This window comes from Algoriphagus sp. (genome assembly GCF_039969895.1).
Lineage (GTDB): Bacteria > Bacteroidota > Bacteroidia > Cytophagales > Cyclobacteriaceae > Algoriphagus.
On the sequence record NZ_JBDVMZ010000004.1, the window covers coordinates 1 to 115,343 of the forward strand.

91 protein-coding genes and 2 riboswitches (1 of these 93 running past the window's edge) are annotated in these 115,343 nt (G+C 41.4%); of the genes, 48 read left to right on the plus strand and 43 right to left on the minus strand.

Going from position 1 to position 115,343, the window contains the following annotated elements:
- Positions 1–66: 66 nt before the first annotated feature.
- Positions 67–507 carry an IS200/IS605 family transposase gene (gene tnpA, locus ABJH64_RS01075; RefSeq protein WP_348299339.1) on the minus strand — a complete coding sequence of 147 codons (441 nt, stop codon included), beginning with the start codon at positions 505–507 and terminating at the stop codon, positions 67–69.
- 383 nt (positions 508–890) lie between these two features.
- Between tnpA and ABJH64_RS01080 the strand changes: the two genes are divergently transcribed.
- The 4 genes from ABJH64_RS01080 to ABJH64_RS01095 all read left to right on the plus strand — a co-directional run bounded on the left by ABJH64_RS01080 (position 891) and on the right by ABJH64_RS01095 (position 10,216).
- Positions 891–3,260, plus strand: coding sequence for a DUF1156 domain-containing protein (locus ABJH64_RS01080; protein WP_348334667.1), 2,370 nt, complete (start codon positions 891–893; stop codon positions 3,258–3,260).
- 17 nt (positions 3,261–3,277) lie between these two features.
- On the plus strand, positions 3,278–6,571 hold the full coding sequence (locus tag ABJH64_RS01085) for a DUF499 domain-containing protein (RefSeq protein WP_348334665.1): 3,294 nt from the start codon (positions 3,278–3,280) through the stop codon (positions 6,569–6,571).
- 103 nt (positions 6,572–6,674) lie between these two features.
- Positions 6,675–8,732 carry a Piwi domain-containing protein gene (locus ABJH64_RS01090; protein WP_348299242.1) on the plus strand — a complete coding sequence of 686 codons (2,058 nt, stop codon included), beginning with the start codon at positions 6,675–6,677 and terminating at the stop codon, positions 8,730–8,732.
- A gap of 11 nt (positions 8,733–8,743) precedes the next feature.
- Positions 8,744–10,216 carry a hypothetical protein gene (locus tag ABJH64_RS01095; RefSeq protein ID WP_348299243.1) on the plus strand — a complete coding sequence of 491 codons (1,473 nt, stop codon included), beginning with the start codon at positions 8,744–8,746 and terminating at the stop codon, positions 10,214–10,216.
- A gap of 59 nt (positions 10,217–10,275) precedes the next feature.
- On the opposite strand, the gene ABJH64_RS01100 is transcribed toward ABJH64_RS01095, so the two are convergent.
- Positions 10,276–10,524, minus strand: coding sequence for a hypothetical protein (locus ABJH64_RS01100; protein WP_348299244.1), 249 nt, complete (start codon positions 10,522–10,524; stop codon positions 10,276–10,278).
- A gap of 733 nt (positions 10,525–11,257) precedes the next feature.
- Here ABJH64_RS01100 and ABJH64_RS01105 point away from each other — a divergent pair.
- The 13 genes from ABJH64_RS01105 (at position 11,258) to ABJH64_RS01165 (ending at position 23,569) form a co-directional block, all read left to right on the plus strand.
- Complete coding sequence (locus ABJH64_RS01105) at positions 11,258–11,818, plus strand: hypothetical protein (protein ID WP_348299245.1); 561 nt, start codon at positions 11,258–11,260, stop codon at positions 11,816–11,818.
- Between the two features lie 434 nt (positions 11,819–12,252).
- Complete coding sequence (locus ABJH64_RS01110; protein WP_348299246.1) at positions 12,253–12,867, plus strand: hypothetical protein; 615 nt, start codon at positions 12,253–12,255, stop codon at positions 12,865–12,867.
- Between the two features lie 233 nt (positions 12,868–13,100).
- The gene (locus ABJH64_RS01115; RefSeq protein WP_348299248.1) at positions 13,101–13,535 is read left to right on the plus strand and encodes a hypothetical protein; all 435 of its coding nucleotides are present in this window, start codon (positions 13,101–13,103) and stop codon (positions 13,533–13,535) included.
- A gap of 178 nt (positions 13,536–13,713) precedes the next feature.
- Positions 13,714–14,355: a DUF6266 family protein gene (locus tag ABJH64_RS01120; protein WP_348299249.1), complete on the plus strand. Its 642-nt coding sequence runs from the start codon at positions 13,714–13,716 to the stop codon at positions 14,353–14,355.
- Positions 14,356–14,956: 601 nt separating this feature from the next.
- Positions 14,957–15,661 carry a spheroidene monooxygenase gene (locus ABJH64_RS01125; protein WP_348274249.1) on the plus strand — a complete coding sequence of 235 codons (705 nt, stop codon included), beginning with the start codon at positions 14,957–14,959 and terminating at the stop codon, positions 15,659–15,661.
- A gap of 166 nt (positions 15,662–15,827) precedes the next feature.
- On the plus strand, positions 15,828–16,442 hold the full coding sequence (locus ABJH64_RS01130; protein ID WP_348274248.1) for a DUF4230 domain-containing protein: 615 nt from the start codon (positions 15,828–15,830) through the stop codon (positions 16,440–16,442).
- Positions 16,443–16,532: 90 nt separating this feature from the next.
- A riboswitch (TPP riboswitch) is annotated at positions 16,533–16,645 on the plus strand.
- 30 nt (positions 16,646–16,675) lie between these two features.
- On the plus strand, positions 16,676–17,302 hold the full coding sequence (gene pnuC / locus ABJH64_RS01135) for a nicotinamide riboside transporter PnuC (RefSeq protein ID WP_348274247.1): 627 nt from the start codon (positions 16,676–16,678) through the stop codon (positions 17,300–17,302).
- Complete coding sequence (locus ABJH64_RS01140) at positions 17,280–18,353, plus strand: acyl-CoA dehydrogenase family protein (protein ID WP_348274246.1); 1,074 nt, start codon at positions 17,280–17,282, stop codon at positions 18,351–18,353. Before pnuC ends, ABJH64_RS01140 begins: the two co-directional genes overlap by 23 nt.
- A 494-nt stretch (positions 18,354–18,847) precedes the next feature.
- Positions 18,848–19,171 carry an L-rhamnose mutarotase gene (gene rhaM / locus ABJH64_RS01145; protein WP_348274245.1) on the plus strand — a complete coding sequence of 108 codons (324 nt, stop codon included), beginning with the start codon at positions 18,848–18,850 and terminating at the stop codon, positions 19,169–19,171.
- A gap of 151 nt (positions 19,172–19,322) precedes the next feature.
- Complete coding sequence (locus ABJH64_RS01150; RefSeq protein ID WP_348274244.1) at positions 19,323–20,747, plus strand: hypothetical protein; 1,425 nt, start codon at positions 19,323–19,325, stop codon at positions 20,745–20,747.
- A 2-nt stretch (positions 20,748–20,749) separates the two neighbouring features.
- Positions 20,750–20,935 carry a hypothetical protein gene (locus tag ABJH64_RS01155; RefSeq protein ID WP_348274243.1) on the plus strand — a complete coding sequence of 62 codons (186 nt, stop codon included), beginning with the start codon at positions 20,750–20,752 and terminating at the stop codon, positions 20,933–20,935.
- A gap of 199 nt (positions 20,936–21,134) precedes the next feature.
- Positions 21,135–22,412, plus strand: a complete 1,278-nt coding sequence (locus ABJH64_RS01160) for a sugar isomerase (protein ID WP_348274242.1) — start codon at positions 21,135–21,137, stop codon at positions 22,410–22,412.
- 839 nt (positions 22,413–23,251) lie between these two features.
- Positions 23,252–23,569 carry an antibiotic biosynthesis monooxygenase gene (locus ABJH64_RS01165; RefSeq protein WP_348274241.1) on the plus strand — a complete coding sequence of 106 codons (318 nt, stop codon included), beginning with the start codon at positions 23,252–23,254 and terminating at the stop codon, positions 23,567–23,569.
- 176 nt (positions 23,570–23,745) lie between these two features.
- Here the strand turns inward: ABJH64_RS01165 and ABJH64_RS01170 are convergent, their stop codons facing one another.
- A complete protein-coding gene (locus ABJH64_RS01170; RefSeq protein WP_348274240.1) occupies positions 23,746–24,318 on the minus strand; it encodes a hypothetical protein in 573 nt (190 codons plus the stop codon).
- A gap of 123 nt (positions 24,319–24,441) precedes the next feature.
- Here ABJH64_RS01170 and ABJH64_RS01175 point away from each other — a divergent pair, with 123 nt between their 5' ends.
- Both ABJH64_RS01175 and ABJH64_RS01180 read left to right on the plus strand, forming a co-directional pair.
- Entirely contained in the window at positions 24,442–25,041 is a 600-nt protein-coding gene (locus ABJH64_RS01175; protein WP_348274239.1) for a hypothetical protein, read from the plus strand.
- Between the two features lie 4 nt (positions 25,042–25,045).
- Positions 25,046–26,110, plus strand: a complete 1,065-nt coding sequence (locus ABJH64_RS01180; RefSeq protein ID WP_348274238.1) for an alpha/beta fold hydrolase — start codon at positions 25,046–25,048, stop codon at positions 26,108–26,110.
- Between the two features lie 163 nt (positions 26,111–26,273).
- On the opposite strand, the gene ABJH64_RS01185 is transcribed toward ABJH64_RS01180, so the two are convergent.
- The 12 genes from ABJH64_RS01185 to ABJH64_RS01240 form a co-directional block, all read right to left on the minus strand.
- The gene (locus tag ABJH64_RS01185) at positions 26,274–28,175 is read right to left on the minus strand and encodes a sialate O-acetylesterase (protein ID WP_348274237.1); all 1,902 of its coding nucleotides are present in this window, start codon (positions 28,173–28,175) and stop codon (positions 26,274–26,276) included.
- A gap of 227 nt (positions 28,176–28,402) precedes the next feature.
- Positions 28,403–30,088: a glycoside hydrolase family 9 protein gene (locus tag ABJH64_RS01190; protein WP_348299250.1), complete on the minus strand. Its 1,686-nt coding sequence runs from the start codon at positions 30,086–30,088 to the stop codon at positions 28,403–28,405.
- A gap of 104 nt (positions 30,089–30,192) precedes the next feature.
- Positions 30,193–33,525: a VCBS repeat-containing protein gene (locus ABJH64_RS01195; RefSeq protein WP_348273746.1), complete on the minus strand. Its 3,333-nt coding sequence runs from the start codon at positions 33,523–33,525 to the stop codon at positions 30,193–30,195.
- Positions 33,526–33,807: 282 nt separating this feature from the next.
- Complete coding sequence (locus tag ABJH64_RS01200; protein ID WP_348299251.1) at positions 33,808–35,076, minus strand: glycan-binding surface protein; 1,269 nt, start codon at positions 35,074–35,076, stop codon at positions 33,808–33,810.
- Positions 35,077–35,104: 28 nt separating this feature from the next.
- Positions 35,105–36,769, minus strand: a complete 1,665-nt coding sequence (locus tag ABJH64_RS01205; RefSeq protein ID WP_348275851.1) for a RagB/SusD family nutrient uptake outer membrane protein — start codon at positions 36,767–36,769, stop codon at positions 35,105–35,107.
- A 16-nt stretch (positions 36,770–36,785) separates the two neighbouring features.
- Positions 36,786–39,941, minus strand: coding sequence for a TonB-dependent receptor (locus ABJH64_RS01210; RefSeq protein WP_348334663.1), 3,156 nt, complete (start codon positions 39,939–39,941; stop codon positions 36,786–36,788).
- A gap of 434 nt (positions 39,942–40,375) precedes the next feature.
- On the minus strand, positions 40,376–41,371 hold the full coding sequence (locus ABJH64_RS01215; RefSeq protein WP_348275849.1) for a glycoside hydrolase family 5 protein: 996 nt from the start codon (positions 41,369–41,371) through the stop codon (positions 40,376–40,378).
- 212 nt (positions 41,372–41,583) lie between these two features.
- Entirely contained in the window at positions 41,584–45,681 is a 4,098-nt protein-coding gene (locus ABJH64_RS01220; RefSeq protein ID WP_348275848.1) for a two-component regulator propeller domain-containing protein, read from the minus strand.
- A gap of 304 nt (positions 45,682–45,985) precedes the next feature.
- Entirely contained in the window at positions 45,986–47,299 is a 1,314-nt protein-coding gene (xylA, locus tag ABJH64_RS01225) for a xylose isomerase (protein ID WP_348275847.1), read from the minus strand.
- A gap of 41 nt (positions 47,300–47,340) precedes the next feature.
- On the minus strand, positions 47,341–48,843 hold the full coding sequence (locus tag ABJH64_RS01230) for an FGGY family carbohydrate kinase (RefSeq protein WP_348275846.1): 1,503 nt from the start codon (positions 48,841–48,843) through the stop codon (positions 47,341–47,343).
- Positions 48,844–48,857: 14 nt separating this feature from the next.
- Positions 48,858–50,501 (minus strand): sodium/sugar symporter, encoded by a 1,644-nt coding sequence (locus tag ABJH64_RS01235; protein WP_348275845.1) that lies wholly within the window; start codon positions 50,499–50,501, stop codon positions 48,858–48,860.
- A gap of 116 nt (positions 50,502–50,617) precedes the next feature.
- On the minus strand, positions 50,618–51,358 hold the full coding sequence (locus ABJH64_RS01240; protein WP_348275844.1) for an aminotransferase class IV: 741 nt from the start codon (positions 51,356–51,358) through the stop codon (positions 50,618–50,620).
- Positions 51,359–51,596: 238 nt separating this feature from the next.
- Between ABJH64_RS01240 and sdaAB the strand changes: the two genes are divergently transcribed.
- From sdaAB to ABJH64_RS01255, 3 genes are read left to right on the plus strand one after another with little or no spacing between them, the layout of a single operon-like run.
- Positions 51,597–52,274 carry an L-serine ammonia-lyase, iron-sulfur-dependent subunit beta gene (sdaAB, locus tag ABJH64_RS01245; RefSeq protein WP_348275843.1) on the plus strand — a complete coding sequence of 226 codons (678 nt, stop codon included), beginning with the start codon at positions 51,597–51,599 and terminating at the stop codon, positions 52,272–52,274.
- An 18-nt stretch (positions 52,275–52,292) separates the two neighbouring features.
- On the plus strand, positions 52,293–53,642 hold the full coding sequence (locus ABJH64_RS01250; protein WP_348275842.1) for a TolC family protein: 1,350 nt from the start codon (positions 52,293–52,295) through the stop codon (positions 53,640–53,642).
- A gap of 3 nt (positions 53,643–53,645) precedes the next feature.
- On the plus strand, positions 53,646–54,959 hold the full coding sequence (locus tag ABJH64_RS01255) for an efflux RND transporter periplasmic adaptor subunit (protein WP_348275841.1): 1,314 nt from the start codon (positions 53,646–53,648) through the stop codon (positions 54,957–54,959).
- A 140-nt stretch (positions 54,960–55,099) separates the two neighbouring features.
- Here the strand turns inward: ABJH64_RS01255 and ABJH64_RS01260 are convergent, their stop codons facing one another.
- From ABJH64_RS01260 to ABJH64_RS01270, 3 genes are read right to left on the minus strand one after another with little or no spacing between them, the layout of a single operon-like run.
- Positions 55,100–55,690, minus strand: a complete 591-nt coding sequence (locus ABJH64_RS01260) for a Maf family nucleotide pyrophosphatase (RefSeq protein WP_348299406.1) — start codon at positions 55,688–55,690, stop codon at positions 55,100–55,102.
- Positions 55,671–56,969, minus strand: a complete 1,299-nt coding sequence (locus tag ABJH64_RS01265) for a DUF1015 domain-containing protein (protein ID WP_348275839.1) — start codon at positions 56,967–56,969, stop codon at positions 55,671–55,673. The genes ABJH64_RS01260 and ABJH64_RS01265 overlap by 20 nt, the downstream gene beginning before the upstream one ends.
- A gap of 1 nt (position 56,970) precedes the next feature.
- A complete protein-coding gene (locus tag ABJH64_RS01270; protein ID WP_348299407.1) occupies positions 56,971–58,467 on the minus strand; it encodes an acetyl-CoA carboxylase biotin carboxylase subunit in 1,497 nt (498 codons plus the stop codon).
- 177 nt (positions 58,468–58,644) lie between these two features.
- Here ABJH64_RS01270 and ABJH64_RS01275 point away from each other — a divergent pair, with 177 nt between their 5' ends.
- Both ABJH64_RS01275 and ABJH64_RS01280 read left to right on the plus strand, forming a co-directional pair.
- Complete coding sequence (locus tag ABJH64_RS01275) at positions 58,645–59,895, plus strand: aminotransferase class I/II-fold pyridoxal phosphate-dependent enzyme (RefSeq protein WP_348274640.1); 1,251 nt, start codon at positions 58,645–58,647, stop codon at positions 59,893–59,895.
- A 100-nt stretch (positions 59,896–59,995) separates the two neighbouring features.
- The gene (locus ABJH64_RS01280) at positions 59,996–60,172 is read left to right on the plus strand and encodes a histone H1 (RefSeq protein ID WP_348274641.1); all 177 of its coding nucleotides are present in this window, start codon (positions 59,996–59,998) and stop codon (positions 60,170–60,172) included.
- Between the two features lie 57 nt (positions 60,173–60,229).
- Here ABJH64_RS01280 and ABJH64_RS01285 read toward each other — a convergent pair whose 3' ends face one another.
- The 5 genes from ABJH64_RS01285 to rmuC all read right to left on the minus strand — a co-directional run bounded on the left by ABJH64_RS01285 (position 60,230) and on the right by rmuC (position 67,236).
- Entirely contained in the window at positions 60,230–62,071 is a 1,842-nt protein-coding gene (locus tag ABJH64_RS01285; RefSeq protein ID WP_348334662.1) for a M1 family metallopeptidase, read from the minus strand.
- A 143-nt stretch (positions 62,072–62,214) separates the two neighbouring features.
- A complete protein-coding gene (locus ABJH64_RS01290) occupies positions 62,215–62,727 on the minus strand; it encodes a hypothetical protein (RefSeq protein WP_348274643.1) in 513 nt (170 codons plus the stop codon).
- A 103-nt stretch (positions 62,728–62,830) separates the two neighbouring features.
- Entirely contained in the window at positions 62,831–64,279 is a 1,449-nt protein-coding gene (locus ABJH64_RS01295; protein WP_348274644.1) for a potassium transporter TrkG, read from the minus strand.
- Positions 64,280–64,282: 3 nt separating this feature from the next.
- Entirely contained in the window at positions 64,283–65,629 is a 1,347-nt protein-coding gene (gene trkA / locus ABJH64_RS01300) for a Trk system potassium transporter TrkA (RefSeq protein WP_348274645.1), read from the minus strand.
- A gap of 362 nt (positions 65,630–65,991) precedes the next feature.
- Complete coding sequence (gene rmuC, locus ABJH64_RS01305) at positions 65,992–67,236, minus strand: DNA recombination protein RmuC (RefSeq protein WP_348274646.1); 1,245 nt, start codon at positions 67,234–67,236, stop codon at positions 65,992–65,994.
- A 208-nt stretch (positions 67,237–67,444) separates the two neighbouring features.
- On the opposite strand from rmuC, the gene ABJH64_RS01310 reads away from it, so the two are divergent.
- The gene (locus ABJH64_RS01310) at positions 67,445–67,975 is read left to right on the plus strand and encodes a PRC-barrel domain-containing protein (protein ID WP_348275559.1); all 531 of its coding nucleotides are present in this window, start codon (positions 67,445–67,447) and stop codon (positions 67,973–67,975) included.
- Positions 67,976–68,079: 104 nt separating this feature from the next.
- Complete coding sequence (locus ABJH64_RS01315) at positions 68,080–68,613, plus strand: YetF domain-containing protein (protein ID WP_348299189.1); 534 nt, start codon at positions 68,080–68,082, stop codon at positions 68,611–68,613.
- Between the two features lie 21 nt (positions 68,614–68,634).
- Here ABJH64_RS01315 and ABJH64_RS01320 read toward each other — a convergent pair whose 3' ends face one another.
- From ABJH64_RS01320 to sbnA, 5 genes are all read right to left on the minus strand, one after another.
- Positions 68,635–69,363: a DUF3891 family protein gene (locus ABJH64_RS01320; RefSeq protein ID WP_348275557.1), complete on the minus strand. Its 729-nt coding sequence runs from the start codon at positions 69,361–69,363 to the stop codon at positions 68,635–68,637.
- Positions 69,364–69,476: 113 nt separating this feature from the next.
- On the minus strand, positions 69,477–70,031 hold the full coding sequence (locus ABJH64_RS01325) for a YetF domain-containing protein (protein ID WP_348275556.1): 555 nt from the start codon (positions 70,029–70,031) through the stop codon (positions 69,477–69,479).
- Between the two features lie 127 nt (positions 70,032–70,158).
- Positions 70,159–71,598 (minus strand): Y4yA family PLP-dependent enzyme, encoded by a 1,440-nt coding sequence (locus ABJH64_RS01330; RefSeq protein ID WP_348275555.1) that lies wholly within the window; start codon positions 71,596–71,598, stop codon positions 70,159–70,161.
- Entirely contained in the window at positions 71,519–73,402 is a 1,884-nt protein-coding gene (locus ABJH64_RS01335; protein ID WP_348275554.1) for an FAD/NAD(P)-binding protein, read from the minus strand. The genes ABJH64_RS01330 and ABJH64_RS01335 overlap by 80 nt, the downstream gene beginning before the upstream one ends.
- Positions 73,402–74,403, minus strand: a complete 1,002-nt coding sequence (gene sbnA / locus ABJH64_RS01340) for a 2,3-diaminopropionate biosynthesis protein SbnA (RefSeq protein WP_348275553.1) — start codon at positions 74,401–74,403, stop codon at positions 73,402–73,404. Before sbnA ends, ABJH64_RS01335 begins: the two co-directional genes overlap by 1 nt.
- A gap of 450 nt (positions 74,404–74,853) precedes the next feature.
- Here sbnA and ABJH64_RS01345 point away from each other — a divergent pair, with 450 nt between their 5' ends.
- Both ABJH64_RS01345 and ABJH64_RS01350 read left to right on the plus strand, forming a co-directional pair.
- Positions 74,854–77,025: a catalase gene (locus ABJH64_RS01345; protein ID WP_348275552.1), complete on the plus strand. Its 2,172-nt coding sequence runs from the start codon at positions 74,854–74,856 to the stop codon at positions 77,023–77,025.
- Positions 77,026–77,078: 53 nt separating this feature from the next.
- Positions 77,079–77,537, plus strand: coding sequence for an ankyrin repeat domain-containing protein (locus ABJH64_RS01350; RefSeq protein WP_348275551.1), 459 nt, complete (start codon positions 77,079–77,081; stop codon positions 77,535–77,537).
- A gap of 141 nt (positions 77,538–77,678) precedes the next feature.
- On the opposite strand, the gene ABJH64_RS01355 is transcribed toward ABJH64_RS01350, so the two are convergent.
- Positions 77,679–78,680 (minus strand): alpha/beta hydrolase, encoded by a 1,002-nt coding sequence (locus ABJH64_RS01355; protein WP_348299191.1) that lies wholly within the window; start codon positions 78,678–78,680, stop codon positions 77,679–77,681.
- Positions 78,681–78,776: 96 nt separating this feature from the next.
- Between ABJH64_RS01355 and ABJH64_RS01360 the strand changes: the two genes are divergently transcribed.
- The 4 genes from ABJH64_RS01360 to ABJH64_RS01375 all read left to right on the plus strand — a co-directional run bounded on the left by ABJH64_RS01360 (position 78,777) and on the right by ABJH64_RS01375 (position 81,659).
- Positions 78,777–80,006, plus strand: a complete 1,230-nt coding sequence (locus ABJH64_RS01360) for an Nramp family divalent metal transporter (RefSeq protein WP_348275549.1) — start codon at positions 78,777–78,779, stop codon at positions 80,004–80,006.
- A gap of 179 nt (positions 80,007–80,185) precedes the next feature.
- Positions 80,186–80,683 carry a DUF937 domain-containing protein gene (locus ABJH64_RS01365; RefSeq protein WP_348275548.1) on the plus strand — a complete coding sequence of 166 codons (498 nt, stop codon included), beginning with the start codon at positions 80,186–80,188 and terminating at the stop codon, positions 80,681–80,683.
- Positions 80,684–80,852: 169 nt separating this feature from the next.
- Positions 80,853–81,242 (plus strand): hypothetical protein, encoded by a 390-nt coding sequence (locus ABJH64_RS01370; RefSeq protein ID WP_348275547.1) that lies wholly within the window; start codon positions 80,853–80,855, stop codon positions 81,240–81,242.
- Between the two features lie 27 nt (positions 81,243–81,269).
- Positions 81,270–81,659: a hypothetical protein gene (locus ABJH64_RS01375; RefSeq protein ID WP_348275546.1), complete on the plus strand. Its 390-nt coding sequence runs from the start codon at positions 81,270–81,272 to the stop codon at positions 81,657–81,659.
- Between the two features lie 135 nt (positions 81,660–81,794).
- Here ABJH64_RS01375 and ABJH64_RS01380 read toward each other — a convergent pair whose 3' ends face one another.
- Together ABJH64_RS01380 and ABJH64_RS01385 are read right to left on the minus strand one after the other, a co-directional pair.
- Complete coding sequence (locus tag ABJH64_RS01380) at positions 81,795–83,135, minus strand: Gfo/Idh/MocA family oxidoreductase (protein ID WP_348299193.1); 1,341 nt, start codon at positions 83,133–83,135, stop codon at positions 81,795–81,797.
- Positions 83,136–83,209: 74 nt separating this feature from the next.
- A complete protein-coding gene (locus ABJH64_RS01385; RefSeq protein ID WP_348276811.1) occupies positions 83,210–83,968 on the minus strand; it encodes a DUF1080 domain-containing protein in 759 nt (252 codons plus the stop codon).
- Between the two features lie 137 nt (positions 83,969–84,105).
- Here ABJH64_RS01385 and ABJH64_RS01390 point away from each other — a divergent pair, with 137 nt between their 5' ends.
- On the plus strand, positions 84,106–86,655 hold the full coding sequence (locus ABJH64_RS01390) for a M14 metallopeptidase family protein (RefSeq protein ID WP_348276810.1): 2,550 nt from the start codon (positions 84,106–84,108) through the stop codon (positions 86,653–86,655).
- Positions 86,656–86,766: 111 nt separating this feature from the next.
- Here ABJH64_RS01390 and ABJH64_RS01395 read toward each other — a convergent pair whose 3' ends face one another.
- The 6 genes from ABJH64_RS01395 to ABJH64_RS01420 all read right to left on the minus strand — a co-directional run bounded on the left by ABJH64_RS01395 (position 86,767) and on the right by ABJH64_RS01420 (position 93,006).
- The gene (locus ABJH64_RS01395) at positions 86,767–87,204 is read right to left on the minus strand and encodes a hypothetical protein (protein ID WP_348276809.1); all 438 of its coding nucleotides are present in this window, start codon (positions 87,202–87,204) and stop codon (positions 86,767–86,769) included.
- Between the two features lie 217 nt (positions 87,205–87,421).
- Entirely contained in the window at positions 87,422–87,844 is a 423-nt protein-coding gene (locus ABJH64_RS01400; RefSeq protein WP_348276808.1) for an energy transducer TonB, read from the minus strand.
- Positions 87,845–87,861: 17 nt separating this feature from the next.
- A complete protein-coding gene (locus ABJH64_RS01405) occupies positions 87,862–89,208 on the minus strand; it encodes a M56 family metallopeptidase (RefSeq protein WP_348276807.1) in 1,347 nt (448 codons plus the stop codon).
- Positions 89,205–89,579 carry a BlaI/MecI/CopY family transcriptional regulator gene (locus ABJH64_RS01410; protein ID WP_348276806.1) on the minus strand — a complete coding sequence of 125 codons (375 nt, stop codon included), beginning with the start codon at positions 89,577–89,579 and terminating at the stop codon, positions 89,205–89,207. Before ABJH64_RS01410 ends, ABJH64_RS01405 begins: the two co-directional genes overlap by 4 nt.
- 184 nt (positions 89,580–89,763) lie before the next feature.
- A complete protein-coding gene (locus ABJH64_RS01415; protein WP_348276805.1) occupies positions 89,764–90,600 on the minus strand; it encodes a DUF4249 family protein in 837 nt (278 codons plus the stop codon).
- A gap of 6 nt (positions 90,601–90,606) precedes the next feature.
- Positions 90,607–93,006, minus strand: a complete 2,400-nt coding sequence (locus ABJH64_RS01420; protein ID WP_348276815.1) for a TonB-dependent receptor — start codon at positions 93,004–93,006, stop codon at positions 90,607–90,609.
- Between the two features lie 146 nt (positions 93,007–93,152).
- On the opposite strand from ABJH64_RS01420, the gene ABJH64_RS01425 reads away from it, so the two are divergent.
- From ABJH64_RS01425 to dprA, 14 genes are all read left to right on the plus strand, one after another.
- Positions 93,153–94,118 (plus strand): VWA domain-containing protein, encoded by a 966-nt coding sequence (locus ABJH64_RS01425; protein ID WP_348276804.1) that lies wholly within the window; start codon positions 93,153–93,155, stop codon positions 94,116–94,118.
- The gene (locus tag ABJH64_RS01430) at positions 94,119–94,763 is read left to right on the plus strand and encodes a hypothetical protein (RefSeq protein WP_348276803.1); all 645 of its coding nucleotides are present in this window, start codon (positions 94,119–94,121) and stop codon (positions 94,761–94,763) included.
- A complete protein-coding gene (locus tag ABJH64_RS01435; protein WP_348276802.1) occupies positions 94,753–95,373 on the plus strand; it encodes a hypothetical protein in 621 nt (206 codons plus the stop codon). The genes ABJH64_RS01430 and ABJH64_RS01435 overlap by 11 nt, the downstream gene beginning before the upstream one ends.
- A 93-nt stretch (positions 95,374–95,466) precedes the next feature.
- Positions 95,467–96,645, plus strand: coding sequence for an acetyl-CoA C-acyltransferase (locus tag ABJH64_RS01440; protein WP_348276814.1), 1,179 nt, complete (start codon positions 95,467–95,469; stop codon positions 96,643–96,645).
- 59 nt (positions 96,646–96,704) lie between these two features.
- Complete coding sequence (locus tag ABJH64_RS01445; protein WP_348276801.1) at positions 96,705–97,790, plus strand: toxin-antitoxin system YwqK family antitoxin; 1,086 nt, start codon at positions 96,705–96,707, stop codon at positions 97,788–97,790.
- A 58-nt stretch (positions 97,791–97,848) separates the two neighbouring features.
- Positions 97,849–98,787 (plus strand): phosphoribosylaminoimidazolesuccinocarboxamide synthase, encoded by a 939-nt coding sequence (locus ABJH64_RS01450; protein WP_348276800.1) that lies wholly within the window; start codon positions 97,849–97,851, stop codon positions 98,785–98,787.
- A gap of 21 nt (positions 98,788–98,808) precedes the next feature.
- On the plus strand, positions 98,809–99,192 hold the full coding sequence (locus tag ABJH64_RS01455; RefSeq protein ID WP_348276799.1) for an STAS domain-containing protein: 384 nt from the start codon (positions 98,809–98,811) through the stop codon (positions 99,190–99,192).
- Positions 99,189–100,106 (plus strand): ribonuclease Z, encoded by a 918-nt coding sequence (locus ABJH64_RS01460; RefSeq protein ID WP_348276798.1) that lies wholly within the window; start codon positions 99,189–99,191, stop codon positions 100,104–100,106. The genes ABJH64_RS01455 and ABJH64_RS01460 overlap by 4 nt, the downstream gene beginning before the upstream one ends.
- The gene (locus tag ABJH64_RS01465) at positions 100,103–100,894 is read left to right on the plus strand and encodes a queuosine precursor transporter (RefSeq protein ID WP_348276797.1); all 792 of its coding nucleotides are present in this window, start codon (positions 100,103–100,105) and stop codon (positions 100,892–100,894) included. Before ABJH64_RS01460 ends, ABJH64_RS01465 begins: the two co-directional genes overlap by 4 nt.
- A gap of 277 nt (positions 100,895–101,171) precedes the next feature.
- Positions 101,172–101,501, plus strand: coding sequence for a type II toxin-antitoxin system PemK/MazF family toxin (locus ABJH64_RS01470; protein ID WP_348276796.1), 330 nt, complete (start codon positions 101,172–101,174; stop codon positions 101,499–101,501).
- Between the two features lie 522 nt (positions 101,502–102,023).
- Positions 102,024–103,808, plus strand: coding sequence for a DEAD/DEAH box helicase (locus ABJH64_RS01475; RefSeq protein WP_348276795.1), 1,785 nt, complete (start codon positions 102,024–102,026; stop codon positions 103,806–103,808).
- Between the two features lie 77 nt (positions 103,809–103,885).
- Positions 103,886–104,590, plus strand: a complete 705-nt coding sequence (locus ABJH64_RS01480) for an RsmE family RNA methyltransferase (RefSeq protein WP_348276794.1) — start codon at positions 103,886–103,888, stop codon at positions 104,588–104,590.
- Between the two features lie 88 nt (positions 104,591–104,678).
- The gene (locus ABJH64_RS01485) at positions 104,679–105,032 is read left to right on the plus strand and encodes a MerR family transcriptional regulator (RefSeq protein WP_348276793.1); all 354 of its coding nucleotides are present in this window, start codon (positions 104,679–104,681) and stop codon (positions 105,030–105,032) included.
- Entirely contained in the window at positions 105,013–106,131 is a 1,119-nt protein-coding gene (gene dprA, locus ABJH64_RS01490) for a DNA-processing protein DprA (protein WP_348276792.1), read from the plus strand. Before ABJH64_RS01485 ends, dprA begins: the two co-directional genes overlap by 20 nt.
- 5 nt (positions 106,132–106,136) lie before the next feature.
- Here dprA and ABJH64_RS01495 read toward each other — a convergent pair whose 3' ends face one another.
- Positions 106,137–106,988, minus strand: a complete 852-nt coding sequence (locus ABJH64_RS01495) for a hydroxymethylglutaryl-CoA lyase (protein ID WP_348276791.1) — start codon at positions 106,986–106,988, stop codon at positions 106,137–106,139.
- 335 nt (positions 106,989–107,323) lie between these two features.
- On the opposite strand from ABJH64_RS01495, the gene ABJH64_RS01500 reads away from it, so the two are divergent.
- Positions 107,324–107,851, plus strand: coding sequence for a hypothetical protein (locus ABJH64_RS01500; protein WP_348276790.1), 528 nt, complete (start codon positions 107,324–107,326; stop codon positions 107,849–107,851).
- 229 nt (positions 107,852–108,080) lie between these two features.
- On the opposite strand, the gene metF is transcribed toward ABJH64_RS01500, so the two are convergent.
- The 5 genes from metF to ABJH64_RS01525 form a co-directional block, all read right to left on the minus strand.
- The gene (gene metF / locus ABJH64_RS01505; RefSeq protein WP_348276789.1) at positions 108,081–109,034 is read right to left on the minus strand and encodes a methylenetetrahydrofolate reductase [NAD(P)H]; all 954 of its coding nucleotides are present in this window, start codon (positions 109,032–109,034) and stop codon (positions 108,081–108,083) included.
- On the minus strand, positions 109,031–111,727 hold the full coding sequence (metH, locus tag ABJH64_RS01510) for a methionine synthase (protein WP_348276788.1): 2,697 nt from the start codon (positions 111,725–111,727) through the stop codon (positions 109,031–109,033). The genes metF and metH overlap by 4 nt, the downstream gene beginning before the upstream one ends.
- A gap of 4 nt (positions 111,728–111,731) precedes the next feature.
- Entirely contained in the window at positions 111,732–112,781 is a 1,050-nt protein-coding gene (locus tag ABJH64_RS01515) for a homocysteine S-methyltransferase family protein (RefSeq protein ID WP_348276787.1), read from the minus strand.
- 58 nt (positions 112,782–112,839) lie between these two features.
- Positions 112,840–112,941, minus strand: a riboswitch (SAM riboswitch).
- Between the two features lie 90 nt (positions 112,942–113,031).
- Positions 113,032–114,348, minus strand: a complete 1,317-nt coding sequence (locus tag ABJH64_RS01520; protein WP_348276786.1) for a hypothetical protein — start codon at positions 114,346–114,348, stop codon at positions 113,032–113,034.
- Between the two features lie 68 nt (positions 114,349–114,416).
- Positions 114,417–115,343, minus strand: the end of a protein-coding gene (locus ABJH64_RS01525) for an ATP-binding protein (RefSeq protein WP_348276785.1). 1,005 nt of this gene lie beyond the right edge of the window; the window shows 927 of its 1,932 coding nt (coding positions 1,006–1,932); its start codon lies off the right edge, out of view — the gene reads right to left on this strand; it ends in the stop codon at positions 114,417–114,419.

The following is a 115,343-nucleotide window of genomic DNA, read 5'->3' on the forward strand; positions in this document are numbered from 1 at the left end:
AGTAAAAAACACACCTTCTTAGAAGGTGGCTTTGAATTGCCCCTGTAAGGGGCTTTTGGCACCGAACTAGAAGTCAAAGCCTTGTTGCTGTTCTTCTACCTTTCGTTCTTCTTTCTCTTGATACTTAACATATCGCTTGATCATATCTTCATCAAGTCCCACTGTGTTTACAAAATAACCCCTTGCCCAAAATCGATTGCCCCAATATGGCTTCTTCTTCAGGTTGGGATAACTTTTGAAAAGCTTGATCGCTATCTTTCCTTTCAATGTCCCCATCAATTGCGAAATAGAAATCTTTGGTGGTACCGAAACTAGCAAATGAACATGATCATCTTGAACATTCAGCTCCTCAACAAGGCAGCCCTTCCATTCGCAAAGCATTCTTATATCTTTCTCTACTATCTCCTTAATCGCTCCCTTCAAAATCCGAAACCTATATTTGGGTACCCAAACAATATGATAATCACATTTGAAAACTACATGACTTGACTTCCTGTATTTGGTCATAACCCAAATATAAGCATAGCTAATAGGACATGACCACCTGCAAAGCAGGTGGATTTCTAAGGTGAATTAAAGATGGAAGGCTCGGAAAAAAAACACCTGCGGGTAAATTAATTGATGAGAATAGCCTAATTAAGTGGGAAAGTAGACACAATGAAAAAATAATAAATAAGGCAAGAAAACTTATTTGGGTTTCACACAATGCATCTTCAGGAAAAACTGCAAAAGAATTACTGAAAGACTTTGACACAGCTTACAAGGCCATCATAGATGCTGAAGCAGCCCTTTACAGCCTGCCTGACCGACATATTGAAACTGAAAAGAGCAAACAGCTAACTGACCAACTACAAAATGCAATAGATGCCTTTCAGGATAAAATGCCAAAGGTGTTTGACCCCTTTGCCGGTGGTGGAGCAATCCCATTAGAAGCGGCTCGATTGGGCTGTAAAACCTACGGGAACGACATAAACCCAGTAGCGCATATCGTCCAAAAAGGAAGCCTTGAGTTTCCGCAAAAGTACGGCAAACCCGTTACCTACTCTAATGCCGAGTTTGTAAAGCTTTATGGTGAAGAAACACTAAAGACCATACCGAACGAATGGAAAACCTACAATGCGGGAAATGCTACAGGAGCGCGCATACCCAACCGTTTGAGTTTTGATGTGGAGTTTTATGCTAAAAAGCTATTGGCAGAAACCGAAAAAGAAATTGGCCACCTATATCCTTCTGATGAAAAGGGGAATAAGCCTTTAGTTTACTATTGGGCAAAGTCGGCTGTTTGTTCTAATCCCTCTTGTAAAGCAGATGTACCGCTTCTAAAACAGTTTTATTTAGCAAATAAAAAAGGTAAGAGTATTTACTTAAAGCCGATTATCGAGGGAAATAAGATTGAATTTGAAATAGCTCATGGAAAATGTGTGACTGAGGGATGGAACAACAGAGGGAATTTGAAATGCCCATGTTGTAATAACTTGACTGATGTGAAAAAAATAAAAGACCAAACAAAAAATGGTTTACTAAAAGAAAGGCTTCTTGCTGTTGTAACCGAAGGCAAAAGCGGTAAAGAATACAGACTCCCAAATTTGAATGAAATTTCATCCTTAAACCTTCTGCCTGATGACATAGAAATTCCTACCGAGAAGATGCAACGTAATTCTGCAGGAGGAGATACATTTAGTTGGGGCATTACCAAATGGGGTCAACTTTTCTCACGAAGGCAATTATTTGGCATTCATACTTTAATCAAGTCATTGCATAAAGTTGAAAATGAAATGAATTTTGATGGGGATTATAAAAATGCAATCATTAGTTATTTAGGTATTTGGATAGACCGCACAGCTTCCTATTTAACTTCCTTCGGAAGATGGATTCCACAAAACGAACAGCTTACTAGTATATTCGGTAGGCAAGCTATTGCAATGGTATTTGACTATCCAGAAGTAAGTATTTTCAGTCCTTCTACGAGTGGTCCTATGAACCAACTTGAATGGATAAAAATGTACATCGAGTCTGAAAATAAAGTGCCATTCGTAGCGAATTGTCGGCATGCGGCTAGTGGAGAGAAAGCACAATTCGGTAAAAAGACCTTAACTGCGGTAATCACTGATCCACCTTATTATGATGCCATTGCTTATGCAGATTTATCTGACTTTTTCTACACGTGGATGAAAAGAAGTATAAGCCACCTTTATCCATTAAATTTTTCAACCCCTCAAACTCCTAAAACGGATGAATGCACAATGCTTAAACACCATCACAGAGGAGATAGAGTGAAAGCAAAAGAACATTTTGAAAATAAACTTTTACAAATTTTTGATGCCATTGAGCACCAAACATCAGACATAGTAAGTATAATGTTTGCACACCAAAGTACTGAGGCTTGGTCAACTTTATGTAACTCCATTCTGGGTGCACGCATGAATATAACTGGTTCATGGGCTATAGACTCAGAAAGAGATACGAGAATGATTGCGAATGCGGGTGCCGCTTTACAATCATCTGTTACAGTCGCCTGTATTCCATCCCAAAGAACAGGCTATGGCGTTTATAAGGAGGTCAGAAAAGCCATTGAAAAAACAGTTGCCAAAGAAGTAGAAGAACTTTATCGACTAGGCTTTAGAGGAGCAGATTTATTAACGGCATGTTTTGGTCAGGCTGTAAGTGAGTTTGGTAAATACGAGAAAGTGGAGAAAGCCGATGGTAGTGAAGTGACGGTGGCTGAGTTGCTGGAAATGGCCAGAGAAAGTGCATTCAACGCCTTGCTCAAAGGCTTTGCGGGAGATGACTTTACCAAGTTCTATATTGCTTGGTTGCAGCTTTACGGTTTTATAGAAAGTGATTTTGATGATGCCGCCAAATTTAGCCGGGTAGGTTTGAGTATTAATGTTCAAGAGTTATTTACCGACCACATCCTTATCAAAAACGGCAACAAACAGGCTTTGGGAGGCTATAAAGAACGCTTAGCTGCGAGCAAGAATCTGGGGGATAAAGTTGGCAGCCACTTGATCGATCAGGTACACCGCACCATGCATTTGTTCCAAGGAAGCAATCGGGGTAATCTATTGGAATATATCCATCGGGTAGCTTCCAATCCCGATAGTCCATTTTGGCGGGTACTTACTTCGCTTTGCGAAATTTTACCAAGTGGCAGTGATGACCACAAGCAAGCTACAGGGCTAATCGCTAACAAAGAAAGTCTAATCAGAGAGAGTGCTACCGCTGATAAAGAAAAAGCATCACAAACAAAATTATTTTAATAACACAGGACAATCAGATGAAACAGATACAACAAGACAATCTTTTCAAAGCATTTGGGCTATTTATAGAAGCCTTTCGCCCCTATGTAGTGGCTTTGCTCAGCAAAGATGCAGGAGACAAGTGGCCGGCATGGTTCGTAGAAGCACTATACCCCCAGCAGCAAGACAATTGGAATCAGGGATTAAAATCAGGCTCAGCACCTGAGTCACTGATTGATTACCCCTACCTCAAGAGTTTCGCCTTGAAATACAAAGATTTATTGCGTGCCGATTTCAAAAAAGACACCAATAAGCTCGCCACCCGTTTGGAAACCATCTATGATGTCCGCAACAAGTTGGCACACTTTCAAGAAATAACTGAGGATGAATTTGCAGAAGTATTCATCAATATGAAGAGCATTGCCCGAGCCATACAAATGGATGAATTGGAAGAGGCATTGGCTATTCTACAAGAAGCAAAAGAGGATGCGCCAGTCTCCAAATCAACGGATAAAGTAGCTGTACCACTAGAATATGGCGCTTTGATTCCTTGGTTTAGAGTGGTTACCCCTCACATGGACATCAAGCAAGGCAGATTAGATGAATCAGTATTTGCGGCCAACCTTGCTGAGGTAGCATTAGGAAATGGAAGAGAAATCTACAGCAATCCTGGTGTGTTCTTTTCCAAAACCTTTTTTACCGCAGGGCTTAAAAATGTAGCTAAAACCGTACTAAAAGGCTTGAATGGAAAGGAAGATGCAGAGAACCGTGTTATTTCTTTGCAGACAGGTTTTGGTGGAGGAAAAACGCATACATTGATATCACTTTACCATCTCAGTAAGTGGGGTAAAAACGCCATTAATTCCAATTACACCAAAGAACTCTTATCCTATACTGGTGCCCCGGAATTTGATTCAGCCAACATTGCCGTATTTACCAATACCACCAATGATGCAGCCAATGGCAGGTTAGCTGAAGAAGGCATACATATCCAAACCATTTGGGGAGAGTTAGCCTATCAATTGGGCGGAAAAGCAGCTTATGAAATCATACGCAAAAACGATGAAGGTCTAATTGCTCCCGCAGGACTTTTCAAGCAAGTATTGGAACAATGTAAACCTGCCTTAATTTTAATAGATGAGCTGGCGGATTATTGTGTGAAAGCATCTGCGAGAAAAGCGGGGAACAGTAGCTTGGCAGACCAAACCATCAGCTTCATGCAAGAATTAACAGAAGCTGTGTCGGGCACAAACAATTGCGTGGCTGTAATTACTCTCCCTGCAAGTGTTCAGGAAGTAGGCAATACTCCTGAAGCACAAGCCATTTTAAGCTCTTTGCAAAAACGAGTAAGCCGAGTGGGTGCAGATACCCAACCTGTAGCAGATGAAGAAATATATGAGGTAATCAGAAGAAGGTTATTCGAGGATATTGGTGATGATAAAACGATAGAGTCTATTGCTGATCAATACATGACCATGTATCAGGAATTTTGGTCAGAACTCCCTGCAAATGCCAACAAATCAGAATACAAACAAAAGATTCTAAAGTCCTACCCTTTCCATCCTGAACTCATAGATGCATTCAGGGTAAGATGGGCAAGCCATCATGATTTCCAGCGAACAAGAGGCGTATTACGCTTATTGGCAGCCATAGTAAGTGACTTATGGAAACGTCAGCAATCGCTACCGGGTGGCAATGCCATGATTCATCCCGGCATGGTAAACTTCGCCAACTTAGATGCGCTTTCTGGTCAATTGAAAAAACTGTATGGCAATGGCTATGATTCAGTGATTTCGGCAGACGCAGCTGGTTCTTCTTCTAATGCATTCAAGATTGATAGCAATAAAAAAGAATACGGGGATTGGTACTTAACGCAATCTATAGCATCCGTTATTCTTATGAACTCCTTTGGAAGTGAAGGAACAAATAAGGGGATTTCAGTACCCGAACTTAAACTGAATATTTTGGTGCCTCATGGCTTTAATCACAACAGTATCAATGGTGCTCTGGATGAATTGGAAAGCAATGCTTACTACTTGTACTATGCTCAATCTTCGAGTTCTGGAAAACGCTATTGGTTTCATACCAAGCCTAACATCAATATCCTGATCAATCAGGCAAAAGGCGATGTAAAGCCAGAGGATATTACTGCAGAGATCATTAACCGATTACAGCAAAAGAGCAAGAATATCAATGGGTTTAATGTTCTGGTAAACCCAGCTGAAGACATACCAGAGCAATTAAAGCCAACACTCTTGATATTAAGTCCAAATCACCTGGCAAACCCAAATGGGTTAAATGGAAAGACTTTACCTTTAATTGAGAAAATAGCTACCAAAAAGGGTAATAGTGAGCGAATTTACAGGAATACGATGTTGTTTCTGGTTTGCTCCGAATTAGGAATAGGCAAGCTGCAATCAGACTTACGAGAGTATTTGGCTTGTCAAAAAATCAGTGGAGAGTACAATAATCAATTAGAACCCGAGCAAAAAACAGACCTTCGAAAAAGACTGGATGATGCCTCTAAAAGCTCGGAATCTTCGCTGGTAGCTGCATATTCGATTATCACCAAGTTCTCGGTTAAGAAAGGTACAGATGTGCTCCAAATACGTCAGTTCAAAGACAGCATTGATTCACAGATCAATACCAATATCATTGAAGCATTAAAGGAAGAAGAGTGGCTATTAGAGTCGGTAGGTTTGAGCACCTTAAAGAACAACAATTTACTCCCTACACCGGAACAAGCCATCAAAGCCAAAGACATCTATGAAGCCTTCCTTCGCTTTGATGATAAGCCAATGATTACCGGGCCGGAAGCAGTAGCTAGAAGCATTCAAAAATACTGCACTAATGGTGAGTACTGCATTGCTACAGGAGATGGCACAAATTATACACGGTTCTTTTTTCAAGAGGTAGTTCCATTTTTTGATGTAAATGATGTTACCTATTGGTTAGTGGATAAAAGTCTTAAACCTGTTCCACAACCGATTACGCCAATTGATAACCCCATCACAGGTACCGGAAATTCAGCTACAAATTCTCTAAATGATCCAATACCACAACCCATAGGATCTAAATCAGAAGAATCGAGTTCAGGAGTGAAGCAATTCAAAGCAATAGTCGTTTCAGGAAATGTGCCTTTGGAGCGTTACACAGAGCTATTCAATTATTTCATCACACCATTTGCTATGAATGGAAACAAGATTGAAATCGAAGTGAATTTTAAAATCAGGTCATCAAGCGGTAGCCCTATTGATGAAAGCAAACAACAATACAAATCAGCAAAGGAAGCTGCGAAACAATTGGGGTTAAAATTTGAAGAAGAAGACTAAAGGTGATGGAACACAAAGCAAAATAGAATTTAATCAGAATGCAAGGAATTTTAGACCCCAAATTTAATCTCTCTAAGATGATAGTGGAATAAAACAGCAACATATGGAACAGAGCCTATTTTTCAATATCCTAACTTTTAACTGGCCTGAAGAGCCAGTTACACTGTATTTTTCAGATACTGATAATGGGATGTGCCAAGAACTTTACTTTACGCTGTTCCCGAATGAAGTTGAGAAATTGTTTCCAAATATTGTGCGCAACAGTACCAATAAGCTTTATACAACCTTTGGCTATGCAGCAGATGGTTTCAAGCCACTACTAATAAATTTGAAAGCAGATAACCCTGATTTTGCGAAACGTTACTTCAATAACCAGATAAACTATTATTTCAGAAAGGTAGCAGACAAAATTGTCCGTACTGGATTCGTCAATGAAAATCAAATTTGGCTTAAATCCAGTTCAGGAAGCACAAGCCTGTTTGATGTCTATGAAAAATTTTCATTGAAAGTACAAATTGCCCTTGTGAGCAATTATCCAGAGATTGTATTGTCTTATGATGGCCAGTCTAAAATTTGCAAGCAAAGTGCGGCAGAATTGATCACCACTATTAGCCCAAAGTATTTCAACAGAGTCCTGCACAACAAAAGCTTCTATAAATGGGAAAAGTGCCAGGAAAATGAGTTCATCGATCCTGAAAATTGCTTTCCAGTAATTAACAAAGAGCTTGAAGCAGCTTTAGGTATTCCGATAGAAGCGCCATCAAGAGAAAATCGATATCCTATATACCTTCGCTACATTAAAGGGTTCTACTCAAAGTACATTAAGAAAGAACAGTTTGGAAGATTCATAAAGCTGAATGATGAAGGGTTTTTGGCTGTAAATCCGTCCAGAATAGACACAACATCCGAAGAAAGTAACCAGTTATTATTTGGCAATAGTCAGCCGGACACTACACCAAAGTATGCACTAAAAAATCTAAAGCCATTCAAGAAAAGTCCATATCCAAATATTCATCTATTTTTCATTGTCCATTCAGACGACATAAACCACACCTTCACCATAAAAGATCACTTCGAAAACGGTTTAGCCTCATTTGAAGGCATGAGAAGTTTTGTTGGTCTCCATTTCCACACGGAAGAAGGGTTCAGCATAGTTTTCAAGGATAAGGACAACCCAATAACTGAAATTGAAAAAGAGTTGATTAAAAGAAGCTTTGATCCTGAAATTCGATACATAGCCATATACATCACTCCGTACGGCAAGTTTGAAAAGGATAAACCAAAGAGAGAAATTTACTACCAACTGAAAGAACTACTTCTTAAAAGAAGAATAACATCTCAAGCAATAGACCCTAAAAAAATGGTAGAACAGGGTCTTAATTGGAAATACAGCCTACCAAATATTGCAGTTGCTATGTTGGCAAAGCTTGATGGTATTCCGTGGCGATTAAACACGCCTATCAAAAATGAACTAGTCGTTGGTGTAGGTGCTTTTAAGCATGTGGATATAGGAGTTCAATATATTGGCAGTGCTTTCAGTTTTACCAATAATGGGCGTTTTAACCGATTTGAATATTTCCTAAGAGATGAAATTGACATCCTTGCTGGTTCCATCGGTGATGCAGTGAAAAATTATGCTACAGTCAACGCCTCACCTGATAGGCTCATTATTCATTTCTACAAAACCATGAGCGAGAATGAAATGGAGCCAATCATCCAGCAGCTAACAGACCTTGGACTCGATATTCCGGTATTTATCATTACCATCAACAAAACAGAATCGCAAGACATTGTAGCCTTTGACAGCAGCTGGAACGGACTAATGCCCGACAGTGGCACATTCATTGGCATCGGCAGAGACAAATATTTGCTATTCAACAATACAAGATACAATAGTGGTCCAGTAGCAAAAGCAGATGGTTTTCCTTTCCCAATCAAACTCAAGATTCAATGTTCTAATCCAGAGCTTACTAAAGACACCAAAACGGTAAATGAATTGATTGATCAGGTATATCAGTTCAGCAGGATGTACTGGAAATCTGTAAGGCAACAAAATCTACCTGTCACAATCAAATACCCTGAAATGGTGGCGCAAATAGCTCCCCATTTCATTGGTAATGACATACCTCCTTATGGGAAGGACAATCTTTGGTTTTTGTAAAAGAATAGAAAATGAAATCAGAAATTGTTTATAAGAATCTAGAAGCCACACTCGCTTTAATTGGCGACCTAATTTATACCGAATCCTTCATCGTAGATGGGGGAGCTGACTTTTTAAACAGCAAAAATGTAACTCTTATAAAAGGTCAAAAACAATTCCAAATATCTTTTATTCTTGAATGGGAAGAAAGGCGGTATTTTAACACAGCAATAGAAACAAAACTGACAGAATATAAACTCACCGCAGAGTCGGGAGACGTATACTATGCTCCAGAAAGATCAACCTTACTAACCAATATAACTGACATCAATATTGATCTTCCTGAATTTAAAGTTTCTGGTTCTGTCTCCAAGCTATCAACAACCCCATTAGCTGATTTTGAAGATAAATATCATAGAGTTTTGATCCCTATTTCAGACACTCAATTTAACTTTGATCATATTGCTAGGTATCGATATGACTCTGATGCTGCAATTAAGAATAGGGAGTTAGTAAAGGTGAATATCGAGAAGTACAAATTTCATTTCTACACCTTCAAAAAGGATGATAAGGTATATTGGGCAATTGATTCTTTACAAAAACTGGCCTTCCGTGAATTTCAGGAATTGGCTTATTCTATTTTCAATTCCTATGGCTTCATAACGGGTGATTTACATTTGAACGAAGCATACTATGTCTGTTCTAATGATCACCGTTTTGTGTCTGATTTGGAATTGATGTACGCATCACTTCGTGATTCATTAATTACAGGATATGGCATATATACCACAAATCCATATTCAGTGTATGTCCCATTATTTAGAAGTCAACAAAAAGAAATTGATCATAAGTTTGTTAAAACTTGGACACAAAAATTAGTATGGTTTCCAGAAGACGTATTTTCAAATCTAGCAACCTTACTGTACAAAAATGATTCTATTTCTAGGGCAGCTCTAATTGTACTTGAAGCCAATCTTCAACCTTTGGAATTAAAGGCAGCTTCCTATTGTGTAGCATTTGAAGCTGTCTGTCATACAATCAAAAAAGAGTTCGGAATTAGTAGTCCTAATGTGATAGATAATGAAGTCTGGAATGACACTATAAAATCCCAGTTTTCTAACCTCATTGATAACCTGGCATCCAAAGAAACTATTAATGAGGATCAAAAACGAATACTAACTTCCAAACTCAACAACTGGAATCAACCTACAAATCGAGATTCGCTCACGGCACCTTTTTCAAAATACTCTTACACTCTGAGTAGCGATGAATTCAAGTGTATCGATAACAGAAACAGATTCTTGCATGGCAGCTTACCCGTTGATGAAAGAAATCATGATGAAGCCTTTTCGGAGCTATATCATATTTCTCTAACCATTCATAAATTGATTTATATTTTGATTTTAAAAGCAGCCAAATTTGAAGGTTACATTATTAATTATCCGAAACTACATCAACACATTACTGGCCGAAATATTGATCAAGAACTATTTGTTGAAATATAAACCTCCCGCACCCACGTGCTTCCAGTAGGTTCATTCCGTTCGTTCGTGCCTCACTCTCTTCATTCACCCACTTCCAGCACCGCACAGCAAGAGTAGCCCGTTCTTCCATTCCGCTGTGCTACATACATTCCATACCGTGCCACACTTGCTTTTCCCAACGCACCCCCCAACGCAGGTAAAGCGGTATTCGTCAGTCGTTCCGTTTTGTTCCGCAAAAACATATCTGCAAGGGTAAAATGCACTCCCTTCGGTCGCCCTTGCATATACCGTTCACTTACCAGTTCGTTTGCGCTCCAGTGGGTGCTCACTCACTGCCGTTCACTTGTTTTGCTTCAAACACTCTCTCCTTCCTCACTCGCAGCTATTTCATCCCCCCAAACCCCTTCTATGGTGTTCGCTCCACTCACAATATTTTTTATTGGGTGTCTGCCGCTGCTTATTGTTTTTGCTCGCCTGCGGGTCGCTTCGGGCTGATCGGGCTGTCATGTTTTTTGCTTTCACCTATTTGCTTTCAGTCGCTTCGTTTCAGTCACTCGTTCCTCATTCCTTCAATTCAGCCACTTTCAGCACCGCACACAAGCGTAGCTCTTTCACTTCACTACACGAACCAACGCACCGTCATTCCGCAATCTGCCTGCAATCCTCCTCCAATGGCTTTGTACTTCATTCAAAAAATACAAACCCTACCAATGCTATTGCAGGCAGTTATTGCTCCACTCCTTTCCAACAATCGTTTCGTTCCGTTCAGTCGCTACCCTTGCCTTTGCCGACCCTGATGCAAAAAAACACGCCAGCCCTGCCGTAACCGGTAGGCGTCTGCCGCCCTCATTCTTCGGGCTTTTGCAGCCACCACCCTTGCTCCGCTCGCAGGCGGCTCGCACGCACAGCTACAGGTCTCCATTCCGTTTCCCTCCATTCCGACCTTCCGCTTTGCCAACGCTGGCTCAAGGCTGTTTTACCTGCGTTTCCGCACGATTCAGATACATACAATAATTAGAATTTTAGTATATTATCCTTTCGTAAAACATAAAACCAAGTATCATGGTAATAGCGATTTTAGGATGGGGTTCATTAATTTGGAATATAGGGGATTTAAAAATCAGAGAAGAATCATGGAACACTGATGGTCCTAATTTTCCTATCGAATTTGCTCGTATTTCAAATGGCAATAGACTAACCTTAGTTATCAGACCAGACTTTGACCCAGTTCAGACTTTATATGCAACATCTCAATTTGACACTATTCAACAAGCCCGTAAGAATTTGCAAGAGCGAGAAAACAGCCCAAACATTGATAGTATAGGTTATATAATCTTTTTGTCAGGTGAATCTTCAATCAGAAGGATTTCCGATCAGCTAACAAATGAACTAAACCAATGGAGTTTGTCAAAAAATTATGATGCAGTTATTTGGACAGATTTAGGACCCAATTTTTCTGATAAATCCGGTACTCAATTCAATATTGGGAATATAACTAGCTTCCTAAATTCCCTCTCTCCTGCAGATTACCAATCAGCAAAGGAATATATTCTAAATACTCCTGCTCAAATTCAAACTCGTTTCCGAAATGAAATTGAGCTATTTCTTAATTCCAGAAGCTAATTGAAACATAACCATAGGTCTTTCTAATAAATAATCACTCATACATAAAGCAAAGGTACAGGCGTGCGGATGCGAGAGCTGCAAGGGTTCGCTTCGCCTGTTAGGAAAAAAAATCTCCACCCTACGGGTAGTATTTTTTTCCCACAGCCCTTGCTGCAATCGCACCGTCCTGTGATGACGGGGCATTATGTATAAGTTTTTATTCAGAGTCCGTTTCGGCAGCCGGTGGTTGTTGGCGGGCGTTCGCACCTCAGGTCATCCGTTCCATGCAGGCATTCAGCGTTTCGGTATCACCGATTATACGCTACGTATCTTTTGGTTCGAGTTGTGCCTTTCAGAGCTACCCTTTTAGGGTGGCTCATTTTTTTTTGAAAAATTATTCGCTTAAATCAGATTTTTTATTTTTTCGGAGTATTTATAAGAAAATCAAAAGAATGAAAAAACTCAAAAAACTAGACGTAGAATACGACCAGGTCGTAGTTCTTGATTTCCTTTCAGAAACAGAAAGAAGAAAACATCAAATTACTATTGAATTGGAGTCCCTTTTCAAAGCAAATAGAATCGGAATCATGCCAGTTTATTTAAATAACAGGAATGATTTAGAATCTATAATGAACACCCTTATTCAGTTAGCAAAATCCGGGAAAAGATTTATGATTCATTTTGTCGCTCATGGAAATGTAGATGGTATAGGCTTTAAGGAAACAGCAGAATTCATTTCATGGGTTGACCTCGAACCCTTACTTATATCGTTAAATAAAGAGTGTCAAAATACTGTTGTTCTAAATATGACAACTTGTTTTGGATTGCACGGTATAAAAACAGTAAACCCGTTTTCTTCCGACAAACCTTTCTTTGGCTTAATTGGCTACACTGAGAAATTAAAGATCGTCAAAGGGAAACAAGCCAATTCTCATTTTTATACAAGCGTTTTTAATGGTCTCCAATTTAACGAAGCATTAAAGGCTTTGCAATTACAAACCAATGATTTACGGTTCCATTGTATAACCTCAGAAGGATACTCATTTTTAAAAAATAAAGGAGAATAGCAAAGTTAGGCGGGCTCGCACAATCCCATCGCACTATCGGACTGTAAAGGTCAAGCCCTATGGGTTTTGAAAAAAATCTCCACCCTTCGGGTAGTATTTTTCTCAAAAACCTTGACAGCCGACCTCCGCCCGCCTTTTCAAGAGCTTTCTCTTTTCTTTTTTTCCCTTTTTTCTTTTCTCTTTTGAAAAAATGTATGCAAAGCGCAGCGAGCAAAACTTAAATGGCTCACTGTATGAAATCGTTTCGTATCAAAACACACCGACTGGAAAGCAGCTACCAACAGCCGCACTTCTTTATCCTGAATAAAGGATTGAACAGCGGGAAACCACTCAACAACGCTTGCCCAAATTGCTTTGTTTGCCTCACAGAATGTGTCGAGCACAGAGAATTTCTCTACTGGCTTTGCTTCGGATTATGGAAATCAAAATCCTTCCACTATTTCCTGAAAGGCTCTGTAATTCCTTTCGTCACCATTGGCGAAACTCGAAAACTAATCCGAGAAAGCTCAATCAAGGCAAGCAGCAAATCCCAGGCATTTGAAAAGGCAATTCAAGCCCTTCAACTACTCGATACCAACGAGCAAAAAATCAAGGTCACACTAAAGATGATTGATACTGCCAGACAAGCCATATTTTATGACATGATGAAAGAAACAGGTGCAGGGTAACTTCCTGCCCTGCCAAAAGAACAGGGTAAAAAAAGCAAAATAAGGCACACAAACGCAACAGCATCCAAGAAAGAACTACTACCTAATTCTTGAAGTAATTTAGTTGGCGAAGGGCAAATCCATGGTAAGTCCGTGTCAAGTCCAAGCAAATGTTTAATCCTTAAAAAATCGTAAAGAGATGGGAAAAATTAATCAAGGTATTCTCGGTGGTGTCTCAGGACAGGTCGGGAATGTAATCGGTGGAACTTGGAAGGGCATCGATTACCTGCGCATCAAACCTTCCAGTGTAGCGAACCCAAGAACTGAAGGTCAGGTTGACCAGCGTTCGAAGTTCTCAACTGTCTTGCGGTTCTTGCAGCCCATGACAGACTTCCTGAGAGTCGGTTTCAAGTTGTATGCAAACAAAATGACCCAATTCAATGCGGCCATGTCATACAACCTGAACAATGCGATTACCGGAGTTTATCCAAACTTCATGATTGACTATGCAAGTGCATTGGTTACTCGTGGTAATCTCACGACAGCTGCCAACGGTGCTGCCACTTCTCCAAGTGTTGGATCAGTGGAAGTGACCTGGACAGATAACTCAGGCAGTGGTAGTGCTCAGGCAACAGACAAAGCACTGATTGCTCTTTTGAACACGACCCGCGGAGAAGCAGTTTTTACAACTGCTGGACCAGCAAGGAGTACCGCAGCTGCAGCCATTCCTGTACCTTCTGAGTACTCAGGTGAAGATGTAGAAGTCTTCTTAGGATTTGTATCAGAAGACGGAAATAAAGTCGCTAGCAGCGTTTATTTAGGCTCTGTAACAGTTGCGTAAAGCAATTGGTGTTTTCCTTGAAAGCCGCTTCCTTTGTGGAGCGGTTTTTTTATGCCCACACACTTCGTTTTTCCTTTCTTTAGTCCTTAATTAGCCTAATATCAACACTTCTTGTTGCTAATCTGTTGCTATTACGACATAACTACCTGATATACAGGTATTGAAAAGATATTGCATCGGTAAATAAAAAAATAAGTAAGGAAACTTCACACACTTTCATTCTGGTACTATCGATGAGCTTTAAGTCTCTGTTAGTACTCACCTAATTAAACTTCTTTTCCCTTGAGCATTTTGTACCAGTGTAAATAAGGCAGCCCGTACTTTTTAAGCATCCAAAGTCTCAGGTACTCTTTACTACTACAGAAAACTAAGTTTTGCTTTAGTTTTGGATTAGGGATGAAGTTTTGATAGTAGTCAAACTCTGCCAAAATCATCTTACCCTAACCTGTCTCCATCCTTATAGGCAATGCGTTTTTGGGATCCGGCATCATTGAGGATAATCATCTAGTTAATAGACCGAATTGGCACAGCTTTAAAGCCAAATCCTATAACATTCCACTCCTTGCGATGTTCTTAACCTGAATAAATGAAACTCCCAAAAATGAAAAATTCAACCGTTTCCCAAATCAGCACAGTTACCTTGTTTAGATTCCGCGGAACAAATGCTTTTTGGATTTTTGGGCAAATGCAAAAGGCAAAAAAGAAATTTGAACAAGTTCCAGGGCTACAATTTTTCAAACTAATGGGAAGCGGTGGCAAAAATGGCTTCTCTAAAATGCTGAATGTGAACGTATATGCTCTTCATTGTGTATGGAAATCAGAACAAGATGCGACCAACTTTTTCAAAAAATCAGAAACCTTTTCTGAATTTAAATCCAGGTCAACAGAGCTTTACCACATCTTTTCGAAAGCAGTAAAAGCTCATGGTCTATGGGATGGTACTAATCCCTATGAAGCAGAAGCCATAACTGCTTCAGGCCCCATCCTAGTGATCACTAGAGCCCGTATAAAACTACGATTTTTGCTGAAATTCTGGCGACATGTCCCCTCTTTGGGCAAAAAAGTGGATCAGGCAGCAGGATCTATTTTCTCCATAGGCATAGGAGAATACCCATGGTTTATGCAAGCAACCTTTAGCATATGGGATTCCTATGAATCCATGCGAGCTTATGCGTATGGATCTCCTCTTCACATGGAGGTAGTCAAAAAAACAAGGGAACTGGGCTGGTACTCGGAAGAGCTTTTCGCCAATTTTATACCTTATAAAACAGAGGGCAGCTGGGAAGGTCTTGAGCTAGATCTTTAATCCCAAGACAGAATGACTTTAATATACCACTGTCCAATTTACCTCAGGGTTTTTATAAGCCAATTTGAAAGTTTAATTTGGGTGAAATAGTCGGCGACCTGAACCTTTTGACATGAAAAGCATATTCCGTTTCTAACTATGCACCTCAACAATACTTTTCTAGTGTATGAATAAATTTATCGTCGGATTTCTAGCAGCTCTCTTAGTCATGGGAGGAATATGGTTTTTCGCTGATAGACAAGACGAGCGAGAAGAATTGAATGCCAATACCGCAATGATTCAACAGCAGATTCAGCAGGTTGGAAAACTCATCGTCACGGAAGGGTATTACTCTCAAGTTTACACATTCAAGAATTCTCAAAAACTTTTTCTTAGTCTGGTCAGCGCCAACAAAAAAGCAATGATACTTGCCAAAGCAAAAGCTACCGTAGAGTATGACCTACGCCAACTCGAAACTAAGATTGACCCGGAGTCGAAAACAGTTACCATCACCAAAATCCCGGATCCTGTAGTCAATATTTATCCAGAATTTGAATACTACGACGTCACGCAGGACTTTTTAAATCCCTTTGAAGCAAAAGATTATAACAAAATAAAGTCAAGTATTACTGAGCAGTTTCGTGCAAAAATAGAATCTTCAGACCTTAAGAATGATGCTCAAGAACGCCTAATGAGCGAATTACTGAACATCTACATTTTGACCAAGTCTCTCGGTTGGACCTTAGTTTATAATGAAGTTGTCATTGAAAATGAGGAGCAAATGGAGAATTTAAAGAAATAGCCATAGCCCATCTTGATGCTTTTTACACAGAAATTCCTTTAGCTGAATCTTAATTTTCTGCCTCAAGAAATATTAATTTCTATATTAGTGCCATCAATTAAGGGGTGCCCTAAAAGTTACGGGCTGAGATCATACCCATCCCGATTTATCGGGAGCACCTGATCCGGGTAATGCCGGCGTAGGGATTAGATTACTGTTCTCCCTTTTTTGAATAATCTTAAACCATTATTCAAATGTTATTTTCTATTGACCTGAATCTGCTCGCCGAGCAGATCAAAGCCACCAGTTTACTGGAATGGATCTCCGTGTGTTGTGGAGTCGCATCGGTGCTCTTCGCTCGCAAAAACAATGTCCTGCTCTATCCTACCGGAATTCTTGGCATTTTGACCTCTGGTTTCTTACTCATAGATGCCAAGCTTTACGCCGAAACTTTACTGAGCGCCTACTACCTGGTCATGAGTATTTATGGCTGGGCGATTTGGAAAAATAACTCTGCCAGCGGTGCGTCAGAGATCTCCCGAAGTACCCCAAAAGAGCAGAGAATCACTTGGGCCATCGCCCTACTCGGTTGGGGATTTCTCTACTTTATGCTTACTACGTTTACTGATTCGGATGTGCCTGTAGTTGACGCCTTTGTCTCATCCACAGCTTGGGCAGGCATGTGGCTTTTGGCGAAAAGAAAACTCGAAAACTGGATTTGGCTGAATGTGTCCAATCTGGTAGCAATCCCCCTACTCTTTCACAAGCAACTGATTCTCATCTCATTTCTCACCATTTTCCTTTTCGTGGTAGCCATTTTTGGTTATTTGGATTGGAAAAAAGAACTGGACCAACCTAATGAAGAACTCGAAACTATTTAGTCACGAAATCGCCCAAAAAGCAGAGCAATTTGGCTGCTTGCCTGAGGAATGGCTTACTGAAATCTATCAAGAAAAGTGGTTTAAGCTTTTTGTACCAAAAGAGCTAGGTGGATTAGGCCTCACTTTACCTGAAACATTGAAAATTGAAGAGAAACTGGCGAAGCTGGACGGAAGCTTGGGTTGGACTGTGACACTTTGTGCTGGTGCTGCCTGGTTTGTGGGTTTTATGAACGAATCACTAAGAAATGAAATTTTTCCTGACGAAAAACTCTGCCTGGCAGGAAGCGGCTATGTAGGTGGAAAAGCAGATAAAATTGGAGATAAATACATCATCTCTGGAAGCTGGACTTATGCTTCTGGAGCGCTACATGCTACGCATCTAACAGCCAATTGTGAGATTTTAGAGGATGGAAATGCACTTTTGGACAACAAAGGCAAGCCTTTAGTCAACGCTTTTTTACTCGATAGAAAAGACGTAGAAATCCTTGATGGCTGGAATTACATGGGAATGATCGCTACTGGAAGTCATGCTTTTCGCTGTGAAAACCTTGCAGTCCCCTTAAGTCGTGCTTTTGAAATTCTTCCAGAAAAAGCCCAGTTAAACGCTCCAGTATATCAGTATCCCTTTTTACAATTTGCAGAGACTACGCTGGCAGCAAATATTCTAGGCATATCCAATCATCTCCTTGAGCTGATGGAGCAGTCCTTTTGGAAAAGACATGAATACAGAAAATACGACAAAAAGCACCTTGACTACTTCGAAAAACTTCTAAATAAGCAAAGAAAAAAGCACAATAAAATTAGAAAGGAATTTTACAAGCAAGTTGCTAATTCTTGGGCTGAGCTGGAGGAAAAGTCGAAAATCTCAAAGTCCCAATTAAGGAAAGTCAGCCAGATCAGTCGCAAACTCACACAAAGCTGTAGAAATATAACTAGCAAACTCTACCCATTCTCAGGTTTGGAAGCTGCTAAGTCGCATACTGAACTCAATCGCGTTTGGCGGGATTTCAATACCGTGAGTCAGCATGCGCTGTTGATATTTCCTTTTTAGATTTCCCGAAAAAACGTAATGCATTTCGAAGATTTTCGGATGTGAAGTGTTGGGGACATTTGATATTCGGATGCTTTTAAATGCAAAATATGTATATCTGCTATGGTGCCAATAGCCAAATTTGTAACATATCTATGTATCATTAATTTAATTAACAGTCCGAAAAAGATCCGAAGGATCGAAACGATTCATGACCCTCGGCAAAGCCGGGGGTATAGAACTAGCATATACTTATAGCCCTGCAAGGGCGACACTATACTGTTTCGCCCATGCAGGGCTATAATACAAATTTTTTCAACTCCCCTACGCTTGCGTGCAGGGTTATGAAAGGTTTGGCACTCCCGTATAGTTATCGGGACGGTGCCACTTGTAACTGCAATTTCAGTATTATAAAAAATTGGCACTTTGCTAAACTTCTTATTGAGTTAATTTCTATGTTGGCAAGATTGCCGATAATCATAATGTAAAACCCCAACATACATAACCATAGAATTATGCCCAAAAAATTAGCCTTTCGGATGAAACTCATTCCTGGTTTCGAGGAAGAATACGAACGAAGACATCGCGAGATTTGGCCTGAATTAGTCACTTTACTCAAAAGCACTGGAATCATTGATTATCAGATATTTTTGGATAAAGAAACTTCAACTCTTTTTGCTTTTCAAGTAATAGCGGGCAATACCAATTCTCAAGATCTTGGTAGCTCCGAGATTGTCAAGCGCTGGTGGGCCCACATGGCAGATATCATGGAAACAAACCCTGACAACTCCCCAGTTTCAAAGGAACTATCAAAAGTTTTTGACCTTGAAAACAACTAAGTACCAGTTTCATACCAGGTAAATAGGGTTGCGGTAAGCCAATAGTAATTAGGTTAAAATAGCCAGTCGTTGATACTTCCAACCCATATAGTACAGGATACATCAAACCGTCTCCTAGCCTATTTTCAACTTTAAGGCCAAACCCTAATCTATGTCTTCCCATCAAAATCTGAAACAGCGGCTCGAAGCTGTCAACGAATACGAGCGAACTCCAGTACCCAAAAACAAGCTAAAAGGCTGGAAAAGTTTTATAGGAACCTATGCAGGCGAGCACACTGCAGGAACTGAATTTGTGTTGGGACCACTTTTCGTCGCTCATGGTGCTTCCGCAGGTGATTTAGTCAGCGGATTGATTGTCGGAAATATTTTAGCCATCTTAAGTTGGGCTTTTCTTACTGGAAAAGTGGCAGTAAAGACCCGGACAACACTTTACTATCAACTCGAGAAAATTGCTGGTAATAGATTTACGCTAGTCTATAATCTCGTAAACGCTGCCCTTTTCTGTTTCCTGGCTGGCTCCATGATTGCCGTTTCTGCCACCGCAGTAGGCATTCCTTTTGATCTACAAATGCCTTCTTTGACCGATGTTTATCCTAACAGTGTAGGCTGGGTTATTACTGTTTTTTGCATTGGCACCATCACCACATTTGTGGCCATGTTCGGATTCGGTGTGATTTCAAAGTTTGCCAATATCGCAGCACCATGGATGATTATGATCTTTATTGCAGCAGCTGTGGGAGTACTTCCAAGGTTGGGAATCAATTCATTTTCTGATTTCTGGCCAGTTGCAGAGACAACAATTTGGAACGGAGTTCCCTTAGAAGGTCAAAGCAAATTCACCTTTTGGCACATTATGTTTTTTGCTTGGTTTTGCAATATGGGCATGCACATCGGGATGGCTGACCTATCCCTATTGAGATATGCTAAAAAATGGACCTATGGATTTTCATCTGCGACAGGTGTTTTCTTGGGACATTTCATCGCGTGGATGGCTTCTGGAATTTTGTATTCACTTTTCCTTTTGGAGTCCAAAGGCAGCCTGGTATTTGCGCCAGGTCCTATTGCATACGAAGCCGCAGGAATTGCTGGCGCAGTTTGCGTCGTCATCGCCGGCTGGACTACAGCAAATCCTACCCTTTACCGTGCCGGACTTGCGATACAATCCATCAATCCAAAATGGAAGACCTGGAAAGTAACTCTGTTTGTTGGTTTGGTCACAACGATCGCGGCCTGCTTCCCTGCTTTGGTGATGCAGTTATTAGAATTTGTGGCATTATACGGATTGATTCTGATGCCGCTTGGAGCGGTGATTTTCCTGGACGTTTTTGTACTTCCAAAAATGGGACTTGCCAGCAACTATGCTGAGCTGACCAATTCACATTTCAATCCCGCGGTTGGAATCACCTGGGCGATTGCGCTCATCTTCTGCCTGGGCTTGAATATTTATGGAGGAATTGAGATCTTCTTCCTCGGTCTTCCCGGTTGGTTTGTAGCGGTTCTCGTTTACTTGATCGCATCTAAAATCACTCAAAAAAAGACAAGCAATGTCTCCCTTACTATTCCTTTAACTTACTGATAATGATGACTCTATTAAAAATAATCTCCTTCGTAGCTTTAGCGCTTACTATAACTCCATCCTTTCTGGTTTTCAAAGGAATAATCACACCTGATCTTTCCAAAACGTTGATGCTGATTGGGACGATAGGATGGTTCGCCACCGCCTCCTTTTGGATGAATAAGTCAGAGGAAAATGAGGAAGTTTAATTGTGAATGGTTTTCAATTCCTAGTCAAAAGACCATAGACCATTGTCAACCTACCAACGCTGACATAGAAACATCTTACTTGAATAAAATAGCTTAAAGTTGGCACTGATCTCGATGGACTGTGTCTCTGGAATATGGTCAACTAGTACTTATCGGTGACCCAAAATTCCAGTATTCTTCAATCGATTTAATCATACCTATGAAACTTACCCTCAGCCAAATACAAGATCAAAATAAATCGCAGAGTGCAGACCATTCCCGCAACTTCGACTTCTTGGCAGAAAGCCTTGATAAAAAGGGATTTGATGTAGAAACGCTTATTTCTAAAGTTCAGGACTTACAAATTGCCATTCCAAGCTGGGCACTGGGTACAGGAGGAACACGGTTTGGAAGGTTTTCAGGCGGTGGTGAACCTGCCTCTTTGATCCAAAAAATCCAAGACGTAGGAATTCTTCATGCACTTAATCAATCCAGCAATGCCGTTTCCCTGCATATTCCCTGGGATATTCCATCAGATTATCAAGCCATCAAAGACAGCGCTTCAGAAGTAGGAATCGGCTTTGACGCAGTGAACTCTAATACTTTTCAAAATCAGGCAAACCAAGAACATAGCTATAAATTCGGTTCTTTGGCTAATTCAGAAACAGCAGTCCGTGACTTGGCCGTAGAGCATAATAAGCAGGTGATCGAAATTGGCGAGAAATTGGGATCTAAAGCATTAACTATTTGGCTGGCCGACGGAAGCAGTTTCCCTGGCCAGCATAGCCATAGAAAAGCACTTGAAAATACACATCTTTCTCTACAGGAAATCTATAAAATTGTACCGGAAGACTGGAAGCTTTTGATTGAATACAAACCTTATGAGCCGAATTTTTATAGCACCGTAATTCAGGATTGGGGGACATCTTTTTTATTGGCTAACAAACTGGGTAACAAGGCTTATACGCTAGTTGATCTTGGCCATCATCTTCCCAATACGAATATTGAGCAGATCGTAGCAACCCTAATGACAGAAGGAAAATTAGGTGGATTCCACTTCAACGACTCCAAATACGGAGATGACGACCTGACTGTAGGAAGCATAAAACCCTATCAATTGTTCCTGATTTTCCATGAATTGGTGAAAGGCTTTAGCGAAACGAACAATCCCCCACTTTCATGGATGATCGACGCAAGTCATAATCTCAAAGATCCAATGGAAGATCTAATACAATCTGTTCAAGCAATCAAATTGGCCTACGCTCAAGCATTATTGATTGATAGTAAATCCTTGGAATCAGCTCAGGATATTCATGATGTAGCCGGTGCGCAGGAGATTTTGCAGGATGCTTATAGAACAGATTTACGACCTTTGCTTGCTGAAGCAATGCGTAGATCATGTGGAGCTATTGATCCGATCAAAGCCTTCCGTTCACTTAAAGTAAGAGAAACATTAATCAAAGAAAGAGGCTTGAAATCAATTGCTTCTGGGCTTTAGATTCTGATTGAGGTCTAGATCCGCTTTTCTGCCCGTACAGAGGCAAAATGCCTATAGAAAATCTCCAACTTAGGAATTGATGCCGTTTGGGGTAATTGATAGTTCACTTGAGTATCAAAAATCTTTTGAAGAACAATAAACCACAAAAAAACCCGGCCAAAGCCGGGTTTAGGGTGATGTGAACAACTTTTCACAAATTCCTTATTTAATGCGGCCTCAAGAGGCAACACCTGATACGGCATAAGGAAAACCGATATCAATCTTAAATGTTTCTTAATCAACCAAAATGATAAAGCACAGTATTCTAATAATTCTCAGAATTTAATTCCTAAAACCGTAAATAGATTACAAGATTTAAAAACATACTATTGCACTTTAATAAAAACTACTCTGCATGCATACAAACATACAGGGATTTTCTATGTAAAGTTCCCATTTTTACTCTTACTTGATCTAGATCAAACAATAGCACTTAATTCTAAGGTTTTTCTAAGCCGATTTTCACAAATCAATAGAAACAAGGCAAAAATTAACTGTGGAACTCAACATCCGACATTTAGTTATAATGATTATCCGCTTTTCTACCAGTAAGGTGGAATAAGCAATGTAGCAAATGTTAAACTTAAGAATTGAGGCCGCTTCGGTCTTAGGTCATCGGTCTTCCAACCAGATAAACAAGGAATATAAGGTGACTGGCATTATTGCGGATAACCATATTAGTTTTTCCTCAGCAGCATTAACGTAAGGCTAACTTACCTTACATTGAAGAAAAATTCTCTTTCATAGTAATACCTTTCTCATCTACCTTAGCACTTTTACATTTTTCCAAACCACTAAAAATGATTGCAAACACTCCCGCCCCTCCCTACTACGCAGTGATATTCACCAACATCCGAACTCAAATCGAGGAAGGATATGATGAAACTGCGTTGCAAATGGTTCAACTCGCTGAGAAACAAGATGGCTATCTCGGTCATGAAAGCGTTCGAAATGGGTTGGGAATTACCATCAGCTATTGGGAGAGTCTAGAGGCAATCCGAAATTGGAAACAACAAAATGATCACCTGATCGCTCAATCGTTGGGAAGAGAAAAGTGGTATGCCGCCTATAAAACAAGAATATGCAAAGTGGAGCGAGACTATGATTTCTTTATCTAAAAATTTTGGCTGTCTCCTAACTGCTGTTAATCATTTAAGCACTTGAGAAAGTAGAATTTCGAGTTCGAAATTCTACTTCATTTACTGAAAATGACTTTTGACTCCGCTAAAACTGACTAGTTCAGAGCGTTAAAAGACAGCCTAATTTTCTATAAGCGAATGTTTACCAGCAATTTCTAAAAAGCATAACCAAACCCTATTCCTCCATACAAAGGCCAGAATCCATTGTTATTGAAGATTGGATTGATGTTGATTTTCCATGTAAAACCACCATCGACAGGTACTCTCCTGTATCCGAAGTTCATAGCACCCATAATACTTGGAGAGCCATCTACGTCCAAGATGAAACTGTAAGGATAAGATTCATACGTGTTGCAGGTGTAAATTCCAGTATTGGGATCATAAGTACCATCTACACAATATCTATTGTAATCATCATCAAAGGTGAAAAAAGTAGCTCCTAATCCAATTTCAAAGTAATGCGGCCCTTTTCCCATTAGTCTATTCACCATGACTGGCACGGAAAAAAATGATTCATCATTTGTAGTGTACCCACCAAAACCTACTCTCATTCCCCATGAGTCCATTTTAGTTTTGTCAAAACGGAAGTCATAATTAAAGCTATATGGCAATCCTGCTCCTCCAAGCTCTACATAAACTGACTGGGTGGGCAACTTGATCTCCTCATTTTGAGCCATTGCTACTTGACTTCCAAGTAGTAATATCAATCCTAGTATTAGACGATTCATAAATATTGGTTTAAGATTATTTAATACGAAATAACGCATTTAGCTTCAATTTGCTATGTAGATTTGATTAAATTTTACTGTTTAATTAGTTTTCGTATCTCAACCAAAATATCAGGCTAGCTCATGAGTAGTATATTTAAATTCAAATGGATACAAACGACTTTTGGAATTCTCACTGTCTATCTAGGTATGATGATTCTTGCTGCTTGCATGAGTGAGACAGAACTTGATCCCTTTGGAGAATGCGAGGGAACAGTTAAGGCGAATGCGAAAGATGTTAGCTTTTTTTACGAGCCCTACAAAAACAACCAGTATGTGACCAAAGCCGACACGGTGAAATTTAGTGAGTTCACTATCTACATGCGAATTGAAGCAGAAGTAATGGCCGAGGCTTCGAGTCCATCGAATTCCTTTGGTGCCGCCTACGCCCTTTCTTGTGCCGCCATTTTCGATTTTCAGAATATAAAAAGCATTACTATGGAGCTCCTTGAGCCCTATGGTAATAAACCGGCAGGAACAGACATTTCCAATCTGGTCACTACACATGATGGGGTAAAGTTGTCCGACCTGAAGAATTTTTCAAACTCGATAGGACAATACAGACTCAGTATTGATATTCTTCCAGCACATCAATCTCAGCTGAAAACCAAAACGATTTTGAAACTCAAAAATGGTTCAGATAAAATAGTAGAATCAACTTCTCCTGTACTTTTAACCAACTAAAACTATGTTGAAAAAAATATTCTTAGGTTTTTTTGCTGCTGCGATGGTGCTAGCTGTGGTGTATATGCTGGGCCCAAAGCTGGAAAATCAAGAAATCACCATTGAATTTCCTGAAGTGCCTACGCGACTTGCCGAGTTGCAAACTTATGTCAACCAACGTGAAGACACAGTAATTGGCCTTAAGCCAGGCAATGAAGCCTATATCGTTTGGGCGGATAGTTTGAATAAGCGGAAGACACCTTATTCCATTGTATATATTCATGGTTTTGGAGCAAGTCCTATGGAAGGCGATCCGGTGCACCGTTTTCTTGCTGCTCATTTTGGCGCCAATCTTTTTGTAACACGCCTTCCCGAACATGGCATCAAACGCGAAAATGGCATGGAATACATGACCCCACAAGCCCTCGCAAACGCCGCTGGAGAAGCGTACCAAATCGGCAAAAGTCTGGGTGATGAAGTGATCGTAGTTGGTACCTCAATGGGTGGTGCGTTGACGCTTTTGCTTGCCAGCCAACAACCTGATATCAAGGCTATTTCCGTTTATTCTCCGGCGATTCGGGATTATGGAGAAAGTCTATCCGTACTTTTTAACCCTTGGATGGAGAAAATAATGGAGATGACCGCCATGAAAAAATTGGAGCATCAGCAGCGTGAGGGAGAAAAAGCCAAGTACTGGTCGGAAGATTACAATATTAAAGCTTACGAAAGCTTAGCCGTGATTATGTACAGCAACATGAATGAAAACACATTCAAAAAAATCAAGCAACCACTTTTTTTAGCCTATTACTATGAGGACAATGACCGTCAGGACAAGGTAGTTTCAGTGCCAAAAATGAAGGAAATGTTTGAGCAAATAGCCACTCCGGTTGAACTGAAGCGAGAGAAGGCATTTCCAAAATCCGGGGATCATGTGATCGCAAGTTCCATTACTTCTAATGACTGGGAAGGCGTACTCTTCAGCACAATTGATTTTTTGGAAAATGTAGTAAAAATCCCTCCTAAGCCTGATTTCGAAGAAAAAATAGAAGAGATGCTACTATTGCAGGAAACCATCGATATAATTGAATAAGAAATGAAAACGAGGCTCTCTCTTAAAAGTTATCAGTTGTAAGACTTAGCGGATTCGAAGGCCATTTGCGCCAACTGAATTAGCATTTAGATCTCGAAATACTAATTCTCAAGTGCTCAAAGTAACCTACCGCAGTTAGGAGAAAGCCTCTGATTTGGTCTCATTACTCAAATTTCTTCCGAAAGGGTTCTGCTGGAAGATTCAAATTGTTCACCAGATTAACTTCTGGATTATCCGCCCAAGCATACCGAATTTCCCCAGCTTCCGTTCCTTCAGGAAGTGTGATTTTAACGGTTTGCTTGTTAATTATGGCAGCCGTCGCTTGTTCAAAATCTCCCTTTTCATCACCCAGAATAAAACCCTTCAAGGAGTCTCCTGCACTTAATTTCAATCCATCTCCTACGGATCTAAACTCGATCATCAAATCATTTCCAACTCTGGTCAAGGAATCGAACTGTGGCCCTGAAGCTAGATTTTTCTCACCAAAAGCCACTTTTTTTGCCTGCAGCCAAAGTCTCTCGCCCACATCTTTTTTATTTCTAGGATGAATATCATTCGCTTCTCCTATGTCAATGATAGTAGCCATTCCAGTATTTGGCAGCTCCATTGTCTGTGCTTGCGCCTCTCTCAGAAACGCCCAATTGCTCTCAGGTTGAACATCTTGCCGCTCCATGTAATTGGCTAGTTGGACAAACAGAAAAGGAAAATCTCCCAGATCCCATGCCTCGCGCCAATTGGTAATCATGGTGGAAAAGAGTTCTTTGTATTCCTCATGACGTCCGGCGTTGCTTTCGCCCTGATACCAGATTGCACCCTTGATGCTGTACTTCGTGATCGGTGAGATCATTGCATTGTACATCATTCCAGGCATCCAGTTGAACCATTCTACAGGTGGTAGCTGAGGCTCCACCGCGGTATTGGAATAGCTCCAGGAACCCTCCAAGGATATTTTCTTCCCTGCTTCGATCACGTACATTTCATCAGTAGCTCCTATGCTAGGCTTATTGTTCCAAGTATTTATTGCGCGTATGCTTAGCACATTAGTTCCTTTCTGAAGCATTTCCGAAGGTATTTCCAAGGTAGGCATCCCTACTCCCCAGTCTTTGTAGTGCAATAGTTGTCCATTTAGATAGATATAAGCCATCTGTTCGATTGCTGAAAAATGAAGGCTTACATCCTCTGTCGAACCTAACGTGAATTTTTTCCTCACCCAAGCAATATGCTGTAAGGGATTCTCTTGAGGGAGCCTGATTGTTCTCCAGTTGGAATCGTCATAAGATAAAGCCGCTACCTCCAAAGCCAGTAAAGAATCGGGTTTGCTCACCATAGAATCTCGTTTTTGGCGATTAGCCTCGTTTTCTTGCAGCTTAGCTTCCCATTTCACTTTATTTTCTACTACATCCTTTGCCTGCTCTTGGAAGGATCCTTCCATTTCGGCCAAGATCTCCGCATCGGTCCAGCCTTCCACGGGAGTTCCTCCCCAGTTGGTCTCAATGATACCTACAGGGACTTTTTGTTCTTGATTATTACGCTTTGCAAAAAACCATGCTACAGCCGAGAATTCCTTCAAATTGACAGAATCAGCCACTTTCCACTCTCCTCCTACCACATCTTCCAGCTTCACTGCACTATAGGAATTTGGGATTTTGAAAAAACGAATCTGAGGATTTCCTCCTTCGGCAAATTCCTTCTCTGCACCAATCACCTGAGATTTCAATCTCCATTCCATATTGGATTGGCCACCAGCTACCCAGACATCACCAATGTACACGTCATTGATTTTTTGTTGATTGATTTCTAGCGTAAAAGGCCCACCAGCTGAAAGTTCCGGTAATTGAAGAGTCCATGTACTATCTTCTTCTACCGTTCCGCTAGTGATCGCACCAGCCAAACTAACCCGCACATTTTCGCCCGGAATACCTTTTCCCCAAACAGTAATAGCTTCATCGCGCTGCACGACCATCCCATCTCCAAAGAGTTTGGAAAGAGTGACGGGGGAATCGAATTTGGAGGATTCACAAGAAAATAAAATCAGGAGAGCAAAGAGTTTCCAGGTATGTTTCATGTATTTATTATGTTTTTCATTGGTCACCCCGAAAACACGGAGCAGGCTATGGAACCTTACTTTTTTTACAATTATCCTTGGTTATAAGAGCGGAACATTGGCCATCTCAATCAGTCAGGGTCGATTTGTATGGCTCTGGTAAATTCCCATGGAAATTTGCCTAAAAAATCGCTAACATCTAAGCTTAACGCTAAACAATCTAACCACAATCCCAAATCCCTGGGACTTTATGGCTGAATAGCCTCCAATGCATTAGTCAAATAGGCAAAAGGCGCGTTCCAATTGATCGCAATTTCATTGGACGCATAGCTACAGCTTTCGTCTATGTACGATTCGTCAGGAAAGGAACTGCTGTAAGAACAGCCGTCTTGTTGCGCGGAGTTTGGGCCACCTACGATGAACCCCGGCAAAGGCGGAAGATCGGGTCTGGCTACTGCCAGCCTGTGATGCGGATGCAGGGGCGTTTTACTACCAAAACCTGTCACATAAGAATAGCCTGTCCCATTTTTCCCCAATATATAATCAAGGGTACTCAGCGCTCCTTCCAAGAAAATTGGATCGCTACTTTGTTTGTACGCGTACAACAAAAGTATAGCTTGATTAGCTGCAATGGCATTTGAACCCCATTTAAAATTGGAAACATCAGTCTCGATAGGACTTCGAAAAGCTGTTGATTCTATACCTTCCAATTGAGTTCTAGCTGCGGAAAGTAGGTTTATCTTTAAGGTCGCCATCCACTCCTGCGGTAATAAACTGATGTGCTCTTGATGTCTAAGCAGGGAATAATAGCCAAGCCAGGAAACCTGATTCCAAGAAGGCAAATGAAATTTTTGATCTGCATCCACCAGCTCCTCCCAATATGACCTATTGTGGGTGGTGATGAACAGTTCTGACGCCGCCCAAATTCGCTCATCTTGGATATTTACATCTCCATAAGCTCCTGTGCTGATATCTGGATCAAACTCATCGTTCAGCGCGGTTTGTTGGTATAGCATGTCAGGATTATCCTTCGCCCAACCCCAGGCTTTTTCCGCTGCTTTCAGATACATGACGGATTCCTCAGGGAAAAATGACCTATAAACTCTGGAAGCCTGCGCCATTACTGCCGCAAAGTCTAAAGTAGCTGAGGTGCTTTTGGCGACGAGGTAACGTTGGGAAACTGCCTTGTGAGGCGCTACCATTCCTTCAAACTTAGCGGTGGTGAGCTTGTGGTAAACGCCTCCATCTACCTGATCCTGCATGCTGAGCATCCAGTCGAGATTCCATTTGATCTCATCCAATAGGTCTGGGATTTGATCTTCGGATTCAGGAATATTCAGGTTCAGCTTTTTAAAATAAGACGGATAATCTTCAAACAGCGAGAGCAATGTGCCAACTGTGATGCCGGAATTCACCACATACTTATTGTAATCTCCCGCGTCGTACCATCCTTTTGGAGAGGAAAAAACGGCTCCATGCTTTCTTGTATTCGATTCTGCCGAAGGATGAATTATAACCTGATCATCGGGATGACCGAGTGGTCTGGCCCAGATTCCGGCGTACTTTTCGTCTAGTGCAACACTTGCTCGCTGGAAATAGTAAGCTTTGAGGCTAGCCTTGGCGACTTCTTGATAAATAGTTGGGCAAATGGAAAAAGAATAAGATTTCCCTATACCCGGAAGCACAAAAACATAATCTCCTGCTTCGCTTAGTGCTGTAAAATCTGCAATTCTGGTAGTTTTTCGTGAAAAGGTTTTGGTGGCAGCCTCAGCCAACTGCCCTTCGAGCACGAATTCCTTTTTTCCCAAATCCCAAATCAAAAATTCATTGGCATCTTCATGGTTTAGGATTACTGCCTGTTTTTTCTGATTAGGGTAAAAACCAAGTTGATTTAAGCGAATAGATTCATCTAGCCTAAGATTTTCATCTATCATGGGAGTTTTGCATGACAGAAGAAAACAGAAAAGTAAGCCAATAATTGAAGGCCGAAACATTGGTATTGAGCTGATAATTAAGTTATTATTTCTTATTAATTCAATTAATATAAATAGCGATAAACACCTTCATTAGGAACTCCTACCCAGAGTATTGTGTCGTCATTCAAGGTGCTAGAAACGTTTGAGCGTAGGTCCAATCCTACTAACTCCCGATCCAAAAGCCTCCAGTTTCCATCTTCTCCTTTTCTCAAAATCCATCCTGGGTTTGCATCAATTCTTCCAATTTTAAGCCTTGCATTCAGTTGATTGCCAAGTAGAATCAAGTCATAGCCTGAGTCTTTCTTCAAAGCATTTACTGCTTGAACCGGTGAGGATTGAACCAGTGCTGGAATCGCTACTTCTTCGAAAGCGCCATTTTTCAGAGTATATAATTTAGTTTCTAGGGTTTGCGCCTCGATCACTTTGGCTTTTTCCAGCTCATCCTGCGTCAGGATATCTTTTATTTTTGCCTGGGAAAAAGCTTCGTGCGTAGGAAAAAGCGCCTTCTTCTTATATAGCTGAGCAGCTAGCTCATCTCTGGAGAAAAATGGAAACTCCTCTCCCATCACCGGAAAAGTCATCAGCGGATCGATGGAACCATTGTTATCAAAATCTTCGAAATAAATCCGAACAGGCGTATTTTCATCCGTTTGAAGTCTGGAGTTCAGCCCCCAATTCCCAGCGATCAACTCAGGATTTCCATCCTCATCCAAATCTTTTATCAAAATGGCTGACCAAAGACCTGATTTTCCACCAGGCAGAAATTCTTCTGAGCGATCCTGAATCTTTCCATCTTTCAAACTTAGAATCCGAATCCGGTCAAATTCCGAAGCAACGATCAATTCATTGATCCCATCTTTATCCAAGTCAAAACTTTGCGCAGCTTTGACTCTGGAAATATTTTCTAGGGAAATAGGTGAAAAAATCCCATTGCCATCATTGATCCATACTTGACTCGGAACTGATTCCGGCCATCTTCCCGGCACATAACCTGAACCAACAAATAGGTCATCCAATCCATCACCATTTGCATCCCAGGCACTTACAAACGCTGAAGACGATTTCCCAAAATCAATAGTAGATGGGGTAAACGACCCTTTTCCATCATTGATTAAAAGGACATCACGAAGTCTTTCATCTGCTTCCACCAAATCAAAGTAGCCACCTTTTCCTACATATAAATCCAAATCTTGGTCTCCATCCGCATCTAAAGCTACTAATGCAGTATTATTGAACTCATCGCTAGCATATAAAGAACCAAGATTCTCGTGGAATTCACTTTTACCGCTCGCGAAGGATTTGATAGAAGAACCGTCCGAAATGATTATTTCTGAAACACCGTCATTATTCAAATCAGTTTCTATCATGGATACTTTCTTCTCTGAAAGGCCATACAGCAAGTGAGACTGGCGCTTGAAATCGTTTGGAACATCAGAGTCAAATCTGATGGCAGACATAGCTACCGTAAAAAAGGGTTCGATTTTAAATTCACTAATTGCTTCAGTTTCTGCCTGAACTTCTTCAACTTCCAGAATTCCATTGATGTCAGGATTAACAATTCGTGAAACCTGCCTGTTTTTCCATTTTACTTCCACCGAATCAACTTTTCCATCGCCCAAACCGAAGTGCAAGATCGAACTCACATTTCCCTGATAGCCCTTGTAAATCTGCTGTTCCTGGTAGTAGATTTGACCATTTTGATAGACAGTCACGCGCGCTCCGACTCCATCTTGATTTCCTTTTAGTCCTTTCAGTTTGATTTGGAGAAAATTAGTCTCAGCTCGTTCAGAAGTCATATTTCTAAAAATCTGCGCTGATTCGTTCAGATTGTTGATCACCAACTCCAAATCACCATCCTGATCCAAATCAACATATACTGCTCCATTTGAATTACCAGGAGTAGCTAGCCCCCAGCTTTCAGATTGATTTTCAAATTGAATTCCGTTCACATTTTTAAAGGCATAATTTCCCACCTTTGTCGCAGGCATTTTCTGGATCAACTCATTGATCCCTGATCCAGAAACCTTGTCATTTTGCAGGTATTCATTCCTATAATTGATAAAATCCAGATTGGTGAAATCTTTCAAAAAGCCGTTACTGACGAAGAGATCTGTAAATCCGTCATTATCAAAATCTGCAAAAAGCGGCGCCCAACTCCAATCCGTGGCGCTGATACCCGCCAATTGCCCTATCTCCGAGAAAGTGCCGTCACCATTATTTAGCTGCAGCATATTTCGCATCAGTTGATGACCCAATCCTACTTCAAGGAAGAGCTCATAGTGCTCGTAATTCTCTGGAGAAAAAAGTAACTTCTGACGAGCATTGTCCTCAGGAAGCATATCTAAGGTTAATAAATCCAGCTTGCCATCTCGATTCACATCCGCAGCATCTACTCCCATTGTATAGAGACTGGTATGACCGATAGCCTGATTTATCTTGTTGGAAAACGTGCCGTCACCTTGGTTGATGTACAGATAGTCAGGTGCCGAATAGTCATTTCCCAAATAAATATCCGGAAAGCCATCTCCATTGAAATCCGCGATGGAGGCTCCCAGACCGTAACTTAATCCTGTTTCCGTCAATCCAGATTCTTTGGTAGAATTTCTGAAAACTCCATTTTCATTGGTAAAGATCTTTGAACTGCTCAAGGAATCTGCAGAACTTAGCATCGTTTCGAAAGCATTGACGTTCAGGTTAGTGAAAAGTCTAGGATTGTGATTCAGCAAAAGCATATCCAAATCCCCATCCACATCCAAATCCGAAAAATAGACGGCCGTACTAAAGCCTGGGTCATCCAATCCAAATTCCTTCGCCATTTCCTTGAAAAATGGAATCCCATCAGCATCCAATCCCTGATTCACAAAAAGTTGATTCCTCCGCTGCTCTGCCGGAAGATCACCGGAGAAGCAAACGTAAATGTCTTTGAGCCCATCACTGTTGATATCAACGATCGCTGTACCTGTAGTCCATGCATTTTCTTTACCTGCGGTACCTGTAGCCAGGGTAATGTCTCGAAATTTCAGATTTCCCTGATTCAAAAAAAGCTTGTTTGATCCTTGGTTGGCAGTGAAGTACAAGTCTTCCAAACCGTCATTGTTCACATCTCCTACGGCTACACCCCCACCGTTATAGAAGTATTGGTACGTGAGAATATTAGCAGCTGGATTTTCTTGGATTTGATTGGAAAAAGCTACTCTGGAAGAATCAGAGCTAACCAATTCAAAAAGTGTGGATGGTGTTTCTTCCTTCTTCTCCTGACAGGAAGAAAATAGAAAAATTGCTCCAAATGCGATGATTTGGAGTGATTTCAATAAATATTTGAAAATGAATTTGAGTTGGGAGGTCAAGCTCAGTGGTTGATTAATAGTATAGAAATCCATCACGGAATTCTGCATTACAAGGGCTGGAAACTATCTCGCTCTTTCAGAGCTACCATATCCATTTATCTCTCTTTTAAACCCTGCCCTCTAGGCTGGGCTTTATTAGTAAAGGCTTTCAGCCCAATTATCCAGAATTAAATCTAAAGCAAATAACTTTTGAATTCACTAAACACTAATCGGTTAGTGAGCCTGTCGAACTATTGAGGTTAATTAATTTTAAAAAGATTTTAGAAAAAACTCCGAGACAGAACTCTCTGCCTCGGAGAATGAATTAATAAACCTCTTATGCTATACTTTTTAATTTACTGCTCTGATTACTCGTACATTATCTACACCTACGACCGCTTTGATGTCAGAAGATGTAGTATTGACTACTAGTAATCTGAGTTGTTTTACACCTCCTTTATCTCCTTTCAAGAAGTCTCCATAGGTATTGAGTCGAGTGGAACCGTTTGTCAATCTGGTCATATTCGCAGATAGCGTGTACCAACTACCATCAGTTTTAGTGATGAATTCACTCATAGGGATATTATAGCTTAGCTCGTTGCCATTGCTATCCGGATACCAGATTTGCATCATCAACCCTTCGATGGATTCGGTGGTGTTGACTGCTACTTCTACCCGAATGTCAAAATTGTTGGCTGGAACGCCTGGCTCGTAGCCTTCACCTGTAGGGAAAATTTGTGCTCCGCCCCAATTGGCCAGATTAATGACTTTATCATTATTCCATCCGAAATTAGCAGGAAAAGCCTGATTCATACCTGCAAAATTACCCTCTAAACTTGAGATACCTGGCTGCGATGGCTGGATCATATCCCCTGATATTCCCCATCCCCAGTTCCATGGCCATTCCAAAGCACCGTTGGTATCGAAATCTGCCACCATGCCCTTATCAGCATAGATCTGAGTATTTCTATTGGTTGCTGATCCACCTGATTTGGTCACGACTCGGATCGCTTGTCCTTCAGAGAAATCCAAACCATCTGGAACCTTCACTGTAAGCGAAGAACCTGCAGCATTGGTTGTAAATCCAGAAGTCACATAGACATCTTCACCAGGAAAATATACTGAATCTACAAAGTAGAAATATCTCCCAAACAAGGTCAGATCATCCCCTGGTTTTACATATTGATTTTTTACCTGTAAAACCTGTGGCGCTGGAGGCAAAGTCTGGAATTCCATAATGGCTTCACCAGCTTTGTTCACCAATCTTAGCGTGTTTGGCACGTTAGGATTGGTAGCTACTGTAGGAACTGAATCTCCCACGGTAACGATCACAGAGTTATTGGTCACATAGGCAGTATTTACACCCAGCGGGTAATCATTCAAATACACTTGCTGCGTTCCTAGTAGGTTATTTCCCAAAATCGCCAAGGTGCTTCCTAGCGTAGCAGAAGTAAAAGCACTATCTGCCGTGGTAGGATCTGTGCTGCGTACCCGCTCGATCGTTGGCGGGCCTACATTTATTTCATCATCATCCTGACAGGCGCCCAAGAAAATCACCATAAGTAGCGCAGAGGCTACGAGGAGAGCGCGTGAGGATTTTATATTAGTTATGATTTTCATATTTTTTTGAATTCAAAGAAGTTCACAATCAATTTTCGGCTGAGAAATCATACGGTACTGCCGGCTTTCTCAAGTTCGGAGCTCTTGACAATTCGGAGGAAGGAATTGGAATCAAGAAGTTAGACGAATTGACATCGAAGAATCTCGGAGAGGTGTCAGTATCCGGAATTTCTATTTCCCATAAAGTAGGGTCAGGAATTTTATCCGCATAGATTCTGAATGTTCCCCTATCCTGATTGGAAAGGATTTCATAAGCTTTTGCAGGATCATAGTAGTGAAGTTTGGTAAACTCATACCAAGCTTGTCCTTCCATCGCAAACTCCTTAATACGCTCTTCGAAAACATCTTGCCAAGTGACAGAGGTCAACGGGCTAACACCAGCTCTCGCGCGTACTAGGTTGACATATTTCAACGCTTCAGCAGGATTCTTATCCAATACAGCCTCAGCGTAAGTCAAGTACACATCCGCCAATCGGAGGATATAGGTGTTGATCTCTGTTCCTTGCTGAACGACTTTGCCGCCATTATCTTCCGGACGACCTACCACATATTTTTTCACCCATGCACGTGAATTGTACGATCTACTTCCGTCAGTACTTCTAGCAGGCACTCTGAGTTCCTGTGCAGATCCTCCTGGAGGTACTTGAGTAATGTAAGAGTAGTGATCTCCCGGGAACATGAAGGTTCCTTTTCTTCGCTCATCAAAAATCAAATCATCGTAGAGGTCCAGCATCCACTTGGAAGCACCGATATCTCCGCCCCAGCCATCACCAAAGCCGGTGATCTCAGAACCAAAAGCCAAGAATGCCTGCACAGAATTCTGTGCACCCCAAGCTCCTGCCTGACCCGCATTGTAGGTCCACTGAAGAGCTGCCAGAGTTTCTTCGTTGTTATTGTTCGCGGTTTTGAATAGATCTTCATAGCTAGGTAGCAAAGAAGCACCTGAATTGTCAATTACACGCTTAGCATAATAAGCCGCAGAATCCAAGAAAGTCTGATTTCTCGTGCCACTTACTCCCGCAGCAACTACATACATTTTGGCAAGCATACCTTCAGCACTCCACTTCGTCAACCGGCCAGTTTGAACTGGGCTTTCCGGAAGGTTCTCTGTAGCAAATCTGAAGTCTTTGATAATGAATTGCCAAACTGTTTCCTCTGTGTTTCTAGCGATCGTAGTATCCTGAAGCAATGCTGTATTATTCGTGATAATAGGCACAGGACCCCAGTTTTGCACTAGATAAGCATAGGCCAAGCCTCGCATAAATCTACCTTCGGCCAGACCGTGATTTTTGATTCGCTCAGTCACATCTTCGCCTACATAGGCCCCGATGTTATTTATCAAGGAATTGGACTGCGCTACGACGTTATAAAAAGCTCTCCATGAAGCACCGTTTTCTGCAGTTTCTCCTGTGGTATTGAATCGGACATTCTCCAACTGGTAAGAACCTGAAGTGAGCGTGCCTCCTCTGGCGTCACCTATACCGTGGCTAGCTTTATCGTTGTAAGCAAACCACACCATGTTATAAAGAGGTGCAGATGCCGACAAGATCTGGTCGTCAGTTTTGTAGAAATTTGCATCTACGATTGCATCTAATGGGGGTCTATCCAAGAAATCTTCTGAACAGCCCACCATTCCTCCAAGAAGCAAAGTTGCTCCAAGGAATAAATTTTGGAATTTCGTGTTTGTTTTCATGTATGTATTTTTTGGATTAAAAGTCAACACCTAAGCTGAAGGTGTACATTCTTGTCTGTGGATATCTGCCGTAGTCCACGCCGATCAACTGATTTCCAGCCGACACGTTGTTACCTACAGATGCACCCACTTCAGGATCGTAGCCTTTGTACTTGGTAAAAGTGAAGGCATTCTGTACTCCAAAAGCTAGCTTCAAACCTCTTATTACGTTTTGCTTGCCAAGTACCTCTGAAGGAAATACATAGGCAAGGTTGATGTTTTTGATACGTACATAAGATCCATCCTCTACATATTTGTCAGAGATCCGTGTTCCGTTACCATTCAGATCAGTAGCTGTAAGTCTTGGGATTTCCGTTCCTGCATTGGCTATGAAAGGATTTCCTGATTCATCCATTTCAATACGAGCGTAGTCGTACGTTTCCAAAAGCATATTTCTACCCAAGTTCACGTTGTTTGGATTGATATTCAGGAATCGGTTGTAGTTGTAGATATCCACTCCTAATGCTCCAGTGAACAAGATGTCTAGCGCAAAACCCTTGTAAGTAAATTGCTGGGTCATACCGAAGGTGAATTTCGGCCATGGATTCCCAATGAAAGTCTGGTCACGCTCGTCGATGATACCATCCTCATTGAGATCTTTATACTTGATATCTCCCACATAAATTCCATTTTCTCCTACAGAAAGCGGATTACCTGAGTTATCTACAGGTCGTGGACTAGATTCTACATCCTCAAGTGACTGGAACAACCCATCTGCCTGATAACCATAGAACAACCAAGGTGCAAATCCAGGCTGAGCTCTGGAGGTGAAGTTATTCAACCACCAAGCAGTTCGGTCTATGAAAGCAGTTTCAGAGAAAAATTTGGTCACTTCAGTTTTGAAGCCAGAGAAGTTATAGTTGGAGCTCCAAGAGAATCCACTTGCTCTGTTATCTATATTGATGGTGTTGATGGTGATGCCGTAGCCTCTGTTTTCCAGTGCTCCGATGTTCACCGTAGGAGTTCCGATGCTTCCTTCAGCTGAGGTTCCCATGTACCATGGAAGTGGATTCGGCAAAAGTAAGTTATCTGTTTTCTTCAGGTAAAAATCACCTTCAATCTGAATTCTATTGTTCAGGATATTCAAGTTGAAACCAAGGTTGACAGTAGAAGTCTCTTCCCATTTCAAGTTGGGATTACCGAATCTAGAAACCAGGAATCCACCACCCCATGGCGTAGGAATACTTGGCGAACTAAGTGGTGCGAAAATAGCACCTGCATTACCTTGGTTACCCGTAAGACCTGTTTCAAAACGGATTTTCAATTCATCCATCCAAGTAGCGTTCTGCAAGAAACCTTCTTCAGAAACTCTCCAAGCTGCAGATACAGAAGGGAAATAACCCCATCTATTTTCAGGGCCGAAGTTTGCCGAGCCATCAGCTCTGAAAGCACCCAACAGGATGTATTTCTCATTGAACGTATAGTTCGCTCTTGCAAAGAAAGACTCCATAGCCCAGCTATTTGCTCCACCGCTGTTAGTTGCTCCTTGAGCAGAGCCTAAGCCCAACTCCTGAAGATCGTTAGAAGGGAAATTAACTCTGCCGCCATTTAAGAATTCATATTGAGATTCTTGTGCCTCGTGAGAAGCCATGACATCCAGTGCATGCTTACCCCAGATGGCGCTATACGTCAGCATTTGGTTCCAGTTCCAATAGAAGCTATTGCTGGATTCCTCTGTCAACGTATTGGTGTCATTGGTCACCACACCCAGCGTGTAAGTTGGAGTGAAGAAGTGGCCGTTGTTGTAGTTGATACTTGTGTTGACCATGGATCTGAACTTCAACCCCTTCAATAGGTCAATATCTATATTGAAACCACCTTGCATACCTCTTCTCTTATAGCTTCTATCCAGTAGATTAGCTAGAGCGATAGGGTTAGCTGGTGTAAATTGAAGGCTTGAGCCATTCACTGGATCTGCACCACCCCAAGATCCGTCAGGATTAGTCACCGGAACGTTTGGAGCCATTTGAATGGCATTATTGATCACGTCAGAACTTCCTGTCGCAAGTTGCTCATCGGTATGGAATAGCTGTAGGTTTAAACCAAGCTTCAACCATTTCCTAGTCTGGTTGTCAATATTTGTTCTTACCGAGTACCTGTCAAAAGATGACCCGATTGCTACACCCTCTTGGTCAAAATACTCACCAGAGATAAAGAACTTAGTTTTTTCATCACCACCAGTCAAGGTGATGTTGTGCTTATTCAAAGGCGCTGTTTTGAAAAGCGCATCTTGCCAGTTGGTACCTTCTCCAAGTAGTGAAGGATCAAGAAATGCCGCAGGAGGATCCCCACCAGTGATTTCACGGATTTCCTTGGTCATCTGAGCATACTGACTCAAATTCATCACATCCAAATTCTCTGGCTTATCCTGAAGCGAATACAGGTAATTGTATGTGATTTTGGTCTCACCGGCTTTACCACGCTTGGTAGTAATCATAATGACACCATTTGTACCTCTGGAACCATAGATGGCTGTAGCTGAAGGACCTTGAAGTACTTCCATTGACTCTATGTCGCTTGGGTTCAGTCCAGCTAAGGGATTGGTGGAGGATGTATTACCAAAGGAAACCGCGGATGGCTGTATTTGCACACCATCAATCACATAAAGTGGCTCGTTGGTGCCTCCGATTGAATTGACACCTCGGATATTCACCGAGATCCCTCCTCCTGGAGCGCCTGTGTTTTGAGTGACATAAACTCCGGCAGCCCTACCTTGGAGGGCCTGTTCCACCGTCGTATTCACCGTTCGTTCTATATCTTCCGAGGTCACAGATACCTGTGCAGAGGACATGTCACGTTTTTTCATAGTTCCATAGCCCACTACTACTACTTCATCCAATGAAGCCATATCCTCTTGAAGGATAATATCAATAATGGACTGATTGCCCACAGTCACTTCCTGTGACGTAAAGCCAATAAAGCTATACACAAGAACTGAGTTTGAGGAAGGTACGGTGATCGAGTAGGATCCGTCTTCCTGTGTCGCTACGCCGGTGGAGGTTCCTTTCACCAGCACTGTTACTCCTGGGAGCGAGAGTCCATCGCCTGAGCCAGTCACTTTTCCTTTTACGGTGACTTGAGCGTGGACTACACCTGCCAGCAGCATAAGCCAAAGCGGTAATAGTTTTTTCATCATGAGGGGTTTAATTGTAAGAAATTGGTTATTAGGTTATGAGCAGGAAAAGGTTTTCTCCGAATGAAATTTGCTAGACAGGTTGATTGCTTATGCGTCATTCCATTTCAGGTTTGCCTAAAAATCATTCTAACAAACACCAAAAACTGACATGTATTCCTCGTATCGAACGTGCATTTTCGAGGGAAATTGAATTGTGAAAATTCAACCAGTAAGAAATAGGATCTTGTTTTTGGGTTTATTGGTTTGATCCGATTAAATGTAGTTTGAGTAATCTAAGCCGAAGGGATTCATATGTTTTGAATAGGGGTATCAAATGTTAACTTTCATGAAAAGACCTTAAATCAGCTCTTAGAAGCGCTTTTTGTTTTGAGTAAAATGAAAACTAACCTGAAGCAAGCCGTTTATTTTTGCTAAAACTTTTGGTCTCGTGCTTATAAATTTTCCTCGAGCGCTTTTTTCACCAACTTTCCCCAAGGCTTAACCTGCGAATCTGTCCACGCGCCATCTGAAGAAGCTGCTGGTAAAAGCATGGAGCACGTCTCGTCCTTGTCTGCTATAGACCAAGCCGCCCAGGATATCTTCCGACTCTCCATCCAACTGAGCCAGGCATTCCACGAAGCAGCATCTATAGGCCCATCCCCGGTCGCTTCCATCCCGGCACATTCACTCACGAAAATAGGAAGCCCATCTTTGAAGACTTTCTCCGCTCTTTCTCTCAAGTAGTCTTTGTGGGTGGCAGCGTAGAAATGCAGCACGTACATGATATTCTTCTGATTCAAAATTGGATTTTGAGCCACCACGTGAATATCCTGGCTCCAGGTAGGTGAACCTACCAAGATCAGATTGTCCGGATCGTACTTCCTGATCTCCTTGATGATCTCTTCACTGTAGGCTTTCACTTCCTCCCAGGTCTCATAGTCCGGCTCGTTGAAAAGTTCATAGATCACATGCGGATGATCCCCGTAGGTTTTGGCCATCTCTATGAAAAACGCCTTTGCTTCCTCAGGATAAAGCTCATGACTATGCCAGTCAATGATCACATACATATCCTCCGCTATAGCGGCATCCACTACTGCTTTGATTTTTTCCTTGGCTAAGGTAGGATTGTCCAGGTATGCCCCTGCAGGATCTATGCCCATTGCCGCGCGCACTAGATTGGCGTTCCAATCGCTCTTCAGAAATTTCACTGCAGAGGAATTATAAAACCTTGGCCACCAATTGTGCCAGCCCAGACTTACGCCACGCAACATAACTGCCTCGCCGTCACTAGTGGTCAATTTGCCATTAGTTACTTGAAGTTGGCCAAAGAACTTAACTTCCTTCGTAGGTTCTGGGCTAGTCATAGGTGGACTGGTTATGGGATCCGAGTCAGATGCTTCGCTACAGGAGCAAAACAGTAAGCAGGCAAAGAATATGAGTTTTTTCATAGGTTCTATTGGGTTAATTGACTTATCAATTTTACGCCAACCTCAAGAAAAACCCGGGTATCAATTGTTTCCGATTGGGGTAAGTTTCGTTAAATGCGCAGTTCCTTTCATCGTAGTTAGCAATTAGAGCAGTAAAAAATAGAGCTCGCTCATGTTTTTTTAAAAGTAGCGTAGCAAAAATTAGCGCTCCTCGATGTTTACTTCAAGACAATTTAATCAGCCGCAATCTCCTGTTGCTTAGCAGCATACTCGGATGGAAGGATGGAAAATTCTGCTTTGAAGTGCTTCGCAAAATACTTGGCGTTATTATAGCCCACTAAGTAGGCGATTTCGGAGACGTTCATTTGACTTTTTGCCAAAAGCTGTGCCGCACGCTGCAATCGTATGAGTCGGATAAACTCAATCGGGCTTTTTCCGGTGATGGACTGAAGTTTTTTATACAAATGAACTCGACTCATGCCCAGTTCTTTACTTAAGAATTCTACCGAAAGCTGAGAGTCCTCCATGTACTTCTCCACCAAACCCACAGCTTTCTGAATCAGCTGATCATCCAAAGACACCACATTTACCTCCGAGGTATTGATTTGAATTTTCTCCCGATTCTGCTGCTGAACTTTATTTCGCTCGCGCAAAAGATTTTTGACGCTCAACTGCAAAATCTCCAGATTAAATGGCTTGGTCAAATATAGATTACACCCGCTATCCAGGCCTTGCACCATCGTTTCCTCAGATTTTTTGGCAGTCAGCAAAATGATCGGAATGTGAGAAGTTTTAATGTCAGTTTTCACTTTTTGACAAAGCTCCTTGCCGTCCATCTGCGGCATCATCAAATCCGAAATAATAAGATCAGGTATATGCTGCTGCGCAAGTTCCCAACCTTGCAAACCATTCTTTGCCGTCAGTACATGATAGGTCTCCGATAGGCAATCCTTCAGGTAATTTCTGAACTCAACATGATCCTCTGCAATCAGAATGACTTCCTTAAGGTTATTTCCAGAGAGTTGAACTTCCTCTTCTTCCTCTTCCCAATTTTCTGGAATGATTAGGGTCAGCGGAATACTCAAGCTAAAGACCGTCCCCATACCTGGTTCACTTTCCACACTGATCTCCCCTTTCATCGTTCTGACAAAATCCTGAACCAAGGACAAACCAATACCACTTCCCTGATTGAGCTGCTGCTTGTGACCCTCAGTGGTGTAGAATCGCTCAAATATCTTTTGGTGATTCTCTTGAGAGATTCCTACTCCCGTGTCAGAAACCGAAAGAAGCAGGATTCCCTTTTCCTCGTTTTCCTGCTGGAGTTCTAGCGTAACCGTGATCGCCCCATCTTCCGGAGTAAACTTAAAGGCATTGGAGAGCAGATTGAAGAGCACCTTTTCCAGTTTGTCCGGATCGAAAATCGCCTGATGTCCAGGAGTGTTGGTTTCAAAATTCAAATGAATGTGCTTATTCTCAGACAGTTCATGGAAATCCGCTACACAATCCTTCACAAACTGAACGATATCCCCTTCCGATGGATGAAAAGTCACACCACCTTTTTCTATGTTTTTCACATCCAAAAGCTGATTGATCAACTTGAGCAAGCGACGCGCATTCCGCTGAATAATCTGATACTGACTCAGCAACCCCTTGTTTTCTGTGCTCGAAATCAAATGTTCTGTAGGCGTTAAAATCAGAGATAGCGGAGTTCTGAACTCATGACTGAGATTGGTGAAAAACTTGGTTTTCAAACGATCTAATTCCTGTACCCGCTGAGCTTCTTGCTCCGCCTGCTCCCTTTCAAATTTTTCCCGTTGACGAGTGATCAGCGAATTTCGGAAGTAAAAAATCACTCCCAAAATGGCCATGAAATACAAGAAATAAGCTATGGGAGTTTTCCAGAATGGCGCGAGGATTTTTATATCCAACTGATAATCGTAGGCACTCCAACCGTCCAGCACCGTCCCCGGCTGAACCACAAGCGTATAAGTGCCGGGGTCTAGATTGGTGAAGGTCACTTTGGCCAAGTCATCGTTCAGATAGATCCAGTCTTCATTGAAGCCTATCAATTTGTAGCGGTATTTATTCTTTTCTGGGTAAAGAAAATTCAACGCGCTGAAACCTATGGAAAAAATATTCTCATCATGCCTCAGCACCAGCTGTTCCATGTTTTCCAGCGATTGGGGAAGAAGAATTCTATTGCTCACCTCAGAACCCACTTTAACCTCCTCATTGAATAACTGTAAATCGGTGAAAACCACTTTGGGGTTATTACGCTCGAAGGCGAAATTTTCGGATTTGAAAATGTTATACCCATTTGGTCCACCGAAGATAAATTCATCTTTCGCGGTCTTTAAAGCTGCATTTTTGTTAAATAAAGCGGCTTGAAGTCCATCTTTCGGATCGAAGTTCTGAAAGGTAACCGTAAAAGGATTAGCTGATCTGTCAATCTCAGCATAGGTCAATCCCTGCTGAGAACTGATCCAAAGATTGTGTTTATCATCCTCCAACAAATCCACCAAATACGCTGTAGGCAATCCCTCCTCTATTCCAAAACGAACAAATGAGCTATCCGAAGTATTGAAATAGTATAAACCACTCATGGTCGTAGCCCACAGGGTTCCAGTTTTATCCACATACAAATCCGTGAAATTGGAATCAACTAATCCATTCTCCTGGCTATCTGAATAGAAGGCATGTTGACCCGTTTCATAGTTTAGCATATTCAACCCGTTTCCACCGGATACCCAGATATTACCTTCGGTATCCTCTGCAAAACCAGTGATGTACTGATTATTGGTATAAAAAGGAGGACTTCCAGCGGGATAATTTTTGAACTCTTTTCTATCCTTATCGAGCACGGAAATTCCGGAACGAAGGGTTCCTATCCAGATTCTCCCTTTCCTATCTTCGAAAAGCTTCCAGATACTCGGACCTGCCACTCCGTTAGGTTGGTCTGGTTCGAAGGTGTAGTTTTTGAATCCTTGCCCATCAAAACTGCCCAGGCCGTTTAAGTAAGTAGCTATCCACAATACTCCCTTGTGATCTATCAAAAGATCCACGATCACGTCTCCTGTGAGGCTTTTACCATTAGCTGGATTGTGCTTGAATTGCTTATACGTATTCGCTTTTCTATCATGGTAAACTAGTCCCCCGCCATTGGTTCCTATGTAGAGATTGCCCAAACTATCCTCTGCAAAAGCGTTCACGTCGTTGAAAGGAAGCGAAGTAGGGTCTGATAAATTCTTTTGCACATGAGAAAAACGCAGCAAGCCCTGATGGTAGTAAGCTACGCCCTTCTTATGTGTCCCTATCCAAATGATGTCTTCATTGTCTTTGTATAAAGAGTAAATCACATTGTGAGGCATCGAGTTGTCCTGGGCATTCTCTGCAGATAAATACCTGACGGTTTGTGAGGCTTTATCGATGATATTGATTCCACCATGATCCGTTCCTAGCCATATCTGGCCATTTTTAGCTTCCACTACGGCTTTCACCAGATTGTTATTCAGCCTGAATCTACCTGACTCAATTTTATTTGCCTCGACCTCATGCGTGAATCCATCTACCCTAAATATTCCCAAATCTCGATCGGGATCAAAAATCCATGCATCTCCATCAGAATCAATCATCATCTCATAGCTGGCTGATGCTGGAATCAATTGGGCAGGCAATCTCAGGGTTTTGGTGACAATCAACCGATTGGGATCCAGCAAATCAATGATCCCAGATCTATGCACCACCCAAATAAGTCCGTCCGGCGCTTCTGCTACAGAGGCTATTTCATTGGAAAAAAGACTACCCTTTCCATTGGTTTGCTGTACATAGACTGTGCTCTGAGTATCCTCCTTATATATACTAATACCTTTGGCTGGATGGGTAAACCAAAACCTGCTTTGCCTATCCTTCATCAGCATCCCCACAGAATCCGAAGCTAAATGATAGGTAGGTGAATAAACCAATTCACCTCTGGAAAACTGTTCATTTTTAGGATTATAGATATCGAATCCTCCGTTTACATTTTTCACCCAAAGCATATCAGCCGGGCCTAAAAACAATTTGCTAATGTTGTTTTGAGAAATTGATGTGGAGTCTTTAGAATTTAAAAATACCTTCGTCCGAGTCCCATCATATCTATACAATCCATAGGCGGTGCCGTACCACATCATGCCGTCGGCGTCTCGGATCATATTGAGTATGTTAGAACTTGACAGTCCCAAACTCTCGTCGAGATTCCTAAAAACCAGTTTCTCCGGCTTCGACTGACCATAGACTGATCCCGCCCAAAGTATCATCACACAAGCTATTCCACGAATCACAAGACCTTTCATATACTAGTTACTAGGACTGCCAAATTATGAGAATTAAAATAAACAACTCCTTTAGGAAGTGAAATTTTGCTTTTTATCAAGATGTATCTCTGCAATTTTACTAGGTGAGAGGCAAATGTACCCTAGGAAATATCAAACTTAAGAATTGAGTCCGCATCGGTCACCGGTCTTCCGACATGATTGGCAAGGAATGTAAGTCAACTGGAAGCCTTTGGAATAATCCTATTCGTCACTTATTTATTCAGAAAAAAAGTCCGATTGAAGCATTTCAATCGGACTTTTAGAAAATAGTTGAAAAAGATACTTAGATAAATCTATTCAGGAGATTTTCGAAATATTCTTGTTTTCCGCTGGTCTGAATTGGTTCACCCACCTCAGCAGCATGATTTCTTAAATCTTCCAGGGTAAGTTTTCCTGTTTCGAAAGACTTACCCTTTCCCGAGTCAAAGCTCGCATAGCGATTTTTTCTACGCGCGAGGTAATCAGATTTATCCAATATGTCCTGCGCGATCAGCATTCCTCTAGCGAAAGTGTCCATGCTTCCAATATGGGCCAGAAATAAATCTTCCATATCTGTGGAGTTTCTTCTGATTTTCGCATCGAAGTTCACTCCTCCGCCTTGGATCCCTGCTGAAGTCAAAATCACCAACATAGCCTCAGTCATTTCCTGCAAGTTCATGGCAAACTGGTCAGTATCCCATCCATTTTGGTAATCACCTCTGTTAGCATCTATACTTCCGAGCATGCCTGCATCTGCACAGACTTGCAATTCGTGCTGGAAGGTATGACCCGCCAATGTCGCATGATTTACCTCAATATTCAATTTGAAATCCTTATCCAAACCATGCTGTCTCAAGAAGCCAATCACCGTCGCTGCATCGTAATCGTATTGATGCTTAGTAGGCTCCATAGGCTTAGGTTCAATGAAGAAGGTTCCTTTGAACCCGTTCTTTCTGGCATAGTCACGAGACATGGTGAGGAACTGAGCCAGATGTTCAGTTTCACGTTTCATGTCGGTATTTAGTAAAGACATATAGCCCTCACGACCACCCCAGAACACATAATTCTCTCCATTCAGCGCGATAGTGGCGTCGATGGCATTTTTCACCTGAGTACCTGCCCAAGCTACCACATTGAAGTCTGGATTAGTGGATGCTCCATTCATGTATCGAGGGTTGCTGAACACATTTGCAGTACCCCAAAGCAATTTAACGCCAGTGTCAGCCTGCTTTTGCTTCGCATACTCAGTGATAGCTTGCATTCTTTTTTCGTATTCAGCGATACTATTTCCTTCATCGATCAAGTCGATGTCATGGAAGCAGTAATAAGGAGCCCCGATCTTGGTGATGAATTCGAAAGCCGCATCCATTTTGTCTTTGGCACGCTGAATAGGGTCTGCAGCAGCATCCCATGGATGCACGATTGTACCTGGGCCGAATGGATCACCGCCCGTTCCACAGAAGGAATGCCAGTAGGCTATAGAAAATTTAAAGTGTTCCTTCATTGTTTTTCCTCCGATCACACGATTTTCGTCGTAGTATCTAAAGGCTAATGGGTTATCACTTTCTTTACCTTCGAAAGGTATTTTGTCGATTGATGAAAAGTAAGATTTTGACATGTTTACGATGGTTTATTGTGTTATATAGGTTTGAAATTCGATTATAAATTCATTTTTTGAACTGTTTCCAACTTAGCTTTCCAATTGATATAGACTTCCTCATAAGGCTCGAAAAACTGCTCGTTGGGTTCTATAGTTTCTAGTAAAGAAAGGCCTACAAAAGCCTCCGCTTCAGTGGCAAATATTCCCGCGCCTATCCCTGCTCCCCGAGCTGCTCCCTGCGCACCATCCGTATCGTACAATTCCAGGACGACTTTGTTCATGTGAACAAATGTTTTGCGGAACAGTGGGCTCAGAAACATATTTGCTTTGCCTGCTTTGACAGTTTTGAGATCTAGCCCCATATCCTGCATGATCCGAAAACCAAAGGTCAAAGCCGAAACAATACCTTCTTGCCCAGCCCGAATCATATGCCTTTTGTCATGCTTGAGCAAGTCTATGCCTAGCAAATGGGCTCCTACCTGTTTATTTTCAAGAATTCTTTCTGCGCCATTTCCGAAAGGTATGAAGGTCAATCCCTCCGAGCCAATTGGCGCGGAACTTCCAATGGTATTCATTTCTTCATACTCTATTCGGGCAGCACCCATGACCTTCTTCATCCAGCTGTTCAAAATACCTGTTCCATTCACACAAAGTAGAACTCCATAGGATGGTTTTTCGGGAGTATGATTGACGTGAACAAAGGTATTCACCCGTGATAGGGGATCATAAAGCGGCTGATCCGAAACTCCATAAACGGTACCAGAAGTACCGGCTGTGGTAGCCAATTCCCCCGGTTTTAATACTTGAAGCGAAAAAGCATTATTAGGCTGATCTCCAGCGCGGTAAGAAATAGGAACCCCTTCTTCCAATCCAGTAACCTCAGAAGCCAAGGCAGACACTCTCCCTTGTATAGAATAGGAAGGAACTACTTCAGGTATCCATGATTTTGCAATTTTATAATTTTCCAAAACCTCATTACTCAAACCATTTTTCTGGAAATCCCAAAAAATCCCTTCTGACAATCCTGTTTCTGATGTGACAATCTCACCGCTTATTTTCATAGCAATGAAATCCCCAGGAAGCATCATTTTATGGATTTTGGCGGCCAACTCAGGTTCATTTTCTATCACCCAGCGAAGCTTAGATGCCGTGAAATTCCCAGGGGAATTCAGCAGGTTTTTCAGGCAATACTCCTCGCCCAGATCCCTGAAGGCTTTTTCCCCAATACCTACAGCTCGACTATCACACCATATAATAGATGGTCTAATGACGTTCTGATCGGAATCTACGAGTACCAAACCGTGCATTTGGTAGGCTATACCGATTCCTTTTAGTTCTCCCTTTTTGACAGAAGTTTTACTAAGTACATAGCGGATAGAATGCTGTACGTACTTCCACCAAGTCTCGGGATCTTGTTCTGCCCAGCCTTTTTCAGGCGAATCTATGATCATTTCCTCTTCAGGAAATGATTTGGAAATCAACGCCTTTCCGGAATCTACATCAAGTATGGAAGTTTTGACAGAAGAGCTTCCTAGGTCAATACCTAATAATAATTGTCTCATTTATCTAATTTTCTTTACCAGAATACGATATACAATGCAGCAGTAATACCTGCAATTAGCACCGCTCCAATTTTAAATGTAGTACTAGTGCTAAACAGCTCTTTAGTTATCTCGATGCTGTTTGGATGGTCTTTACCTTTACCTTCTACCAAACTGATGACAATCATCAGCGCAGCAAGAATCAAAAATACAACCCCCATTCTATCGATGAATGGCAAAGCAGGGAAAACTACCTTCAATACCACAGAAAGCGGAATACTCAAAGCCGCACCCGTCAAAGCTGCATTGGAAGTTGTTTTTTTCCAGAAAACACCAAAGAAGAAAATAGCAAATACGCCTGGACTGATGAATCCTGTGTATTCTTGAATAAACTGAAATGCCTGATCCAGCGCACCTAAGGCAGGAGCAACTAGCGAGGCTACACCGAAAGCTACCAATGCAGTGATCCGGCCAACCTTCACCTGCTTGGCCTCAGAAGCATCTCTATCTATGTATTTATTGAAAATATCCATGGTGAAAATAGTAGAAGTACTATTCGCCATAGAGGCTAGAGAAGATACAATCGCTGCCGTCAAGGCCGCAAATGCAAGTCCTTTTAAACCTACCGGTAAAAGCTGGAGCAAGGTAGGATAAGCCCTGTCTGACTTCACCAAGCCCGTCACAGGATCTTTCATAGATTCTATAAAACCTGTGTCAATCCCATTGGAGACAATAACATACGCTGCAATCCCTGGTATTACTACGATCAAAGGCATAAGCAACTTCAGGAAGCCTGCGAAAATCATCCCTTTCTGAGCTTCATCAAGGCTTTTTGCTGCTAGAGCTCTTTGGGTGATGTATTGATTGAAACCCCAATAGCTCAAATTGGTGATCCACATCCCTCCCACTAGCACAGAAATACCCGGAAGGTCAAGGTATGCATCACGAGTACCTCCTGCCCCATCCGGAATCATCATTTCACCTTTAGACAAAATCATGGAAAAATGACCCGGAACTTCTCTTCTCAAAAGATTCAGACCATCCCAGGCGTCACCACTACCGACCATTTGTAGTGCGATGTAAGTAGTAGCAAGTCCCCCTGCAATCAGGAAAACCACCTGAATCACATCTGTCCACGCTACCGCTTTGAGTCCTCCATAGATGGAATAAATCATGGCAAACATCGCCAAACCAAAGATTCCATAGCCCATTGGCACATTCAAAATGGTATTCAAACTCAACGCACCCAAGTAAAGGACAGAAGTAAGATTCACAAAAACATAGAGCAGTAGCCAGAAGATTGCCATGGTAGTTCTCACCCTAGTATCATATCGATCCAGCAAGAAACCAGGCATGGTATAAATACCTTTTTTGATATAAACCGGCAGGAAGAAAATCGCAACTACCAATAAGGTCACTGCGGCCATCCATTCATAGGTGGAGATAGCCAATCCCAAAGCGAAGCCAGATCCTGACATCCCGATAAACTGCTCCGCAGAAATATTGGAAGCGATCAAAGATGCTCCTACTGCCCACCAAGGGAGCGCTTTGGAAGCTAGAAAGTAATCGGAGGAGTTTTTTACGTGTCCTTTTTTCTCTCGTGACACAAAAATGCCCATCCCAATGATGAGCAAACAATAGCCGATAAAAACGACTAAATCTAAAGGTTCTAAAAGCATGAAGTGTTAGGTTAGGTTTTGGGCAGTTAGTTTGGGTAATCGACTAATCTTATTAGAATAGGCCGATAAAGATAATATTTTCATGATAAGCTCAATAAATTTTTCCTATTTAAAAATCAAACCAAAATATCTTTCAAAAATTCAGGTGGATCGGTGGAATAGGTTTTGGTTCTGAATTTCTGCAGATAGCTGATACCTGTGCAATTGCTCACAAAAACAAGCTCTGCATCCTCTATTTCGGAAAGTAAAAACTCCCCTTCCACGTATGAAATAGCGTTCTGTACTAAATGTTCCAAAATCACCCTCCTACTCACTCCATCTATACAGCTACAACTTAAGGAAGGCGTAAATACCGTTCCCTTTTTTATCCAAAAAATATTGGAGGCACCCGCCTCGGAAATGTATCCTCGATAATCCAAGAGGATGATTTCGTCCCAGCCTCTATCCTTTCTTTCTTGATTTGCCAATACGTATGGAAGGGAGTTTAAAGATTTAAAAGATGACCAAACGGTTGGGAAGAGTTGTGTTCTATCGGAGGCACCTACTTCACGTTTGAGTTTAGGAGCTTTGACAAATTCACTTAGTTGAACAAGCTGATTCACGCGTGAGGTTTCCGGACTATACTTTCCTGCACCATCTCTAAAAACAGTCCACCTGATTCGTTTTTTCTCACCAGAAAAATTCGTGGTTAGTAAATCATTTAATCCTTCAAAATGTATCTGCGTAACATCCATACCTAGGACTTCCATTCCGCCTAACAGGCGATTCCTATGCATGTCATAAAATCGGATAGTTACCCCATCCCAAACCATCGTTTCAAACAAGCCATCACCAAAACTCGTCGCTCTGTTTGGCAATTTTATGGTATCTTGGCAGAACCATGTATCGCTAGAAGGTGATTTTTGAAAGATTGTTTCGGTTTCGTTCATAAAAGTGTTCATAATCGGTCAAAGCACTGAGTTGTAAATTTGTAATCATGTTAAACTATGTAAACATGCTACCATTTAAACCAGATCTATACAATAATTACATATAATCGTCTGAAATCCTAAGAACGATTTTACCTTAGCATTAAAATTGGAATACAAGATTCAGATGGCAAATAAAAGTAGCGTTTTTGATATGATTGGACCCATAATGATAGGCCCTTCTTCATCCCATACTGCAGGAGTAGTGAGAATCGCAAGAGCTGCTATTCGTGTGTTGGGAGCAAAACCAGACGATGCTACCATCACTTTTTATAATTCATTTGCAAGGACATACGAAGGACATGGAAGTGATCGTGCAATCATAGGCGGATTGATGGACTTTAAAACAGATGATGCCAACATCAAAAATGCTCTTGAAATCGCCAAAGAAGTGGGATTCACTTATCGCTTCAAATCTATTGGGAATTCCTCTATTCACCATCCGAATACAATCAAGCTAAACCTGAAAAAAGGTGATAGATCAGTGGAAGTGGTAGGAGAAAGTCTGGGTGGAGGAGTGATTAACATCTCGGAAGTGGACGGTTTCGTAGCTAATTTTTCCGCGGCTGATCACACCCTTATCATTAAAGCAGAGGATATTTCAGGCGCTATTGCATTTATATCTGCAGTGATAGCCCAATCCAAAGCCAATATTGCTACCATGTCTGTATCCAGAAAAGGCAAACATGATTTGGCTTGCCACGTGATAGAAATGGACTCAGGCATTAGAGACATTACGCTAGAATACCTTAAATCCCTACCGTGGATTACTGAATTAATATATATACCCGACATTGACCTTTAATACACAATTAACTACACCATGAGAAAATACCTACTAGGCTTTACCTTGGCGTCTGGGATATGTTTTTCAACTAGCGCACAAGAAGCAGTCATTCCTGACTTTCCCATAACTCTGGAAACTGCTGTTGAAACCGCTCTGAATAACAACTTGACGCTAAAAAGAAGCGAGCTAAACCAACTTTCCACTGAAGCAACAGTTTTACAAAATAAAGGAGCGAGACTCCCTACATTATCAACTGGAGCAAGCACAGGCTTCCGCTGGGGTAGATCCATAAATCCTGCGAATAACCTGTTTGAGGTTGGAAGGATTGGGAATATTAACTTATCTGCCAACTCAAACATTTCCATCTATAGCGGTAGCCGAATAACAAATAATCTAAACCAAAGTAAGTTAAATTTAGAAGCTGGTCTTTACAACATTGAAGCAACTAAAAATGATATCACATTAAATATCATTAATTTGTTTATTAACGTGGTATTTAACAGAGAGCAAGTAAACATAGCAGAGAACCAACTGGCATCCACTACGGACCAATTGGCGAGAACAACCAAGCTTGTGGAAGCAGGATCTCTTCCCCTATCTGATCAATTAGACGTGCAAGCACAAAATGCGACCAACCAAGTGAATTTGGTAAATGCTCAAAACAATTATAATATTTCGAAGCTTAATCTTGCTCAGGCACTTCAGATCCCATTCACATCTGACTTTGCAGTGGTGGAGCCAGAGTTTGAAATAAATAAATTGCTAATGGCGACAGAGACACCTAAAGATATCTTCGAGACAGCTGTAGAGATCATGCCTGAAATAAGGGCGGCTGAGGTAAACATAGAAAGTGCGGCTTACGGGGTTAAAATTGCAAAAGGAGCGTATCTTCCTTCATTAGGATTAGGGGCGAATGTTTTCTCCAATTATGTAGATAAAGTAAGGCCAGACCAAGATCCTAGTTTCAATGGACAAATTAAAAATAACCTGTCCCAATCTTTAAACCTCAATCTTTCCATCCCCATTTTCTCCCAGTTTAATAATAAAGCATCATTGCAGCGCGCAAGAGTACAGCAGCAAATCTCTGAAGTAGCAGCGTTGGAAGTAGAAAATCAACTTCGAAATGAAATAGAAACTGCGTACAACAGCGCCTTAGCAGCACAGTTGACATACGAATCATCATTGATACAGGTTAGTAGTTTAGAAGAAACCTTCAGAATATCTCAGCAAAGGTTTGACCTAGGTGCAATCAATTCAGTTGACTTTCAGGTAGCGCAAAATAACCTTTTCAATGCACAAGCTAATTTGTTAAACGCTAAATACACATACATCTTCAGAGTAAAAGTTCTTGATTTTTACCTGGGCAATCCAATTAATCTTAACTAAATCATGGCTAATAAGAAATCAAATAAGCTATTGTATTACCTCGTAGGAGGAATAGTAGTACTCGTAATTTTTGCAGTGATCGCCCGGAATGCAGGTTGGGTCGGAGGAGATAAGGAAACTCAAGTGGAAGTAACCACAGCCAAGCGAGTTTCAATTGTGGAGAAAGTAAGTGCCTCAGGCGAAATCCAACCTGAAGTTGAGGTAAATCTTAGTCCAGACGTTGCTGGTGAGATTATCTCACTCAATGTACAAGAAGGAGACTCAGTATCCGTAGGTATGTTGCTAGTCAAAATTAGACCTGACAACTTTATCTCAGCATTGGACAGAACCAAGGCTAACTTCAATCAGCAGCAAGCTAATCTAGCTCAGTCTCGTGCCGCGCTACAGAGATCTGAAGCGCAGTTTACTCAAGCAGAGCAGAATTACAAAAGACAAAAAAGCCTTTACGAGCAAAAGGCAATTTCTGATTCAGATTTCGAGCAGGCTGAAGCAACCTTCATTTCTGCTCAGAAGGATCTAGAAGCTGCAAAGCAAAGTGTTAGAGCATCTGAATTTGTGGTGAAAAGCTCTCAGGCTTCAGTAGATGAAGCATCAGAAAACTTACGATTGACTAACGTGTATTCTCCGGTGAGTGGAATTGTTTCTAATTTATTGGTAGAGCAAGGAGAACGTGTAGTAGGGACTGCGCAAATGGCTGGTACGGAAATGCTAACTATCGCTGACCTTTCCAAAATGGAAGTGCGCGTGGATGTAAACGAGAATGATATCGTGAGATTGTCCTTGGGCGATACGACTATCATCGACGTAGATTCTTACAACTATACTGGTAAGACCTTCAAAGGAATTGTGACTAGCATAGCTAACACAGCTAACGTAAAAGCTTCATCAGATGCTGTGACGGAGTTTAAAGTCAAAATCAGAATTTTGAATGACTCCTATCAGGACTTGGTCAATGAAGGGAAAAAGTATCCTTTCCGTCCTGGAATGACAGCTTCTGTGGAGATTCTTACTAATTCTAAAAATAACGTACTCTCTGTTCCTCTAGCAGCTGTAACGACAAGAGAAAGCAAGCAGGATACTTTATTGGCAGGAACCACACGCGCCAAAGAATTAGTATTCATCAATGATGGTGGCGTAGCCAAATTGAAAGAAATAAAAACGGGTATCTCTGACTTTCAAAATATCGAGGTGTTAGAAGGATTAGAAGAAGGGGAGCAAATCATTTCTGGCCCCTACTTCATCGTGAGCAAAGACCTAAAAGAAGGTGATAAAGTAACTGCTGCAGAAGGGAAAATAACGGCCGTCAAGAAAGATTAAGCTATAATTTGCGGAGATTTTCCCCTATTAGTATTTTGGAATATGAAAAAATGCCCTGTGAATTGATTTTCACAGGGCATTTTCGATTAGGGAAAAATTGAGTATTTACCTCAAGATAAAGTAAAGAATGATTCAATCCATTACACCCATTTTTTCAATTGAGCATAGACTAAATGAAGCGGAAAGCCCATCACCGTATAGTAAGAACCCTCGATGCGTTCCACGCCTATAAATCCTATCCATTCTTGAATTCCATAGGCTCCTGCTTTGTCCATGGGTAGGTACTTGCGGATATAATGCCAGATTTCTTCTTCTTCCAGAAATCTAAAAGTCACCATCGTCTCATCCTCCAGAGTGATCTGACGAGCGCTATCTCTAATCGTCACAGCTGTCATCACCTTGTGGGTAGAACCCGACAGGCTCTTCAACATGTCAAATGCTTCCTCTTCAGTAGTAGGCTTTCCGAGCACATGCCCTGATGCTATTACCACAGTATCTGAGGTGATCAGAATTTCATTTTCAGTGAGCTGAGCTGTGAAGGAATCCGACTTCAATTTGGAAAGGTAAGCAGCGACATAGTCTGCTTGAATATCCTTCGGGACGGTCTCATCTACTTCATTAGTTCTGACATCGAATTCCACTTCCAAACCTTTCAAAAGTTCCTGACGCCTAGGCGAATTGGAAGCCAGAATAATTTTTCTGGTGGAGAGATTACTTAAAAAAGGATCCATAATCGTAATCAAATTCATCTTGTTTAATACTAGCGAAAAGCAAACCGCCCAGCGCCTTAGGGTAGAAATAGGTGGATTTCTGAGGCATCACCTGCCCACTCCTGCATACTTCTAACACCTGCTCCATCTCTAATTCTCTAGTGATCACTGCAAAACTTGCCTTGCCTGACCTTACCTCCTGAATACATCTAGAGAAGTTTCGCTCATAGGTAAGTTGATCTGAATTCCGCTGATCTGCTACCGGAATTCCTATTATTCTGTCAAAAAGAACTTCATGAAGAACTGCCAAATCCAGTACTCGAATGCTTTCGGGTAGCTGTTGATTGAACTCATTTATTTTTCCGGATTTCAACTTCAGCATATAGCTCTCCTCTCCCATCACTAGCCCAAAGGTATGTTGTTTGTGGAAAGCATAAGTACCCAACTCTTCCGGATCCGCAAATTTTTTCACCTCAAACCAATCTTGGATTTTAGTCAAGAAAAGCTCTTGAGTCATCTCCAGTCCATAAAACAACCGATGCGTGGGAAGGATCTTCAGATGATTACCACTGGTATTAGTTAGGTACATCAAGTGATATTCATAGCCCTTCCAGGTAGCTTCTGGCAATGTTCCTTGCATCGCTTTACGATACGCTATGGCTCCTTCCAGTCTATGATGCCCATCTGCTAGGATAACTTGTTTGTCTTTCAAAACTCGTAAAAAATGGCTGATCACCTCAGGGTCCTGAATCAATCCCATCACCTCTCGCACACCTTGATAATCTTCCAGCTCATAGAGAGGATTAAGAATTGCCTCATCCATGTAATGCTCTAATTGCTCATCGCAATCTTCATATAGCCCATGGGTAGGACTCGCTTGAATTTGAGTTTTGCGAAGCAATTCTATCCGGTCATTCACTGCAGAAGATATCGTATTCTCATGTCTGAGAATGACCTGGTCGCTCCAATCGTAGGCTTTTATCTGAGCAATAAATCCCTTTCTGCATCGCTCATCATGCTCACCTGGCAGTCGGAAATATTGGTAATAAACATAAATTCCAGGCTGTATGTCCTGCTGAATGATATGCGTTGATTTCCATTTAATCAGCGTTTCCAAGGCATTCTGAGCTGGATCCTCACCAGTTGGAACAGATAAATGAATACTGTTCAACGGATTTTCATAAAGTAACTGACGCTGACGTGCGGAGACCACATCAAATAAGGGTGCTGTCAATTCCTCCATTTTCGGAGTCAAAGACTCGGCATAGCGCCAAGCCTTTAATGGTAAAATCTCTGCCATCTTAGCGAAGTCTAGTTCTCCAAGCTGATTCTTGGGCAGACCTTTGTTCCGACTTCAAGCTTTCAGATGGCTTGTTTTTGACAAAGAATTCCACCGCCAAGGCGGAAAGCAACTCCATTTCAGCCTCTGTTATATGCTGAGCCAAAACGGCCGGTGTAAAATAATTTTCTACAAACTTCGTATCAAAAGCACCACTTACAAATGCTTCGTGCTGTATAGCAAATTTGCAAAAATCAAGGGTTGTCTGGATTCCTACGATCTTGTAATCATCAATAGCGCGTACCATTTTTTCTATGGCAGCATCACGGGTTTCGGCATACGTGATCAGTTTTGCTATCATCGGATCATAGTAAATGGGGATGTCCATTCCTTCCTCGAAGCCATCATCCACTCGGATTCCTGCGCCTTGGGGACGTCTGTAAGTTTCAAGCCTACCAATGTCAGGAAGAAAGTTGTTTTTAGGATCTTCTGCATATACACGAACCTCCAGCGCATGGCCATGGATCTTTAATTCTTCCTGAGAAAAAGAAAGCGATTTCCCCTCGGCAATTAGGATTTGCTCACGGACAAGATCTTTTCCAGTGATCATCTCAGTCACGGGATGCTCCACTTGAAGTCTGGTATTCATTTCTAGGAAAAAGAAATTCAGATCTCCATCTACTATAAATTCCACCGTTCCTGCTCCGTAGTAGTCACAAGCTTTGGCCACTCCTACCGCAGCTTCTCCCATGGCTTTTCTCATGGCTGGTGATACTACCGCAGAGGGAGCTTCTTCTATCAATTTCTGATGTCTCCTCTGAATAGAGCATTCCCGCTCAAACAAGTAAACCATATTACCTTGCTGGTCACCTAATACTTGGATCTCAATATGCCTAGGCGAGCTGATGTATTTTTCTATAAAAACCGCACTGTCACCGAATGAGGACTGGGCTTCACTGACCGCCCGATGCATTTGCTCTTCGAATTCCTCTTCGTTCTCCACGATTCGCATCCCTTTTCCTCCTCCTCCAGCACTCGCTTTGATCAGAATCGGATAGCCTATTTCATCAGCACGTTTTTTGGCCACCCCAATGTCCGAAATTGCCTGCTCGGTACCAGGTACAAGTGGGATATCGTACTTTGCCACTGCTTGTTTTGCAGCTAGCTTACTACCCATTACCTCTATTGCTTCCGGAGAAGGACCGATAAAAATCAACCCTGCCTGAGTTACTTTTCGAGCAAAATCTGCGTTTTCTGAAAGAAATCCATAACCTGGATGGATAGCATCCACCGCTAGTTCCTTACATACTTTAATTATTTTATCACCTAATAAATAAGATTTGGAGGATGCGGGTGGGCCTAAGCACACCGCTTCATCTGCGAAAAGTACATGTGGGGAAAGTCTATCTGCCTCACTATAAACGGCCACCGTGGCAATGCCCATCTCCTTAGCCGTGCGCATGATCCGCAAGCTGATCTCTCCTCTGTTTGCTACTAGTATCTTTTTAATTTTTGCCATTCTCTCTGGTATTATAAGCTATATTTTTGGGTTACGGCAAATAAAGAAAATATTCTGGGCTTTATAAAGAATCATTTGTTTCAGCGCGGTTTTTTGCTTGGCAGGCTTTAAAGTTTTATTTTTGGCGGGTTTAATGAACAGATCATTAAATCCCTTATCACTTAAATTCGAAACACTTTGGATCTATTTGCAAAATTAAAAATGAACATGGGCCCTTTGGGCAAACACTCGGAGTTTGCAGACGGCTATTTCTCTTTCCCAAAACTAGAAGGGGAAATTGCTCCAAGAATGAAATTTCAAGGGAAGAATGTTCTAACCTGGAGTCTAAATAATTACTTAGGCCTAGCAAATCATCCTGAAGTACGTAAAGCTGATGCAGATGCAGCCGCAGAATATGGTGCAGCTTATCCTATGGGTGCGCGTATGATGTCTGGCCAAACTACGCTACACGAACAACTTGAGGACGAATTGGCAGCTTTTGTCAACAAAGAAAAAGCCTATTTATTGAATTACGGATACCAGGGTATCATGTCTGTGATCGACTCGCTTCTTGATAGAAAAGATGTGGTAGTCTATGACTCGGAATGTCATGCCTGTATCATCGATGCACTTAGAATGCACTTGGGTAAGCGCTACGTTTTCCCTCACAACGATATAGAAAACTGCGAAAAACAGTTAGAACGCGCTACCAAACTAGCCAATGAAACTGGTGGTGGAATTCTTGTAATCACTGAAGGTGTCTTTGGTATGACAGGAGATCAAGGTAAGTTGAAAGAAATCGTTGAGTTGAAAAAGAAATTTGACTTTAGACTTTTGATTGACGATGCGCATGGCTTTGGTACCCTAGGTAAAACTGGAGCCGGTACTGACGAGGAACAAGGCGTACAAGATCAAGTGGATCTTTACTTCTCTACTTTTGCTAAATCTATGGCGAGTATAGGTGCATTTATCGCAGGTGATCCAGAGGTTATTTTGTACCTAAGATACAATATGCGTTCTCAGATCTTTGCCAAATCTCTACCAATGCTATTAGTGAAAGGTGCATTGAAGCGTCTGGAGCTATTGAAAACTCAGCCAGAACTGAAGGATGATCTTTGGAAAATCGTACATGCATTAAGAAAAGGTCTTCATGACAATGGATTCAGCACGGGAAAATCTAATTCTCCAGTGACTCCAGTTGTACTTAATGGAACTGTGGGTGAAGCAGCAGCTTTGACTCAGGATCTAAGAGAAAACTACGGGATCTTCTGCTCTGTAGTGATCTATCCTGTGGTACCTAAAGGCATGATTATCTTGAGATTAATTCCTACCGCTGTTCATACCTTAGAAGATGTGGAAGAAACAGTCACAGCATTTGCAGCGATAAAAGAGAAATTGACTAGTGGGTTTTATAAAAACTCAAAGTTGGCAATTTCATTTGGAGAGTAATTTTTTCTCAAAAAAAATGCCCTCAGGATTGATTTAGCAAGTATTTGGGCTATATTGAATGAAAATAAACTTATCATCAACTTCAAAAAAAACTTTTACTATGAGCAGATTCAGTGAGGTTAGCGAACTTGTAAACGGTCTAAAAGATGACTTTGAAAAGTTCTACGAAAAAGGTAATTCAGCAGCTGGTACCCGTGTTAGAAAAGGAATGCAAGACTTGAAAAACATGGCACAGGAAATTCGTAAAGAAGTTCAGGACAAGAAAAATGCAGGATAATCTGATCTAAAAAAAAGGCGACATTTAGTCGCCTTTTTTTATGCCTTCTAGTGAAGTTTAATACTCCACCTTATTATTATCCGGATTGATATCTGCTAGTCTGCTAGTCGGATCAATCTCGATTGATTTAATTGAATCAGCCTTCTTATTGATTCTGATCGTTTTTGTAAGATTAGTCCATGGCCAATCCTGAGAAATTATCCTCTGTGGAGCTCCCGCCTCTGCTGGCTTTTCCCCACGCATAATTTCCAGAGGCAAGTACACCATCTCTTTAGATCCATCCTTATAAGTGATCACCAGGTCTATAGGCATTGGCATCAGCCCTATGCGCTCTAGCGTTATGTCTGATTGATCACCTGCAGCTTTCATTTCTTTTATACCATAATCGATCGTCTTAGTGGTATAGACAAAGTACTCTTTGTACCAATCCAATTCCAATCCACTTTCCTTCTCCATGATTCGGATGAAGTCATTTGCATTAGGATGCTTGAATCCCCAAGTGTTCCAATAGCTAAGTATTCCCTTATCTCTAGCTTCTTCACCGATGATATACCCCATTTGAGCTAAAAACACTGCTCCTTTAGAGTAAGCTGCGGCACTATAAGATCCATTGGTGTCATAGTGATCACTATGTGTACTCATCGGTTCTTCTTTGCCTGATTTAGCCAATCTGAAATATCCAGCGTAGGAGCCTCTCAACGGGTTATCATTAGGTTTGAAGATCTCAGCCATGGTCAAAGCAGCAGCATAACTAGCAAAACCTTCATCCATCCATGGATATAACGCTTCGTTGGTAGCGATCACACCTTGATACCAGCTATGTCCAAGTTCGTGCGCCATCACACCCACCAGGCTACTTAGATTTCTACCACCAGTGACAAGGGTTGACATTGGATATTCCATCCCACCATCGCCTCCTTGAATCACAGAATATTGCTTGTATGGGTATTCGCCGAAATGCTCAGACATATACTCAATTGCCTTTGGCGTATAGTCCATTAGCTTCACCCAATTCTCAGTGACGTCAGGTGTAGGAATATACAAGTGATGAACTGTCACCCCATTATCCATCACTAATTTATCATGACGATATTTTGGATCAGCAGCCCACATGAAATCAGTTACTTTAGGAGCGTTGAAATGCCAGGTTAGTTTATCTCCTTTAGGTGGAGTCACTTTCGCACCAGCATCTTCATAGCCATGACCAACTTCGTTTGGATTTTGAACGTAGCCAGTTCCTCCTAGTACATAGGTTTTGTCAATAGTGATTTTGATATCAAAATCCCCCCAGATACCATAGAATTCTCGTCCTATGTAAGGGTTGGCATGCCATCCCTGCTCATCATACTCAGACATTTTAGGATACCACTGCGCCATAGAATATCTCACACCCTCAGCACTGTCTCTTCCTGATCTTCTGATCTGCACTGGCACTTGACCGGTGAATGACATGTCAAATTTCACGGTGGTATTTGGTAGAATTGGGGTAGATAGATCTACTTCCAAAATTGTCCCTACTTCATTGTAAACCACATCTTTTCCATTCATTTTCAGACTGTTTACTCTCAAGAAACCAATTTCATCAGGCTTCAATTTGCTGATGCGATCTCCTACTCTTCGGTCTGGATCAGCGATGCTTCTAGACCTCTCGTCCATCATACTTCCAGGCTGGAAAGCATTGAAGTACAAATGATAGAACACTCTATCTAGGGTGTCAGGAGAATTGTTGGTATAAGTCAATACTTGGGTACCTGTGTATTGATTAGTTTGGACATTCATATCGATGTCCATTTGATAACTAGCAGCTTGTTGGAATCTCCCCGTCTGGGCGAAGAGCCCGCTACTAAGTACCATCAAAAGAAAAAGCCCTGTGATAGGCTTTGCCAAATTAGTATGCATAGTGATTAATTTTTCCCTAAAGAAAATCAAATCACAAAACGAAGCCAAACCATCCGTAAAAAATCGTTTATACAGATTTGCCTGATGACAAAAAAAAAGCAACCTGAACGGCTGCCTTTAGATAATAATAAAACCAATGTTTTTTAAAAGTCAGGAGAACAAACACTCAGTTGCGAAGCATCAAATTCTACCGATGTATCGAAGTTGGATCCTACATTCCCAGCCACTAAGATCACTTGATAATCCGGTCCTTCGCTGGCTAAATGGACTTTGATGTGTCCATCAAAATTTTTCATTTCTTCAAAACTCAATTTATCCCCACTCATTAACTCTCCTAAAATTGTTTTGCTTTGGAGATCTGCGCCATTCACTGGATTCAGCATCAATGCCATCGGTGCTTCAGGGTCGGTATAACTACCGAAATGAAGGTGTGCAGGAAAAGATGTGGCTGAATTACTTTTGGCCCCTACCAGCTGTATCGTCAATTCTAGGTTACCATCTGTCAGCTCTTTGATTGTCACATTACCCGTATAATCAAACTCGCTAGTCTTATTTAACTCGTACTCCAGTTGCTTTCCATTATAAATCTCAGGATCAGATTCGCTACAAGACCAAACAGCTGCAAGTAAAATGATAGCAATACTTAACTTTTTCATAGGATTTGCTTTGACTTCTCAACGAAAAGATATGGAATTCTGTTCGACAATTATTGAAGTTTTTGGAACAATAATCAATTCTGAAGGACTAGTTTCCAGCGTATTAGTTTGCTCTCCAGAAGAAAGGAGTAAATAGAATCAACAGCGTGAATAGTTCCAATCTTCCCAATAACATGATTATTGAAAGGAAAATTTTGGCAGCAGGTGAGAAAAACGCAAAATTATCTACTGGCCCCACGCTCCCTATTCCAGGACCTACGTTCGCCAGAGATGTAGCCACTGCTCCTAATGATGTAGCCAAGTCATATCCCATCAGGGAAAGTGCTAAAGCACCCAACACAAATGTCAAGAGATAGATAAGCAAGAAATTCATGATATGCGTGATGATTCTCCCTGTTACTCGATCACCATTGATCATAAGCGGAACGATGGCTCGTGGATGCACAAGACGCTTGAATTCTAACCAGGAATTTTTGATGAAGGTAAGATGCCTTACAAACTTGATCCCACCGGATGTAGATCCTGCCGAGCCACCCAAAAACAACAGCATAAAACAAATAAATGTCACACCTTCGCTGTATTGAGTATAATCATCGGTGACAAAACCTGTAGTCGTCACTATAGAAACCACCTGAAATAGCGACTTTCTAAAAGCTAGTTCATTGCTGACTCCACCGTGTGCAAAAATCGGGTAATACAAAACTATCGCAATCGCTAACAGAGCAAAGCTGTAGGTTTTGAACTCATCACTTTTAAACACTCTTCTGAATTTTCCGATCAAACCGAAATAAATAACGGTAAAGTTGGTTCCCGCCAAAAACATAAAAATGATGGCTACATATTGAATAAAAGCAGAATCATAATAGGCCATGCTGTTATTCTTGGTAGAGAAACCTCCCGTAGCCAGCGTGGTGAGGGCATGATTGATTGCATCAAAGTAAGTCATCCCACCTATCCAGTATAGAAGCGTCGCCAGGACGGTTAGTCCTACATACACATACCAAAGTCTTTTGGCTGTTTCAGATATTCGGGGATGAACCTTGTCAGAAGTCGGTCCAGGAGATTCTGCTACAAATAGCTCAATACCGCCAATTCCCAATAAGGGAAAAATAGCCACTGTCAAGACGATGATACCTAGTCCGCCGATCCACTGGGTCATACTTCTCCAGAATAACAAACCCTTTGGCATGGCCTCAATATCTGTTAAAATCGAGGCGCCAGTGGTGGTAAGTCCTGACATCGTTTCAAAGAGTGCATCTTCGAAACTCACAATCTGATTGCTCAAAATATAGGGAAGCATACCAAACCCAGCCATGAAAATCCAGCTTAAAGCCACGATAAGGTAACCTTCTCGCTTACGGATATTCTGATCTTGTTTAGAAAAAGAAAAGAAAAGCGTGACACCAATGATCATCGTGATCACTGCCGAAGTCAAAATAGGCCAAGGATCCTCTTGGTAATACACTGAGAAAATAACGCCTGGAAGCATCAATAGGGCGATGAGCACCAAAAGGGCACCCATGATCTTTCCTATTTCTTTGAAATGAATCATGCCTTAATGAAACAGTTTTTCGAGGGTATTCTTCGCTTCTGGCAAAGCCAATACAATCGCCTTATCATTGAGATTCAACTGAAAGTCCCCATCAGGAATAAACACCTGATCACCTCTGATCACTCCAGCCACTATCGCTGTGTCGGGGAAGTGCAACTCACGAAGCGGATTTTTAACCAATCGGTTATTTTTGCAAACAGAGTATTGGATAAATTCAGCATCCACTCCATAAATACCAGAAACAGCCTCTACTGTACCTTTCTTCAGGTATCTTGAGATCTCATTTGCTGCCACCAGCTTCTTATTGATCAGCGAATCCACTCCTATACTGTGCGAGATGTGAATATATTCTCGCGTATCTACGTGTGCTATAGTCTTATAAACTCCGTGATTTTTAGCCGTCAAACTTGCAATAATGTTAGTCTCTGAAGACTCCGTCAACGCAAGAAATGCGTCCATCTGCTCCAATCCTTCTTCAATCAGCAATTCTACATTTTTATAATCGCCATTGATTACCAGAGAGTTTTTCAGGTTTTCAGCTAACCATTTGCAGCGCTCTTTATCCTTATTGATCAGTGTCACACGGAAGTGATCCTCCAAACGCAACGCCGTAGTCAAGGCCATATCATCCCCACCGATGATCATCACGTTCTTGATCGAATGCTTTTCCTGACCCAGCACTTCCATGATCGTCTGGGTATTTTTCTTATTGGATATGAAAAATACATGGTCATTATTTCGGATGATCGTGCTACCACGTGGGATTATTGTAGTCTGATCCCTTAGAATCGCAATAATTCTTATATCATCAAAAATAGGATTGGATTTAGTATCCATGATCCGTTGATTGACCAAAGGGTTACTTTGATCTAAGGTAATTCCTACGATATTCAGCTTCCCACCTTCAAAATCAAAAACCTCGTTGAAACTGGAATTTTCGATCATATTGAAAATATGCTTACTACAAAGCATAGTCGGCGAGATCAAATTGTCGATTCCAAGATTTTGAAAATAGGTCAAGTTCTCCGGGTCCATGTATGAATGGTTTCTCACACGGGCCATCACTCGCTTGGCTCCCAACTGTTTAGCCAAAACCGCCGTAACGATATTAGTCTTCTCGGAGGTGGTGACACAGAGCACCATACTCGCCCTATTCACATTGGCGCGCTTGAGGATTTCAAACGAGGTAGCGTCTCCTTGGACTGTCAAAACGTCGAGTTTGGAGGAAACATAGTCAAGGACTTCTCTGTCGGTATCGATCAGTGTAATGTCCTTGTTATCATAACTTAATTGCTCGGCAAGGTGGTAACCCATGTCCCCAGCGCCTGCAATCACAATATTCATCCCCATAGAGGTAATTCAGGTGATTTTTGAATTGGCAAAAATAAGCTGTTTCTTAATGGTAATCAGCTAATAAGTAATTTCTTTTGATGTATTCAGGCTAAAGTAACAAACCTAACTACTTATAATTCATTTTTAACTGACTTTTAACAACCTGGATTTACTAAGCCTTATCGCAGAAAAAAATCCTTAAAATGTATAGCTCCAACCCTTTTTTTGAGGTGCTTTACGAATCATCGCTGCCTATTTTCCTGGCGGATCGGAAATATATCGTTGGTTTTCACACCTACGAAATATACAATTCCCCATTTTCAACTAAGTGCAACTTGCTACTCACCTCTTCTTCATACTTTACTCCATTAGACTCAATACTACTCTTCTAACAACTTGTCAGATTCGGCTTCTGGTAATTCCTGCACGTCCTTCAGCTTTCTCTGGATCACCCTTGTTCTCGCTCCTACCAACTTATCCAGCTCTGAGTTAGCCTCGGATAGCTTCTTCTGAGTCTTTTCTATCAGCTCTCCAAATTTTCCAAACTCTGTTTTGATCGCTCCTAAAATCTGCCAAACCTCCGAGCTTCTCTTCTGAATTGCAAGGGTTCTGAAACCCATCTGAAGGCTATTCAGAATAGCCGAAAGTGTAGTCGGTCCGGTGACTAGGACTTTGTAGTCTTGTTGGATTTGCTGTGAAAGCCCCGGCTCTCTAAGAATTTCAGCATAGAGACTTTCCACTGGAAGAAAAAGAATAGCAAAATCCGTGGTGTGTGGCACATGAATATACTTGCTCTGAATATCCTGAGCAGCTTTTTTCACTGCTTTGAACAACTCATTTCTATTTGCTTCAATCTCAGGTTTGGAGGCAATCTCATACGCATCTACCAGCCTCAGGTAAGATTCCTGAGGGAATTTAGAATCTATGGGCAGCAAAACTGGTTCGTGCTGACCGGGCATTTTCACAGCAAACTCCACTCGCTCCCTACTCCCTTTGCCTACCTCAGCATTTACTACATATTGATCTGGTGAAAGCAAATTCTCCAGAATTGCTTGAAGTTGATATTCCCCCAGCACACCGCGACTCTTCACATTAGTCAAAACACGCTTCAGATCACCCACTCCAGTGGCAAGATTTTGCATCTCTCCCAAGCCTTTTTGTACGGCCTGGAGCTGAGTGCTCACCATCTCGAAAGACTGCCCCAATCGCGTTTCTAGCGTCTTTTGAAGTTTTTCATCTACCGTTTCCCGGATTTTTTCCAATCGAGTTTCAGTCGTTTTCATCAGCTCTTCCTGTCGTCGATTGAGCTCTCCAAATTTTTCCCGCTGTAGCGAATTAAAGTCCTGCACGTTCTGTCGAAATACCTCACCAAAGGACTTCAGTGCTTCATTTTGATCTTTGGAATTTGCTCTTATACTATTGAAAACCAGCTGGAACTGATTGGTAAGATTCTCACTTGCTTCTTTCCTGGATTGCGCCAAAGCGAGCTCTAACTCCCTACTCATTCTGGACAGCTCACTTTGCAGAAATGCTTTTTCCTGCTCCTTCCCTTTTCTCAGAAAAAATAGAATCAGTAAAATCACTTGTAAAAAAACTACAAGAACTAATAAATAATCAGTTGGCATAAGTCAATTTTTAGAAGATTTGAATTTAGCCTTATTTGTCAAAAGGAATAAGTTCACGAGAAGTTTATTCCACAAAGGGGGGAAGTTTTCAATCCTCATAAAAAAGGGTAAAGGCATTTCTGAAGAAATAGCGGTGGTTTTTAGCCTTGGCATGGACATGGTTTTAAAAGATTCAACAATTTATTATTAACTATAACCAACTAACTACATGGAAACGACACACATTAATCAGATCAGATGCTCAAAAGCCATTTCAAGAAATGTGAAAACAGCTCGAGACGAATCGGTGGGATCAGTAAAGGATATCATCCTGAACAGCAGCAATTTTCAAATCGCCTACGTGGTGCTCAAAATTGACGAGGGATTTTTAAATCTTGGCTCAAAACTTCTTGCATTGCCACCGGAATCATTTGAATTCAACCCTCATCAAGATGACGTCATTATTGTAAAGGAAACTAAAGAAACTTTGGAAAATGCGCCAGGGTTTGATGATGACAATTGGCCTGCTGGTCCTCAAACCGAATTTCTTCACTCTATGAGATCCTACTACAGTGAGGAATCGAGAAGCCTGTACGGCAGATATGACCGTGATACCCGAACCTACTCCTACACAAATGACAAATTAGGAATGGAGTCAGATCGAATCAAAGATAGAAATCTAGGCGATGGATTTCTAGAAAGTGGTCAAGGTAGAGAGAGTCTTGCAGATCGAAGAAGAGGCGGAGATCCTATTCTATAAGTTTTGAATTGAAAAAAGCTAATCTTCATGATTAGCTTTTTTTCTCACTTCCGAATTTGATCACCTGAAGCAACAATACCCATGTTTTACTAAATATATACGCAATGAAATGGTTTTATAGCAATGACGATCCGCTTACGACAACCCTTTTGGGATGTCTAATTATATTTTTTGTGATCATTATTTTGACGAGAATCATTGGCCTAAGATCATTCGCTAAGTTCACCGTGTATGATTTTGCCTTTACGGTGGCTATCGGTAGTATTATCTCTTCTATACTTACTTCAAGTACTTCGGTAGTTCATGGTTCCATCGCTATTGCTGGCCTACTTTTTCTTACTTATATATTTTCCTATTTGCAGCTTAAATCCCCAACGCTAAGTAACCTTTTATCCAATTCTCCTCTATTATTGATGGAGGGAAGTACGATTTTATATGAAAATCTGAAAGCTGCCAGAATAGAAAAAAGTCAACTCATTGCTAAGTTGAGAGAGGCAAATGTCCTTAATTATGAGCAAGTACATGCGGTAATTTTAGAGTCCACTGGTGATATTTCAGTGCTCCATAGTTCAGGTTCTGCCCAAAATGAAAAGTTTGACAAATCTCTCCTGGAAGGGGTAAGAAGAGGGAATAGCTAAGTATTTTTAGTCACCTTATTCCTATTTTTTGAACTTATAATGTGTAAAAAGTGGATTGCCCAACTTCAACTCAGCTATCAGCTCTGCATCAGAGGTATAACTCAGCTTTTTAGTCCGATAATATTCTCCGGACAAGGTAAACTCAGAACTTTCAAAGCACCAATGATCTAATCGAAGAATTCCATTTTCATCCAGGTGGATAAAATTCTCTTCTATGCCTGGAAGAGGCTCAAGCTGGATTTTCCTTGAGTTAGTCGGAATATCTTGCTGACATAACATAAGTGATAACTCATCGCAAAAACGTAGAATACGGTATGATTTCTCCGCATCGGCATTCGTGACATGTAGATGTGATTGGATGAATTGGCATAAGTCTTTTTGATCATCCATAAAACTCTTCACTGCTTTTCCCTTTTGATCCTTATAGATACTGAGACAATGCATGGATACCATCAGCGTCATAAATGCCGATTTATGGAGGCAATTTTCGATCATCTTTTTCACCTCCTTTATCTTCATCTGACCAGCTTGCCTATAATCCAACGGTGCACCAGCGTCAGTAAGATTGTCACTTTTGTGCCAGTCTGCTTGTGAATCGTCATGATCGGTGATAGCAGATAAACCGTCCAGTCTATAACTCAGATTTGGCCAGATGGACTCCTTGATTTTCATTCCGATTTTGAAAGCCAAAAGTGCATGAGCCTTATGAAAAGTGATATTCCATCCCTGGGGATGCTTGGTGACAATCATAGCGCAATTTTAAAATTTACCTGATTCGAAGTACTTTAACTTATATACAACTTAATATTCATCAAGAAAGTTATAGTAGTTAAGAAAGTTCAAATCTTGTTTTACTTATAAATTCATTTCTTAACTCTTAAATTAGAGACTTCTTCGTCCAGAAAGTCATCTAAAGTTGGTATAGTAGTGATCGTACCCTTGGGTCTGTTTTCTATAATAGAAATATCTCCTGTAGTCTCTAATACAATTAGATATATGTCATCCAAATTAGAATATCCCTGCAATCTACCTGCATTCAATAGTTCAGTCCTTGATAAACGTTCTTTTTTCATCTCTGCATCAAGAAATTGTCCCGCATAAAAAACAATGGTGGGTTTACTGGTTATGAAAGTTCTAAACCATTCTACCCTAACCGATACATAAGTAAGAATAAATTGTAAGAAAATAAATATCGAAAACGATATAATTCCGTCTATTAAACTGATGTTTTTATTTAATGAAACGGAAGCTAATGATGACCCCAATGCTACCGTGACAATAAAATCAAAGGCATTCATTTTGGACAAAGTCCTTTTACCAGATACTCTTAGAAGCAGAACGATGGATATATATCCAAGAGTAGTTAGAATTATAGTTCTCCATGTCCCTTCCCATCCAGAGAAAAATACATCTTCCATTTATTCACTAGTTTTGTTTTAAATAGCTATAGACAAAGCTATTTTAAAGTAATAATTAAATTTATATTTTACACTTATACAACTACTAAGTGAGAGTTAATCATCATAACTGCCTGCATTCATAGCATCAATAAACATCCGCAACATCACCTTCAAAATCAGCTTCATTCTCAAAGAATATATTCTTAGATAAAGGAAGCAAATGAGCCTGGCTTTCATAAAAGTGACTCATGTATCCTGCGGTGTTTACAAAACAAATCAAGTCTCCCACGGCTGGCTTGTGAGGAAGATCTATTCTACGCTTCAAAATCAGCTCTTGCTCCAAACAATATGATCCAACCAAATAACAAGAATAATCCTCTGAATTCTCATCCTCCACCTCAGTCAGAGGTATAAAAATAGGGTCAAGTAAGAAATCTTCACTAGACGATTTCAACTGAGTTCTATTCATAGCCAAACCCACGAAATTTGTTCCAGTACTGTTGGTTTTGCGAAATACCACCTCCGCTACCGTAATCCCGGATTGGTCTAATAAGGACCTACCAGGTTCTATTCTCAGCTGAATACCTCTAGACTTTAACGCTTCAAAAATTTTGGTTTCCCCATCAAAATTAGATTCTACTATTTTCCTCAAAAACACATCTTTAGCACATTCATTATAGTAAGGATATACTTTTGGCTTGCCTATGATTTCACCCTGATGATACAGCATGCCTAAGGGGTCATTTTGGAACGTAATGGGTTCTGCTTTTTTAGAAACTGATTTGATTAATTGCTCGTGAAAAGCTTCCCATTCGCTCTTATGCTCCAGATAGTTAATTAGGAACCCACCGCCTATGTCAATGAATTTTACTTCAATATCTTTTTCTTGTAGCTGATCAGATAGCTGAATCGCTTGAGTCAACGCAGTGGAACGCTCTTTTATACTATATCCATTGATATGAAAATGAAAGCCCTGAAATTGAAAAGGGCTATAAGCTTCCTTTTCTATAAAATCCTGAGTTAACAACTCATATGCCTCTTCCATCACAAATCCAAATCGCGTAGGTCGGGCATCTTCAAATAGAAATCCGGAAATTCTGAGTGCTACACGGCAAGATTTATTCTGTTCATCACAGACTTGAGCTAATAAATCGAGTTCGTCTCGATTGTCCAAAACAATCAACACCTCGTTTTGCACAGCGAAAGACAGCAATTTTCTATTTTTAATCGCAGCAGTCAATACGATTTGATCAGCAGGCAGACCCTCATCCAAGCAATCTTTTACTTCTTGATAGGAAGCTGTATCCACACCAATTCCAGCGGCTTTTGCCTCGGTTACAAAGGTTTTGCTCTTATTGGCCTTTCTCGCAAAAAACACCCCCAAATCCAGCTCCAGCTCATTCGCTAGGTTTTGGAAAGTTTGGATGTTATGATGAAACTCTGACTTATTGTAAATATTAATAGGAGAATCATACTTGGTCACTAATTCACTAAGCTTTACTTTGTCAGTGACTAGTGCTGAGATCCATGGTTTTATAATCGGAGTTAGGATGGGTGCTGGTAGAGTTGGCTGACCTATTTTCATATTTTTTAAAGGCTTGTGGTTGATTCAGTGCAGTAGTAATTTTTTTAGCCCATGGGCTGGCAAAGTCATTGATATTCCTCGATAGGGAATCGTTATCCAAAGTCATTCCCTCAGTAGGCGTTCCATAGAGCGTAATGTTAGCTGTTATTACTCCATTTTGTGAGACCAAATGGCCTTCTTCACTTAAAGCTGGCCAGCTGAAAACTTTAGAATCCTTTTCAAATGGTGTAGCTAATCCTACTTCATGTAACCTTCGGAAAAGTGGATTAGTAGCGGCAGGGAAATTGTTTTTTGCAATAGATGCTTGCAGTAAGTAATCAACTTTTTTGACGTCTCCATCTAAGGTATGAATGACAAAAGACCCATCAGGCTTAGCGGTGATTCCAGCCTGGTCAAGCTTGACTACTTGCAATAAACCATGCTTCAAAAGGCAGGCAACTTTTTTAATGGACAAGACTGGAGGTCCAAAGCTTATTTGATTAAATCTCCCAAGGAAATTATCTTGAAAATCGACAAGAGAATCTGCCTTAAAACCGCCAAAATTGTAGATTTCTGTAATTTTTGGTAATAGATTTCTCCAAACCGAAGAAACCAATTGTAGTGGGCTAGTCTCAGGGCTTGCTCCCATTTCTCCCAAATAGCTAGCTAGTAATTTGGTGAATGCTCCCTCATATTCGCTAGAGGAGTTAAAGTTCAGGTCTTTAAATGGACTCATCAATTCTGAGAAATTGAAGGTTTTATACCAGTTTTCACCCCGACCTTTGCTCGCAACAATCCCTTGGTACCATGCATTCTCCATCTCTAATTTTATAATGGGAAGTAAATCTGCACGGAAGTCAATCGAGCCTTTTTTTCGCGCCACTATGTTCAACAAATCTAACACATGAGCGGAGGTTGAATACCGGTCAGAATCCGAGCCGTTTCGGGGAATCATAGGCAAACCTGATCGTGAGAAAGCATAAATTGCCCGTGGTTCTGCCCCACTTGGGACATACTGTAGCGCTCCTGTCACCTGCTGGAATTTACCACCTCGTCCCTCAGTGAGGGCAAGTAGGGTATCTACAAAGGTGAGCCCTAGCCCAGCGATCCCCACGCTGTGATGATTCTTAATCTCCCCCAACTTGCTTTCTACTGGATAAACGGATTCGATCAACCTACCAGGAACTGCTTGATTAACTAATGCTCGAGGTTTGAAGGAATGGCCTGTGGTAATCATGAGCTGATCATAATTCATCAGAATATTCGTGGGTTCCCGGTTGAGATCTACTCGGAATTTTCCATCTGAAGTAGGAATACAATCGACTACTTCTGCTAAATAAGCCTTAACTTCCACCTGCTTAGGCAGACGCTTCAGGATTACATTAAGCGCATCCCTAAGATACATTCCGACCAAAGCTCTTGATGCAAAATCTCCCTTTTTGGGAGGTTGGGATCTTGTTCTATGCTTTTCTATCCAGTCTATAAAGGTCAATTTTTCCCTCCCATCCAATTCAGATGATTTCCAAGCACTTATCTTTTCTATGGAATAATTGATAAGAAGATATTCCGGTTGGGATATATCATAGTTTGGGCCTGCGGCCAAACATGGATGTGCATTAAAGAGATGAATAGATATTCTGGCGGAGACATTTTTTGCTGTCAGCTGCTCTTGCAATGCGGCCAAACTGTATAAACCTTTGGGCCCCAACCCGATTATTGCGATAGAATAGTTATCTGTATATTCTACCGCATATTCTCTTGGCTTTGCAGGAATAATTGACAACTCTGGAAGTTCTTTAATATCCGGTATTTTCCAAACAAACATTATCTGATAGATTTGGATGTGTTCTCTTTCTCTACTCCCGCATCTGCGGAAATATGCTCTCTCACCCAGTCTGAGGAGAAGATGGTGTCAAGGTATCTTTCTCCACGATCACTGATAAAAAAAGCTATTTTGGAATTTTTAGGAATTGTATCTATCCTTTTTGCAATTGCTGCCACTACAGCCCCAGTAGAACCTCCTGCCAATATCGCCTCTCGTTCCATGAGTCTATGACAGCCAACGATGCTTTCGTGGTCATTAATCATTTCTGGAACTTCGAGCATGGATTCAATCAGATAATCAGATTTTCTACTCGCTCCCATTCCCGGAATCTTTCTCTTTCCGGACTGATCGCTGAATATTTTGCTACCGACCGCATCCACCGGGATTAGTTTAGTATCCATCTGCTCATCAGCCAGTGCGAGTGCACAGCTCATGATCGTCCCACAGGTGCTGGTAGGCACAAATAAATAATCCAATTCTCCTCCCAGCTGCGCTTTCAATTCTGAAATAGTATCTCGATGCGCTTTGAGGGTATTTTTGTTGGAATATTGGTTGGTCCAAAAACTGTTTGGAATATTGGTCTGTAGCTCGGATATGTAGGCTAATCTCGCAGCCAAATATGTTCCTGATTCGTCTGCTCCTGACACCTTGTGGACATTTGCACCATAGAGATTTAATAATTTTTCTGTCGAGGGATTGATCAGGGGATCTACCACTAGGATCAATTTCAAGCCTAGGTATTTACAGGCCTGAGCCAGTCCTACGCCCATATTTCCAGATGTGGACTCTATGATTACAGTCTCACTATTGATCAAATTTGCTTCGATGGCTTCTGTAAGAAGTATGTACGAAGTCCTGTCTTTGATGCTTCCGCTAGGATTCAAGTATTCTAATTTAGCATAGACATCGACTTCAAACTCAGCAAAAAGCCGTTCTAATCTCGCAACAGGAGTATTTCCTATCGCTGATAAAATTCCAGAGTGATTGTTAATTGATTGCATAAAGTTGGTTTGAGGTGGTTTTCTACCACCAACCAATACAAAGCAATAGCCATTTCGGAATAAGGATTTTTAAAAAACTAACTAGTCCGACGACAGTACATTTGTTTGACGTATAAAATCATCCTAAAGGCAATTCAAAGCTTTTCGCTAGGGTTTTCAGAAAAGAAAATTCATTTCATTCCCGCTCCAAGAAAATTCCTGCTTCATAAATACTTCAATTTTGAAAGGGAAAAACGTGTAAAAACCTCCCCAATAGTTGACAAAATCTCACGCAATACCTGTTGAAAATAGTCCGTCATCATCTTTTGATTGGACATCAAATCTTTTGGTACTGCACCAGACAGAGTGGCTAAGAGGTATTTGTTGCTTTTCTCACTAATTAACAATGGAAATAAGGAAGTCTGGAATCATTTTAGAAAAGGATGTTGCCTAACCTAAACCACTACTGAAATGGCTAAAAAGCAAAACACCGAAAATAATCACAAGCAGGAGCAATTGAATCAAGTTCGAAATGATAACCAAGACCAAAAGATGACTACCAATCAAGGTCTAAAAATCAACGACGATACAAGTTCTCTTAAAGCGGGAGAACGAGGCGCTACACTTTTGGAGGATTTTATACTAAGAGAAAAAATAACTCACTTTGATCATGAACGAATTCCCGAGAGAATAGTCCACGCCAGGGGTTCTGGAGCACATGGAGTTTTCAAAGTTTATGATGATTCCTTGAAGGAGTTTACCAAAGCAGCATTTCTCACAGATCCTTCGAGAGAGACACCTGTTTTCACTCGTTTTTCCACAGTAGCAGGCTTTCGTGGTTCTGCAGATGTGCCTAGAGATGTGAGAGGTTTTGCAGTGAAATTCTACACGGAAGAAGGAAATTATGACTTGGTAGGTAACAATATGCCTGTGTTTTTCATCCAAGATGCTATCAAATTTCCAGACCTCATCCATGCGGTAAAACCTGAACCCGATAATGAAATTCCTCAGGCAGCATCTGCACACAATACGTTCTGGGATTTCGTGTCTCTTTCTCCAGAAACTATGCACAATGTCATGTGGCTAATGAGCGATCGAGCCATACCCCGAAGCCTAAGGATGATGGAAGGTTTTGGAATTCATACTTTCCGGCTGATCAATGAGGAGGGTAAATCTCACTTTGTAAAGTTCCACTGGAAACCCGTTTTAGGTACGCATGGTGTGGTGTGGGATGAAGCCCAAAAGCTCAATGGTAACGATCCGGACTTTCACCGCAGAGACCTTTACGATGCTATAGATTCAGGTTCTTTCCCTGAGTGGGAATTTGGAGTGCAGATTGTAGCTGAAGAAGATGAGCACAAATTCGAGTTTGATCTTCTTGATCCTACCAAGCTAATACCAGAGGAACTTGTACCGGTTAAGCTTATAGGCAAAATGACACTGAATAGAAATCCGGATAATTTTTTCGCAGAAACCGAGCAGGTGGCTTTTCACCCGGGCCATTTAGTCCCTGGAATTGATTTCACCAATGATCCCTTACTTCAAGGAAGATTGTTCTCTTACACCGATACCCAATTGAGTCGCTTGGGAGGACCTAACTTTCACGAAATTCCAATCAACCGTCCCCTCTCTCCTATTCACAATAATCAGCGCGATGGAATAGCTCGCATGGAAATCAACAAAGGCAAAAGCAGCTATCATCCAAACTCCATAGGAAATGGCTATCCGGCTCAAGCCAAAGCAAGTGAAGGTGGATTTACGAGCTATCAGGAACGAGTGGACGCCAATAAAGTCCGGGCTAGAAGTAAAAGCTTTATGGATTTTTTCAGCCAGCCAGCTTTATTCTACAATAGCCTTACGGAACCAGAGCAGTCTCACGTAGTGGAGGCATTTTGTTTTGAACTTGGAAAAGTAGATATCACAGCCATACGAGAGCGTGTGGTAGGATTGCTCTCTCAAATCAATAAGGACCTCGCCGCCAAGGTAGCAGAGGGATTAGGATTGGAAGTAAAAGAACCCGCTAATCCAATCAATCATCAATATGGCGCAGATGCAAATCCTGAAGATTATCAGCCTTTGAAAAAAAATAACTCCATCAGCAAATCCCCGGCATTGAGCATGATGAAAGATGATAATAAAAACGGTATTAAAACCCGGCAAATTGCCTTCTTGACTGCTGACGGTGTAGATGAAAAATCTGTCACTTCAATGAAGAAATCACTGGAAGCTGAGGGAGCCATGGTAAAAATCATCGGACCAAAAGCTTCCTTTGTGACTGCTGGCAACGGGTCTAAAATCCCTGTGGATCATAGTTTCCATACCTTCGCATCAGTTTTGGTAGATGCGCTTTATATACCGGGTGGAAAAGAAAGTATCGAGTCCCTTCGAAAGCTTCCCAAAGCTGTCCATTTCATAGATGAGGCTTATTCACATTGCAAAGCAATCGCCTTGTCAGAGGATGCTAAGTCACTTTTGGAGGAAAGCTATGTCATGAAGTATCTAAAAACTGATATAGAAAAACTCGAGAAACTAGGTGTGCTTTTAGCACAAGATTCTGAGAAAAAATTTGATGAACGCTTCATCAACGCTATCGGAAAGCATAGATTCTTTGAGCGGGAAAAACAAGGTAAAGTACCCGCTTAACTACATTGGTGGAGAACTCTTGTAGTTCTCCACCAAAATTTTGATCACTACTTATGAAGGAACTTATAAATGCCGCCAGAACAGGCAATTGCGAATTAATAACAAAATTGATTCAACAGGGCGCTGATGTAAACGCAACCGATGAGAAAGGATTTACTCCACTGATCATTGCTACTTATTCCAATCAATTGGATGCAGCCAAATTGCTTTTAGATCAAGGAGCAAATGTCAATCATCAAGATAATGGAGGTAATACAGCCCTGATGGGCGTTGCGTTCAAAGGCTATCCTGAGTTGGCAAAGCTGCTCATTAAGCACGGAGCCAAACTAGATTTGACTCATGGGAACGGTGGCACGGCCTTGATGTTTGCCAGTATGTTTGGTCAAAAGGAAATAGTAAAACTTCTACTAAGCGAAGGTGCGGACAAGATGATCACGGATGCCAACGGTATGATGGCTGTGGATCATGCAGGTATGCAGCGCAATCAGGAAATCATAGAGCTACTGGCTTAGCAGCTCTGCTGATTTCTATGAGTTGAGGGAAAAATAACTAGGTGCATCATCTTACTACTGCTTCAAATCTGAATAAATTCTATTCAGCATAACAGAGATTTTTCCCTAAATACCTCATTCACTCAGCGATTATAAGCTGAGTTATCTCACCACGAGCATGTCTTTGACGTCTGTTCCAACACGAACTTCCACCCCTAAAAATGACAGGTATTTTGCGAGAGACTCATCAGGAATTTCTTCCATAGGAACATGACCGGCATTTTCAAAAACGATCAACTTTGAATCTTTGATCGCCTCCTGAAGCAGCTCACCTTGCGAAACAGAAATCCAAGAATCTGATTTTCCCCACAGAATCAACGTAGGCATGGTCAGCCGATCAAAGTCAACTCTGGACTCTCTTGGAGCACCTAGTCTATCCAAAGTTGCCTGTCTATTTCCATCACGAAGCATCAACTCATAATAGCGCGTAATCGCCTCATCAGTGACTTTGTCTGGATCTGCATAGACCTCACGCATATTCATCCCAAACAAAAATTTCGGAGTACACTTCAACAGTACCGATGAAAAAACTGGATTCTTTGCAACGTTGAAGATCCAAGCTTCCGATGGCTTTACTTTTTGGCCATCCTTATTTTTTTTAGGCTGAGGAGCTCCTGCCGCATCGATGAGATTTAGAGAAATTACCTGATCAGGCCTCGTGGATGCTACCTGCATGGCTACATTTCCACCCATAGAATTTCCTGCAAGGTGATATTGACTCAGGTTTAGTTTTTCTGCCAGTCGTAAAACCAACTGGGAATAATCAGTGATACTGTACCGCTTCAGTTCATCTGGACCGGTGAGGCCATGTCCTGGAAAATCCAGCGAGATAGTCAAAAAGTAAGGACTTAGTGCCTGCTGCCATGCGTCCCAAGTATGCAATGAAGAAAAACTCCCATGTAATAAGAAGATTGGCTCCCCTTCACCCATGATTCTCACATGAACATTAATCCCATCAACTTCTACAAAGTGCGACTGGGCCGTAGCATATTTTTGATTAATCTCTTCAGACGGAATATCAGACCTAAAAAGTAGCAGTAAAAAAAACACACAGGATAAGCCAATAATTGCTACGACTTTCAACATTCGTTTGATCCAAACCATAAAATTCGGCTTTTTTGAGTTTGTTAAATTTTCAGCCAGAGGGAAAAAAGTACAATAAATCTACACTAATCTCTAGCTTGGTAAAAAAGATACCCTTTGAATCTCAAATCAGTTTTCAAAAATCTAGGTCCCGGACCCATCATTACCGCGGCTTTCATCGGTCCGGGGACGGTGACGGTATGCACCCTCGCCGGTGTGAATTTCGGCTTTACTTTACTTTGGGCTTTGGCTTTATCGGTAGTTTCCACGGTAATTTTACAAGAAATCTCAGGAAGATTAGGATTGGTGACAGGCAAAGATTTGAGCCAACTGATCCGCGTGCAGAGAGGAAATTCCATTCTACGATTTTTCACAATGAGCTTGATTTTGTTAGCCATAGGACTGGGAAATGCGGCCTACGAATCAGGAAATATTTCTGGAACAAACTTAGGAATGCAGGTTTTTTGGGCAGCGCCGACATACAGGCTTCTGGGGCTGGAGCTTCAGCTAGGCAATCTTCTGTTGGGTTTACTTGCTTTTGGTCTGCTTTGGCAGGGAAATTACAAAGCACTCGAAAGGGCGTTGGTGAGCTTGGTAATTTTGATGTCTCTAGCTTTTACTGCTACTGCTTTTTTCACCAACCCGGACTGGTCTGAGGTGTTTGCAGGTTTCATTCCGGAGTGGACCGACGCCAATCTCCCCACGCTAGTCGCATTGATAGGGACGACGGTCGTTCCTTACAACCTATTTCTATACGCTAGCTTGGCCAAAAACCGCTGGTCTGGCCCACAGGATCTTCCAGAGATGCGACGCGATATTGCTATCTCCATAGGATTGGGAGGAATAGTTTCAATGGCTATTTTGGTAGTTGGGGCGTCAAATACCAGCGCAGAAATTACGAGCGCACTCGATGTGAGTAAAGGCTTGGCAGGTGTCTTTGGAAATTTCGCACCCTATTTTATTGGCTTTGGCCTGCTGGCTGCTGGCCTCACTTCCAGCATTACCGCTCCTCTGGCTGCGGGTTTTGTCATCTGTGGGATTATGGGTTGGGACCAAAGTATCCGATCCACGAGCATGAGAATATCCATGGGAATCATTGTAGGAATGGGATTGATATTCAGCTCCCTAGGCATCAAACCTGTGCAATTAATCTCCCTAGCCCAATTGGCAAATGGAGTGTTACTTCCACTGATAGCTGGATGGATAATCTGGATAGCCACGCAAAAAAGTATAGTGGGAGATTACCGCAACAAACCCGCTCAAAGCATTCTGGCGGTAGTCATTTGGTTGGTGACTTTACTCTTGGGAATCAAAAGTAGTGTGACAGTTTTGGGGATTGGAGGTTAACTACTGTAGTAAAAGCCCACGCTTATATCCCTCTAAGCTCATCAATACTTAGCCCACCCAATTAGTATTCAAACTTCTTTTTGAAATGTATGAACCCTAACAAGCTTAGAATTTCGAATAAATAATTTTGGATGCCCATTTCATTTTAGAGAAATTCAAGAAATCAAATTTTTGAAAACATGTTAGATCAATTGTTAAAACTAGCAGAAGGACCGCTACAGGAAATGCTCAATGGCATGAATCAACAGAAGGTAGGCGCCGACTCACTAAAAGATTCCTTAGCTAGTAGTCTTAAAAAACGTGTAGCAACTGGCGATACTTCTCCGGTAAAGGAGATGTTTTCTGGAAAAGAAACTTCCCCAGATTCTCCCGTAATCCATGATCTGCAAGGTGATGTATCGCAAAACTTAATTGAAAAACTTGGAATCTCTAAAGAACAGGCGATAGGAATAGCTGCCGCTGCACTACCTATGATCATGAATTTTTTCAATAAAAGGGTAAATGATGCGCCACAGGATAACAATGACATCATGTCTTCGGTTGTTTCTTCACTTCAAGGAGGGCAGGGAAAAGTCAATACTTCAGATTTGCTTGGTTCGCTATTAGGAGGAAGCGGAGGCAAAGGAGGACTGGATCTTGGCGGTTTGATGAATATGGGCAAGGGCTTATTCAGCTAAGCTGATTCTCTTAAGGTTACCAGTAGGTATTGCTCATTTTGCTTGAAAAGCAATAATCGAAGTAAATTCAACTTTTAAGTTGAATGTTTGATGCCTTTTTCGATCCCCAATATTTTCAAAATAGCGGATATACAACTAGATAAAGTTAGAATCTTATAAATTGTCCAGGATGAAAATTAACTTACTATTCAGCGTCGCATTGCTCTTCATGGCAATCAATTGGCAAGCTTCAGCTCAAACGATCAAATTGCCTCCACCAGATTTCAAAAAAGATATGCTGGGTGCATTGAGCCCAGGTGATGATCTGGGTATTACAGATAAGCAGAAAGATGAATTGAAAGACAAGAATTCCAGTTTTCTCGACTCTGTGGTTAAAATAGCTGGTTCTGATGATTCTGATAGCGGAAAAATCGCTAAAATCACCAGCCTTGCTAAGGATCAAAACTCTGTTTTTGAAAATATACTAGGGAAAGACACGGTAGAAAAATATCGCAAAAAAATAAAAAAGCAAACAGGACCGCTTAGAAGAAAATATAAACTGGCTAAGTTTATACTTTAATAAAATTTGGATTTAACACACTTAACTATGAACAAAGTAAAATACATCTTGGGCTTTGCGCTTTTATTTATGCTAGCAGCCAATGTAAATGCACAAGGATTGAAAGTGCCAAAAATGGACATGTCTTCTCAACTATTGGGAATTCTCAATAAGACAGATGGCCTTGACCTCAACGCTGATCAAAAATCACAACTAACCAAGGAGAATTCCAGCTTTGTGGATCAACTTATGGACATCACCAACAGCGGAAAATCAGACGATGATAAAAAAGCAGCTTTTCTTGGTCTGAAAAACAACAGAACCAAGTTCCTAACCAGCTTGCTGGGTAACGATTTGTTTAAGAAATACTCCGGACAAATCCTCAAGTCAATTAATCCCCTCAAAAGTAAATTGGGGTTAGCGGCGTTAGCGTTTTAAGCTAAAACCTCATAAAATAACAAAAGCCATGGGAGTTGATTCCATGGCTTTTTCAATGAAAGTGAGGCAATCTCAAAAGCATGGAGGGAAATTGCCCCACCTTTTCATTCCCTTCTGAGACGTAAACTGTAGAAATTATACTTTTGGCAATTTCCAGCCATTGTGATACTGAGCTTTCATCAGGTCATTGGCAGCCAAAGAAGAAAATTGATTTTTCTCTGCATTCCAATATATCTTCTCTCCTGTCTTGTAAGCAATATTTCCCATTTGCGCATTGATTGCGGCGATGCTTCCAGTCTGAATCGCACAGTTCAACAACTTGGGATCATTCGCTTTCACAGCTTCCACGAAGTTTACAGCATGAAGATCCAAAGCACTCCCTACCCCTTTGGTATGAGGCACTTCAGCCACTTTATTGACACGCTCGCCATCTTTGGTTTCAGTCTCTGGTATCACCTTCCACCCACTTCTATTCACGACAAGCGTGGCATTGTTGCCGATAAAGGCAATGCCTTCAGTAGTCCCATAATTTCCTCCATCTATACCCGTAGCATGCTCCCACAGCATATTGAAACCCTCATATTCATAGACAGTCTGAAGCGTGTCGGGAGTTTCGGAGGCATCGTCCGGATAGGCGAACTTCCCACCGGAAGCCATGACCGATTTGGGAGCTGTGACACCCATGGCATAAAGGGCAATATCTATCTCATGAACTCCCCAATCCGTCATTAATCCACCTGCATAATCCCAGAACCATCGGAAATTAAAGTGGAATCGATTAGGATTGAAAGGTCGCTCTGGAGCTGGACCAAGCCACATCTTGTAATCTACTCCAGCTGGAGCTGGTCCATTAGGCAAAACAGGAACTGGTTTCATCCAGCCTTGATACGCCCAGCATTTCACCAAGCGAATCTGGCCAAGTTTGCCAGACTTCACATAATCTATAGCCTCTGCATATTGAGATCCCGAGCGTTGCCACTGTCCCACTTGGACGATTTTGCCATAGCGCTCTTGAGCCTTCACCATCAGCTGACATTCCTCGATTGTATTGGCTATTGGCTTTTCTACATAGACATTTTTCCCCGCCGACACTGCATCAATCATATTCAGGCAATGCCAGTGATCTGGAGTACCGATAATAACAATGTCTATAGCTGGATCTTCCAGCATCAAGCGATAATCAGTGTATTGCTTCGGTCTGGTACCGCGAAGTTTGAACACATCCTCTGTGCGCTGGTCGAGGACAGCTTGATCCACATCGGCTAAAGCCACACAGTTGACCTGGGGCATTTTGAGATGGGCATTCATATTGGACCAGCCCATTCCTTTACAGCCGATAAGGCCATAGTTGAGCTGATCTGAGGGTTTTACTTTTCTGGCAAAAGTGCCGAAATCAGCTGCGGTAAGGATAGTAGGCAATCCTAATCCTGCTCCTAGCAGCATGGTGTTTTGGATAAATTTTCTTCTAGATGACATGGGGCTATAGGTTATTACGTTTGGGCAAAAAAAGAGCAGCTAATTCACGTAGCTGCTTTTAACAAAGTATCTAATCAAAGTTCACGAACCCAGATATTTCTGAATCGTACTGGATTGCCGTGATCTTGAAGTTTGATCGGCAACTTCTCCTCATGCGCTTTATAGTTTGGAATACCAATATATTCGGTTGGCCCTTTAAGGGTCACGTGGTTTTGAACCACTACTCCGTTCATCAAAACAGTCACCGTGGCTGGAGAAGTTAGGATTCCATCTTTGTTGAAGCGCGGAGCTTTGAAGATAATATCGTAATAATTCCATTCTCCTGGAGCTCTGAGAGCCATCGCTAGCGGAGGATGCTGCTTATAGATACTTCCAGCCTGGCCATTTGTATAGGTTTTGCTTTCGTAGCTATCCAGGATCTGTACTTCATACAATCCCATCAGAAAAAAACCTGAATTACCTCTACCCTGACCTTCACCTACAATCTCCGTAGGAGCAGACCATTCTACGTGATATTGCGCATCGCCAAAAGGAAGTTTGGACACAATATCTCCTTTACCTTTGGTCACAACTAACTCACCGTTTTCGATAGTCCATCCAGCAGGCGAACCGTCTTTTGCACTTACAAAGCCATTCAAACTCGTTCCATCAAATAAAACTAGTGCGTCAGAAGGCGGTGCTGTATTATTTGCTCCTGGAACTACTTTCGGAGGTACTGGCGTGTAAAACTCCGTTGCCTCTGGCTTCATAGGCGGTGGTGTTTTCTCTTGAGCGGTAGCCAAAGAACTCAATGTCATTGCACTTGCAGTGAAAGCAAGTGTTAAGATTCTCATTTGCATGGGTAAGTTTATTTTAGGGTTAAGAACTTAGATCGATAAATTACTTCAATTTGGCTTTAATCAAAAAACCATTGATGGATTTTAAATTGTCAAGCCGCTTCTGTTTAGTAATTTCCAGAAACCGAAAACCCATGAAAAAACAACTACTAAGTCTTTTTGCTGCGTTTCTGATATCGATTCCGGGATTTACGCAGTCTTCTTATTATTTCCCCGGAGAAACTTTTGATCCGAGCATTCCTTCGCCACAAGAATTTTTGGGCTACCCTATTGGAGACTGGCATACGCGATACGATCTTATTGTGAAATACTTTGAAAAACTGGATGAAATCAGTGAATTGGCAGAGTTGAAGACGATTGGCTATACCTATGAGCATAGACCTAAAATCATCCTAACTATCGCTTCCGCAGCTCATATTGACAATCTGGAAGAAATTAGAAAAACTCATATTCAACTTACAGATCCTTCCCAACCAAAACCTGATGTGGCTACTATGCCCTCGATCATGCATTTGGGATATGGCGTACATGGGAACGAGCCTTCCTCTGCCGAAGCAGCCATGCTCACTGCATATTGGCTTCTGGCTTCACAATCTGAGCTGGCGCAAAACCTGCGAGAGAATAGTGTAGTGCATATTGATCCAACTGTAAATCCTGACGGGCGTGATCGTCACAGTCTCTGGGCAAACAGTAATAAGGGCTTTCCTCCCGTCGCTGATCCTTTGGATCGGGAGCATAACGAAGCTTGGCCAGGTGGAAGGACAAATCATTATTGGTTTGACCTGAATAGAGATTGGTTGCCTCTGGCACATGTAGAATCTCAGGTGAAAATCGATTGGTACCACGAATGGTATCCCAATGTGACTACGGATTTTCATGAAATGGGAACTGACGCTACTTACTTCTTTGAGCCTACCAAACCTTTTGGAAGCGAAAATCCAGTGGTTCCAAGAAAAAATTACGAGGAAATCAATGTTCGTTTTGCTAACTACTTCGCAGAATACTTGGATGAGATAGGGAGCTTGTATTACACCAAAGAGTCTTTTGACAATAGCTATCCTGGCTATGGTTCTACTTACCCGGATATTCAGGGAGGCTTAGGATTGGTATTCGAGCAAGCGAGCAGCCGTGGCCATTTGCAATCCAGTCAGCGAGGTGATATTAGTTTTGCTTTTACTATCAAAAATCATCTGGTAAGCTCTATTGCTACTCTCGAAGCGGGGTTGGACAACAGGATTTACATGCATGATTATCTCAGAGAATTCTTCGAAACGGCTGTTTCTGAAGGATCGAAAGACCCAGCAAAGAATTATGTGTTTGGTGATGAATACGATCAGAGCAGAAACCTTCTATTTGTTAATTTTTTGCTTGATCATAAAATCAAGGTCTATGAAAACACATCAGATTTAAGTGTAGGTGGATACGACTTCAAAGCAGGAAAATCGTGGGTTGTCCCAACGGCTCAGCCACAATACAGAATGGTTCGAACTATGTTTGAGGACGTAAAGGAGTTCGCCGACTCTGTCTTTTATGATGCTTCAGCCTGGACCATGGCTCGTGCCTACGGAATGCCTTTTGCGCCTAATTCATCTATCAAATCTGGGAATCAAATCACGGAAATTACTGCTTCCTCATTTGATTTTCCTGCCGGAAAAGCCTACGCATATCTTATCGATTGGTCGGATTATTACGCTCCAAAAATGTTGTTTGCCTTGCAGGAAGCTGGTGTGCATGTGGAAATGATCAACCGTCCCTTCACCGCCAATACCCAAAAAGGTGAGCATAATTTTGCTGCTGGAACGTTGATGATTCCTACAGGTTTTCAAAAATTGGAAGCAGAAAAAGTGAAGTCCACACTTCAAGAATTAGCAAAGGAAAACTCCCAGCAAATCTACTCCACTACTACTGGGTTCAATGTGAAAGGAATTGACTTGGGCTCAAACCTCGTCGGTGCTGTGACACAGCCAAAAGTAATCATGGTCGTAGGAGAAGGTATATCCAGCACGGAGGCTGGGGAAATCTGGTTCCTTATGGATAGTCAGCTAGGCATGCCTATCACCAAAGTGAACTCAGAAGATATGGGAAGAGTAAATCTCTATGACTACACTACGCTTATTATGCCATCGGGAAATTACAATTCTTTCTCCGAGGCTACAGTCACGCATCTGAAAGACTGGATTTCCCGTGGAGGAACAGTTATTTCTATGAAAAATGCCAGTTTGTGGCTAAATCAAAAAGGGATCATCAAGGAAACTTTGATTGAAGCCGATGAGGACGAGAAAGCTGCTGAACCAAAAAACCTTCCCTTTGCTATACAGCGTGATTTTGAAGGAGCTAAGTCGGTTGGTGGGAGTATTTACATGGCCAAACTGGATCTTACTCATCCTATTTCTTATGGTTATCAGCGTGAAGAGCTTCCTGTGTATCGCAACAATAGCATTTTCATGAAGCCTAGTGAGAATAAGTACCTTACTCCTATTCGGTACACAGAGAATTCTTTTCTGGGCGGATACATTTCAAAAGCAAACTTGAACAAACTAGTCCCAAGCGCGAGTGTGATTATTTCTCCGGTAGGTAGCGGCAGAGTAGTCAATTTCTTTGACAGTCCTAATTTCAGAGGGACTTGGTTTGGTACAAACAAACTGTTTTTGAATGCGATCTTCTTTGGAGATTTTATGGATTAACCAAGTGGTTATAGATTTTGCCGTTGGCTAAGTAAAAATGTCAACGGCAGGGCCGATATTAATGCACGTTGTTCCTTCTTAGCAGAATTCGCGGTTAGAAAAAAATACTGATCAACGAAGGTAAGACAAGGTGATACTTCCAGACAATTCTCCGCTCGGTGTATCCATGCTGACTTCTTGGCTAATTACCAACTCCATTTCAGTCACTTTCATTACTTTATAAATCAATTCATTTCCAGCTTCATCACGAAGAATTAGTTGGTCATCATTCACTTTCCAAGTTCCTTGCCCATTGTCATATTCACCTACAAGTCTTTGATAAGTGCTGTCTTCGTTGAGAATCAATCTGCTTTTCACATGTTGATCCAAGCCTCCGTTCACGGTAGCTACCAGATCAGGACCTGCCGTTTTCACAAAGAGAAAATCAGATCCTTGCCAGGTTCCGAGTAGCTTTTTTTCCAATCCGCTGGAACAGGAACCGAGCCCCATCAAACTTAGAGTCAGAACTAGTAAAAGGGAAAATTGAAAATTAGATTTGGAGAATTGCATATTTAAATAGTGTGGGCCGTTTTTTACTACGCTTATTTGTGGCCAAACTAATACAAATTCCTTTTAAAATTAGGTAAAAAGTACATACCAATCTAAGTCAAAGTATAAGTACGCAGCCGTGTTCGCTGCGTTTTCCCTTACGGACTTTGTCGTTAAAATCTCAAAAAAAACACCTGAAGAATCTCCAGGTGTTTTTCCATCAATTAAAACTTAACTGTTATAGTTTGAAATTCACGGGAAGAGTCATCCGTGTTTTTACTTTTTCTCCATCTTTTTTGCCGGGCGTCCATTTAGGAGATTCTTTCACCAAGCGCATTACTTCCTCATCACAGCCTTTGCCTATACCTTTGAGGATTTCTATGTTGGATGTTTCACCATTCTCCAAGACGACAAAGGTGATGATCACTTTCCCTTCTACTTTTGCTTCTCTGGCAGCAATAGGATAAGTCATATTTTTGCCGAGGTAAGAATTCCAGCCTTCTATGCCTCCAGGAGGGATAGGCATTTCATCAACTTCCAGATAAACTCCGTCCTTAGCTGTCTGTGCAAATGTCTCTTGGCTAGGAAGTGCTAAGAAAAACAATGCAATCAGAACCACTGAGGCTATTTTTAGTGAGAAAATATGCTGTGCTAGTTTCATGGTGTTTGGTTTAGATCTTAGTTTCTAACTGGAACTTCTATGGTTGCTGGGAAATCATCTGTCACTTGAGTAGGCGATTTTTTCACTTCATTTGAATTTCCATCAAGCCTAAATCGTACGGGAATCCTCATTCTAGTATTTACTACTCTCTCACGTTGTTCGCCAGGAATCCAATTTGGTGCGTTTTCAATGATACGAATTACTTCCTCATCAGCTCCACCGCCTATTCCACGTAAAATATCTATATCAGAAAGACTTCCATCTGTATTTACTACAAATACGGCGATTACAGAACCTTCAATTCCTAATCGTTTAGCTTCTGCTGGATACACCAGATTTTCAGTCAAATATTGATTCCAAGCTGCCATACCTCCTTGAGGCATAGGTTGCTTTTCTACAACATCAAAGATAACATCTCCATCCATAGCCAATTTCCGTGCTGACATATCAGCCGGGCCGATCTGAGGAGTTTTAGATTCGCCCATCATAGTTGGGCCTTCGATATCTTCTTCTGGCGTTATTTCGCAGGAAAACACGAAAAATAGTGCCGCCAAGACAGGGATTGCAAGCAGGAATCTGCGCATTTCCTTTTCCTGAGACTGTGGTTTACTCATCATAATAATTCGTTTTTTGGTTTGAAATTGGTTGAAGTTGTTCATGAAGTGCCAGCCCTGTCCTCCAGTAATCATCTGAAGTAGAAGTCCGGAATATTCTTTCTTGGAGTAGGAAGTAGTCACTCCCTGATCTGCCTGATATTCATGCACTTCACGAAGTGATCGTTCAAACTGATAAATGAGAGGATTGAACCAAAAGATGATTTTGGCAAACTGGACAAAAAGCAAGTCCCAGCTATGCTTCAAGCGAACATGAACGGATTCATGAAGTACAATCTGCTTTTGCTCAGCTCTCTTCGGATCGAAATCAGGAAGCAAGATGTAACTGAAAAAAGATGCCGGAATAAATTTAGGATGAACCGCAATCCAGTAATTCTGGTAGCGCATCAATCTTGATTTACCCAACAGATGCTGAGAAGTAACAAAGCCTACTATCAAATGCACGGTCATCACGACCACACCGGCTAGGTAGGCGTAAAAGACAAGCTCTTGCCAAGAAATATTCCTTGCCTCCTGCTCAACTCCTATTCCTACCAAAAACTCCGGCAACAAGATCTCAGCAGTGCCCATCGTAGTGATTCCCAATTCGAACGAAAGTGCAGGAATGGCAAATGAAAGTACTAACATACCAATCAAAACCATCCGATTCAGCGTGAAAAATGTCAATTCACTTAATACAACCCGATAAAACAGAACCGTGATTGCCACGCAGATACTCGCTTCGGCAAGGTAAATTAGGATAGCATTCATGAGTCTGTGGGTTTGTCCATGTCATCGATCATCTTTTGTAAATCTTCGATCTCCTTATCCGAAATCTTATTTTCCTTCACCATAAAAGAGAGGAAATTACCCACCGAACCTTCGAAATAATGCTTTACCAGTTGATTCACGCTTCTTTTGCTGTAGTCAGCCTGCGAGATCAATGGAAAATACTGGTGTGTGGTGCCGTAAGCTTTGTGATCCAAATACCCCTTCTTCTCCAAAAGCTTGATAGAAGAAGCCAAGGTAGTATAGGGTGGCTTTGGCTCAGGTAGCTCATCAAGTACATCGCGTACTAGCGCTTTTTCGAGTTTCCAAAAAATGCGCATAATTCTTTCTTCGTTGCTATTCAATTCGTTCATATCCCCAATCTAACAACGAATTTTTAATAATCCTACGAAATATTCGTATTAAATAGAAAAAGTTAGAAAAAAAGAAAAATTACTAGCAAAGGATACGCTGAACAAGCTATCGAAAACCTAATCCAGCAATGTTATCAGATTAGGGATTAAGTGTAAGGATAAGACTTAACAACTTTTTCAGAGTTTACTCATCCTGTTCCTCAATCAAAATAGAACGAGTAAGAATAGAGGTGACATTGAAGTAGCCAAGTACATCTGAATTCCCTTGGACAACTTTAATATTGGTATCGGGATTTTGAGGAGGAGAACTGAACAATCCTCCATCGTTTGAAAGCAAACTCGCTAGCTGACTGAGGTAGTTATAAGGTTGTTCGTTTAATCGGTATAGCTCCAATCGCACGCGATCGCCTACGTCAAAAGGGTAATTTAACTCAAGGCCATTTTCAAAAATCCCAAATCCAAATCGATCATCAAAGAGCAAGTAATCACTGGCGTCATTTTTCAAAGTGTCATTTTCTATCACTCTAATCCGGTAAAAATTATTCTCTTCAAATGGAATCCTGCCATACACTTTGATGTAATAGCCCTCATCATTGAAGAGAGGATCTTCTTCATATTGATAGGTAAGGCTATCGACTATCGGCGACTCGAGCAACTCCCCACTAGACTCGAACTGCAAATCTTGCCAATTGACCACCAGCTGATAGCGCTCACCTACCTCAGCGACTTCTTGAGAATTCAAGGGTCGATAGGAGTTGGAAGTTGAATTATAAGCAAAGGGTATTACTTCGTTGAGGCGAGTATTTAAGATATATACTTCCGCGTCTTTTATGCTTTCTATGCTGGTAGTATCAAAATAATTCTGCGCTAAGGTCACAGAAACTTCATTGTAGAAAGGTCGATTCGTCCAAATCGCTTCAATGACAGGCACTTTGGAATCAAAAGTCCGCAAAGGTAGATCAACTTCTTCTTGACAAGAAAACCCAAGAATTGCCAGAAGGATTATACTTATTCGTTTCATAATCATTTAAAATTGGAAGTTGTAGGTAATAGAGGGTAAGATGCTGAACAAGTAAGTCATCACTATTCCTTGCCTTGAGGATACGATGGGGCCATCTTCCGAACTGTCATAGTTGATATCATCATTGTATATCTCTCTAAATTCATAAGCGAAAGGATTTTTTCTACCGTACAGGTTATATACGCTGAAGTTCCAGCTCCCTTTCCATTTTCTGCCCTTGTCGGCATTCTTCCATGTGATGGATGCATCCATCCGGTGATAATCTGGGAACCTATCTTCATTTCTATACTTAGAGTACAACGGAACAGCTTGATTATCTACAGGATAAACTCCTATTGGAAAAGAAACAGCCTGCCCACTGGTATAGACAAAAGTCAATCCTGCAGACCAATAAGGAGAAAACTCATGATTAACTACTAAACTGACATCATTTGGTCGGTCATACCGTGGGTTATATTTCAAACCCTCTGAAACACCCGGTGTCTCACGCCAAGAACGAGAATACGTGTAAGACAACCATCCTGTAGTTTTTCCTATATTTTTCCGTAATAAAAACTCCGCGCCATAGGCATAGCCATCTCCGGTGAGGATTTCTGTTTCTAGTTGATCGGTGAAAAGAACCTCTGCACCATTTCTCAAATCGATAATGTTTTTGAAAGTCTTATAGTAGCCTTCTACCGAAAACTCCCACTTGTTCTTATTGAAATTTTTGAAAAAACCCAGAGAGAACTGGTCGGAACGAATAGGTGGAACATAAGTCCCCGCCAAAATCCACCTATCCAAAGGGAGACCAGCCGAACTGTTTGAGGCTATCTGCACATATTGGAAATTTCTATTGTAAGCCGTTTTGATGGAGAACTCCTCGTTCACTAAATATCTGAATGCAATCCTAGGCTCTAGCCCTTGGTAAAATTTGATGTTTTCAAAAGTATTATAGGATATCGTATCCGTCACTAAGGCATCTGGATCTGGTACTCCATCCTCGTATAGATAATCCACCCCTTTGCCAACTTGATTGTAGAAACCCCATCTTAATCCTGCTTCGGTACTGAACTTCGGACTTATTTCGTAAGTAAATCCCCCGAATATATTATTTAGAATTCCATTTGTCGGACTGGTACTAAATGGATCAATCGCACTTTCACCGGTCGGATTCAGCTCGATGGGCGCGAAGTGATAAAATTGACTGTGAATACCTCCATAGGCTTGAAAAGAATCATTTTTCACATAAGTCAGCATTCCTTTAACGCCAGATTCAGAGAGGTGATTTATCCAATCAAAGCCATTTTCGTCATCATCCAAAGCTACTTTATACGTGTAGATCGAATGATATCCCTCTACATCCAGAAATAGTTTTTCCGAGATATTTCGCTTCCAGTTGACCGATGACACCCAGTTTTTCCAGCCTAGTGAAAATTCATCTGAAAGACCCAACAGGTCACTTCCCTGGTAGCTCGATATAGTCAGCTTATCTTTATCTCCCAGCACAAAGGCTACTTTCCCACTCAAATCATAGAAGTTAAGTTTGTTGCTGTTCAAGTCTGGATCTGAGGAAAGTTTCAAAAACAAATCCGCATACGTTCTTCTGGCAGAAACAACAAAAGTTGATTTGTCTGAGAAAAGCGGTCCATCCAGAGTAATTCGAGAAGAAATAGTCCCTATGCCTCCTTCTCCATGAATTTTCTGATTATTACCCTCCTTCAGCGACACATCAATCAAAGAGGAAAGCCTTCCACCAAATGACGCTGGCATATTTCCTTTGTACAGCTGCACTTCTTCCAGCGCATCAGGATTGAACACCGAGAAAAACCCAAAGAAATGTGAAGGGTTGTAGATCGGCGCTCCATCTAATTGAACCAAATTCTGATCGGCAGATCCCCCACGGACGAAAAGTCCACCCGTCCCTTCACCGGCAGTTTGCACACCCGGTAGCAATTGCAAGCTTCTCAAAACATCTACTTCTCCAAAAAGAGCAGGTATTTGCTTGATGGTAGCTATGGGGACAGTTACTTTGCCTGTTTCTAGATTTTTGACTTGCTCATCTGGTCTTCTTTCCTGAATGATAATTTCATCTAGAGACATATCTTCAGGTTTTAGGAAAAACCGCTGCGGTTTGCTCAAGTCCCTGTTCGTGATTTCACGGATGGAAGTTTCATACCCAATGAATGAGACCACCAATCGAGCAGGAAGCGTTTTTACTTGAATCGAAAAATTCCCATCGAGATCTGAGACTACCCCACTACTAATAGCGCCTTCCCAATAAATACTAGCGCCAGGAAGCGGAGAAGAATCAGTCACGTCAAAAACTTGCGCTGTAAATAGCTTGGTATCCTGAGCTGAGACTTTAGAAAAAAAGATAAGTGAGAATAGAAATAAAACTAATTTTCCCGAAATAGTAACCTGCATCATGAGCTTAAAATTAGAGACAGATGACCACAACTAAACTATTAGCAAAAATTAATATTTGTTAATAAATACACTCAATTCAAGATTCACCCTCTTCTTCTTAGGTTGTCACTTTTAAAGTAAGCTTTATTTTATAATTTCAGGGCATGATTTGGGCATATCCGGACGTAAAACTCACCCTGTTGTTAGCCGGCATTTTCGGCTTGCTGTATTTTATTTACCTATTTCGCTATTGGAACATCAACCGTCGGCTAGAGGTAGAGAAGCGCAGACTATTCACCAAAATGGTGATTAGAACGGTTTATTTCGCGCTTTTCCTAGTTGCATTTGCGGGTCCTTCTATAGGTACTTCTTTGAAAGAAATTCAGGAGGAAGGCAAGGACATCTTCATCGCGGTGGATCTTTCCCAGTCGATGAATGCCACAGACATCGGCCCTAGCCGACTTCAGCGTATTAAGTTTGAATTGAAAAACCTGACCAAGAGCTTTCCATCTGATAGAATCGGTTTGATAATCTTCAGCTCGGAAGCATTTATGCAGTGTCCACTGACCTTTGACCAAAGTGTGCTTCAGTTGTATATCGATGGATTGAACACCGGCTTAGTTCCAAACTATGGAACAGATCTGAATGGTCCTCTTCGAATGGCTGAAGAGCGCTTCCTCAGCGATGAAAGCCAAGAAGTGAAATCCAAGTCTATTATTTTGATCTCTGATGGGGAAAATTTCGGAGATGATTTAGAGGATATTGGATCTAGGCTAAATAATGAAGGAATTAAAGTATTTTCTCTAGGTATAGGAACAGAGGGCGGCAGTAGTATCCCACGAGGTAATGGTCTGGTAATCGATCCTGCAACAGGCAAACCCGCTCAGACCGTCTTGGATCGTACTCCGCTTCAGCAGATTGCAGCAGAGACCGACGGTGGCTATTTTGAAATATCAGATGAAGTCTCCGAAATTGGGGATTTGACAGCGGCTTTGGAGCGTGTAGAGGGTGGAGTGACAGGTTCACGAATTGTCGAAGCCTCTGCGAATAAGTATTTTTACTTTCTCCTGGCTGGATTAGTGCTTTCCTTGCTAGATATGATGTTACCACTGAAAACTATCAAACTATAAATGAGCTGGACTAAGCTTACATTGGCTTTTTTTCTCCTGATTCCCGCATCTTGGACTCGTGTTTCTAGATTGAACGCAGCGATAGATTTGGCAGCAGAGAGCTACGCCAAGACCGAATATGAACAATCCATCGCCAATCATCTGGTACTTATAGATGAATTCGGGTACGCATCACCTGCTTTGGATTTCAACCTAGGATTGAGTCATCACTATGCAGAAAAGCTAGACGAAGCAGCAGGCTATTACGATAAGGCCTCCATCGCTCCAGACAAAATTTTAGCCTCTTTCGCTTTCAATCAAGGTGGGGTTCTCTTGGGAAATAAAAAGGAATACGAGCCGGCACTCAATAAATTCAAGTCTGCTCTAATCCAAGATCCGACCAATGAAGTGGCAAGATATAACTACGAATTGCTCTCCAGATGGATGCAGCGCGATGAGGATCGCAAAAATGAGGATCAAAACAAACCTGAGCCATCTGACTTTGCGAAGCGTAAAAAAGCAGAAGCAGATCGCTTAGTGGAACAATTCCGCTTCAAAGATGCGTTGAACCTAATGAACGATGCCCTGCAGCAGGATGAAACTGTAGCGGCGTATCAAGATTTTATCACCAGCCTTCAAGAAATCACAGAGATCGATGAACAATAAAATTCTATTTATTCTCGGGATTACTTTCACACTTTGCATGGGTTCAAGCTTCGCTCAGACTTCGGGTGAATACTTTAATCGTGCTGCCCGGTCCTATGTCAAAACTGAAAAAGATCAGGCTTTGGCTACTGTGAACGATGGATTGACGAAATTCCCTGGCGATGCAAAATTGCAAGCATTGAAAGAAAAGCTGGAAAAAGATAAAGAGGAGCAAGAAAAGCAAGATCAGCAGAACCAAGAGCAACAAAATCAAGAAGAAAAGCAGCAACAGCAAGACAATTCACAACAAGGTGAGGAAGGCGAGCAGCAGGAATCTAAAGAGGATGGGGAAAAAACTGACGAGCAAAGCGACCAAGAATCCCAAGAAGGCAATCCATCCGACAAAAGCGAAGACAAACCAGGTGAAAACGCTAATGATCAGATGGATGCTAACTTAGCTGACAAGCAAAAAGCTATGGAGGAATTCAAAGAAAAGCTGAAAGCCATGAACCTCACCCCAGAGCAAGCAGCCCAAATTCTGGAAAGCATGAATGGCGCCGAACTCCGCTACATCCAACAAAACAAGAAAAAAGCCACCGAGAGACCTAAAAGAGGGATTCCGGATTGGTAAGAAAGTGGGGTGTTGGATGTCGGGTCCCCGATGTTTCCTACACCTGACAGCCTACATCGGTCACCAAACTTTAAATAAACCCAAATAATAATGATTAAAGAAGTATATATCGTATCCGCAGTGAGAACTCCTCTTGGGAGTTTTGGAGGGAAATTGGCTGGTCTTACAGCAGTAGAACTTGGTAGCACAGCCATCAAAGGAGCGTTGGAAAAGGCTGGAGTAAAATCAGAAGCTGTTCAGGAGGTATTTATGGGAAATGTAATTTCAGCCAATCTTGGACAAGCACCTGCTCGTCAGGCAGCTATAGGTGCTGGGATTGGTTATAATGTTCCTTGCACTACAGTGAATAAGGTGTGTGCTTCTGGCATGAAAGCCGTGATGTTTGGCGCGCAATCCATCATGCTAGGAATCAATGACGTAGTAGTGGCTGGCGGAATGGAAAGCATGTCGAATGTGCCGTTCTATGTTCCAAAAGCAAGATTTGGCTATAAATACGGTAATGCAGAATTCGTGGACGGTTTGGTTAAAGACGGTCTTTTCGAAGTGTATTATAAATTTCCCATGGGAAACTGTGCCGATAATACCGCCAAAGAAATGAATATTTCCCGTGAGGATCAGGATGCATACGCGATCCAATCTTACCAGCGATCGGCAGACTCTTGGGCAAAGGGATACTTCAAGGATGAAGTAGTTCCTGTAGAGATCAAAGGTCGAAAAGGTGAAATAATTACTATAGACGAAGACGAAGAATACAAGAATGTGATGTTTGACAAGATCCCTTCACTTCGTCCAGTTTTTGACAAAGAAGGAACAGTTACTGCGGCTAATGCTTCCACGATGAATGATGGAGCTTCGGCTTTGGTGTTGGTGAGTAAGGAAAAAGCGGAGGAATTAGGTTTGAAACCTTTGGCAAAAATCCGTGGTTTCGCGGATGCGGCCACTGATCCACTTTGGTTTACCACAGCTCCTGCCCTAGCTATTCCAAAAGCCATTCAGCATGCGGGCTTGACCACAGAAGATGTGGATTTCTATGAAATCAACGAAGCGTTTTCGGCTGTTGCTCTTGCCAATCAGAAAGAATTGAATCTGGATAATGACAAAGTGAATGTCTTCGGTGGAGCTGTTTCCCTTGGCCACCCATTAGGAGCTTCTGGAGCTAGAATCATTTCTACGCTGAACTCAGTTTTACATCAGAAAGACGCTAAAATCGGTGTTGCAGGTATCTGTAATGGCGGTGGTGGAGCTTCTGCTATTGTGATTGAGAAAATGTAATCAGCAAACGACTCATATTTTACCGCAGGGCTTTTAGTCTTGCGGTTTCTTTTTTCACTATGAACCACGTATTCTTTCTAATCGTATTTTGCCTGACAGCCAATTTTGCCTTGGCTCAAGATACTATTCGTACCTATTACGATTTGGAAGAAAGCCTAATCAAAGAACAATACATACGAGTCAATGGCAAAGCAAACGGTGTAGTCAAACTTTTTGATGAGGAAGGACAGCTTATTTTGATAGGCTTCCTAAAAAACGATCAGAGAAATGGAGTTTTTGCTGACTTGGATCTAAAAACTGGCGATACACTGAGAACCGTTCCATTTGTAAACAATAGTAGATCAGGTGAGTCTGTAAGCTTTTTCCCAAGTGGAAAAATAAAACAAACTTCCACGTACCACGACAATCAACTCCAGGGCGAGGTTATCACATATTATGAGTCTGGTCAAGTTCAAGACAAAACTTTTTTCATAGATAACAAACCAAATGGGCTAAGCGAGACTTTTTATGAATCAGGTAAGCTCGCATCCCGAGTATATTTTTCCGAAGGAAGGTATCACGGAAGCTTCGAAGAATATTCTGAAGGCGGACAAGTATTAGTTACTGCCACTTATGCCGATGGGGAGCTAGATGGAAGAGAAATGCAATATTTCGAGGACGGTCAACTCAAATCACTGATTGATTACTCTGATGGGATTTTGGACGGAATTTATCAGCTGAATTATCCCGATGGCACACCTGAGCGTCGGGGTACTTATAAAAAAGGCTACGAGGAAGGTGAATTGCTGTCTTTTCACCCCAATGGAGAGGTAAGAGAAAAGGCAGTATTTAAAAAAGGCATTCCGATTCAGCCCACAAAAAAATATGATGAATCTGGCAAGATTGAGCAGAAAAAGACTTTCAATAAGTCTGGGGGCTTGATTTTGGAAATCAACTACTTCCCAAATGGAGAGATTTATTCCGCTATCAATTATTTGAATAATCTAGCCGAAGGCGAAGTCAGAATTTACCGTGAAGATGGATCGTTGGAAGAAATAAGAAGATATCAGGAAGGAAAACTGCATGGGAAGCGAGAATTTTTCGATGAAAAAGAAGTGCTGAGAGAAACAGAATTCTACGAAAAGGGAAACAAAATCAATAAATAATTTAGCTGGCTAGAGAGGAAAGAAAAAGCTTTTCTATTTTTGCCCAAACGATACAAGGATGAGTAACGCAATCAAAGAAACCAATTTTAAGTTTCCAGGACAGCAGGGATTTTACAAAGGTAAAGTTCGTGACGTCTATATGTTTGACAAAGAATTGATTGTGGTAGCATCCGATAGGATATCGGCTTTTGACGTGGTGCTTCCTAAACCTATTCCTTACAAAGGGCAAGTTTTGAATCAAATCGCCGCAAAATTCCTAGCCGCTACATCTGACATCGTACCAAACTGGGTGACTTCAACTCCCGATCCCAATGTGACCATTGGTGTACGATGCCAGCCTTTCAAAGTCGAGATGGTGATTCGAGGTTACCTATCAGGTCATGCAGCCAGAGAATACAACTTAGGAAAAAGAATGATGTGTGGTGTGGCCATGCCTGAGCACATGCGTGAAAACGATCCATTTCCTGAGCCTATCATCACGCCTACTACCAAAGCCGACGAAGGTCACGACGAGGATATTTCCAGAGAAGAGATTCTAAAGCAAGGAATCGTCAGCGAGGCAGATTACGTTCAATTAGAACAATATACTAGAGCCTTGTTCCAAAGAGGTCAGGAAATGGCTAATGAGATGGGATTGATCTTAGTAGATACGAAATATGAATTTGGCAAAGTCGGAGAGAAAATATACCTCATCGATGAGATTCACACTCCAGATTCTTCACGCTATTTTTATGCTGAAGGCTACGAAGAAAATCAAGCAAAGGGAATAGCCCAGAAGCAGCTATCCAAGGAATTTGTAAGGCAATGGCTGATTTCGAATGGTTTTCAGGGAAAGGATGGACAATCGGTGCCTGAAATGACAGAAGAAATTGTAGAAAGCATCTCGGATCGCTATATTGAGCTGTTCGAAAAAATAACTGGAGAAACTTTCCAAAAAGCAAATACAACAGAAATTGAGTCTAGAATCGAGAAGGCTATCCTTTCACATTTAGGCTAAAAACCAACTAATAAAAAACACATGAAATATTCCATCGATAAGAAAGAACAGTACGTAATCTTCACTCCACAGGAAGAGAAGCTGGATTCATTACTAGCTCCAGTTTTAAAATCTGAATTGTTGACAATTCACGCTGAAGGCTTCGAAAATCTTGTATTGGACATGAGCGAAGTCAAATATGTGGACTCCTCTGGACTTAGCGCCTTGCTAGTTGGAGATCGTGAATTCGGTAAAAATGGTGGGGTTTTCATCATTTCTGGCGTACAAGATCACGTGATGAAACTCTTGAAAATCTCCATGCTGGACAAAAAGCTCAATTTGGTGAGCACGCTTGAAGAAGCGAGTGAAGCAATCTTCATGCATGCAATAGAAAGCGGTGAGGAGGAAGAAGAGGAGGAAGGTTGATTCCAGACTTTGAAGTCACCATATTAGGAAACACCTCTTCCATTCCAGTACATGGAAGACATCATACTGCCCAAGTCGTTAGATTTGGGCAGGATTTTTTACTGCTAGATTGTGGCGAAGCCATGCAGCTGCAGGCGCGCGCTTTCAAAGTTAAAGTTTCGAAAATCAACCATATTTTCATTTCCCATCTTCATGGGGATCACTATTATGGATTGATTGGTTTACTTTCTAGTTACAGCTTAGCCAAACGGACTACTCCACTGACTATTTTTGGACCAAGAGGCCTGGACGAAATTATTACCACCAATTTTCGCTACAGTAACACCAAACTACCCTACCCTTTACATTTTGTGGAGACCTGTGATGATGGTTTGAATTTACTCCTAGAAGACAAGCTGTATAAAGTTTATAGCTTTCCTTTGAACCATAGAATCCCTACCACCGGCTTTTTGATTCGGGAGAAACAAGGGTTAAGGAGTATGATTAAGGAAAAGCTTCAGGAGTCGAAAGTTCCACTGGCGGCAATTCAGACGCTTCGCTCTGGCAGAGATTTCACTGATCAAAATGGTAAAATCTACAAAGTAAAGGAATACACTCACCCCCTACCTGCTTTGCGAACTTATGCCTATTGCTCAGATACGATTTTCAATCCAGAGCTAAAACAATATTTGAAGAATGTAGATTTACTATATCACGAATCTACTTTTATGGATGATAATGCGGAACGAGCTGCCACTACATTTCATTGTACTGCAAAGCAGGCAGCTGAAGTGGCGAAGGTGAGCAAGGTGAAAAAGCTGCTTTTAGGACATTTTTCCTCTAGATATTTACATTTAGAGCCTTTGCTGGACGAGGCAAAAAGTGTTTTTCCTAATAGTATTTTGAGTGAAGAAGGTCAATCTTATTCCATATGAACAGCATTCAGGAGTCCAAAAAAACCAATCTTTTTATCATTCTTGGAAGCATATTCCTGACGAATGCTATCCTCGCAGAAATTATAGGAGTGAAAATTTTCTCCGCTGAGAAAACCTTGGGTTTTGATCCGGTGAACTGGACATTTTTTGGCGAGTATCTATTGGATTTCAATCTCACGGCAGGGGCAGTGATCTGGCCTGTGGTGTTTATTACCACCGATATTATCAATGAATATTTTGGCAAAAAAGGCGTGAAAAAAATCTCCTTTCTCACGGCTGGATTGATTGCTTATGCATTTATAGTGATCAGTGTTGTCACATTACTTACCCCCGCAGATTTCTGGTTAGAGGTGAATGCCTCTACTCCAGACGGAGACAGCTTCAATATCAGCTATGCCTTTAACACAATCTTCCGCCAAGGTCTGGGAATTATCATAGGTTCACTCACCGCTTTCCTGCTAGGGCAATTGATCGATGTCTATGTGTTCCAAAAGCTAAGAGCTGTCACCGGCGAAAATAAAATCTGGCTGAGGGCAACTGGTTCCACATTGGTAAGCCAGTTTATCGATTCATTCGTGGTATTAGGAATCGCCTTTTACGTATTTGGGAATTGGACTCTCAGTCAGATCATAGCAGTAGGTATCATGAATTACCTCTACAAAATGACTGTAGCGATTGCCCTTACTCCCCTTCTATATTTAGCTCACGGCATTATTGATCGCTATCTGGGGAAGGAGTTAGCTATAGAAATGATAGAGGAAGCCAGTGAGGATAAGGCGTTTTTTTGATTTTAGATTGGAAGATTGGAAGATTTGAAAATTTAAACTCGAAAATAATTCGTTAATTAATTGAATATCTTTGAGTAATGAAGACATTAAGATTAGATATCTCTTTAACTGACTTAAAGAAGTCACTTCGAGGACTATCGAATGATGATAAAAAGGAACTCTACTTTTTCTTGGAACAAGAACTTACAAGCGAATGAGTTGAAGAACCTGCTATGATTCAGTATGCATCTGAGAAGACATTAGCAAACGATTGGCTTTTAAAAGAAGAGGATGAACAGTGGAAGGATTTGTAAAAGGTAGTAATGTAGTTGTTTCTTTTCCTTTCTCAGATTTGAGTGCGTCGAAAAGACGACCCGCCCTAGTTCTAGCAAATGCTGAAAATGGAGATTATTTACTCTGCCAGATTACATCAAAGTCTATCAAAGATAAATGGGCTATAGCCCTACCAGAAGATCAAATAATTGAAGGACCTCTTTTTAAAGAGAGCAATATTCTCGCTAATAGAATCTTAACGGCAGACCAAAGAATAATTTTATATAAAGCAGGTTTCGTTGATCCAACTTTCAGAAGAAAGGTCGTGGAACAGATAATTCAATTGATTTCCTAATCGATTCAGAGTCCTACTTCGAGCTGATTTATAACTAGATGGCCATTTGCTACAGAAATCTTTTTTCAATTAAGATGGTAAACTCATAAGCTTAATAAGCTAAGAATTTCACTTTTCTAATTTCGGGTTTTTACTGATTCTACCTTTTGAGCAATAAAATATTCAGGACTCTTGCCAAAGGCAAGAACAATAAAAGCCCAGAATGCAATTCTGGGTGTATAGGAAAAAACATATTATTTCGAGTGTCAAGGTCAGGATCAAAATTAAAAATCAGATCCTGACATATTTTTTATTCTTAATAAATCAACCCCATCTCCTCCAAACCAAATATTTTTTGCTCTAATCGCTAATTTTTTAAAGATTATTCTAAAAAGTTTTGAATACAGTTTGGCTCTTTAAAATATTAATCCTACTTTTGCACCGTCAATATGACATAGAACAATTTTTCGTGCCGTGAATTCCTTACTGTCGCTTGTCGGGATATTTATTAGGACCGAATGGCAGGGAAATTAAGGAAACATCATGGATCAAACACTCAAGTTCTCAGACTTGGGAATTTCTGCGGAAATTCTTAAGTCAGTGGAAGAGATGGGCTATACCCAACCTTCCCCAATTCAATCACAATCAATCCCTTTTATTCTACAAGGTAGAGATGTAATAGGACAGGCTCAAACTGGTACTGGTAAAACAGCAGCTTTCGCCATTCCAATCATCGACTTAGTAGATGCGGACTATAACAAACCGCAGGCGATCATCCTTTGTCCTACTCGTGAACTTGCAGTTCAGGTAGAAGGCGAAATCCAAAAACTTGCTAAATATCATAGACAAATTAATTCTGTAGCAATCTACGGTGGTGAGTCTATCGATCGTCAGATCAGAGTGCTTCGCAAAGGAGTTCAGATCGTAGTTGGTACTCCAGGCCGTGTGCAAGATCACATCAACCGTGGCACATTGAAACTAGATTCAGTGGGCATCCTAGTATTGGATGAAGCTGATGAAATGTTAGATATGGGTTTCAGAGATGATATTGAAGCTATCCTTCAGGAGATGCCAGAAGAAAGACAGACTGTTTTCTTCTCTGCTACGATGGCCAAGCCAATCATGGACTTGACTAGAAAGTATCAGACTAACCCTGAGATCGTAAAAATCGACAAAAAGGAGCTTACAGTTTCTAATATCGAACAAACCTATTACGAGGTCAAAAATCCATTGAAAATGGAATTGATGGCTCGTCTAATGAACGTTCACAACATTAACCTAAGCGTAGTATTTTGTAATACCAAGCGTATGGTAGATGAGGTAACTGAAGGCTTGATCGCTCGAGGAATCGCTGCTGATGCACTTCACGGTGATCTTTCGCAGGCTCAGAGAGATAAAGTAATGGGCAAGTTCCGTAAGGGACATTGCAAAGTTCTTGTTGCAACTGACGTAGCTGCTAGAGGTATTGACGTGGACAATGTAGAGGCTGTATTCAACTACGACCTTCCATTGGACGAAGAATATTACGTACACCGTATCGGTCGTACCGGTCGTGCAGGTAGAGACGGTAAAGCGATCAACTTCGTAACGGGAAGAAGAGATAACTTTAAGATGAGAGATTTGGAGAGATATACCAAAGCTACTATCACGAAGATGTCCCCTCCTTCTGCAGCTGAATTGATCGAGTTGAAAAAAGCTCAATTTGTACAGAACGTAAAAGAGCAAATTCAAAAAGAAGAAGATAACCAAGTATTCGAAGCTACTATCGGACAGATGCTAGCGGAAGGTCTTACAATCGATCAAGTTGCCGTTGGTTTGATGAAAATCGTCATGGGTGACTCTGTTAAGGAAATGAAAGACCAAAACTTCAGTATCGATACGTTTGGTAATGATAGAAGAAGAGAAGGTGGACGTGACGGCGGAAGAGGCGAGCGAGGCGGTCGATTCGAAAGAGGTGAGCGTGGCGAAAGAGGCGGAAGATTTGAAAGAGGAGAAAGAAGCGAAAGAGGCGGCGAGAGAAGAAGAGAATTCGGAAACCGTGAAGGCGGATCTAGAGACGGTGGTAAAAGACCAGAAAGAGTTCGTGAAGCTAACATGACTCGTCTATTCCTCAACCTTGGTAAAAAAGACAGAATCCGTCCAAATGATATCGTAGGTGCGATCGCAGGTGAAACTGGCGTACCAGGACGTAGCATTGGAGGAATCGATATATATGACAACTTCTCCTTCGTGGATGTACCTTCTAAAGACGCGGATCAAGTGATCAACGGCATGAAGAACAACACCATCAAAGGCAAGTCTGTCAGCATGGAAGTTTCAAAAGGTTAATAGGTTATAGGTTTATATGGTACAAAGGCACATTTCTTCATCGAAATGTGCTTTTTTTGTGTCTTAGAAATTCCCCTATGCAGCTCTTTTTTCAAGAAAATATAACTCCCCCATTATTCACTTTGGAACCTGAAGAATCCAAGCATCTTTGCCGGGTGCTTCGCAAAAGACAAGGTGATCATGTGCATGTCACTGATGGAGCGGGTAGGCTTTTCGAATGTGTAATCCTAGAGGCTGATCCAAAAAAAAGCAGCTTAAAAGTGATTCAAACCACCGAAATAGAAGTTGAACCTTTCCACATTCACCTCGCAATCGCTCCTACTAAAAGCCCGGATCGAATGGAATGGATGGTCGAGAAAATCACAGAAATCGGCTTTCATGAACTCACACTTTTGGAAACTATGAACTCCGAAAGAAGCTATTTGAAGACAGATCGCCTGGAGAAAAAGATCATTTCTGCCTGTAAACAAAGTTTGAAATACAGAATCCCAACACTTCATCCGATTTCCAAACTTGATCAAATCCTAGACTCATCGGAATTTGAAGGATTCCAGAAATTCATCGCTTACGTGGATGAAAAACATGAGCATCATATATTTGATACGGCTAAGGCAAATGGAAAATATCTGATTTTAATAGGTCCTGAAGGAGATTTTGATCCGATGGAAATAGAGAAGGCTTTTGCCGCAGGCTTCAAGCCCGTATCGTTGGGACGAGCAAGACTTCGTACTGAAACGGCAGGATTAGCCGCTGTACAGATGCTGCAAACACTAAATCGATAAATTATTCGTTTTTTTCTGGTGGAGTTAAAGTTCTTGTTGAAGAACTTACTGCATTTTCATTAATTTAGAGTCAAAGACCATTTTTACCGTGCCGTACAAAGAGCGAGAAATAGAAAAGAAGTATCATTCCATTGGAGAAGTAGCGCAGATGTTTAAGGTTGCGCCATCGTTGATTCGATATTGGGAGGGTGAATTTGACATTATTCGTCCGAAGAAGGATAGAAAAGGCAATCGTCGCTATACTAAAATTGACATACAAAAAATAAAGTATATCTATCATCTGGTTAAGGAAAAAGGATATACTCTTCAGGGAGCGCAGGAGGTTATCAAAGCAGGAAAAGACCAGGGATTTGATAAGGTTCAGGCGGTTCAGAGACTTCAGGAAATCAAAGATTTTTTAATAAATATCCGGGACGAATTCAATGCAAAATCAGGGTCATGACGAATTAAGATATTTAATAGCCTTATCCCTTGCTCCTAAAATTGGCCCAGGAGTATTTAAAGCCATTATTTCCTATTCAGGTTCAGCCAGTAATTTTTTTACACTTCCAAAAGGCAAAGTTGCCAAAACTCCTAAAGTGGGAGAAAAGCTACTAGCTCTCCGAAATCAGGAAAATGAACTCCTCCGAAAGGCCGATCAACTGATAAACGATTGTGCAAGAAAGCACTATCAAATCCTCACTTCGCTTCACCCGGATTTCCCTCAGCGATTCAAGTCGCAGGAAGACTCTCCCATTGTAATTTTTTGTCAAGGAAAAACTGACTTAAACTTTGAAAGGACTCTTGGAATAGTAGGAACCCGGAGTGCGACAACCTATGGAAAAACTGCTACTCGTAAAATCATCGAGGATTTGGCTATTTATCAGCCTGCTATTATTTCCGGTTTGGCTTATGGAATTGACATCGAAGCACACCGCACAGCTTTAGCACTTGGTTTACCCACGGTTGCGGTGATGGGCTCACCTATCGATCGGATTTACCCGGCAATTCATCGCAAAACTGCCGAGTCAATTATTGAAACAGGCGCGTTGATCAGCGAATATGCGCCGGGAAGTACGATGGTACCAGGTAATTTTCCTGCAAGAAATAGAATTATAGCCAGCCTTTCTGATGCCTTGATCGTCGTCGAAGCCGCCGAAAAAGGCGGAGCGTTGATTACCGCTGAAATTGCTTTCAGTTATGACAAAGATGTCTTCGCTGTACCGGGGAATCTGCAATCTCAATACAGTGAAGGCTGCAACCTGCTGATCAAGAAAATGAAGGCCAATATCTATACTGGTCCAAATGACGTGGCTGAAGCACTTTTTTGGAGCAAACCTGGAGAAGTCAAAACTCAAAAACCTCAGCTAGATTTGAACAATCGTGATGAAGAAGAGATAAGAATCCTAAGACTGATGCAGGAAAAAGGTGAGATAGAAATCGATTCACTCAGTATTTCCACAGAAATCCCACTTGGCCTTCTCTCTTCGAAATTACTGGCTCTGGAATTTGAAGGGATTGTGAAGTCGTTGCCGGGTAAGAAGTATAGGTTGCTGATATAACGTACTTAAGGATTAAAAACAAACCCAGCCAACTTCATCGCCTCGGCGAATTCCGCTTTGTTAAGCTTCAGATCAAATCCTGAGGATTCTAATGTATCAATCATCACCTCAGTAGCCATATTGCCCACCAACTCATCTTTTGCCATCGGGCAACCACCAAATCCTTTAAGCGCCCCGTCAAATCTTCTGCACCCTGCTTTAGCACCTGCACGCACTTTTTCCCCTATATCTTCTACCCTACTATGTAGATGTGCACCAAACTCAATATGAGGAAAAGCAGAAATCTGAAGTCTGAGCAACTTAGTGATTAATTCAGGATCAGCCACTCCAATCGTGTCCGACAGAGAAATGATTTTCACACCCAACTGATCCAATTTCTCCACAAAGCCAGCTACCAACTCTGGAGAATAAGGATCTCCATAAGGATTCCCAAAACCCATACTCAGGTAGGTTACCAAGGTTTTGCCTTTCACCTCACAGAGATTTTGCATCTCTTCTACAGTCGCCAAGGCCTGCTTACTACTCGCATTGGTATTTCTTTGCTGAAAAGTCTCCGAAACTGAAAGAGGAAAACCCAGGAAATCTATCTGAGGAAATTGAAGTGCATCCTCTGCTCCTCTCATGTTCGCCACTATAGCTAAAAGCTTACTTTTTGAATTGTGCAGATCCAGAAGGTCTAACACTTCTGCTGTATCCCGCATCTGAGGAATTGCCTTAGGACTCACAAAACTTCCAAAATCGACAGTATCAAATCCAACTTCCAAGAGTTGATTGATGTAAGCCGCTTTAATCGCGGTATCTATAAATTCGGGAATCCCCTGCATTGCATCCCGTGGACATTCTATCAATTTAATCATAGGCCCAAGTTACCAAAAGATGACTAAGTAGGTCGCAGTTTGCAAGTGGTACTTCCTGCTATTTTTCCCTAAACCTTAGAAAAAGGCGTAATATCCTGGCAAATTACCCAAGTCAAAAATGCACTAATAAGGGAAAAGGTGGGTAAATATTCACATGATTTGGGGAAAAATAGTTTACACTTACAATAAGCCGAATAATCTAAAATCCCTGTTTAAGCCTATCTGAGCCCTATTAGTAATCAAAAATGCTCTATTTATGAAGGTTGGAAACAGTCTTGTTTACTATTAAGAAAATAAACCATCAAATCTTAATTGTTAACCAAACCAATCAAAAAATGAAAACGAAAGCAACATTAGTACTAGGAGCTGTAGTAGCAACCGTAACGTTGTACTCCTGCGACACAAAAAACTATACAGAAGCAGATCGAGTGACTGTAACCAACAATCTGGAGAATTATGTGGATAGCGTAGAAAACGCTGTTAAGATGACACCTGTTCATAATTGGGATATGATCGATGAGCGTTTTGACAGCTTAGAATCTAGAGCTGAAAAAGTTTACGAAGACCTCGATATAGAGGATAATAACATTGAAATGCTGGAAGAGCGCTATGAAGTAGCCGTAAAAAACGCAAAAACGGAAGCTGAGAACTTCGAAAGGACCGCCAAAATGCACATGGACAACGTGGACAATTGGTGGGGAAAAACTTCAGCTGATATGAAGGAAGGCACAAAAGTAATAGCTGCCGATATAGAAGATGCTACCAAAGAAAGCTTGAACTGGCTCGATGAGAATTTCGACAAACTGAGTGATGAAACGAGAAGAAAGTACGAAGAAATCACGATGAACATTCAAAAAGATTAATCAAACCATCCATTCAGAATACAAAATAAGGTCAATTTCTTGGCCTTATTTTTTTTCCAACCCACCAATTAAATACTACCGGCAGTCTAGTTATTGTTTTTTCTGCTGCTCCATTTGTGGTGTAGGGAGTCCATGAATGAGGATAATTTTTGCCGGCTCTCAAAGCTTCTTTTCCAAGAGAAGATCAGCCCGTTATTCTGTTTATCACAAGTATTTATTGATCATAAATCTAGAATATTTCTTTCGCAATTTTATACGTCGTATCTGCTTTGCTCATGGTATAAAAATGAAGTGACGGAACACCTTTTTTCACCAATTCTTTGGACTGCTGAATCGACCATTCTATCCCTACTTCTTTTACTTCCGCGTTGGTTTTACACTTCTCCAGCTCATCCATCAGAGGATCTGGCAAGTCCAGGAAGAAAGTTCGGGGTAACATCGTGATCTGACCCAATGTGGTGATCGGCTTGATACCAGGGATAATTGGTACAGTGATACCAGCAGCACGTACATCATCGACAAACTTGAAATACTTCTCATTGTCAAAAAACATCTGAGTTACAATGTACTCAGCTCCTTTGTTCACTTTTTCCTTCAAGTTCTTTAGATCAAATCTCAAGGATGGAGCCTCAAAGTGCTTCTCAGGATATCCAGCCACTCCCACACAAAAATCTGTTTGGAAGCCAATTTCTGTTTCCTCATGAAGGTATCGACCTTCATTCATCCGTTTGATCTGCTCTACCAGTTCGCTGGCAAATCCGTGTCCATTTTCCTCCGGGATAAATTTGCCTTCAGTTTTGGGTGCATCGCCGCGAAGGGCAAGTACATTCTCCACACCGATAAAATTGAGGTCAATCAGCGCATTTTCTGTTTCTTCTTTGGTAAACCCTCCACAAAGAATATGAGGTACCGCATCCAATTGAAAACGATTCATAATTGCCGCACAAATCCCCACTGTTCCAGGACGCTTTTTGGTGCTGATTTTCTGTAGCAGACCATTTGGATGCTTTTTGTAAATAAACTCTTCTCTATGATAAGTCACATCTACAAATGGAGGCTTGAAATCCATCAAAGGAGCAATCCCTTCGAGTAATTCTTTCAAACTTTGACCTTTCAAAGGAGGTAATATTTCAAAGGAAAAAAGCGTGCTTTTCGCTTGATTCAGGTGTTCAGTTATTTTCATAGGTTTGTTTCTACCAAGGTAAATTGTGGTGTGTAAGCCAAGTTAGGTGAAAGCAGTCGCTCCGCATCACGAAGGGAAATGCCCTTCCTTTCGGCATAGCTGCCTACTTGATCTGCCCCTATTTTTCCCAAACCGAAATACTTACTCTCAGGATTTCCAAAGAAAAATCCCGAAACTGAAGACGTTGGGTACATGGCAAAACTCGAAGTAAGTTCTATTCCAACTTCATTTTCCATATTCAAAAGGCGGGAAATAGTCGCTTTCTCAGAATGCTCGGGACAAGCAGGGTAGCCAGGCGCAGGCCTAATCCCCAAGTACTCTTCCCGTACCAAAGAGTCATTTTCCAAATTCTCATCAGGTGCATAGCCCCAATACTCTTTCCGCACGCGCTCATGAAGGTATTCTGCGGTAGCCTCAGCCAGTCGATCTGCTATGGATTTGAACATGATGTCATTGTAGTCATCTCCTGCTTTCTGGAATTCGGCCAGTTTTGGCTCCATACCTATTCCTGAAGTCACCGCAAAGCAACCTAGGTAATCTTGCTCAGCTGGATGCAGGTAATCAGCCAGAGAACGATTTGGTACACCTTTTCCCTTTTTTCCTTGCTGACGCAAAAAGTGGAAAGTCCCTACCCTATTACCCTTCTCATCGAATACCAATACATCGTCCTCAGCTCTCTGAACTGGATAAAGGCCAAAAACAGCATTTGCAGAAAGCCACTTCTCAGCAATTACTTTATCAAGCATCACATTGGCTTCGTCATAGAGTTTTCTAGCCTCGCCTCCTACCACAGGGTCAGAGAAAATCTTAGGGAATTTCCCGCTCAGCATCCAGGTGCTAAAGAACGGAGTCCAGTCAATGTACTTTCGAACTTCGTTCAAATCCAGCTCTTTTAATACCGTCCTGCCGAGTTTCTTGGGCACAACTGGGGTATAAGAATTCCAATCAATTTCCACCGGGTTAGCTTTAGCCTCCTGATAAGACACTAATTGTTTCACCGATTGCTTAGCCTCGTGGTCCATTCGAAGCTGAGCGTATAGTTCCTTGTATTTCAATCGGTAAGCTTCCTTAGTCTCCTCAGAAATTGCCTCACCTGCTATAGGAACAGACTTACTCGCATCCATCACATGTACTACAGTTCCGCTATAAACAGGGTCTATCTTTACTGCCGTGTGAATTCGCGATGTCGTAGCGCCTCCGATAAGCAATGGTATGTTGATTCCTTGTCGCTCCATCTCAGCAGCGACATTTACCATCTCATCCAAAGAAGGCGTGATCAACCCACTGAGTCCGATAATATCAACTTTATTCTTTACGGCTTCGTCTATGATTTTCTGGGCATCAACCATTACACCTAGATCAATGATTTGGTAGCTATTGCAAGCTAACACTACGCCTACAATATTCTTTCCTATATCATGCACATCACCTTTGACCGTAGCCAAAAGGATTTTTTTCAAAGAGGAAGCTTCCTGACCTTCTTCAGGTAATGGCATGAATGGTTCCAAATAAGCCACAGCTTTTTTCATCACCCGGGCAGATTTCACTACTTGAGGAAGGAACATTTTGCCTTCACCAAAAAGATCACCTACCACGTTCATTCCGTCCATCAAAGGACCTTCAATGACTTTGAGCGGATTGTTCAGCGCTATCCTGGCTTCCTCCGTATCCTCGATGATGTAATCCAAGATCCCCTTTACCAAGGCATGCTCCATACGCTTGGCCACTGGTTGCGAACGCCAAGCCTCATTTACTACTTCCTTTTTATCAGCAGATTTTACCGTTTCAGCAAATTCTAGCATGCGCTCAGTAGCGTCCTCCCTTCTATCAAATAGTACGTCTTCTACACGCTCAAGTAGATCCTTTGGAATATCATCGTAAACCTCCAACATGGTCGGATTCACTATCCCCATATCCATTCCACTTTTGATGGCATGGTAAAGAAATGCGGCATGCATAGCTTCTCTCACAGGATTATTTCCTCTGAATGAAAAACTAACATTACTTACGCCACCGCTGACTTTTGCGCCGGGAAGGTTTGCTTTTATCCATTTGGTAGCATTGAAAAAGTCAAGTGCATTCTTGCGATGCTCATCCATTCCTGTAGCAACAGGGAAAATATTCGGATCAAAGATGATGTCCTGAGGATTGAATTTTACCTGATCTACCAAGATTCTATAACTTCTCTCACAGATCTCAATTCTTCTATCGTAGGTGTCGGCTTGACCTTTTTCATCAAAAGCCATCACCACTACGGCCGCTCCGAATTTCTTGACAGTTTTCGCTTGCTGGATAAATTCCTCTTCTCCGTTTTTCAAAGAAATTGAATTTACAATTCCTTTTCCTTGCACGCATTTCAATCCAGCTACGATAATCTTCCACTTCGAGCTATCGATCATGATTGGAATTCGGGAGATCTCAGGCTCTGAAGCAATCAAGTTCAAAAATTTGACCATCGCAAATTCTCCGTCAAGCATTCCTTCGTCCATACAGACATCTAGAATCTGCGCTCCGCCGCGTACCTGATCTAAGGCAACTTCCAGCGCTTCATCGTAATTTCCATTCAAAATCAAGCGTGCAAATTTCTTCGAACCTGTGATGTTGGTTCGCTCGCCTATGTTGACAAAATTGATCTCGGGGGTAAAAACCAGCGGCTCTAAGCCGGATAGTTTCATGTAATTAGTTCTTGCCATCTTCTCAGTCCAACGTTTCTTCTAATTCTTCTTGTAATTTTCTAGGCTGAAAATTGGCAGCCATATGTGCCAATGCAGAGATATGCTCTGGCGTAGTTCCACAGCAGCCTCCTAGGATATTCAGCATTCCTTCTTTCAAAAAATCCCTGACCTGGTCAGCCATTTCATTTGCTCCTTGGTCATATTGTCCAAACTCGTTTGGCAAACCTGCATTCGGATAGGCACTCACATGAAAGGGTGATTTATTAGCTAAAACCTTCAAATAAGGTCGCAATTCCTTTGCTCCCAAAGCACAATTCAATCCCACGGAAAGTAAAGGCACGTGAGAAATTGAAATCAAAAAGGCTTCAGTAGTCTGACCTGAAAGAGTACGACCTGATGCATCGGTAATCGTGCCCGAAATCATAATTGGAATACCACCCTCCTTTGGATCCAAAGGAATATTTCTCTCTTCATATACATCCTGAATGGCATAAAGAGCCGCTTTGGCATTCAGCGTGTCAAAAATCGTCTCAACTAAAATAATATCAACACCACCGTCCAGCAAACCTCTCACTTGCTCTGCATAGGCATCTGCCAGCTGGTCAAACGTGATCGCGCGATAGCCCGGGTCATTCACATCTGGAGAAAGAGAAGCAGTTCTATTGGTCGGGCCGATTGCTCCTGCTACAAAGCGAGGTTTGTCAGGGTTTTTCGAAGTGAATTCATCCGCTACTTCTCTTGCTAGTTTGGCTGATTCCAAATTGATCTCATATGCCAAATGGGAAAGGTCATAATCTGCCTGTGCTATAGTCGTGGCAGAGAAAGTATTTGTCTCGATAATATCTGCCCCGGCTTTAAAATACTCCGCATGAATATCCTTGATGATTTGAGGTTTACTGAGCGACAACAGGTCATTATTTCCTTTGAGTGACTTGGGATGGCTAGCCAATGCTGGGGTGCGAAAATCTTCCTCGGTCAATGAATACCTTTGAATCATAGTACCCATGGCACCATCAAGTATCAAAATACGCCGTGAAAGTTGTTGAAGTAGTGATTCCGTTCTGTTTTGCATAATTCTTTTCTCAAAAGCTTATCGAGCAAAACACGGATAAAAGTACTGGTACTTTGTCCGCTCATCTGTTCCCGATTAAAATCGAGATGGGAGTTAGCACCTTTGATTAAAGGTTGCTAAGACGTCATAGGGCCCTTCCCTCGGTCTTTCTCGATAAGCTGCCCAAAGTTAATAGCATTTTGATAATAAAACAGGAGAATTACCTAAAAGGACTTAGCTAATGACGAATTAAATTGTCAAAAGAGCAATATCACGGCCTAACTCCAACCCCAAATCTTAGGTATGGACCAGCCATAAATTCTGTCATACTCAAATCCCCTAACTTGTACTTGCCTAATGGAACTTCGTAGCCGGCAGCTGCTGTGAATACCAAATCAAAAAGTTTGCGCTTGGTCATAGGCAACCCATACTCAGCAAATACCTCTGGTTTTATCATTAGACCACTATTTTTCAAATAACCATCGTAGTATCGCTGTTCGAAAAGCTCAGGGAAATCCGGCTTGTCATTAGTCAAAAGTGAGTAGCGAATATTACCATAACCCAAGCCAGCCAAAGCGCCCAATCCAAAATTTCTAAATTCAATCAAATTGAATCCCACATTTCCATATACTCTCAAACTATTGAGGGAATGATCTTTCTCACTAGTGGCATCACCTTTCAAAGCTAAATTGTACAACTCAGCACCGTAGAGTATTCTTTCTGTATTTCCAAGAATCCTTAGCCCCCAGTTGGAAGGCATTCCTTCCAATGGGTTGAGCCCAGCTTTTTCTAATTCAGCATTGAACTCATCTGCATTGGTGAAGTGAATTCCACGAATAATCGAAACACCAATACTTGCATCCTTATAAAAGAAGTTGCGATCTGGAAGGGAAATACCCGCTCCAATTCTTACAAAAGCTCCACTTTGTGTATTGTCAAAATTAATCCCATTCATCTCCCATTTGCCTTGCAAGGGGCTAAAGGAATAGCCTAATTTGGAGATGATTTGTATAGCCTCAGGTCTGTTAGGCAAATCAAAATCATAGCTTAACTGAAAACCAATCTCTGTTAAGAAATTCCCATAATTAAAAGTACCCTTTTGGATATCCTTTTTCCTAAGTACAAATCCTTGCTCGGGATTTGCCAAAAAGAAAGCTAAATCTTCTGGACGATCCGTTGGAATCATCTGAAAATTCAAAAAACCCACCCCCAAAGACATGTAGTGGATCAATTGAAAGCGAGACTCTTCGGTAAAAGCATATCCAATATTCAATAATGCGCGTGAGGTTCTATAATTCATAGAAAAATCATCGAACTCGCTCACTCCTCCTCGATTGTGCAATACATCTAACCCTAGAACGAAATCATTTATTCTAGCTTGATATCCCAGTCCAATAGTCCTATATCTATTCCTTATACCAGATAATCCTCGCTCCGCAAGCATGTTGTCAAACTGGTTAAGTTTACCTCCAGAGGTTCCTACCAAGGCATAAAAGGTTGATCGCTTGGTCAGTAACTGTTGAGCCCGAAGCTCAATGGTGCTTAAAAAGAAAAATAACAGTAGTAAAACTCTATAAAAAAAAGGCATTGAATAGTCGATTTGTATTTAGCTGGGCAATCCTTTCCCTGACAGGCAAAATTAATGCTAAACCTACCTCAATCCTCTTCTTTCCAATTCAAATATTCTGTCAACTTAGTATAAAGACCGTCCGGTGAAAAGGGTTTTTCTATAAAATCATTGATTCCTGACTCCATCATTTCATCTTTTATTTCATGAAAAGATGTGGCAGAGAGTATTAATATCGGAGTTTTATTTTTAGAAGAGTCCTCATGCTGACGAATTCTTCTAGCCACTTCAAATCCATCCATCTCCGGCATTTGAATATCTAAAAGTATTAGGTCAAATTGTCCTTCTTCGAACCTAATAATGGCTTCTTGACCGTCTGAGGCGATAACAAGATTACCAACTTGCCATTTATTAAGGAATTTTTTGATCAAAATCTGATTGACCAGATTATCCTCTGCCACCAAAATGGCGGCTTGTTGAAGAGATTTAGTATTGGGCTCTAGCTCTTTTGATTGAGCATAGCTAGTTTTTTCCACACAGATAAAGTTCAACGTAAAATCAAAAATAGTTCCTACACCGGGACTAGAAGTTACTTGGATTTTAGATTCGTGAAGTTCTACTAATCTTTTCACAATTGCTAATCCCAAGCCCGTTCCTCCAAATTTACGAGTAGTGGAAGATGAAGCTTGCGTGAAAGCTTCAAAAATAGAACTCATCTTATCCTTAGGAATTCCTATGCCTGTATCCTCAATTTTAAAGTTTATTTGACAGGCTTCTCCATGCAAAGCCACCTGCTTTAAAATAACTTTCACGTGACCTTTAGCAGTAAATTTGATTGCATTAGAAAGCAAATTGTTAAGCATCTGACTGATCCTCACCGAATCTCCCTTCAACCTGTGAGGAATTTCACCGTCGATTTCTGTAGAGATAAATAATCCTTTCTCTTTAGCCTGAAAACTGTAAGAGTGGACTATCCGATTGACTATTTCTCTCAGATCAAGGGAAGCTTGTTCCAA

Excerpts from the sequence above, each read along its gene's own strand:
- tnpA (WP_348299339.1), bottom strand. The coding sequence starts at position 507 with ATGACCAAATACAGGAAGTCAAGTCATGTAGTTTTCAAATGTGATTAT.
- ABJH64_RS01085 (WP_348334665.1), top strand. The coding sequence starts at position 3,278 with ATGAAACAGATACAACAAGACAATCTTTTCAAAGCATTTGGGCTATTT.
- ABJH64_RS01090 (WP_348299242.1), top strand. The coding sequence starts at position 6,675 with ATGGAACAGAGCCTATTTTTCAATATCCTAACTTTTAACTGGCCTGAA.
- ABJH64_RS01095 (WP_348299243.1), top strand. The coding sequence starts at position 8,744 with ATGAAATCAGAAATTGTTTATAAGAATCTAGAAGCCACACTCGCTTTA.
- ABJH64_RS01105 (WP_348299245.1), top strand. The coding sequence starts at position 11,258 with ATGGTAATAGCGATTTTAGGATGGGGTTCATTAATTTGGAATATAGGG.
- ABJH64_RS01110 (WP_348299246.1), top strand. The coding sequence starts at position 12,253 with ATGAAAAAACTCAAAAAACTAGACGTAGAATACGACCAGGTCGTAGTT.
- ABJH64_RS01115 (WP_348299248.1), top strand. The coding sequence starts at position 13,101 with ATGAAATCGTTTCGTATCAAAACACACCGACTGGAAAGCAGCTACCAA.
- ABJH64_RS01120 (WP_348299249.1), top strand. The coding sequence starts at position 13,714 with ATGGGAAAAATTAATCAAGGTATTCTCGGTGGTGTCTCAGGACAGGTC.
- ABJH64_RS01125 (WP_348274249.1), top strand. The coding sequence starts at position 14,957 with ATGAAAAATTCAACCGTTTCCCAAATCAGCACAGTTACCTTGTTTAGA.
- ABJH64_RS01130 (WP_348274248.1), top strand. The coding sequence starts at position 15,828 with ATGAATAAATTTATCGTCGGATTTCTAGCAGCTCTCTTAGTCATGGGA.
- pnuC (WP_348274247.1), top strand. The coding sequence starts at position 16,676 with ATGTTATTTTCTATTGACCTGAATCTGCTCGCCGAGCAGATCAAAGCC.
- ABJH64_RS01140 (WP_348274246.1), top strand. The coding sequence starts at position 17,280 with ATGAAGAACTCGAAACTATTTAGTCACGAAATCGCCCAAAAAGCAGAG.
- rhaM (WP_348274245.1), top strand. The coding sequence starts at position 18,848 with ATGCCCAAAAAATTAGCCTTTCGGATGAAACTCATTCCTGGTTTCGAG.
- ABJH64_RS01150 (WP_348274244.1), top strand. The coding sequence starts at position 19,323 with ATGTCTTCCCATCAAAATCTGAAACAGCGGCTCGAAGCTGTCAACGAA.
- ABJH64_RS01155 (WP_348274243.1), top strand. The coding sequence starts at position 20,750 with ATGATGACTCTATTAAAAATAATCTCCTTCGTAGCTTTAGCGCTTACT.
- ABJH64_RS01160 (WP_348274242.1), top strand. The coding sequence starts at position 21,135 with ATGAAACTTACCCTCAGCCAAATACAAGATCAAAATAAATCGCAGAGT.
- ABJH64_RS01165 (WP_348274241.1), top strand. The coding sequence starts at position 23,252 with ATGATTGCAAACACTCCCGCCCCTCCCTACTACGCAGTGATATTCACC.
- ABJH64_RS01170 (WP_348274240.1), bottom strand. The coding sequence starts at position 24,318 with ATGAATCGTCTAATACTAGGATTGATATTACTACTTGGAAGTCAAGTA.
- ABJH64_RS01175 (WP_348274239.1), top strand. The coding sequence starts at position 24,442 with ATGAGTAGTATATTTAAATTCAAATGGATACAAACGACTTTTGGAATT.
- ABJH64_RS01180 (WP_348274238.1), top strand. The coding sequence starts at position 25,046 with ATGTTGAAAAAAATATTCTTAGGTTTTTTTGCTGCTGCGATGGTGCTA.
- ABJH64_RS01185 (WP_348274237.1), bottom strand. The coding sequence starts at position 28,175 with ATGAAACATACCTGGAAACTCTTTGCTCTCCTGATTTTATTTTCTTGT.
- ABJH64_RS01190 (WP_348299250.1), bottom strand. The coding sequence starts at position 30,088 with ATGATAGATGAAAATCTTAGGCTAGATGAATCTATTCGCTTAAATCAA.
- ABJH64_RS01195 (WP_348273746.1), bottom strand. The coding sequence starts at position 33,525 with ATGCAGAATTCCGTGATGGATTTCTATACTATTAATCAACCACTGAGC.
- ABJH64_RS01200 (WP_348299251.1), bottom strand. The coding sequence starts at position 35,076 with ATGAAAATCATAACTAATATAAAATCCTCACGCGCTCTCCTCGTAGCC.
- ABJH64_RS01205 (WP_348275851.1), bottom strand. The coding sequence starts at position 36,769 with ATGAAAACAAACACGAAATTCCAAAATTTATTCCTTGGAGCAACTTTG.
- ABJH64_RS01210 (WP_348334663.1), bottom strand. The coding sequence starts at position 39,941 with ATGAAAAAACTATTACCGCTTTGGCTTATGCTGCTGGCAGGTGTAGTC.
- ABJH64_RS01215 (WP_348275849.1), bottom strand. The coding sequence starts at position 41,371 with ATGAAAAAACTCATATTCTTTGCCTGCTTACTGTTTTGCTCCTGTAGC.
- ABJH64_RS01220 (WP_348275848.1), bottom strand. The coding sequence starts at position 45,681 with ATGAAAGGTCTTGTGATTCGTGGAATAGCTTGTGTGATGATACTTTGG.
- xylA (WP_348275847.1), bottom strand. The coding sequence starts at position 47,299 with ATGTCAAAATCTTACTTTTCATCAATCGACAAAATACCTTTCGAAGGT.
- ABJH64_RS01230 (WP_348275846.1), bottom strand. The coding sequence starts at position 48,843 with ATGAGACAATTATTATTAGGTATTGACCTAGGAAGCTCTTCTGTCAAA.
- ABJH64_RS01235 (WP_348275845.1), bottom strand. The coding sequence starts at position 50,501 with ATGCTTTTAGAACCTTTAGATTTAGTCGTTTTTATCGGCTATTGTTTG.
- sdaAB (WP_348275843.1), top strand. The coding sequence starts at position 51,597 with ATGGCAAATAAAAGTAGCGTTTTTGATATGATTGGACCCATAATGATA.
- ABJH64_RS01250 (WP_348275842.1), top strand. The coding sequence starts at position 52,293 with ATGAGAAAATACCTACTAGGCTTTACCTTGGCGTCTGGGATATGTTTT.
- ABJH64_RS01255 (WP_348275841.1), top strand. The coding sequence starts at position 53,646 with ATGGCTAATAAGAAATCAAATAAGCTATTGTATTACCTCGTAGGAGGA.
- ABJH64_RS01260 (WP_348299406.1), bottom strand. The coding sequence starts at position 55,690 with ATGGATCCTTTTTTAAGTAATCTCTCCACCAGAAAAATTATTCTGGCT.
- ABJH64_RS01265 (WP_348275839.1), bottom strand. The coding sequence starts at position 56,969 with ATGGCAGAGATTTTACCATTAAAGGCTTGGCGCTATGCCGAGTCTTTG.
- ABJH64_RS01270 (WP_348299407.1), bottom strand. The coding sequence starts at position 58,467 with ATGGCAAAAATTAAAAAGATACTAGTAGCAAACAGAGGAGAGATCAGC.
- ABJH64_RS01280 (WP_348274641.1), top strand. The coding sequence starts at position 59,996 with ATGAGCAGATTCAGTGAGGTTAGCGAACTTGTAAACGGTCTAAAAGAT.
- ABJH64_RS01285 (WP_348334662.1), bottom strand. The coding sequence starts at position 62,071 with ATGCATACTAATTTGGCAAAGCCTATCACAGGGCTTTTTCTTTTGATG.
- ABJH64_RS01290 (WP_348274643.1), bottom strand. The coding sequence starts at position 62,727 with ATGAAAAAGTTAAGTATTGCTATCATTTTACTTGCAGCTGTTTGGTCT.
- ABJH64_RS01295 (WP_348274644.1), bottom strand. The coding sequence starts at position 64,279 with ATGATTCATTTCAAAGAAATAGGAAAGATCATGGGTGCCCTTTTGGTG.
- trkA (WP_348274645.1), bottom strand. The coding sequence starts at position 65,629 with ATGGGGATGAATATTGTGATTGCAGGCGCTGGGGACATGGGTTACCAC.
- rmuC (WP_348274646.1), bottom strand. The coding sequence starts at position 67,236 with ATGCCAACTGATTATTTATTAGTTCTTGTAGTTTTTTTACAAGTGATT.
- ABJH64_RS01310 (WP_348275559.1), top strand. The coding sequence starts at position 67,445 with ATGGAAACGACACACATTAATCAGATCAGATGCTCAAAAGCCATTTCA.
- ABJH64_RS01315 (WP_348299189.1), top strand. The coding sequence starts at position 68,080 with ATGAAATGGTTTTATAGCAATGACGATCCGCTTACGACAACCCTTTTG.
- ABJH64_RS01320 (WP_348275557.1), bottom strand. The coding sequence starts at position 69,363 with ATGATTGTCACCAAGCATCCCCAGGGATGGAATATCACTTTTCATAAG.
- ABJH64_RS01325 (WP_348275556.1), bottom strand. The coding sequence starts at position 70,031 with ATGGAAGATGTATTTTTCTCTGGATGGGAAGGGACATGGAGAACTATA.
- ABJH64_RS01330 (WP_348275555.1), bottom strand. The coding sequence starts at position 71,598 with ATGAAAATAGGTCAGCCAACTCTACCAGCACCCATCCTAACTCCGATT.
- ABJH64_RS01335 (WP_348275554.1), bottom strand. The coding sequence starts at position 73,402 with ATGTTTGTTTGGAAAATACCGGATATTAAAGAACTTCCAGAGTTGTCA.
- sbnA (WP_348275553.1), bottom strand. The coding sequence starts at position 74,403 with ATGCAATCAATTAACAATCACTCTGGAATTTTATCAGCGATAGGAAAT.
- ABJH64_RS01345 (WP_348275552.1), top strand. The coding sequence starts at position 74,854 with ATGGCTAAAAAGCAAAACACCGAAAATAATCACAAGCAGGAGCAATTG.
- ABJH64_RS01350 (WP_348275551.1), top strand. The coding sequence starts at position 77,079 with ATGAAGGAACTTATAAATGCCGCCAGAACAGGCAATTGCGAATTAATA.
- ABJH64_RS01355 (WP_348299191.1), bottom strand. The coding sequence starts at position 78,680 with ATGGTTTGGATCAAACGAATGTTGAAAGTCGTAGCAATTATTGGCTTA.
- ABJH64_RS01365 (WP_348275548.1), top strand. The coding sequence starts at position 80,186 with ATGTTAGATCAATTGTTAAAACTAGCAGAAGGACCGCTACAGGAAATG.
- ABJH64_RS01370 (WP_348275547.1), top strand. The coding sequence starts at position 80,853 with ATGAAAATTAACTTACTATTCAGCGTCGCATTGCTCTTCATGGCAATC.
- ABJH64_RS01375 (WP_348275546.1), top strand. The coding sequence starts at position 81,270 with ATGAACAAAGTAAAATACATCTTGGGCTTTGCGCTTTTATTTATGCTA.
- ABJH64_RS01380 (WP_348299193.1), bottom strand. The coding sequence starts at position 83,135 with ATGTCATCTAGAAGAAAATTTATCCAAAACACCATGCTGCTAGGAGCA.
- ABJH64_RS01385 (WP_348276811.1), bottom strand. The coding sequence starts at position 83,968 with ATGAGAATCTTAACACTTGCTTTCACTGCAAGTGCAATGACATTGAGT.
- ABJH64_RS01390 (WP_348276810.1), top strand. The coding sequence starts at position 84,106 with ATGAAAAAACAACTACTAAGTCTTTTTGCTGCGTTTCTGATATCGATT.
- ABJH64_RS01395 (WP_348276809.1), bottom strand. The coding sequence starts at position 87,204 with ATGCAATTCTCCAAATCTAATTTTCAATTTTCCCTTTTACTAGTTCTG.
- ABJH64_RS01400 (WP_348276808.1), bottom strand. The coding sequence starts at position 87,844 with ATGAAACTAGCACAGCATATTTTCTCACTAAAAATAGCCTCAGTGGTT.
- ABJH64_RS01405 (WP_348276807.1), bottom strand. The coding sequence starts at position 89,208 with ATGAATGCTATCCTAATTTACCTTGCCGAAGCGAGTATCTGCGTGGCA.
- ABJH64_RS01410 (WP_348276806.1), bottom strand. The coding sequence starts at position 89,579 with ATGAACGAATTGAATAGCAACGAAGAAAGAATTATGCGCATTTTTTGG.
- ABJH64_RS01415 (WP_348276805.1), bottom strand. The coding sequence starts at position 90,600 with ATGAAACGAATAAGTATAATCCTTCTGGCAATTCTTGGGTTTTCTTGT.
- ABJH64_RS01420 (WP_348276815.1), bottom strand. The coding sequence starts at position 93,006 with ATGCAGGTTACTATTTCGGGAAAATTAGTTTTATTTCTATTCTCACTT.
- ABJH64_RS01425 (WP_348276804.1), top strand. The coding sequence starts at position 93,153 with ATGATTTGGGCATATCCGGACGTAAAACTCACCCTGTTGTTAGCCGGC.
- ABJH64_RS01430 (WP_348276803.1), top strand. The coding sequence starts at position 94,119 with ATGAGCTGGACTAAGCTTACATTGGCTTTTTTTCTCCTGATTCCCGCA.
- ABJH64_RS01435 (WP_348276802.1), top strand. The coding sequence starts at position 94,753 with ATGAACAATAAAATTCTATTTATTCTCGGGATTACTTTCACACTTTGC.
- ABJH64_RS01445 (WP_348276801.1), top strand. The coding sequence starts at position 96,705 with ATGAACCACGTATTCTTTCTAATCGTATTTTGCCTGACAGCCAATTTT.
- ABJH64_RS01450 (WP_348276800.1), top strand. The coding sequence starts at position 97,849 with ATGAGTAACGCAATCAAAGAAACCAATTTTAAGTTTCCAGGACAGCAG.
- ABJH64_RS01455 (WP_348276799.1), top strand. The coding sequence starts at position 98,809 with ATGAAATATTCCATCGATAAGAAAGAACAGTACGTAATCTTCACTCCA.
- ABJH64_RS01465 (WP_348276797.1), top strand. The coding sequence starts at position 100,103 with ATGAACAGCATTCAGGAGTCCAAAAAAACCAATCTTTTTATCATTCTT.
- ABJH64_RS01475 (WP_348276795.1), top strand. The coding sequence starts at position 102,024 with ATGGATCAAACACTCAAGTTCTCAGACTTGGGAATTTCTGCGGAAATT.
- ABJH64_RS01480 (WP_348276794.1), top strand. The coding sequence starts at position 103,886 with ATGCAGCTCTTTTTTCAAGAAAATATAACTCCCCCATTATTCACTTTG.
- dprA (WP_348276792.1), top strand. The coding sequence starts at position 105,013 with ATGCAAAATCAGGGTCATGACGAATTAAGATATTTAATAGCCTTATCC.
- ABJH64_RS01495 (WP_348276791.1), bottom strand. The coding sequence starts at position 106,988 with ATGATTAAATTGATAGAATGTCCACGGGATGCAATGCAGGGGATTCCC.
- ABJH64_RS01500 (WP_348276790.1), top strand. The coding sequence starts at position 107,324 with ATGAAAACGAAAGCAACATTAGTACTAGGAGCTGTAGTAGCAACCGTA.
- metF (WP_348276789.1), bottom strand. The coding sequence starts at position 109,034 with ATGAAAATAACTGAACACCTGAATCAAGCGAAAAGCACGCTTTTTTCC.
- metH (WP_348276788.1), bottom strand. The coding sequence starts at position 111,727 with ATGGCAAGAACTAATTACATGAAACTATCCGGCTTAGAGCCGCTGGTT.
- ABJH64_RS01515 (WP_348276787.1), bottom strand. The coding sequence starts at position 112,781 with ATGCAAAACAGAACGGAATCACTACTTCAACAACTTTCACGGCGTATT.
- ABJH64_RS01520 (WP_348276786.1), bottom strand. The coding sequence starts at position 114,348 with ATGCCTTTTTTTTATAGAGTTTTACTACTGTTATTTTTCTTTTTAAGC.